At 45.1% G+C, this 85,089-nt stretch carries 75 protein-coding genes, 8 tRNA genes, 1 pseudogene and 1 riboswitch; of the genes and pseudogenes, 53 read left to right on the top strand and 31 right to left on the bottom strand.

What is annotated here, in order from left to right:
• From AC6RV6_RS17060 to AC6RV6_RS17045, 4 genes are all read left to right on the top strand, one after another.
• The coding region (locus tag AC6RV6_RS17060) for a WD40 repeat domain-containing protein (protein ID WP_500242079.1) at positions 1-706 on the top strand (706 nt) is incomplete at its 5' end.
• Positions 707-874: 168 nt separating this feature from the next.
• The gene (locus AC6RV6_RS17055; RefSeq protein ID WP_500242078.1) at positions 875-1,264 is read left to right on the top strand and encodes a DUF433 domain-containing protein; all 390 of its coding nucleotides are present in this window, start codon (positions 875-877) and stop codon (positions 1,262-1,264) included.
• Positions 1,265-1,297: 33 nt separating this feature from the next.
• Positions 1,298-1,690, top strand: coding sequence for an ACP S-malonyltransferase (locus AC6RV6_RS17050; RefSeq protein WP_500242077.1), 393 nt, complete (start codon positions 1,298-1,300; stop codon positions 1,688-1,690).
• Between the two features lie 36 nt (positions 1,691-1,726).
• The gene (locus AC6RV6_RS17045; RefSeq protein ID WP_500242076.1) at positions 1,727-3,022 is read left to right on the top strand and encodes a tetratricopeptide repeat protein; all 1,296 of its coding nucleotides are present in this window, start codon (positions 1,727-1,729) and stop codon (positions 3,020-3,022) included.
• A 59-nt stretch (positions 3,023-3,081) separates the two neighbouring features.
• Here AC6RV6_RS17045 and AC6RV6_RS17040 read toward each other — a convergent pair whose 3' ends face one another.
• Positions 3,082-3,825 carry a diacylglycerol/polyprenol kinase family protein gene (locus tag AC6RV6_RS17040; protein WP_500242075.1) on the bottom strand — a complete coding sequence of 248 codons (744 nt, stop codon included), beginning with the start codon at positions 3,823-3,825 and terminating at the stop codon, positions 3,082-3,084.
• Positions 3,826-3,873: 48 nt separating this feature from the next.
• Between AC6RV6_RS17040 and yidD the strand changes: the two genes are divergently transcribed.
• The 14 genes from yidD to AC6RV6_RS16970 all read left to right on the top strand — a co-directional run bounded on the left by yidD (position 3,874) and on the right by AC6RV6_RS16970 (position 9,455).
• Entirely contained in the window at positions 3,874-4,191 is a 318-nt protein-coding gene (gene yidD, locus AC6RV6_RS17035; RefSeq protein ID WP_500242074.1) for a membrane protein insertion efficiency factor YidD, read from the top strand.
• Complete coding sequence (locus tag AC6RV6_RS17030; protein WP_500242083.1) at positions 4,188-4,898, top strand: M15 family metallopeptidase; 711 nt, start codon at positions 4,188-4,190, stop codon at positions 4,896-4,898. The genes yidD and AC6RV6_RS17030 overlap by 4 nt, the downstream gene beginning before the upstream one ends.
• A gap of 80 nt (positions 4,899-4,978) precedes the next feature.
• Positions 4,979-5,398 (top strand): DUF3110 domain-containing protein, encoded by a 420-nt coding sequence (locus AC6RV6_RS17025; RefSeq protein WP_500242073.1) that lies wholly within the window; start codon positions 4,979-4,981, stop codon positions 5,396-5,398.
• A gap of 26 nt (positions 5,399-5,424) precedes the next feature.
• Positions 5,425-6,333 carry an N-acetylmuramic acid 6-phosphate etherase gene (gene murQ, locus AC6RV6_RS17020; protein ID WP_500242072.1) on the top strand — a complete coding sequence of 303 codons (909 nt, stop codon included), beginning with the start codon at positions 5,425-5,427 and terminating at the stop codon, positions 6,331-6,333.
• A gap of 19 nt (positions 6,334-6,352) precedes the next feature.
• The gene (locus AC6RV6_RS17015) at positions 6,353-7,894 is read left to right on the top strand and encodes a site-2 protease family protein (protein ID WP_500242071.1); all 1,542 of its coding nucleotides are present in this window, start codon (positions 6,353-6,355) and stop codon (positions 7,892-7,894) included.
• A 113-nt stretch (positions 7,895-8,007) separates the two neighbouring features.
• A riboswitch (Glutamine riboswitch) is annotated at positions 8,008-8,066 on the top strand.
• Positions 8,067-8,103: 37 nt separating this feature from the next.
• Complete coding sequence (locus AC6RV6_RS17010; RefSeq protein WP_500242070.1) at positions 8,104-8,271, top strand: DUF4278 domain-containing protein; 168 nt, start codon at positions 8,104-8,106, stop codon at positions 8,269-8,271.
• Positions 8,272-8,694: 423 nt separating this feature from the next.
• Positions 8,695-8,767, top strand: a tRNA-Asp gene (locus AC6RV6_RS17005).
• Positions 8,768-8,799: 32 nt separating this feature from the next.
• Positions 8,800-8,874, top strand: a tRNA-Glu gene (locus AC6RV6_RS17000).
• A 4-nt stretch (positions 8,875-8,878) separates the two neighbouring features.
• Positions 8,879-8,954, top strand: a tRNA-Cys gene (locus AC6RV6_RS16995).
• A gap of 4 nt (positions 8,955-8,958) precedes the next feature.
• Positions 8,959-9,030: transfer RNA gene (locus tag AC6RV6_RS16990), tRNA-Ile, on the top strand.
• 6 nt (positions 9,031-9,036) lie between these two features.
• Positions 9,037-9,110, top strand: a tRNA-Glu gene (locus tag AC6RV6_RS16985).
• Positions 9,111-9,151: 41 nt separating this feature from the next.
• Positions 9,152-9,259, top strand: a tRNA-Ser gene (locus AC6RV6_RS16980).
• Positions 9,260-9,288: 29 nt separating this feature from the next.
• A tRNA-Tyr gene (locus AC6RV6_RS16975) sits at positions 9,289-9,374 on the top strand.
• A gap of 6 nt (positions 9,375-9,380) precedes the next feature.
• Positions 9,381-9,455, top strand: a tRNA-Arg gene (locus tag AC6RV6_RS16970).
• Here the strand turns inward: AC6RV6_RS16970 and AC6RV6_RS16965 are convergent.
• Entirely contained in the window at positions 9,408-9,650 is a 243-nt protein-coding gene (locus AC6RV6_RS16965) for a helix-turn-helix domain-containing protein (protein ID WP_500242082.1), read from the bottom strand. The genes AC6RV6_RS16970 and AC6RV6_RS16965 overlap by 48 nt on opposite strands.
• Before the next feature lie 172 nt (positions 9,651-9,822).
• Between AC6RV6_RS16965 and AC6RV6_RS16960 the strand changes: the two genes are divergently transcribed.
• From AC6RV6_RS16960 to AC6RV6_RS16945, 4 genes are all read left to right on the top strand, one after another.
• Entirely contained in the window at positions 9,823-11,895 is a 2,073-nt protein-coding gene (locus AC6RV6_RS16960) for a DNA phosphorothioation-associated putative methyltransferase (RefSeq protein ID WP_500242069.1), read from the top strand.
• Between the two features lie 148 nt (positions 11,896-12,043).
• Positions 12,044-13,192: an anhydro-N-acetylmuramic acid kinase gene (locus AC6RV6_RS16955; protein ID WP_500242068.1), complete on the top strand. Its 1,149-nt coding sequence runs from the start codon at positions 12,044-12,046 to the stop codon at positions 13,190-13,192.
• 25 nt (positions 13,193-13,217) lie between these two features.
• Positions 13,218-13,676, top strand: coding sequence for a hypothetical protein (locus tag AC6RV6_RS16950; protein ID WP_500242067.1), 459 nt, complete (start codon positions 13,218-13,220; stop codon positions 13,674-13,676).
• Between the two features lie 113 nt (positions 13,677-13,789).
• On the top strand, positions 13,790-15,295 hold the full coding sequence (locus AC6RV6_RS16945) for a serine/threonine-protein kinase (RefSeq protein ID WP_500242066.1): 1,506 nt from the start codon (positions 13,790-13,792) through the stop codon (positions 15,293-15,295).
• Between the two features lie 12 nt (positions 15,296-15,307).
• Here the strand turns inward: AC6RV6_RS16945 and AC6RV6_RS16940 are convergent, their stop codons facing one another.
• Together AC6RV6_RS16940 and AC6RV6_RS16935 are read right to left on the bottom strand one after the other, a co-directional pair.
• Positions 15,308-16,186: a universal stress protein gene (locus AC6RV6_RS16940; RefSeq protein WP_500242065.1), complete on the bottom strand. Its 879-nt coding sequence runs from the start codon at positions 16,184-16,186 to the stop codon at positions 15,308-15,310.
• Positions 16,187-16,480: 294 nt separating this feature from the next.
• Positions 16,481-16,669, bottom strand: coding sequence for an NblA/ycf18 family protein (locus tag AC6RV6_RS16935; RefSeq protein WP_500242064.1), 189 nt, complete (start codon positions 16,667-16,669; stop codon positions 16,481-16,483).
• Between the two features lie 579 nt (positions 16,670-17,248).
• Here AC6RV6_RS16935 and AC6RV6_RS16930 point away from each other — a divergent pair.
• From AC6RV6_RS16930 to AC6RV6_RS16915, 4 genes are all read left to right on the top strand, one after another.
• Complete coding sequence (locus tag AC6RV6_RS16930) at positions 17,249-17,719, top strand: RNA recognition motif domain-containing protein (protein ID WP_500242063.1); 471 nt, start codon at positions 17,249-17,251, stop codon at positions 17,717-17,719.
• Between the two features lie 226 nt (positions 17,720-17,945).
• Positions 17,946-18,650, top strand: coding sequence for a ribose-5-phosphate isomerase RpiA (gene rpiA, locus AC6RV6_RS16925; protein WP_500242062.1), 705 nt, complete (start codon positions 17,946-17,948; stop codon positions 18,648-18,650).
• Between the two features lie 98 nt (positions 18,651-18,748).
• Complete coding sequence (locus AC6RV6_RS16920; protein WP_500242061.1) at positions 18,749-19,063, top strand: DUF2499 domain-containing protein; 315 nt, start codon at positions 18,749-18,751, stop codon at positions 19,061-19,063.
• A gap of 11 nt (positions 19,064-19,074) precedes the next feature.
• On the top strand, positions 19,075-19,356 hold the full coding sequence (locus AC6RV6_RS16915) for a DUF3593 domain-containing protein (RefSeq protein WP_500242060.1): 282 nt from the start codon (positions 19,075-19,077) through the stop codon (positions 19,354-19,356).
• A 22-nt stretch (positions 19,357-19,378) separates the two neighbouring features.
• Here AC6RV6_RS16915 and AC6RV6_RS16910 read toward each other — a convergent pair whose 3' ends face one another.
• On the bottom strand, positions 19,379-21,745 hold the full coding sequence (locus AC6RV6_RS16910) for an NACHT domain-containing protein (protein WP_500242059.1): 2,367 nt from the start codon (positions 21,743-21,745) through the stop codon (positions 19,379-19,381).
• Positions 21,746-21,978: 233 nt separating this feature from the next.
• Here AC6RV6_RS16910 and glcD point away from each other — a divergent pair, with 233 nt between their 5' ends.
• Positions 21,979-23,460, top strand: coding sequence for a glycolate oxidase subunit GlcD (gene glcD / locus AC6RV6_RS16905; RefSeq protein WP_500242081.1), 1,482 nt, complete (start codon positions 21,979-21,981; stop codon positions 23,458-23,460).
• Between the two features lie 6 nt (positions 23,461-23,466).
• Here the strand turns inward: glcD and AC6RV6_RS16900 are convergent, their stop codons facing one another.
• The 3 genes from AC6RV6_RS16900 to AC6RV6_RS16890 form a co-directional block, all read right to left on the bottom strand.
• Entirely contained in the window at positions 23,467-24,030 is a 564-nt protein-coding gene (locus AC6RV6_RS16900) for a Uma2 family endonuclease (RefSeq protein WP_500242058.1), read from the bottom strand.
• A 315-nt stretch (positions 24,031-24,345) separates the two neighbouring features.
• Positions 24,346-26,094 (bottom strand): COR domain-containing protein, encoded by a 1,749-nt coding sequence (locus AC6RV6_RS16895; RefSeq protein ID WP_500242080.1) that lies wholly within the window; start codon positions 26,092-26,094, stop codon positions 24,346-24,348.
• A gap of 86 nt (positions 26,095-26,180) precedes the next feature.
• Positions 26,181-27,278: a leucine-rich repeat domain-containing protein gene (locus tag AC6RV6_RS16890; protein WP_500242057.1), complete on the bottom strand. Its 1,098-nt coding sequence runs from the start codon at positions 27,276-27,278 to the stop codon at positions 26,181-26,183.
• Positions 27,279-28,027: 749 nt separating this feature from the next.
• Between AC6RV6_RS16890 and AC6RV6_RS16885 the strand changes: the two genes are divergently transcribed.
• Positions 28,028-28,795 (top strand): Uma2 family endonuclease, encoded by a 768-nt coding sequence (locus AC6RV6_RS16885; RefSeq protein WP_500242056.1) that lies wholly within the window; start codon positions 28,028-28,030, stop codon positions 28,793-28,795.
• A gap of 46 nt (positions 28,796-28,841) precedes the next feature.
• Here the strand turns inward: AC6RV6_RS16885 and AC6RV6_RS16880 are convergent, their stop codons facing one another.
• A complete protein-coding gene (locus AC6RV6_RS16880) occupies positions 28,842-29,699 on the bottom strand; it encodes an inositol monophosphatase family protein (RefSeq protein ID WP_500242055.1) in 858 nt (285 codons plus the stop codon).
• On the opposite strand from AC6RV6_RS16880, the gene AC6RV6_RS16875 reads away from it, so the two are divergent.
• Positions 29,698-29,847 (top strand): hypothetical protein, encoded by a 150-nt coding sequence (locus tag AC6RV6_RS16875; protein WP_500242054.1) that lies wholly within the window; start codon positions 29,698-29,700, stop codon positions 29,845-29,847. The genes AC6RV6_RS16880 and AC6RV6_RS16875 overlap by 2 nt on opposite strands.
• Positions 29,848-29,875: 28 nt before the next feature.
• Positions 29,876-30,007, top strand: a pseudogene (locus AC6RV6_RS16870) (element excision factor XisI family protein); the annotation flags it as partial.
• A 15-nt stretch (positions 30,008-30,022) separates the two neighbouring features.
• Here AC6RV6_RS16870 and cobA read toward each other — a convergent pair.
• From cobA to AC6RV6_RS16845, 5 genes are all read right to left on the bottom strand, one after another.
• Entirely contained in the window at positions 30,023-31,549 is a 1,527-nt protein-coding gene (gene cobA, locus AC6RV6_RS16865) for a uroporphyrinogen-III C-methyltransferase (RefSeq protein WP_500242053.1), read from the bottom strand.
• A gap of 94 nt (positions 31,550-31,643) precedes the next feature.
• On the bottom strand, positions 31,644-32,165 hold the full coding sequence (locus AC6RV6_RS16860; RefSeq protein WP_500242052.1) for a lysozyme inhibitor LprI family protein: 522 nt from the start codon (positions 32,163-32,165) through the stop codon (positions 31,644-31,646).
• 68 nt (positions 32,166-32,233) lie between these two features.
• Positions 32,234-33,163, bottom strand: coding sequence for a homogentisate phytyltransferase (locus AC6RV6_RS16855; protein WP_500242051.1), 930 nt, complete (start codon positions 33,161-33,163; stop codon positions 32,234-32,236).
• On the bottom strand, positions 33,163-33,930 hold the full coding sequence (locus AC6RV6_RS16850) for an ABC transporter permease (protein WP_500242050.1): 768 nt from the start codon (positions 33,928-33,930) through the stop codon (positions 33,163-33,165). Before AC6RV6_RS16850 ends, AC6RV6_RS16855 begins: the two co-directional genes overlap by 1 nt.
• Positions 33,931-33,960: 30 nt before the next feature.
• Entirely contained in the window at positions 33,961-34,797 is an 837-nt protein-coding gene (locus tag AC6RV6_RS16845; RefSeq protein ID WP_500242049.1) for a pentapeptide repeat-containing protein, read from the bottom strand.
• A gap of 155 nt (positions 34,798-34,952) precedes the next feature.
• Between AC6RV6_RS16845 and AC6RV6_RS16840 the strand changes: the two genes are divergently transcribed.
• Both AC6RV6_RS16840 and AC6RV6_RS16835 read left to right on the top strand, forming a co-directional pair.
• Positions 34,953-35,780 (top strand): LmeA family phospholipid-binding protein, encoded by an 828-nt coding sequence (locus tag AC6RV6_RS16840; protein WP_500242048.1) that lies wholly within the window; start codon positions 34,953-34,955, stop codon positions 35,778-35,780.
• Positions 35,781-35,849: 69 nt separating this feature from the next.
• Positions 35,850-36,506, top strand: coding sequence for a GerMN domain-containing protein (locus tag AC6RV6_RS16835; RefSeq protein ID WP_500242047.1), 657 nt, complete (start codon positions 35,850-35,852; stop codon positions 36,504-36,506).
• Here AC6RV6_RS16835 and AC6RV6_RS16830 read toward each other — a convergent pair.
• The 3 genes from AC6RV6_RS16830 to efp form a co-directional block, all read right to left on the bottom strand.
• Positions 36,496-36,906, bottom strand: a complete 411-nt coding sequence (locus AC6RV6_RS16830; protein WP_500242046.1) for an ArsR/SmtB family transcription factor — start codon at positions 36,904-36,906, stop codon at positions 36,496-36,498. The genes AC6RV6_RS16835 and AC6RV6_RS16830 overlap by 11 nt on opposite strands.
• Positions 36,907-36,999: 93 nt before the next feature.
• Entirely contained in the window at positions 37,000-37,485 is a 486-nt protein-coding gene (gene accB, locus AC6RV6_RS16825; protein WP_500242045.1) for an acetyl-CoA carboxylase biotin carboxyl carrier protein, read from the bottom strand.
• 106 nt (positions 37,486-37,591) lie between these two features.
• Complete coding sequence (gene efp, locus AC6RV6_RS16820) at positions 37,592-38,155, bottom strand: elongation factor P (RefSeq protein ID WP_500242044.1); 564 nt, start codon at positions 38,153-38,155, stop codon at positions 37,592-37,594.
• On the opposite strand from efp, the gene AC6RV6_RS16815 reads away from it, so the two are divergent.
• Positions 38,154-39,401 carry a peptidylprolyl isomerase gene (locus tag AC6RV6_RS16815; RefSeq protein WP_500242043.1) on the top strand — a complete coding sequence of 416 codons (1,248 nt, stop codon included), beginning with the start codon at positions 38,154-38,156 and terminating at the stop codon, positions 39,399-39,401. The two genes, efp and AC6RV6_RS16815, sit on opposite strands and share 2 nt — an antisense overlap.
• Before the next feature lie 31 nt (positions 39,402-39,432).
• Entirely contained in the window at positions 39,433-40,428 is a 996-nt protein-coding gene (gene thiL, locus AC6RV6_RS16810; protein ID WP_500242042.1) for a thiamine-phosphate kinase, read from the top strand.
• Here thiL and AC6RV6_RS16805 read toward each other — a convergent pair.
• Together AC6RV6_RS16805 and AC6RV6_RS16800 are read right to left on the bottom strand one after the other, a co-directional pair.
• Positions 40,402-40,578: a hypothetical protein gene (locus AC6RV6_RS16805; protein ID WP_500242041.1), complete on the bottom strand. Its 177-nt coding sequence runs from the start codon at positions 40,576-40,578 to the stop codon at positions 40,402-40,404. The genes thiL and AC6RV6_RS16805 overlap by 27 nt on opposite strands.
• On the bottom strand, positions 40,559-41,572 hold the full coding sequence (locus AC6RV6_RS16800) for a type I glyceraldehyde-3-phosphate dehydrogenase (RefSeq protein ID WP_500242040.1): 1,014 nt from the start codon (positions 41,570-41,572) through the stop codon (positions 40,559-40,561). The genes AC6RV6_RS16805 and AC6RV6_RS16800 overlap by 20 nt, the downstream gene beginning before the upstream one ends.
• A 370-nt stretch (positions 41,573-41,942) precedes the next feature.
• On the opposite strand from AC6RV6_RS16800, the gene murC reads away from it, so the two are divergent.
• The 4 genes from murC (at position 41,943) to AC6RV6_RS16780 (ending at position 45,984) form a co-directional block, all read left to right on the top strand.
• Entirely contained in the window at positions 41,943-43,484 is a 1,542-nt protein-coding gene (murC, locus tag AC6RV6_RS16795; RefSeq protein ID WP_500242039.1) for a UDP-N-acetylmuramate--L-alanine ligase, read from the top strand.
• Between the two features lie 67 nt (positions 43,485-43,551).
• Positions 43,552-44,517, top strand: coding sequence for a UDP-N-acetylmuramate dehydrogenase (murB, locus tag AC6RV6_RS16790; RefSeq protein WP_500242037.1), 966 nt, complete (start codon positions 43,552-43,554; stop codon positions 44,515-44,517).
• A 127-nt stretch (positions 44,518-44,644) separates the two neighbouring features.
• Positions 44,645-44,989 carry a YbaB/EbfC family nucleoid-associated protein gene (locus tag AC6RV6_RS16785; RefSeq protein WP_500242036.1) on the top strand — a complete coding sequence of 115 codons (345 nt, stop codon included), beginning with the start codon at positions 44,645-44,647 and terminating at the stop codon, positions 44,987-44,989.
• Between the two features lie 263 nt (positions 44,990-45,252).
• Positions 45,253-45,984 carry a DUF3887 domain-containing protein gene (locus AC6RV6_RS16780; protein ID WP_500242034.1) on the top strand — a complete coding sequence of 244 codons (732 nt, stop codon included), beginning with the start codon at positions 45,253-45,255 and terminating at the stop codon, positions 45,982-45,984.
• A gap of 125 nt (positions 45,985-46,109) precedes the next feature.
• Here AC6RV6_RS16780 and AC6RV6_RS16775 read toward each other — a convergent pair whose 3' ends face one another.
• Complete coding sequence (locus tag AC6RV6_RS16775) at positions 46,110-47,507, bottom strand: SGNH/GDSL hydrolase family protein (protein ID WP_500242032.1); 1,398 nt, start codon at positions 47,505-47,507, stop codon at positions 46,110-46,112.
• 222 nt (positions 47,508-47,729) lie between these two features.
• On the opposite strand from AC6RV6_RS16775, the gene AC6RV6_RS16770 reads away from it, so the two are divergent.
• A complete protein-coding gene (locus tag AC6RV6_RS16770) occupies positions 47,730-48,203 on the top strand; it encodes a low molecular weight protein-tyrosine-phosphatase (RefSeq protein ID WP_500242030.1) in 474 nt (157 codons plus the stop codon).
• A gap of 3 nt (positions 48,204-48,206) precedes the next feature.
• Here AC6RV6_RS16770 and AC6RV6_RS16765 read toward each other — a convergent pair whose 3' ends face one another.
• From AC6RV6_RS16765 to AC6RV6_RS16750, 4 genes are all read right to left on the bottom strand, one after another.
• Positions 48,207-48,902: a response regulator transcription factor gene (locus AC6RV6_RS16765; RefSeq protein WP_500242028.1), complete on the bottom strand. Its 696-nt coding sequence runs from the start codon at positions 48,900-48,902 to the stop codon at positions 48,207-48,209.
• Positions 48,903-49,044: 142 nt separating this feature from the next.
• Positions 49,045-50,634 (bottom strand): glucose-6-phosphate isomerase, encoded by a 1,590-nt coding sequence (locus tag AC6RV6_RS16760; RefSeq protein ID WP_500242027.1) that lies wholly within the window; start codon positions 50,632-50,634, stop codon positions 49,045-49,047.
• 457 nt (positions 50,635-51,091) lie between these two features.
• Positions 51,092-51,745, bottom strand: coding sequence for a tetratricopeptide repeat protein (locus AC6RV6_RS16755; RefSeq protein ID WP_500242026.1), 654 nt, complete (start codon positions 51,743-51,745; stop codon positions 51,092-51,094).
• Complete coding sequence (locus AC6RV6_RS16750) at positions 51,742-51,891, bottom strand: hypothetical protein (RefSeq protein ID WP_500242025.1); 150 nt, start codon at positions 51,889-51,891, stop codon at positions 51,742-51,744. Before AC6RV6_RS16750 ends, AC6RV6_RS16755 begins: the two co-directional genes overlap by 4 nt.
• A 301-nt stretch (positions 51,892-52,192) precedes the next feature.
• Between AC6RV6_RS16750 and pilM the strand changes: the two genes are divergently transcribed.
• The 4 genes from pilM to AC6RV6_RS16730 all read left to right on the top strand — a co-directional run bounded on the left by pilM (position 52,193) and on the right by AC6RV6_RS16730 (position 57,515).
• Entirely contained in the window at positions 52,193-53,296 is a 1,104-nt protein-coding gene (gene pilM, locus AC6RV6_RS16745; RefSeq protein ID WP_500242024.1) for a type IV pilus assembly protein PilM, read from the top strand.
• A 1-nt stretch (position 53,297) separates the two neighbouring features.
• A complete protein-coding gene (locus tag AC6RV6_RS16740) occupies positions 53,298-54,125 on the top strand; it encodes a PilN domain-containing protein (protein ID WP_500242023.1) in 828 nt (275 codons plus the stop codon).
• Positions 54,126-54,198: 73 nt separating this feature from the next.
• Positions 54,199-54,957, top strand: coding sequence for a type II and III secretion system protein (locus AC6RV6_RS16735; RefSeq protein WP_500242022.1), 759 nt, complete (start codon positions 54,199-54,201; stop codon positions 54,955-54,957).
• A 137-nt stretch (positions 54,958-55,094) separates the two neighbouring features.
• A complete protein-coding gene (locus tag AC6RV6_RS16730) occupies positions 55,095-57,515 on the top strand; it encodes a secretin GspD/PilQ domain-containing protein (RefSeq protein ID WP_500242021.1) in 2,421 nt (806 codons plus the stop codon).
• Positions 57,516-57,589: 74 nt separating this feature from the next.
• Here AC6RV6_RS16730 and AC6RV6_RS16725 read toward each other — a convergent pair whose 3' ends face one another.
• The 3 genes from AC6RV6_RS16725 to tkt form a co-directional block, all read right to left on the bottom strand.
• Positions 57,590-58,978 (bottom strand): TldD/PmbA family protein, encoded by a 1,389-nt coding sequence (locus AC6RV6_RS16725; protein WP_500242020.1) that lies wholly within the window; start codon positions 58,976-58,978, stop codon positions 57,590-57,592.
• Positions 58,979-59,049: 71 nt separating this feature from the next.
• A complete protein-coding gene (locus AC6RV6_RS16720) occupies positions 59,050-59,523 on the bottom strand; it encodes a hypothetical protein (protein WP_500242019.1) in 474 nt (157 codons plus the stop codon).
• A 391-nt stretch (positions 59,524-59,914) separates the two neighbouring features.
• Positions 59,915-61,933, bottom strand: a complete 2,019-nt coding sequence (gene tkt / locus AC6RV6_RS16715; RefSeq protein ID WP_500242018.1) for a transketolase — start codon at positions 61,931-61,933, stop codon at positions 59,915-59,917.
• 161 nt (positions 61,934-62,094) lie between these two features.
• Between tkt and AC6RV6_RS16710 the strand changes: the two genes are divergently transcribed.
• The 4 genes from AC6RV6_RS16710 (at position 62,095) to AC6RV6_RS16695 (ending at position 72,613) form a co-directional block, all read left to right on the top strand.
• Positions 62,095-63,006, top strand: a complete 912-nt coding sequence (locus tag AC6RV6_RS16710; RefSeq protein ID WP_500242017.1) for a pentapeptide repeat-containing protein — start codon at positions 62,095-62,097, stop codon at positions 63,004-63,006.
• Positions 63,007-63,111: 105 nt separating this feature from the next.
• The gene (locus tag AC6RV6_RS16705) at positions 63,112-64,860 is read left to right on the top strand and encodes an ABC transporter ATP-binding protein (RefSeq protein WP_500242016.1); all 1,749 of its coding nucleotides are present in this window, start codon (positions 63,112-63,114) and stop codon (positions 64,858-64,860) included.
• 127 nt (positions 64,861-64,987) lie between these two features.
• Positions 64,988-65,452 carry an NUDIX domain-containing protein gene (locus tag AC6RV6_RS16700; RefSeq protein ID WP_500242015.1) on the top strand — a complete coding sequence of 155 codons (465 nt, stop codon included), beginning with the start codon at positions 64,988-64,990 and terminating at the stop codon, positions 65,450-65,452.
• A 147-nt stretch (positions 65,453-65,599) separates the two neighbouring features.
• Positions 65,600-72,613 carry a PAS domain S-box protein gene (locus AC6RV6_RS16695; protein WP_500242014.1) on the top strand — a complete coding sequence of 2,338 codons (7,014 nt, stop codon included), beginning with the start codon at positions 65,600-65,602 and terminating at the stop codon, positions 72,611-72,613.
• A gap of 11 nt (positions 72,614-72,624) precedes the next feature.
• Here the strand turns inward: AC6RV6_RS16695 and AC6RV6_RS16690 are convergent, their stop codons facing one another.
• Both AC6RV6_RS16690 and AC6RV6_RS16685 read right to left on the bottom strand, forming a co-directional pair.
• Positions 72,625-73,599 (bottom strand): tyrosine-type recombinase/integrase, encoded by a 975-nt coding sequence (locus AC6RV6_RS16690; protein WP_500242013.1) that lies wholly within the window; start codon positions 73,597-73,599, stop codon positions 72,625-72,627.
• Between the two features lie 33 nt (positions 73,600-73,632).
• A complete protein-coding gene (locus AC6RV6_RS16685; protein WP_500242012.1) occupies positions 73,633-74,439 on the bottom strand; it encodes a Uma2 family endonuclease in 807 nt (268 codons plus the stop codon).
• A gap of 252 nt (positions 74,440-74,691) precedes the next feature.
• On the opposite strand from AC6RV6_RS16685, the gene AC6RV6_RS16680 reads away from it, so the two are divergent.
• The 3 genes from AC6RV6_RS16680 to AC6RV6_RS16670 all read left to right on the top strand — a co-directional run bounded on the left by AC6RV6_RS16680 (position 74,692) and on the right by AC6RV6_RS16670 (position 77,341).
• Complete coding sequence (locus AC6RV6_RS16680) at positions 74,692-75,528, top strand: YaaW family protein (protein ID WP_500242010.1); 837 nt, start codon at positions 74,692-74,694, stop codon at positions 75,526-75,528.
• Positions 75,529-75,553: 25 nt separating this feature from the next.
• On the top strand, positions 75,554-76,879 hold the full coding sequence (locus AC6RV6_RS16675) for an O-antigen ligase family protein (RefSeq protein ID WP_500242009.1): 1,326 nt from the start codon (positions 75,554-75,556) through the stop codon (positions 76,877-76,879).
• 84 nt (positions 76,880-76,963) lie between these two features.
• Positions 76,964-77,341 (top strand): hypothetical protein, encoded by a 378-nt coding sequence (locus AC6RV6_RS16670; protein WP_500242007.1) that lies wholly within the window; start codon positions 76,964-76,966, stop codon positions 77,339-77,341.
• 26 nt (positions 77,342-77,367) lie between these two features.
• On the opposite strand, the gene AC6RV6_RS16665 is transcribed toward AC6RV6_RS16670, so the two are convergent.
• Both AC6RV6_RS16665 and AC6RV6_RS16660 read right to left on the bottom strand, forming a co-directional pair.
• Positions 77,368-79,023 (bottom strand): ABC1 kinase family protein, encoded by a 1,656-nt coding sequence (locus tag AC6RV6_RS16665; protein WP_500242006.1) that lies wholly within the window; start codon positions 79,021-79,023, stop codon positions 77,368-77,370.
• A 76-nt stretch (positions 79,024-79,099) separates the two neighbouring features.
• Complete coding sequence (locus AC6RV6_RS16660; protein ID WP_500242005.1) at positions 79,100-80,161, bottom strand: mannose-1-phosphate guanylyltransferase; 1,062 nt, start codon at positions 80,159-80,161, stop codon at positions 79,100-79,102.
• A gap of 218 nt (positions 80,162-80,379) precedes the next feature.
• Here AC6RV6_RS16660 and AC6RV6_RS16655 point away from each other — a divergent pair, with 218 nt between their 5' ends.
• The 3 genes from AC6RV6_RS16655 to AC6RV6_RS16645 all read left to right on the top strand — a co-directional run.
• Entirely contained in the window at positions 80,380-81,936 is a 1,557-nt protein-coding gene (locus AC6RV6_RS16655; protein WP_500242004.1) for an LCP family protein, read from the top strand.
• Between the two features lie 77 nt (positions 81,937-82,013).
• Positions 82,014-82,415 carry a CU044_2847 family protein gene (locus AC6RV6_RS16650; RefSeq protein ID WP_500242003.1) on the top strand — a complete coding sequence of 134 codons (402 nt, stop codon included), beginning with the start codon at positions 82,014-82,016 and terminating at the stop codon, positions 82,413-82,415.
• A gap of 513 nt (positions 82,416-82,928) precedes the next feature.
• Positions 82,929-85,089, top strand: a 2,161-nt coding sequence (locus AC6RV6_RS16645; protein ID WP_500242002.1) for a tetratricopeptide repeat protein, incomplete at its 3' end; no start/stop codon positions are given.

Genomic DNA, 85,089 nt, shown 5'->3' with positions numbered 1-85,089 from the left:
TTGGCTTAGATACACTTTTCTCAACTTAGTTTTACATACTAAGTTCGGTAGACCCGTTCTTTCTTCTAGTGCGGATGGAGAAATAAAGTGTTGTTCGTTTGATGAGGAACATGAAGTATGTCTTCCATTTAGCGACGATCGCAAAGGTATTCGACAAATTTCTTGGAGTCCGGATGGTCAAAAAATTGCTTCTGTTAGTATTAATGATATTGTCAGAATTTGGAGTAGTGAAGGAAATGTATTGAAAAAATTTAGGGCAAGTGCAAGAAGTCTTTGCTTTAGTTGGGATAGTCAATCGATCGCCTTGGGAATGCGAAATGGAACAATTCAAATTCGCAGTCTTGACGAGAAAAAAATCAAAATTTTTTCCAAGCATCATGATAAAGTAAATAGTATTTATTTTAGTCCTGATGACAAGACGGTTACTTCAGCGAGTACTGATGGTACTGTCAAGAATTGGGATTTACAAGGAAATGATTTAAAAGACTTACGAGGACCGGGAAATTGGTTGAAAAGTATTTGGCTGAGTCCCAATGGTCAAAAGATTGCTTCTGTGACCCAAGATAATACTTTGATTGTGTGGGACTCGAATCTTAATTTCAATCTCGATTATTTACTGAAAAGAGGTTGTGATTGGGTGCGAGGTTATCTCCAGAATAATCCTAATGTCAGCGAGAGCGATCGCAACCTTTGCGATCGCTTTTAACTGCAATAATAGAAATAAGACTGGGAAATTGAGCCGGTAATCTCTCTCATCATCTTTGGGAAAAATGCGATCGCGAATGAGTTGATGTATTACACGAGTTAAGAATGGCGATAAAATGAGAAGCGATCGGGGTAAAATAAAGAGAGAAATGTCATAACGCTACAAAGTATGATCGCACTAGGACATAATCTATTACCCATTATCCCCACGGAACGAGGGTTGACAATTGCTGGAACGCGAATTTCCCTCTTTGAGATTCTGGATTTGCTCGAGGCCGACTATCCACCCCTATTAATCCGCGAACGTTTAAACTTGACAGATGGACAAATTCATGAAGCTTTAGCTTATATTGCCCAGAATCGCGATCGCCTGAGTGCTGAATATCAAGAGGTCTTGCAAACTCGTCAGGAAATTCATCAGTATTGGGAAGAAAAAAACCGCGATCATTTTTCTCTCATTGCAGAGATACCCCAAAAATCCGGTCAGGAAGCATTATGGGGAAAACTCGAAGAACAAAAAGCACAACGGATTTTAAGGGCAACCCAGTACCAATCCTAATCATTGTCATTCATTGCGAGTGCAAAACTTTTAATGATAGTTTTAATTGATTCAACTCTTGACGGCTACGCTTCTATATTACTGGGCAGTTTGGCAAGACGAGGCTGGCTGGAACTACTGCCCATTCGGTTTATGACTTTTCAAGAGGTTGGATTGGCAAAAGATAGCAGCGATCGCATCGTGTGGAATTATGCCCGCCAACATAAAATCATTGTCTTTACCAGCCATCAAAATAGGAAAGGGCAAGATTCTCTCGAACAAGAAATTCGTAATGATAATACTCAGAATTCTTTCCCTACTATTACCATTGAAAATCTCAGCCGTCTCGAAGAATATCATTATCGCGAAAGTTGTATCGATCGCTTGATTGAGATCGCCCTAGAAATTGAAAAATATATGGGAGTTGGTCGAATTTTTATTCCCTGAACAGTTATCGATAAACAGTTATCAGTAAACAGTGAAATGACTCAAGATTTTTATCGACAAGGACTTGCAAAAGCCAGTCAAAAGGACTATCAAGGGGCAATCGCGGCTTTTACCGAAGCCTTGCAACTCAATCCTTATTTTGCCGATATTTATTATCAACGAGGGATGGCTTATTTCGATTTGGGGGAATTACATGAAGCCAGTTTTGACTATTCCCAAGCCATCTCTCGCGATCGCAATCATTTTTCAGCCTACTACAGTCGCGCGATCGCACGCGTTGCCCTGAAAAATTTACCCGGTGCCCTAGAGGATATTGAATGCGCTCTGCGTCTCAAAGATAACGCCGCCTCAGCCCATCAATTGCGAGGAACGATCCGCCGTAAAATGGGGGATGTTTCTGGGGCTATTCTGAGCTTTAAACGAGCCGGGGAACTCTATCTGGCTCAAAAAGACAAGGAAGGCTGTCAGCGTTGTTTGGAACAAATCGAAAAGCTCAAACCGAAAACCCCTTCTCCTGCACCACCGCCTCCTCCTATCCTTAAATCTGAAGAATATTATCAACAGCTTTTAGAGCGAGCAGAAAAAGGAGACGATCGCCAAGCCATTCAAGATTTAGATTGGTTGTTACAATTAGATTCTCTTGATGCCCGCGCCTATTGCTGTCGCGGTATTCTCAAGAGCAGGAGAGGCGATCGCCACGGCGCGATCGCGGATTTCAATCAAGCCTTGCGACTCAATCCTCAAGATGCCATTGCCTATCGCAATCGCGGTAAAATGCGCGCTCAACTGGGGGATAATAGGGGAGCGATCGCTGACTTTAACCGTGCCTTAGAAATCGAACCCAATAACGCCCTGATGTTTTCTGCGCGAGGAAAGGTGTATTATGCGAATCAAAATTATCGCGACGCGATCGCGGATTATTCGCGATCGCTGGAACTCGATCCCGAAAATGGAGAAGTGTATCTCGCTCGCGCTAACGTTTATAAGGATTTAGAAGAAAAAGAGAACGCGATCGCGGATTATCAACAAGCTGCCGATCGTTTTTGCGAGAAAGAAGATTGGCCAAATTATCAACAAGCCCTAAATGGCCTGAAAAAATTTCACTGGTTTCCTGCGCGATCGGCAGCTTCGGAACGTCCCAATATGCCTTATATTCCGACACCTTACCTTCAGTACAACTCCTCTCATCGGAGACTTTTAACCCTTGTCGGCGGTCACTGGCCCCTTGCCGAACGCTTGCTGAGTCAAGTTAAATATCAGTATCCCGGAAAATCTGAGCTTTGGTATCTAGAAAAAGTGATTTACGATATCGAACGCGATCGAGGTCAATGATCGTCGGAAATGAAAAATAAATTTATCTTCTAATGCTCGATTCTCCCATTGGTAATTGTTTATTGATAATTGTTCATTGATAAAAGATTGACTAAATAAAATGCGAGAGTGGCACTTCCAAAAGGAACCGTGAGGTTATCAATTCCGAACTTGGAAAATCCTTCCAAAACTGTCGCCGCGATCGCAACCCCCCAACTAACCAATAAAACCGGCCAAACAACCCCATAAACCCCCGTTAAAACAATCGCGACAACGAGAAAACTCGCCCCCAACATCGTCAAAGAACCTTCCCAGCTTTTCTGAATTCCCCAGACTTTATAACCATGCTTGCCAAAGCGCTGTCCGATAATTGCAGCCAAACCGTCTCCCCATGCCATAATCAGAATTCCCACAACAGCATAATACGGCAATTGCTGCGAGAAAAACCAACTTCCGAGAATGCCAATACTCACCGCATAAAAAAATGTTCCCCAACTTTTCCGCCCCACACTATTAATACTGGGGAGAATAGGAAGAAAATACGATATAATAGCAATAATGCTGGCAAAAATTGCCGCAATACCAATTAACCAAGCGGGAATTTTTAGCCACCAAGCTAATAAAATCACTTGACCCGAGCCAATGTGAAAGACTTTACGCGTAAATTCTGCATCTGTCTTTGCAAGCCGATTTAACCCTTCGGAAATAAGCAATAGAAGCCCTAAATATAAAGCCACAATACCGATCGATGCGCCAAGGGAAACAAAGCGGGATGAAACCGATAATAATGGCAGCGATCGCCAAGCCAATAAAGCAAGAAACAATTTAATAATCCCAATGCAATATCATATTCGCTTCCTAGCTTACCCCAAATGAAAACCGTATTAATCTGGCTGATTAAAGGTTATAAACTTTTAATTTCGCCAATTTTGCCTCCAAGTTGTCGTTTTTATCCCTCCTGTTCTCAATACGCCCTTGAAGCGATCGCTCGCTTTGGTGCATTACAAGGCGGAAGACTGGCACTCTGTCGCATTATACGCTGCAACCCCTTCCATCCCGGAGGCGTAGATCCCGTCCCCACGTTAGAAGAAATGCGGCAACGCAAAGGAAAAATGCGATCGCGGGGTTCAATGCAGGATAATGGGAACTTATCCCAATGGAACGCCAAAGCCAAGAAACGCGATCGATGAAACCCTATCAAAAAATCCCCATCCAAGAATGCCGCGAACCTTTAGTCCCCATTCCTTTAGAGCAGTTTGCCATAGAATCTCCCCATCCCTACGTTAAATTGGGGGCAGACTATCAAGGCAAATCTCCTTATTATCTGCGTCAAGGCGTTCTCAATGCCCTTCAAGAAGCGCAAAAGAATTTACAACAAAATTATCGAGGTTGGCGTATTGCCATCTTTGATGCCTATCGCCCGATCGCCGTACAGCAATTTATGGTGGACTATACCTTTCAATCTCTCTTGACCGAAAGAAAGTTAAATCTACTTGATTTATCAAGCCAACAAAAAGATCGACTTTGGCAAGAAGTCTACCAATTTTGGGCTGTTCCCAGCGATAATCCCGCCACTCCTCCCCCCCACAGTACCGGAGCCGCGATCGACGTGACTTTAACTAACGAACAAGGGGAAAAAATTGATATGGGTTCTCCCATTGATGAAGTTTCCGCGCGATCGCATCCCCACCATTATCAAAACGCTCAAACCCTCGCCGAAAAGAGATATCATCAGAACCGAGAAATTTTAAATCAAGTCATGGCCTCGAGGGGATTTTGTCGCCATCCGAGGGAATGGTGGCATTTTTCCGTTGGGGATCAAATCTGGGCATTGCAGTATAATCAAAAACAGCCCAAAGACCCGATCGCAGCAAGATATGGACGATGGGAACAATAATTTTTTTTGCGATTGCCATGACTGCTTCCCCAATTTTGTAGGAAAATAACTTATAAAGACTGTTAAGACCCTAAGTTGCCATGCTTGCCCCCAAACGAATTTATGTCCTGCTGATTAATGCTGGCCCCGATCGCGAAGGAATCCATTCGCTACAAATTGGCGATCGTCAAACTGTCCTGATGTTCGAGTCGGAAGACGATGCAACCCGCTATGCCCTCATGTTAGAGGCACAAGATTTTCCTTCACTAACAATTGAAGCCTTTCCCGCCGAAGAAATTGAAGAATTCTGTCGCGATGCCGGTTACGAGTGGAAAATTATTGAAGAGGGGAATACAGAAAGAGAGTGGTTAATGCCCCCAGAAACAACCATAGAGGATATGACATGGGATGCTGAAGATACTCCACCTTCAGTTTCCACCTCAGAAGCGGAAGAACAAGAAATGCTCGATGATGAAATCGAAGCCAAACGTCGCGCATTAGAAAAACTCTTTGGCAATTAATAAAGCTATTACCCCACCCGTTATCAATGCTAGAATCTCGCGGACATCTGCTAACCGAGCAGATCAACCCCAACTCGCAAAACTTGGATCGTCTCACCAGCTTGGAGTTGGTAGATTTGTTCAATCAAGAAGATCGCAAAACACTAGAGGCGATCGCGGCAGCCAGAACCGAACTCGCTCGAGGGATCGATTTGACGGCGGCCTCACTCTCTCGCGGAGGGCGATTATTTTACGTGGGAGCGGGTACGAGCGGGCGTTTGGGGGTACTGGACGCAGCAGAATGTCCCCCCACCTTCTGCACTCCTCCCGAACTGGTACAGGGCATTCTCGCTGGAGGAGCGTCAGCTTTGGTGAAAAGTTCCGAAGCCTTAGAAGATCGCAGCGAAGATGGTGCGAAGGAAATCATTCAAGCGGAAGTGAATGAAAACGATGTCGTTTTGGGAATTACTGCCGGTGGAACTACGCCTTTTGTTCGTGGAGCGATCGCAGAAGCCAACCAACGAGGAGCAACCACCATGTTTCTCGCCTGCGTTCCCGCTTCACAAGTCCCCATTGAAGTCGATGTCGATTTACGCTTATTGGTCGGGCCGGAAGTATTGGCGGGATCGACGCGGTTGAAAGCGGGAACCGTCACCAAATTAGCTTTAAATATCCTCTCGACGGCGGTCATGGTTAAATTGGGGAAAACCTATGGTAATCGCATGATTGATGTTTCCGTTACCAATCAAAAATTACGCGATCGCGCCCTTCGCATTCTCCAAGATCTGGCCGAGATCGATCGCGAAGAAGCCGAAAAACTCTTAGATCGGAGCGGCAAAAAAGTTAAACTCGCGTTATTGATGCACTGGGGTGAAGTCAGTTCCGAGGAAGGAAATCAATTACTAGAGGCCTCTCAAGGCAATCTCAGAAAAGCATTAGAATCAATTAACCAATAACCAATAACCAATAACCAATATGTCCACTTCTTCAGAATTTATCCCAACCGTTGCGATCGTACTGGTTGCTCTTGGTTTTCTCGTTTGGGGATATAATCGCGCCAAACCCTTTGGAAAATTGGGAATTCTGGCTTGGTTGCAATCTGTAGTTTTAGTCGTACCTTGGTTATTGTTCTTTGGCTTAGTCGCATTGGGAATTTATATCAATATTATTGGCATTATTTTTCTTTTTGTCGCTTCTTCTGGTGTCTATATTTATTTAGGAAATCGCTTGCGATCGGAAGGACAGGATGCAATTTTACGCGATCGCGCCGCTCAACGTCTCGCCCGAGAACAAAAACAAGAGCGCTTAGCAAAAACAGAAACCTCATTAACAGACGAGACTAGCGATCCTTCTACTATCAATAACGAAACCGTTCAGAATGTAGCCGAAGAAATATTTCCCATTCCGGCTGAAGATTTACAGAAAATCAAGGGAATTTTTGCCCTCGATACATTCTTTTCAACAGAAACAATTTCTTATCAAGAAGGAGCGATTTTTAAAGGGAACTTGCGCGGAGAACCCGATAAAGTTTATAGCAGTCTTTCAGAAAAATTAAATCATTTACTCGGAGAGAAATATCGCCTCTTTTTGGTGGAAAGTCCAGAAGGAAAACCCGTTGTTATTATTCTTCCTCGTACCAACGATCCCCAACCTGCAACTCTCGCTCAGAAAAATTTATCATTAGTTTTGCTCGTTGCCACTATCGCCACCAGTTTAGAAGCTGCTGGATTATTATTGGGATTTGATTGGTTTGAACAACTCGGACGTTACAGCGAAGCTTTACCGATCGCGATCGGATTGTGGATTATTTTAGCGGCTCACGAATTCGGTCATTGGTTCTCTGCCAAACGTCACGATATCCGACTGAGTTTGCCCTATTTAATTCCCAGTTGGCAAATTGGTTCTTTTGGCAGTATTACTCGTTTTGAATCCCTCATTCCCCATCGTTCGGCACTTTTTGATGTCGCCTTAGCTGGTCCTGCGATCGGGGGTTTAGTCTCGTTTATTTTGCTAGTTATCGGTCTTGTTCTTTCCCATCCCGGAAGCCTCTTTCAACTTCCTACCGAGTTTTTACAAGGCTCAATTCTTGTCGGAACTTTGGCAAAAGCAATCCTGGGTTCTCATTTAGAAACCAATCTTGTTGATGTTCATCCTTTAATGATTATTGGTTGGTTGGGATTAGTTATTAATGCTTTAAATTTAATGCCCGCCGGACAATTAGATGGCGGGCGAATCATTCAAGCCATTTATGGGCGAAAAACTGCCCGCAGAACCACGATCGCAACGTTAGTGATTTTGGGTTTAGTGGCAATTTTTAATCCGGGAAATCCCATTCCTTTATATTGGGGAATTTTGATTTTATTCTTACAGCGAGATTTAGAGCGTCCCAGTCTGAATGAATTATCAGAACCCGATGATACTCGGGCGAGTTTAGGTTTATTAGCTCTATTTTTAATGCTGGCAACCCTCATTCCTTTGAGTGCAAGTTTGGCGGGAACGTTAGGCATTGGCAGCTAAAATCTAATCAAGAGGAAGCGATCGCCAAAAAAACCAAGACCTAGAAATTTTTTTGAGAACGTTCTTGACAAGTCAAAGCAAAACTGTAATAGTTGATACAGAAAGAAAAAGAAATCGTTCATCTCCGCAATTAAGGAGACAGAAGTAAGGAAGTTTCCTGAAGGAACGCGCCTCAAACCACTTCAACAAGAAACAAGGAGGCGACAGCTATGAAATTCACCTATCGTGGCATTTCTTACAACACCAATTCTACTTCTGCAAATAGCGTTGAAACTCAAACAAGCGGTACATATCGCGGCGCAAAATGGCATTCTAACAACCGTAAAGCCAGTAAATCTCATTCTGGTTTGACTTATCGCGGCGTGCATTCTACTTAAGCAACGCAACCAAGCATAAAGTCAGTTTTTGTATAAATCTCGCTTTTCACCAATGCAACCCTTCCGAATTTTTACGGAGGGGTTTTTCTTTGCGCGATCGTGATTCCTCAAATTTATTGCCATTGTTCGGTAGAGGCGATCGCTTCAACTCCTTTGTCACTCGACACTACAAAAAATTCTCTTCACCCCCTTGACAGGTTTGTAATATTTTTGTAGTATAGAGATGTGGCGAGAGAGAAAGGCTCAAAAGTCCTTATATCTAAGCTATATGAACATTGACAACTAAATATTGTATTACATTTTTGTTCGGGTTTGAAATAGTGGTACTGGCGAGCAGCTAACCCGTAATCCGTTAGCGTGTTACAAAAGATAACTGCTCATTTCACTCCTTGCGAATTGCGTCGCATCGCTCATCAATTTCTTGGGATTGTAGCTTAGTGGCTAAAGCGCCTATCTGTCTAATAGGAAAGCGCGGGTTCGAGTCTCGTCAGTCCCGTTTGATAAGCAGTGATGCGATTGCACATTTCCAGTCCTGTAGGCGAATTCACTTAAGCCATCAGTCCCTCAAACTGGAGATTGCGGGTGCAAATCCCGTCAGGACTTTCGAGGCTGGGTCGCCAAACTGGTAAGGCACTGCTCTGCAAAAGCGGGAATTGCGAGTTCAAGTCTCGCCCTAGCCTCCAAAACCGCAGCGTAGCTTAATGGTAAAGCCCTTGGCTCATAACCAAGTCATTACGGGTTCGACTCCCGTCGCTGCAACTATTCAGTGCCGTAGGCAAATTGGTTAAGCCACCTGCCTTTCAAGTAGGCGATCGCGGGTTCAAATCCCGTCGGCACTATTCAGTTATCACCTCACCAGTGAGTTGATAACTGAAATTAAGGAGAGGTGGCTGAATGGTAAAAGCGCTTTTCGGCTAAAGAAGTTGGGAGAAATCCCTTGCAGGTAAATCCTTCGGAGACGCTTCGCGAACAAATCCTGTCCTCTCCGCTTTTCCGTCAAACTAAGACGAAAATAATGGGTCGGCTTGTCTATGAGTGAAGACAGTAGTCTGTAAAACTGCCGCCTTAGTGCTGTGCGGGTGCGAATCCTGCCCGACCCACCAAATTGTGAGAGCGTGGTGTAACGGATTAACATCTCAGCCTACGAAACTGAAGACTTGAGGGTTCAAATCCCTCCGCTCTCGTGACCTCAAATCTGTTTCTCCATCTATTTTTCGCAGTTTTAATTCTAGCTTTGGACGTGGATTTATCGCTTTTTCTAAACCTTCCTCTATAAGTCTTTGTCGTACTCTTTCAATTGTTCTTGGACTTATATCTAAAGTCTTGGCTATTTCACTATCTTTCCATCCTCTATTATTTTTGACTCCTTCTCTCTCCATTTATCCGATCGCATTTCCCAAGAAGAACTTGTCGGATTAAAAAAATGCGCTTTCCGAGTTCACCAAACCACGAATGCAAATAAACATTAATTTTGTGTCCTGTCTTGCCCACTCTTGCTAAAGTTGATTGAGGAATCCTCTCGTACCATCTCAAAGCTCGAGGAAGAAGAGAATGGCAATCGATCGCGATCGCTTTACCGAAATCGTCCAAAAATGTGAAACCAGTGCGATCGGGAAGCACCTTCCCACTGCTCTCTACGTTCATATTAGCGCCCTCTCCGCTCTCGATCGCACCCTGCAAGAATACGAACATTACGCCAGGCAAGCCAGCCAACAAATTCAAGGGGCAACTTTAGTCAAATTTAATACCGAACACCCCAAACTTTCTTATTTATTCTACCCCGATTTTGACACCGATCCCCATCCTACCCTACACGCCAGCATCCAAGTCAATCTCGATACTTTAACAGCAAATTATCGCGATTACAGCACCTCAGAAAATCCCCCCATTCTCCATCGTAAAGAGACCTTTGTTAACTTGGATTATCCCTTGTACGAACAGTTTTTTCAACTCACTCGCATTGAAGAAAGATTGGGATTATTAGATAAATCTGGATTTATTGGTACGCGGCGAGAATGGTTGCAAAAATTACATCGAAGGGGTGTAGATATTCGCGGACATAAAATCATTCAAAAAAAAGATAATCTCGTTCTCACCCCCGATAATTTAACCCCTCGTATCGATCGCCATAAAGCCGCGATCGTTCGCAAACATCTTTCTCGTCCCGTTCGTGCTGCAATAGAAGCCGAATTATTTACCCCAGAAACCACTTTTTTCGATTATGGTTGTGGCTATGGTGGAGATATCGAGCGGATCGCCGAACAAGGTTATCAAAGTTCGGGATGGGATCCTTATTATCGTCCCGAGGAGTCTCTGATTTCTGCCGATATTGTTAATTTAGGCTATATCATTAATGTAATTGAAAATTTGGCAGAACGACGAGAAGCCTTAATTCAAGCATGGGAAATCACTCAAAAAGTTTTAATTGTTGCCGCACAAGTTCTCATTCGCGATAAAATTGACGGTCAACTGGCTTACGAAGATGGCATTATTACTCGTCGCAATACGTTTCAAAAATATTACGAACAAGAAGAATTAAAAACCTATATCGACCAAGTTTTAGAAGTTGATTCCATTCCCGTTGCTTTGGGGATTTATTTTGTCTTTCGAGACGAAACTGAAGCGGAAATATTTCGTGAATCTCGCTTCCGATCGCGAGCTACAACACCGAGAATTACGCTTAAGGTCAGGAAGTTTGAAGATTATGCGGAAATGTTAGCACCTTTAATGGCATTTGTCACCGAACGAGGACGATTGCCTGTAAAGGGAGAATTAGCAGAGGAAACGGCAATTTTAGAGGAATTTAGAACTTATCGCCGAGCATTTAAACTCATTTTACAAGCGACTGATGAAGAAGAATGGGAAGCGATCGCAGAAAAACGCCGTCAAGATATGAAAGTTTATCTTGCTCTTACTCATTTTACGAAAAGATTGCAAGCAAGAGAATTGACGCGACAAGCGAAAGAGGATTTTAAAGCACTTTTTGGAAGCTATAAACACGCTTGCTTGTTGGCGGATATGATGTTATTAACTGTCGGAGATTTAGAAAATATTGCCGATATTTGTCAAGAGAGTTTTGTTGGGAAAAAACACAAAAACTCTTTTCTCATCCATATTAGCGCTCTCGAAAAACTCGATCCTTTATTGCGTCTTTATGAAGGCTGTGCCAGTCGCACGATCGGGCGTTTAGAATCAGTGACAGTTATTAAATTTCATCTCAATGCACCAAAAATTTCCTATTTATTTTATCCCGATTTTGATAAAGAGCCTCATCCTGCGTTAGAAACGACCATGCAAATCGATTTGCGAGATTTAGAGGTGAACTATTGGGAATGCGATCGCGAAAATCCTCTCATTCTCCACGAAAAAGAGCAATTAATAACACCTGATTATCCCAATTATGAAAAGTTGGCGCGTTTAAGCCAACAGGAAAGAGATTGGGGACTATTAGAAGAGAGAAATTTAATTCGCAAGCGTCAGGATTGGTTGAAATATTTGCGCGATCGCTGCGTTATTCTCAAAAATTATCGCCTCTATTGGCGCAAAAATGTCGATCCTTATCAATTGAAAGCATTACGCGCAGAAGTGGCGAGGAGGAAAAGGAAAAAAGGAGCAAATAAATAATTTATAACTGCGATCGCAGATACTCGATTGCTAACATATCTCAAGCTGAGGCGATCGCCTCTATTATTTTTGCCTTCTCTCCCCTCAATTTGTCCGATCGCCCCTCATCGCCGATAATGAAGAACTGATAACCGATCGCAGATAACCGATGATAGTTGTGGGCTTAATTAGCGGCACCTCCGTCGATGGAATCGATGCAGTGCTGACAGAAATTACCGGAGACGACCTCGATGTAACCGTCAAATTGCTGGCAGGAGAAACCTATTCCTATCCCGAAGAAATGCGATCGCACATCCTTGGCATTGGTGGCGGCGATCGCATTTCGATGGAAGAAATGGCAGAACTCGACGACAAGATCGCCAGACAATTTGCGATCGCCGCCCTAGATATCCAACAGAACCAACCTCCTGCCACCCTCATCGGCTCCCACGGCCAAACTGTCTTTCACCGTCCCCCCATTGAAAATGCGATCGGCTATACTCTGCAACTGGGACGAGGCGACCTCATTGCCCGCATTACCAAAACCCTCACCGTTAGCAACTTCCGCGTTGCCGATATTGCCGCCGGCGGTCACGGCGCCCCCCTCGTTTCTCGCCTCGATCTGGCACTTCTGAGCCATCCCAAAGAATATCGCTGCGTCCAGAACCTCGGCGGTATCGGTAATGTCACCTACTTACCCCCTCGTCTCCTGCAACGAGAGAACGATATCATCGGCTGGGATACCGGACCCGCCAACATTTTAATGGATCTAGCCGTCGAACGCTTCACCGACGGACAAGAAACCTACGATCGCAATGGAGATTGGGCAGCGAAAGGGACTCCCCATCACGAACTCGTCGAACGCTGGCTACAACAAGACTTTTTCCACCTTCTGCCCCCCAAATCCACCGGACGAGAACTCTTTGGCAAAGAATATTTAGCGCAATGTTTCGCCGATGCCGAAGAAGACCTCAGCCAAGCAGATTGGCTGGCAACCCTCACCGAACTCACCGCCGCATCCGTCGCCCGCAGTTATCGCGACTTTCTCCCCCACTTCCCCGCCGAAGTCCTGTTAGGCGGCGGCGGCAGTCGTAACGCCTATCTCAAGAAACGTTTGGCACAACATCTCTCCCCCGCAACCGTCCTCACCGTGGATGAGATGGGGGTAAACTCCGACTTTAAAGAAGCGATCGCCTTTGCCCTTCTCGCCTATTGGCGCATCAGCGATCGCCCCGGAAATTTACCTCAAGTCACCGGAGCAAGCCAACCTTTGCCTCTCGGCGATATTCATCCTTTCTTCTCGGAGGGGTATACTTAGATAGGAATATCTACAGGATGGTATTGTGGCTCATACCTTTTTATTAGAGGAGGGACGTTGGATTCTGCAAGGGAACTGGTTAGAGAGAAACAATCTACCCGTTACCGTTAAAGGAAGAACCATCGTCGCTTGGGGACAGCAAAATTGGTTTACATGGGTAACAAAATTGGAATTTCCCCAAAGCGATCGCGCAGCCATTTCCTTACAATATCGGGGTCGTCTGGAATCGGGAGAGCGTCAGTATAATTTCGCACTCCAACACAGTTTATTGCGTCGGGTCGAAGGAGAAGGCTGGATCGCACCCGAATCGATTGTTCAGCGTTATATGGTCATTAGCGATGACGAACGCCAGCGACAGAGTGGCTTTGAAACGCTTTACCGACTGGACGATAATACTTATCGTTTTTCTAGCGGAATTCTCACGGGTCATTCTTTGACCACAATTATGGAAGCCACTTTGGAACGCATCCAAACAACATCGTAAATTGTTAATTGTTATTCGTTATAGGTTATTGGTTATTCGTTAATTTGTTAGCTTCTCGTTAACAGTTGCATTAACCGATCTCCTCCCCGACAGGATTGGAGAAGTTTCCGATTATGCCACAAGATCCCTATACAGACCGCGTATTGGCCAATCGCTATCATCTCATCGAACTCGCTGGTAAAGGGGCGATGGGAAGAGTTTACCGTGCAGAAGATACCTTGCTCGGGGGGGTAACGGTGGCGGTGAAGTTTCTCGCCCAAACCCTACTCAATAAAAGAATGCGCGATCGCTTTGAACGAGAAGCGACGATCTGCGCCCTATTGGCAGAAAAAACCATTCACATCGTCCGAGTTCGAGATTACGGCGTTGATGCCCAAGAAGTCCCCTATTACGTGATGGAATTTCTCGAAGGAGAAAGCCTCAGCGACCTGATTCGCAAGCGATCGCTACCCTTATCTCGCTTCTTAAAGGTAATGCGCCAAACTTGTCTCGGCCTGCAATGCGCCCATGAAGGCATTATTTTTAAAGGGGAAAAAAATAAAATCATTCATCGCGACATCAAACCCAGCAATATTCTGGTCATTGAAGATTCTACCTTGGGAGAATTGGTGAAAATCCTCGATTTTGGTATTGCCAAGCTGATTGAAGAAAATCGCGAGCAAACCCATTCGTTTATGGGAACGCTGGCCTATTGTTCCCCAGAACAAATGGAGGGAAAAGAATTAGATAATCGCTCTGATATTTACAGTTTAGGGGTGATGATGTACGAGATGCTGGCCAATGAAATGCCCCTATTACCGGAAAATAACTCTTTTGGCGGTTGGTACAAGGCGCACCACGATTTTAAACCTCTACCTCTCAAACCCGAACTCAAGATTCCTCCGGAATTAGAAAAGTTGATTGCTCAATGTCTGGCAAAAAAGCCCGACGATCGCCCGAGGGATATGGGGGAAATCCTCAAGGTGATTCAACCTCTTGCCGAACGCGATAATCGCGATCGCGAGCCAATTTCCATCGACAAGGAGACCAAATCCGACGAACCCACACCGACGGAATCTTCCCTCGAAGACTTGTGCTTGCAAATGACTTGGCCGCCAAAGATGCCGAAGCAAAAAATTGTATTTCCTCGTTTGGTTCGCACTCCTAAAGGCGTTATTTCAACTCTTTGGATCGCGATCGAACAGCAAGACATTTTTAATCGTCGTTTGAGTACCCGTTATAATCAATTTCTGTTTTCCACAATTCCCCACCCCATGCTGTTATGGATCACGGTATTATACAATCCTCAGCACGGTCCCCGTTGGCTGCCTTGTTATCTGGATCTCAAAACTGCAATGGGTCAAAATACAACGCGCTTGCTGGGGACATCGGGCAGTTATCGGATGCTCTTTTTTGCCTTAGAAAATTTCTCCCAGTGTCAGCACGTTATGCTCTCCACTATCGATCCCGAACAATGCAAGCGCTTGCTCAATTGGGCGGACACCAGCAAAGGACTGCGCGATGCGGGTCAGGCCGCCATGAGTAAAAATTTACTCCGACAAGAATTCGAGAAGTTAAAACCCAAAATTTTAATGAAACTCGAAGCCGTACAAACTCAATATCCTTCCAGTGAGCAGTGAACAGTTATCAATTTACTGTTTGGGGGAGAAGAAAAGCACGGGAAACCAACTATGACGGAGAATTTCATTGGCAAAACTGGGGGCGGTGAATTCGAGTAGGGCGCTGCGAGAAAGATGGGAAGTAGCGATCGCGCTAATATCAAAGGTTAAGGCTGCATCCAATATCTCGTGTAGGGGATTGCCGGCACGAACTTCAATATTGACTTCCAAGCCCACGGTTTCTAAATCAGCCTTGACGGTTTCGAGCTTTTGCTCGGCTTCTTTGAGATGATAATCCTCAGGAAGTCCTCGACGTACTCCTTCATTCACAACCCACAAAAGCATACATTTTTTGGGGCCGGCCGGGAGGTTTTTGCTGACATAACTTTTGACTTCTTCGATCAAATATTTTGCGGTCTTGCCATCGTTATAAGGGATCAGCAAATAGCGCCATAAATGCTGGCAACGCAATTGTAGTTCTTCGCGAGTATAGGTAGAAATTAACTGAGGACGAAGAATCATTAACGGAATGTCCGTCACTTTGGCCATTTCTTGGGTCGTACTGCCAAAAAGTGTCTCTTGCAGGGCATTTCGAGTTGGCATCCCCGTAAAAATAACGTCAATTTCGTATTCTTCAACCAATTTCGGGATAGTATCCTTCGGTCGTCCGATGGGGACTTCGATTTTAACTTCAACTTCTGGTGGTACGCCAACCAAACAAGGCGCAAGTTGAGCCTCGGCTTCCTTTACTTTGTCTTTGTCGATTTTAGGAATCGATCCTTCCTCACGAATGGGAACGCTATGAGAAAAAACGATCCGTTTGAGTCCTCCTGCTGCAAGACTGGGAACGAATCCGATCAAACGATGTAAACCATCCGAGAAATCTGTACAAATTAAACAATTCTGAAACATAGGAAAAAGAATAAGATTTTGTTGTTGGCAGTTGGTGGTTGGGTGATGGTTTTGCGAGGAAAACTTCTCCAAGATAGCCGGATGAGCTTCACAACCGACATTCTACCCAAACAAACTATAGTTCAGAAATATATAGTTGCTCTGCATTTTTAATAAAAATGTATGATTGCTTTGCCTTTTTTTAGAAAGAAGCTCTACCCGCAATCCCTTGCTGTTTCCCTACCCGAGGGACTCGGCCCGAGAAAGAGGCGCTCCGGGTTGACTTTATTATTTGAGGTTGAGAGGCGATCGCGCTTAATCCATTGGCGCAAGACCCCACTCGTGCTTAATGAACTCCTTATACATATTTTCCCGCGCTAGCATCTGCTGGTAGAGCTTGATTAAAAATTCTTGTGCCTGCTCGCGGCTCATCTTTTGGACTTGCATCTCAAAAGAGCGAATGTTGAATTTCTGTTCCAAGGACAATTCGACGGGTTGTGACATGGTTATACTCCAAACAACGAACTTGACGACGAACTTGACGATTTTAAGCAGCGAACGCGAAATGCGTTCCTGCTTATATAAAGAAATATAACATTGATTTGACAAAAATGCCCAGTATTGCTTTATACCATTCTACTGAGAGAATCCTCATCTCTTGACAAAAGGGACGCGATCGCTCTTTAATAGCAACGTTATATCAAGGCAATTGGGAGGAGACTGCTCGAAGCGAACAAAAAAAAGGGAGTCGAAAGGAAAGAAGTATTAACTTATGCTATTTTTTAAGGATTGTTGCATTGATAATTAATAAGCGATCGCCGATAATTGAATTGATTGACGAATTGTGTAAACATTCTGTAATAATAAGAGTCGGGGTGAATTTATAGGTTTGTCCTAACGCCAAGAGATGAAAGAAACAACTGATATTGATAGAGTTTTGGAGTTTTGTCCTCATATTATCTACAATATGTTGTCTGATGTTGTCTTATGTTGTTGTCTACAGTACAGCTTTGGTTTGCGTGAAATAAAATCGTCAACACCCCAACTTACTTTTAGATTTCCTCAAATTTGGAGAGATTTTTTATGTCTATTCGCCTTTATGTTGGGAATTTACCCAAAGAACCCGTAGACCGTCAAGCCTTACACGATATTTTTTCTGATATTGAAGGGACAATATCGACTAAGGTGATCAAAGATCGCAAAACAGGAAAATGTCGAGGGTTTGCTTTTGTGACGGTTTCGACGGATGAAGCGGCCGATGTGTTGATTGAAAAGCATAACGGCCAGACGTTTATGGAAAGTCCTCTGAAAATTGAGAAGGCTTTACCCCGAGCGAAAAAATCTGAGAAAGAACAAGAACCCAATGAAGAGGGTAATAAGGAAGCGAAAACACCAACTCCTGCTCCTGCTGGCAACAAACGCAACACTAGCAGTAAGTCTAAGCGCGGTAGTTCTCACGGCAGCAATAGCGATTCTGTACAACCCGATCCCCGTTGGGCGACAGAATTATCAAAGCTCAAGGAAATGTTAGCGGCTCAAACAACTAACTCATAATACATTTGTTTCGATCGCTGATATTTTCATAACCGATCTGAATTACTGTCAAGAGCGTGATGTCACTCTTGAGCGATCGCTTAGCAATGATTAAAGGTTGATTGTTTGTATCAATCTATAATTGTTAATTCCTTGTTTAAATAACAAACTTAAATCGTCGCATCCATTTCATGTGATGATAAATTTTTTGTGCGAACAAAATTATTACATTTAGGAGTAAGAAATCATGACGATAGATCCAGTTAAAGTAATGAAACAAGAAGTCGGCAAAGCGGCAGCATCTCGCGTGACTTCTGGGCAAATCGTGGGACTGGGAACGGGTTCGACAACGGCTTATGCGATTCAATTTATCGGAGATCGTCTTAAATCTGGGGAACTTAAAGATATTGTTGGCATCCCCACGTCCTTTCAAGCTGAAGTTTTGGCCAAAGAATACGGTATTCCTTTGACAACTTTGGATGCGTGCGATCGCATCGATATCGCCATTGATGGAGCAGATGAAGTCGATCCTCAGAAAAATCTCATTAAAGGAGGAGGTGCGGCACATACACGAGAAAAAGTGGTGGATTATCTCGCAGAAACCTTTATTGTTGTCGTTGATGAGGGTAAATTAGTCGATAAATTGGGGTCGAGTTTCCTGTTACCAGTAGAAGTGATTCCCATGGCGATCGCCCCAGCAATGCGAGCATTGGCAGGATTAGGAGGCACACCTCAGTTACGAATGGGAGTGAAAAAGGCTGGTCCGGTCGTGACGGATCAGGGAAATTTAGTTGTTGATGTGAAATTTACCTCTCTTGAAGATCCTGTTAGTTTAGAACAGACAATTAATAATATTCCGGGAGTTTTAGAAAACGGGTTATTTGTAAATTGTGTCGATGTGGTTTTGGTAGGGGAAATTCAAGACGGTAAACCGATTGTTCGCGAGATGTAATTTTTCCACTTTTTCTGAGATATTCAGCGCAACAGTAAATGAGCTTTTTGTTGCGCTTTAAAAAAATTAGCCAATTTTCAAGGACGACGAAAAATTTTATGAACTCTCTTTCCATCCCGACGTGGATCGTTCATATTTCTAGTGTGATTGAGTGGGTTGTTGCCATTTGGTTGATTTGGCGCTATGGCGAAATTCAAGGCGATCGCACTTGGAAATGGTTTGCCCTCGCTATGTTACCTGCATTAGTCAGTGCGATGTGTGCTTGTACGTGGCACTTTTTCGAGAACGTCGAATCCCTAGAATGGTTGGTAACGTTACAAGCTGCGACAACGGTTTTGGGAAATAGTACCTTGTGTTTGGCTGCATGGGGACTATGGCGATCGTCTCGGCGATCGAAATTAGACTCAAATTAGCTTTAAATCCAATGTTTTCTACTAATACATTATTTGCCCTATCTCTCTTTCCTTATTTAGGATTCTTGTGGTTTTTAACGCGATCGCGAAAAGCACCTCGTTTAGCCTTAATTGGCTTTTATGTCCTATTAATCTTTGTTGCCATTACCATTCCTGCCGGAATTTATGCTAAAACAGTTCATCATATTCCTCTAGCCGATCTAGATTGGCTGCATGGAAGTGCAGAGTTCTTTTTAACCCTTTCTAATATTTTAGTCGTCATTGGTTTCCACAAGGCAGTGAACGGCGAGTAATAACTTATTACCAATTAAAATATCATCGTTTTTCAATTTCCGCGACAGGTAAGAGGAGAGTTTCTTCGATCTCTTGGATGGTTTCATCGCTAATATTGGGCGTGCTATACATACACTCTACCAGTAATTTGATAGAATCATAATATTGTTTGAGAATCTCCTTTTGTTCGGGACTGAATTGCCAATCATAACCAATATTGCGGTGTTCGATAATTGCCAGCCTTAAATTTCTCGTCCAAATTTCGCCATTTTCTTTCCACCATTTTTGATAGTGAATGCGATCGCGATCGATATCGGGAAGTTGTTCGTGGAATCTTTCTAATGCACGTTTGAGATCGCTACCAATTTCTATATTACGATCCTCTGTAAAAGTGAGAAATAAATCCAGATCGTGGGCATATGTCACCAATAAAGAATCGAGAATTAAATCGATAATAAAATCCGGTGCTAGTTCAACAATAGTTTGATGATTAAACGCATAATCTAAATCTCGATCTAAATTACAAGCGAGAGAGCGATCGTGAATGGAGACTTTTAAACCGCGATTTACCGCATGAGAAAAATCAAGAGGATGAGATAATTTTGGATCGAACATGGGATTAATTGCTTGAGAAAAGTAAAAAGCACGAACTGAAGCAGCTTTATAGGGTGCTTGGACAAAAATTGCTTTTTGATGAACCCACGAAAGAAAAATTTGTAGTTTCTTGTCTTCGGAAATAATGCAATCCATTCTCTGTTTCATTTTCAGGAGAAAATCATCGACATATTCCATACTTCCCACAGCAAGAATAAAAAGATCTTTCCATGTTAAGCGATCGAAGCGAGCCAAACTTTTTTCTAAGCGATCGGGTTCAAAACTCTTTAAAAGAAATCGTCCAATGAGATATTCCTGCAAGCCAAGATGAGAAAAACCATAGTATTTTTGTGTTTTCTCAACAATAATATGATGTTGTATTTCAATGGTACTTAAAATCTTTTTACTTTCTTGTAGTAAGATTTCTCGTTCTTTTTTATTGTTACGAGAAAGAGAATCAAAAAAGTAGCGAGCAATATAATGACAAAGGCGATCGCGATCGCAAAATAATTCCTTTTTTGTAAAAGTTAAAACACCTAAGTAACACAACAGATCTAGTTTTTGTTCGGGAGCGAATTCTTGATAAATTGAATTAGACTCATCATTCTTATCAAAATCTTCAAGTTGAAAAATCAATTTCAACCCTCGTTCGTATAAGTCAAAAGGTTGTAAAGGAAATTTCCGATCCTCATAGAAAATAGATCGCATTAAATTCAACCAGATAGGATTGGTAGAAATCTCTAAGATTTTCTTGTTTTTTGAGATTTCTAAATCGAGTAAGAATTGATTGGCTATTTTTTTGCCTCGAGAGCGAGAATTAGCTACATATTGAAAACAAACTTGAACCGATTGTTTGACTTGCTCTTGACTGAGTTCGGAAATTTCAACATAAGTGAATGTCGGAAAAGTATAATCTGTAATTTGCGTCCGACAGGCCAAAATAAAGCGATTTTTATAATAGTTCTGAGTAAATGCACGGAGTTGATACTGAAGATCGCGTCTGTTTTCATAAGCAACTTCATCCATTCCATCGAATATAATTAAAAATTGTCCATAATTGAGTAGTTTTTCCGTTTGCAAGCAATTATTAAATTCTAAAATATCATCAATATATTCAATAATTTTCTTGGTTAGATCGGGTAATTTATGTAATTCCAAGAAAATAGGAATATAATTTTTTTGAAACTTTCCCCGAGAGCAAGCAATGATTAGAGATTGTAAAAATACTGTTTTCCCAACTCCAGAATTCCCGAGAATAACCAGTTTTGTATAATCGGTTGCGGCTTTTATGGCTGTCATTTTTTCCATGCGATAGCCCAAGCCAAACCGTTCAAAATCTTGAGAGCGATCGCAAATCTTCAAGAAAGTGGGTAAATTCAAATAAACATCGCGAGGGATCTTATCCACGCGATAAACATCAAATTCAAATTTTTCTACAGGTATCCATTGATGTGTTATCAATTGCACTCGACGATAGATATCGAGCATTTTATGGGATGCCCTCTTTCTTGCGAGAGGAATCATCGTGCTAATACCGGGTTCTAGGGCTTGTTCGGGGAGAGAATCCAGTACAATATCTTCAGAAATCGGCGGTAATTCGGCAACGTCTTGCCAATCTAACCCTAAAACAACACAAATTTGTTCAAAATCTTCGCGCTCGAGGGGCTGACCTTGAAGAAAACTATGAATGCTAGCGAGGGAAAATTGCAATCCATGAGAATCAAGAATTTTACTGGCTGAAGTCAGCCAAGCTGATTTAGCCTTCTCAATGCCTTTTGTGGACACTTTCAGCAATTGCTCTGCCCGTTCTGCCATATTCGTGCCTTGAAGTCGATCTAGGTGGGACTAGATCGCGAGTTTTTAACTTTCGCTGCCAATAAATTGTACAACCTTCAATCGTGAAGGTTTGGTCTGGGAAGCTAGAAACGAAAAAACAACGGCAGTGCGATCGCGCCAAAATAGGAACAATCGCGAAAAATATCCGAGTAGTTTCACCCTATCCCTATTTTTGCCACAATAGAAGAATCGTTTTGAGTGACCTACGGCACATGGTTGTAAAAAATAATCTCCCCGAAACAAAAAATCAATGGCGCTCGATCGCTCGAGAATTTGAGAAGGCGATCGGTAAAGGCAGTGTCGTGCGGCGCAAGGAAGAACTCTTAACTTACGAGTGCGATGGGTTGGCCGCCTATCGTCAACGTCCTGCTCTCGTGGTACTTCCCAAGACAACGGAAGAGGTCGCAGAAGCGGTGAAATTGTGCGATCGCTACGATCTGCCTTGGGTGGCTCGGGGGTCGGGGACAGGGCTATCAGGAGGGGCGTTACCCATTGCTAATGGCGTTGTTATCGTCACGGCAAAAATGAAGCGCATTCTCGCCATTGATTGGGAAAATCGTCAAGCGATCGTGCAGCCGGGGGTGATTAACAATTGGGTAACGCAGGCGGTAAGCGGTGCGGGTTTTTACTATGCTCCAGATCCCTCGAGTCAGATTATTTGTTCGATTGGGGGTAATGTAGCGGAAAATTCTGGGGGAGTTCATTGTCTCAAATATGGTGTCACCACTAATCACATTTTAGGGTTAAAAATTGTGACGGCGGATGGGTCAATTGTGAAGATTGGCGGGCCAGTTCCGGAGATGCCGGGGTACGATTTAACAGGGGTTTTTGTCGGCTCTGAGGGAACTTTGGGTATTGCTACGGAAATTACCTTAAAAATCCTCAAAACTCCCGAATCAATTTGCGTTCTTTTGGCGGATTTTGCCACGGTTGAGGCGGCTGGCGTTGCAGTAACGGAGATTATCGGCGCAGGGGTAATTCCGGCGGGAATGGAGATGATGGACAATCTCAGTATTAATGCGGTAGAAGATGTGGTAGCTGCCAATTGTTATCCCCGAGATGCGGGGGCAATTTTATTGGTTGAATTGGATGGATTAGAAGTAGAAGTACAGGGGAATATTCAGCGCGTCGCTGCAATTTGCAAGAAAAATGGAGCGCGGGAAATTACCATGGCTACTGATGCTGAAACGCGTCTCAAACTCTGGAAAGGACGGAAAGCGGCATTTGCGGCGGCGGGGAAAATGAGTCCCAATTATTTTGTACAGGATGGGGTGGTTCCTCGCACGCAATTGGCAAAGGTGTTGCGGGAAATTGAAGCCTTAAGCGAGCGATCGGGTTATCAAATTGCGAATGTTTTTCATGCGGGGGATGGTAATTTACATCCTTTGATTCTTTATAATGGGGCCGAATCGGGAGCATTTGAGGAAGTGGAGAAAGTCGGGGAAGAAATTCTCGCTTTGTGCGTGGAAGCGGGGGGAAGTTTGTCTGGAGAACATGGCATCGGAGCCGATAAAAATTGTTATATGCCGCGAATGTTTAATGAAACGGATTTGGAAACTATGCAATATGTTCGCGAGGCATTTAACCCGAAAGGTTTGGCGAATCCGGGGAAGCTATTTCCTACGCCTCGTGCCTGTGGAGAACGGGCAAATTTGCAACAGTCGGCACAAATTAAGGGGGCCGAATTGTTTTAAAGGATTTTAAAAGAAAGTGGCGATCGCGCAAGAAAATCCGGGTAAAAGCGGGGAAGTTATTGTATCTTCGGCTAACAATGTGGCGGTTAATCTCAATTGTGCGTTTTCGCGGCGATAAATTTCTACTTGTTGAGTAAAACGATTGGCGATCCAATATTCTCTTACGCCTTGAATGGAGTAGAGTTTTAATTTTACTTCGCGATCGCGTCGTTCGTTTTGCCGTCCGGGGGAAATGACTTCAACGACCAACTCGGGCGCACCTGTTAAATGCCCGGCTTCGTCTTCAATTTCTGCGAGTCTGTCAGTGCTAACCCAAACGACATCAGGAGAAACATTATCGGCATCGGAAAAGATGATACCGGGCATGATAATCGCTTCTCCTAGGTTACTCGACTCAGACCAAGTATCCAGTTGTCGGAAAATCTTGCCGTTAATTTGTTGGTGTCGTCGGTGGGGCGATCGCGTCATGAAAAGCTCTCCGTCAATAATTTCATAATGTACCCATTCATTTTCGGGTAGTCCTTCTAAATCGCGACTCGTCCAGCGAATTTTCTCAATCGTTTGGCTCATAGTTTTTGTGGGTTGAAAGATTTTTACAATTTCCGATCGTTTTTATGGAACTGGCATTGTGAAAGCTCAAAAATTATGATGGTAATTGCATTTATGCTTTCATTGTCGATCCGCCGGGGAATACAATTCCCCGTCTCATATGAGAAGTCCTCTGAAGAGGACTAAATTCATTGATTGTAGGTGATTTTGCAAATTCTTCAATCCATTTTAATGGATTTTTCGTATGAGACAGGGATTTTCAATCCCTGGCGGATCGACAATGAGAGCGAGGATTCAATTACCGATTTATTTTCTTAACATCCATAATAATACAAATCAATATTCATTGATAAATTGAGGATGTATCCAGAGAAATTCGCGGCGCTTATTCTGTACTTTTACGAGACCGCCAAAACCGGGATCTTTTTCTTTGATAATAACTTGCAGTTGCCGCAGTAAGGCACCTTGGGCGCGGATGGCTTCCCCGTGTTGGAGATCGGCGCGATCGCTAACATCATTTTTCTCCAGCCACTCGATCGCCATATTGCCTCCTTTAGTGGAGGAAACGATCGTTTGTTGGGCTAATTTAAGTTCTTTTTCGATATCTTCGTAGGCGCGATCGTCTAAAAGTATTTTGCTGGCGGAGTTGGCGACGGGGGCGATCAATCCGAGGGTGGCGATCATGAATTTGAGGTAGGGGGCGGCTTTGGCGAACCATTCGCGGGAAAGTTCGAGGGTATAAACTCCCGCTTTGGGGTTATCTGGGTTCAGTGCGGGGAGGGGTTTGCGGGAATGTTCGCACCAGAGGGTAAGTTGAAATTTGGCGCTTATCCATTTGGGGGGATCGAAAAAGCCAGTTTCGACGGGTTTGAAACTAAATAAGCGAGGACCTTCTTTGGCTTCATCGATGAATGCTTGCATGAGATAGGAAAATTGGCGATCGACTTGGCTCAATATGGCTTTTTGTCCTTGGTTTAAGGCTTGGAATTGAACTTGGTTGCGGCGATCGACGATGCGAATATCTTGGCGAATTTGTTTCATTTCAGCGAGGATATGTTCGCCTTGGATGGGCTGCGGGGTTGCGGTAGGGGCATTTCGCATGAGCAAGTCAATATTGTGCCAAGTGTCGCAGCCGGAAACGCTACAAGGATATTCGGGTCGTCCTTTGAGTTTGCTTTGAACGAGTTTTTTCACTTCAAACAGCCCCAAACCGGGGGTATTTTTGCCGCAGGGTTCGATACAAGGAACGACAATTTCGCATCGCAGTCCTTCCCAAAAATGCTCGACTAATGATTTTACTTCTTGGGTGAGTTCGTAGAGAAACCCTTTGGGATCGACGGCGCGAACGGTAATTTTGATATTGGTATCGATATGCTCGAGGAAGGCGCGACCATTGTAATCGTTATCGAGAATTAAGCCCCGTTGCCAGTGAACGCTTTGATAGTAGTCGTCGCGTCCGAGGGAGTATTTATGGAGACGGACGATGAGTTGATAAAACAGTCCCTCGGCGTTGGCAAGTTGTCCGCGATCGTCTACGATGCGACAAATCTGAACTTGTTGGCTTTCGACTGTTGCGAGTTCCCGGTCCCAAGGTAGGGAATTAGGGCGATTGTCGGGGACGAGTTGGGCGATAAGGCTGGTGGTACTTTCGGCTTGAGAGACTTTATCCAAGACGACCCGATAGGAAATATCGAAACGTTCCATTAAACGGAGGAAGATGGGATGCAGGTCTCGCGGATAGCCTGTTTCGCCTTTATAGGGGGGATTTGACCAGATTTGGCTCAGATAGTCGTGTTCCACTAAGCCTTTATTGTTGCGGGTTTCTGGGTCGTCGAGAACGAAACTAATCGCTTTAGCCAGCCAGTCGGGTTTGAGGATGACGATATCTTTGAGGAGGGGATCGTAGTGATAGTGAATGATATTCCCCAAGGTGTGATAAACCCGCAGGCACAGTTCCGCGAGAAAGCCTTCTACGCCTTGTTCTCTGCAAATGGCCAGCACGTCGTTATAGGCTAAATACGGTGCGTTGGTGGCTCTCAGGGCTTCGAGAACGCGATACCATTTGGCGGGGATGGTGCGCCCCATCCCGGGGAGGGTGGCGGCGATGGTGGCGATCTGGGTTCTGAGTTCCTGAATGCCTCTACATTGGGTTTTGCGATCGGGTTTGCTGTCTATGACGCAGAAGCCGAGAACGGTATCTTTGCCAAAGCGATCGATGAGTTCTTGGCGATCGATGTCCGGTTGGCGTTGGTTGGGACCGCCGTGAGTAGCGATAACGAGGATTTTGGCATCGGGTTCTCGCCGTTTGATGAGGGTAATCCATTCTTTGACAAAGCCCTGTTGCGGACCTTCTCGGGGTTTCCAGATGACGAGATAGATGGCGGCGGGACTGAAGAAGAGTTGACAGGTAGAGCGATACCGCCAAAGTCCCAAGCGTTGAGGGTAATTTCTGTTTTGGTGTCTGGGTTGGTGCAGTTTACGGGTTTGATTTCGATGCCGTGGGTGGTGGGACGATCTTCAATCCACGGATCGCCGCGCAATGCCCCTAATAAGCAGCTTTTACCAACTGCTCCTTCTCCCACTAAGATGAGTTTGGCTTCATTTAAGACAATTTTACCTTCAGCTTTCGCTCGCAGATATTTCTGAACCTCTTCCAGTCCTTGCTCGTATACGGCAGCCAGTTCGGGATTTAAAGGGTTGTTGTAGAGGAAAAGCGTTTGCAGTTGAGTGAGATTACCGAGGAATTCCGGGAGGGTTGCCAATTGGTTGTTGTCGAGATAAAGCCATTGCAGTTGAGTGAGATTACCGAGGAATTCCGGGAGAGTCGCCAATTGGTTGTTGTCAAGGTAAAGCCATCGCAGTTGAGTGAGGTTGTCGAGAAATTTAGGGAGAGTCGCCAGTTGGTTGTTGTCGAGGGAAAGCCATTGCAGTTGAGTGAGATTGCCGAGGAATTCCGGGAGGGTCGCCAATTGGTTGTTGTCGAGGTAAAGCCATTGCAATTGAGTGAGATTACCGAGAAATTCCGGGAGGATCGCCAGTTGGTTATTGTCGAGGGAAAGTGTTTGCAGTTGAGTGAGATTGCCGAGGAATTCCGGGAGAGTCGCCAGTGGGTTGTTGTCGAGGGTAAGCTCTTGCAGTTTGACAAGTTGACCGATCGCTTCTGGCAATTCCGTCAGTCCCATCTCGCCGAGATCGAGTTTTATTGCTCCTTCCTGTCGTGCTGCTTCAATCCGTCGCTCTGCTTCGCGGTATGCCTCATCCGGTGTCATACTAATTCTTTTTTACTACTTTGCCATTCTCTCCGTTATAGCATCGACACGGTGAGAATCGTCAATCCTTACCCTCAGCCTTCAGGATAAAGATTCGCTTTGATACCAAATCTGCATTATTCACGAAGTATTTCCTACCTTTGCTGTAGGGGCGTAGCATGCTACGCCCCTACGAGGTTTGAGGTGTTCGCGTAAGCGTCGCAGAGCCGTATCGCGTGAATATATCCCTCTTTTGTCACTTTCGCTAGAGCAAATTCTGAAACCTCCATATAACAAGGCTTTTGCAAAAACGAGAAATTTTTGAGTTCCTGTTAGTTTGCGATCGCTAAATATCATATCCTGACTGAGTTTAGGGATGTTACTTTGATTTTGCTTTTCCCAGAGTGACAAAAGAGGGATATAGCAAATCCATTGGAGTTGTAAACTTGTGAAGTTACCTCAAACTATTATGTTAATTGTGGAACAGGCATCCTGCCTGTGTTTCCAGCAATTACGAACAAGCAAGATGCTTGTTCCACTCATTCACAATTCATTTGGTTTTGCGATAGTCTGTGGTAACTGGATTCGCTTTGAGTTTTTCTTGCAGATAAAAAAACGTTTTGAGAAATATTTAGAGAGTGGGATCTCTTTAATTGATTTGCAAAAATATATTACTTGTTGACAAAAGTTGAGACTTATTTCATTCTGTATAATGGGATCAAACGTATCGACAGTTTTTTGAATTCATCAATTTGCATGAGATTGAAGCAATGGTACAACAACTTTCCCCCCCATCTCTCGATGAGGAACTTCTCTATCCTGACAGTGACGGTAAACCTTTGGCCGATAATACTACCCAATTACGTTTAATTTTCACCATTAAAGGGGGTCTCGACGCTCTCTTTAAAGACAAAGCAGATGTCTTTATTGCTGCGGATTTGTTATGGTATCCGGTTAAATTAACCCAACAACAAGTTTTAGAACAAGAAGAACCCCAAAGACAAGCACCGGATGTGATGGTCGTGTTAGGACGACCGAAAGGCGAAAGAGGTTCTTATAAACAATGGGAAGAGGATAATATTTCTCCCCAAGTCGCCTTTGAAATCCTTTCTCCCGGTAATAAAAAGAAGGATATGGAAACAAAATTTAAGTTTTATCAGCAACATGGAATCGAGGAATACTACCTATACGATCCCAAAAAGAATCGACTGCAAGGATGGTTGAGAAACAAAGAAAAATTAGCAGCGATTTCAGTCATGGAAGGATGGAAAAGTCCGCGTTTGGGTGTGAAATTTAGTACGAGTGAAGGAGAATTAGCATTATTTCATCCTAACGGAGAACGTTTTGTTTCTTATGTTGAAATAGTCGAACAACGCGATCGCGAACGAGCAGAGAAAGAACGCGAACGAGCGGAAAAAGAACGCGAACGAATAGAAAAAGAACACACTCAAGTCGCATTGGAGGAAGAACGAAAGAAAAATCAACAATTAAGCGATCGCCTTCTGCAACTCGGAGTCGATCCAACCAATCTTCCTTAATTTTGTTAAGCGATCGCACTCTTCATACTTTTGATTGAGTCAGAAATTATTGAGTCAGAAAATCCAGCAAATCTCGCTGTATTTCGGTATTTGCCGCAATGACCAAACCCGGCAATTGATAATCTTCACAAGTATTTAAAGGCGGTAATGGCGAACCATCGTGAGTCGTTACGATCGCTCCTGCTTCCTTCGCCAAAAACGCTAAAGCAGCCCCGTCAATGAACTTTCCTGAAGCGAGAACTGCTCCTGCGATCGCTCCCTGCAACATCCGCGCAAAAGCAGGAATAGGATTTTCTTTTGTATAAGCTCTACTGGTGACAACTTCATAAGCAGAAGGGAAAGAATCGAGGGGAGAAACCATATCCCAACCCAAATAAATGCGCTTTTCCGGGTTAGTAATGTGCAAGGGCTTACACTGGTCTAAATCGTCCTGTAGTTTCCCTTGAAAACAGCCTTCCCCTCGCAAAGCATAAAAATAACAATTTTCTGAAGGACTCAAAGCAATAACTGCTTCATACTCATCAGCATTGAGAATCGCGAGGATAATGTGATAATTGGAATGTCCGTCGAGATAGTACCGAGTACCGTCGATAGGATCGAGAGTAATGAGATAATCTCCTTGTTCTCCCAGAGTCGTCCCGCGAAAATACTTGGTATTATAAGATTGCTCCCATTCTTCCCCATAAAATCGCAGTTGGGGAAATATCCCCAAAAGTGCCACCTCTACAAAGGTTTGCACGGAAAGATCGGCATCGGTGAGGGCAGTGGCAAAGAAGTTCTCGGATTCTCCTTTTTCCGGGAGGGCAACAATATGAGATTGAATTTCTCGGGCGTAGGCTGCGGCTACTCTGAGATGAGGTAACAGAGTTTCTAGAATTTGTCGAGGCTTGGGAAGATCGGGCATGAAAAAGCACAACAGAGAACACCAATTTTTTACCATAAATTCTGGTAATTTTCAGGAAATTCGCGATCGCCAACTTAAAATAGAAATAGCGAGGTTATGGCAAGTATCGAGAAATGCGATCGCTTCTTTCAACGACCAACTTGATTAATTAAATTTTATATAGCGTATGTCCGCATTGGATTCAATATGACGGAACTGAAATCGGAATTGCCAATAAATTAGTCGATTTAGGTGTTCCTAAAGATGATATTATACTGGCTTATCATGCTCCTATTATGCGTCAATATGATGACTTTGGGGTAGGTTAATCGGGTGAAAGTTCTCTAGCACAAAGAGGAATTAAAGTAACGTACGATCGCATCGGTCAGTCCCTCTAGAGTATATTCTTTTGCTTCTACATCCACGCGACCCAATAATTCTTGACAAGTTTTCGAGGTTTGCGGACCGATAGAGGCAATGCAGCACGAAGTGAGAATTTCTTCTAATTCTTGAGAATTTAAAGCATCTTTAAATAAGCGATCGCAGTTCTTCACGGTTTTAGAACTGGCAAAGGTTATAATATCAACCGAACGCTCTTTTAAGGCTTTTAAAACATAAGGATCGAGGCGATCGGGACACTTAGATTCATAAGCGGGAACTTCAATAATATTTGCTCCCTTTGCGGTTAATTCCTTCACTAAAACTTGCCGTCCTCCCGTTTCCACCCGAGGAAAAAGAATCTTTAATCCTGAAAGGCGATCGGGGAAATGTTCCGCGAGAGAATCAGCAACAAAATTAGGCGGAATAAAATCTGGGTTTAAATGATATTCTTTGAGAATTTTGGCGGTTTTCTTCCCGACAACGGCAATTTTAAGATTGCCTAAACTGCGTAAATCTTTACCCAATGTTTCCAAACGCTTGCAGAAGTAATGAACGGCATTACTTGAAGTGAGAATGAGCCAGTGAAAAGTATAGAGAGAAGCGATCGCTTCATCCAATGCTTGCCAACTCGAAGGAGAAGTAATTTCTAAGGCTGGCATTTCTAAAACTAATGCCCCATACTTTAATAATAAACCCGTGAAATGACTCGACTGTTCTGCCGCACGAGTGACTAATACTGTTTTTTTGTCAAGAGGTAAAGGCGGCGATTGAAACATTTCTTGAAGATTAACAACTGCACCAATAACAATAATACAAGGAGAGAGGGGCATTCCTCGGGTTTGTTCTTGAATATTGGCTAAAGTTCCTCGCCAAATCTGTTGCTGGGAATTGCCGGTATTATGAATAATCGCGATAGGATAAGATAGCGATCGCCCATTTTGCAATAGATATTCAACAATTTTCCCTAAATTTCGTCCCCCCATCAAAACAACTAAGGTATCAATTTTTGCTAATGCTTCCCAATCGAGAATTTCCGGTTGATGTGCCGTCAGGACGGTAAAATAACGACTTAAATGTTTATCGGTGAGGGGAATTCCAGCCAGTAAAGGAGCCGCTAAAGCAGAAGAAATTCCGGCAATAATTTCAAAATTACACCCTGCTTTTTGCAAGGCTTCAACTTCTTCTCTCGCTCGTCCAAAAATCAAAGGATCGCCACTTTTAAGGCGAATCACTCGTTTCCCTCGATCGCAATAAGCAACCAGTAAGCGATTGATTTCATCTTGAGGTGTACTGGGTTTTCCTCCACGTTTCCCTACCTCTAATTTCAAACAATCTCGAGGAGCTCGAGTTAATAATTCATCATTGATTAAAGCATCATAAATGAGAACCTCTGCGGATTGCAGAATGCGATCGCCTTTTAGGGTTAGAGTATCTAATCCTCCAACCCCGGCTCCCACTAAATAAACTTTTCCTTGGGAGATCTTTTCCATTCTTTAAGGATTTTTTCATGATTTATTGCCCGATCGCTAATGTCAGAATCAACCAATATTTGACGAAGATGAAAGCTATACAATAGCGATATTTTTATCCTTGTTCCAAATATTCCTCTAATGTTTGAGTTCGTTTCTTAGTTAAATCGACTACACACAACGCATAAATTGCAGGCATTATACTGCCACCATCATAACGCCGTTGAGAGTATTCGCAATCCGCATCTCTGAAAGCAATCCATGCTGTTTGTGCTGCAACTAAGCGATTTTCTTGAGACGTTCCTTTTACTTTTTCTCTCAATTCTTTGTAAACTTTATTCAGTTTTTCATCGGCTTCTTGTGCTTCATTTGCAGTACAAAAGTTCATTTCGAGTTGCGTTTGTGGTGCTTCGCAATTAAGATTTTCATTGTTCTCGACAGAACTTTGGGCAATTTTAGGGGCTGAGGGATCTATACTGTGGTTTAAAGAAGAAATGGGAGAGGATTGTGCTGTAGCGATCGCGCCATTAATTCCTTCTGGACTGGTTGCGCGAGTTTGTTCGGGAGTCGAACACCCTGAGAAAACAACGAGAATTAAAGTTGCAGTAAAAAGGAGAACGTTTTTTGTTATTTTCATGTTCTGTTCAAATTTGATTAAATGATGAGTCTAACACAAATTATTCATCAATCTTTGATAATTTAGTTCTACCCCAGCCAACAGGCAATAGGAAATAAGAAGTATTCAAGGAAAAAAAGTTTCCAGATAAACTGATAAAAACTGGCGATTTCCGTTTTCTCTTCTAGATTGACTTGTTGACTCTGCCACCAGAGCAGTCCCAACAGAATACAATGACCCAACCCCAATAGCCAAGGATTAACCCCAGCTAAACCTACGATCGCCACCCCTATCATACCCAAATAGCAGAGGGTAACGATACTGCGAGAAATTTGAAAAATGGCGGTTTTCCCGACCATTAAAGTAAAGGTGACAATTTCATACTGTCGATCGCCTTCCATATCGGGAACGTCTTTAAATATTGCGATCGCGATCGTAAAAATGAGAATAAATAGCGTTAAAACAACAATAGAAGTGGGAATAATTGCTGCTCTGTCCAAGGTATCGTTAAAGTGTAAAAATAAACCTAAATTGACAATAACACCGCGAACGGTAAAGATACATAGTGCTGCTAAAAGTGGGAAGCGTTTTAAGCGAATAGGAGGAAAAGAGTAAGCTGTACCAATGACCAAACTAATCCCAACAGTTGCTAGTAGCCAACTGCCCCCAAAGGTCGCCAAAATCAAAGCTAAAACCCCTGTAATACTGACAATCCATTGCCCTTGATGACGAGAAAATACTCCTGATGCTAAAGGAAGATGGGGTTTGTTAATGCGATCGATCGCGATATCTTCTAATTGATTCAAACCTACGATATAGATATTGCCGCATAGACAGGAAAACCAAGCGATCGCTAAGTCGAGTAAACTTGTTAAATTCCAGTTATCTCTCGCAATTGCAACGGCAATGAAATAAAGTGCAAATACACTCAAACTCGTCCCGATAATCGTATGCGGTCGAGAAAATTTCCAAAAATTGATTATTGGTTTTTGGTTGCTAATTATTGTTTGTTGATTCATTAATAATGAGTATTCGATCGTTGTTTATTGATAATTGATTCGGCAGTATAAGCCATTAAACCAGAAAAGAGAATTAAAAGAACCCCTAAAGCATTAATATCGGGTTTAACTCCTGTGCGAATGCGACTAAAAATTTCTATGGGTAGTGTTGTCGATCGCACTCCAGCCGTAAAACTAGAAATCAGAAAATCATCAAAACTGAGGACAAAAGCCAGTAAGCATCCCGCAACGATCGCCGGTCTTAATTCCGGTAATAAAACCTGTAGAAAGGCTTGTAAAGGCGTTGCACCAAGGTCTAATGCTGCTTCTTCAAGATGGCGATCGAGATGCTCAAAGCGAGACGAAACAACGATCGCAATATAAGCTAAACAGAAAATGACATGAGCGGCAACAATTGTCCAAAAACTGAGTTGAATGCTCAAAATGGCAAGAAAAATTAGCGTTGAGATTGCGATCGCAATATCGGGAACAATTAAAGGCAAATAAGACACCCCGCGATATAAATTCTTTCCCGGAAAGCGATATTTAGATAAACCTACCGCCATCATTGTCCCTAAAATGGCTGCAATGAACACTGCGATCGCTCCTACCGCCAAGCTATTCATTAAGGCATGTAAAATACGTCTATCTGCAAATAAGCGAGCGTACCATTGCAGAGAAAATCCCGTCCATTTCGCGCTGTATGCCGACTCATTGAAGCTATAAAATGCTAAAACAAAAATCGGCAAATACATATACAGAAACATCAACCCGGAAAAAAATGCCATTTTAGCAAATATCGATCGATTCCTAATTTCTTAAGGGCGATAAATTCCTCCCTTTGGCATTTTAGCACCATTTAAAATAGCATTTTCTAAATTAGCACCACTGAGATTAGTATCATGAAGATCTGCACCCGTTAGATCGACCTTAACCAAAAGATCTTGACGAATCAAAAGATCGAGTAAATCTTGTGATGTAATTGTAGAAGTATGGAACAAACTACTATTATTAAGATTGTCTTTAATTAAGTTCAGTAATATTTTCTGATTGAGCTTAATGGTTGAGCGATCGACTTCCGTTAAGTCTATCTCAAAATGATTACCTTTAAGTAGGGCAATTAAATCGCGATCGCCTAACTGTTCCCGAGCGAGTTCAAAAATAGTATCTTTTTCTAAGTTAGCGCGAGCAAATTTCAGGATCTCATTTGGAGTTAAATGAATTTTACTCCAATCCATATCGCTGAAATCCAGAGAATCTATATTTTTAATACGGCCAATTTTAACATCGGTTAAATCTGCACTCGATAAATCTGCACTCGTTAAATTTGCATTACTCAAATCAGTATTAGAAAGATTGGCTTTGTGAAAACTCGAACCCTGAAGGTTTGCACCGTCAAAACGACTGCCTAATAAATCTTTGCCACTCAAAATTTTAGTGTCTGATTTTTGAGAAGAATCCGGACTTGAATCGGAGTTACTTTGACAGCCAAATAAACAAAACATAGACGTTGCTTGTTGATTATTCTCTTGTCCTAATTTGGGATTAAGACCAAAATCTGCTAATGCTGCGGGAGAGAAGATAAATAAATTAGCGATCGCGAGAACCATCAAACCTATTAAAGTTCGGAAACTCTTCTCTATTTCTCTTTTCATCTCAGTCAAAAGAATTTAAGTGAATTCAAGCTATAGTTTACAAAAACTCGCAAGATATTGCAAGATTTTATGTCAGGTTATGCGATCGCATCTCAACTGTTCTACAAAATGATTAAGATAAATAGTATTACCTGCCTAGACTATTTCTTAAATCAATGGAAATTGTTGTTATTCTTCTCTCCGGACTATTATCTTTTATTGCTCCCGCAGGATTTGCCCTCGATACCGCTATTGAAAGTAACATTCGCCGCCGTTTTGTCGATGCCGAAACAATTAACGTTCGGATTGATAATACTCCAACCCATCAACTGTTAAATGGAAAAGTCGATCGCCTGCGAATTGCCACTCGCGGGATCGAACCCGTAGAAGGACTGCGAATTGACACTTTTGAACTGGAAACCGATCCCCTCAACATTAATATTCACCACCTGCAACAGGATAGCCAAAATTTTCGCCGCGCTTTTCGTCAACCCGTTCAAGGGGCATTTCGCCTCGTTCTCATGGAAGAAGACCTCAACCGTGTTTTTTCCTCTCCAACCTTTGCCAAGCGCCTGCAACAGGTCGTAGAACGCATTTCAGCCAATATTCCCAACGCAGATCGACAAAACTATACACTCGAAGATATTGCCATTGATTTCCAAACAGAAAACCGCCTGAAAATGCAGGTCAGTTTGAGCGGAATAGACACCAATACCAAAGAAATTACCCGCGTGCAGGTACAAATCGAAACGGGAATAGAAATGACTAACGGCTATTCTTTAAAATTGGTAGAGCCGGAAATTTCCCTTGACGATCGCCCCCTTCCCCCGATTTTTGCCGATATCGTCAGGGATGCCCTCGGGGAGCGTCTCAACCTGCAAAGTTTAGAGACAGACGGAATTACCCTGCGCCTTCTACAATTAGAGATAGAACGCGATCGCCTCGAATTGGCCGCCTTTGTTCGCATCGAGCCGGAAATTCTCCCCGCCGCTCCTGAAGAATAGACAACAATAACGAATAATGGTTTCGTAGCGATCGAGCTTCAAATTTAGAATTGGTAGAAGGAGGGCTTTATGCAAGACCGACAACAACACAACCGAACGAGATTTTCCCTCAAGGCGATCGCGATCGTTCTCATTGCAAGCACGATCGCGGCAGGATGTCAAGGGGATAAATCCCAAATTACTTCTTCTCCCGATCCCTCTCCCACCCCCTCAGAAACAACACAACCAGAAGCAACCCCAAAACCTAACGAAATTGAGATATCAGCCCCGAATAAACCTGAAACTCCCCAAGAACAAACGATAAACATTTATTGGCTCAATGCAGAGGGAAGCGAGATTGAACTGGTATCGAGTGCCGCCAGCATTGAAGTCAAAGCAGAGAATCCTCCCGAAGCAATTCTCGAAAATGCCCTCGCGCAACTTTTAGCCGGACCTAAAAGCGATCGCCACGCAACAACCATCCCGGAAGGCACGCAATTACGCAATGTCGTCCTCAAATCCGATGGAATTCACGTCAATCTCTCTGAAGATTTTACCTTTGGCGGCGGAACCGCATCCATGACCGGACGAGTTGCCCAAATTCTTTACACCGCCACCAGCCTCAACCCCAATGATAAAGTCTGGCTGGAAATTGAAGGCGAACCCCTTGAAGTATTGGGAGGAGAAGGTCTTTTACTCGATCTCCCCCTAACCCGCCAAAGTTTTCAAGCCGACTTTAATTTGTAACGGGTGACTGATGGCCGTTGACGGGGGATCGATCTAATCGATCTAATGGTTTTCCATTCGCGAGGCTAAAATCTCGGAATTCCTGTGCCTGCTGTTCGATGCGGGCAGCAAGACGGTGACAGACTAAATTACACAATTCGTAAATTAACGGATCTTCAACGCGATAATAAGCCGATGTTCCCACAGTGCGACGACTGAGAATACCGGCTTGCAGCATCACCTTAAGATGTTTCGAAACATTGGCTTGACTGGTTTGCGTGGCTTCAACCAACTCTTGCACGCACTTTTCCCCCTCGCGCAAGAAATTTAAAATTCGCAAGCGCATGGGTTCGCTGAGAATACTAAAATAGTCAGCGAGTTGTTGTACGACTTCTTGCGATACGGATGGGGTGAGTTGCATAAACCTCAAGCCAAAATGTCGATCCCCGGATTTTAACAGCCTTTCACCGGTGATGACAATGATAACAAACCTTTTGGTTGTTTTTTCTTGGAGTCAATCCGGTTTAACTCGCATGAGAACTTGACCGTATTCTACCGGCTCGGTATTTTCTACCACAATTTCCATAATTTGCCCGGAAACCTCGGCTTCAATTTCATTCATTAATTTCATGGCTTCGATAATACAAACCGTTTGTCCGAGACTGACGCGATCGCCTACTGCCACAAAAGGCGCTTCATCTGGGGCTGGAGCGCGATAAAACGTCCCCACCATCGGCGAGGTAATTTCGACCCAGCCCGGATCGACCCTAGGTGGAGGAGAATCCATCGCAGCCGGGGGAGAAAGAGATAATTGAGAAGGCGGAGGAGAACTGGGCAGGACAACCGGTCCTACCGACTCGGAAGGAGTCACGGAAGATAGAGAACTCGCCCCTTTTTTCACCGTCAGTTCAAATTCCTCGCTTTTTAAGCTCAGTTCGACAATATCGGTCTGGGCGATCGCCGCCAGTAATTCGCGGACTTGTTGAAAATCAATAGACACCGATTGCAAATCCCAATAGCGTGTGCGGGTAGTTATCAGTCACCAGTCACCAGTCACCAGTCACCAGTTATCAGCCATGACTTAAGAACTGTTTACTGTTCACTGTTTATTGTTTACTTCTTTCGAGGTAAGCATCATTGCGGGTGTCAATTTTAATCTTTTCCCCCACAGAAATAAAGAGTGGTACCATGACCTGCGCTCCAGTTTCCACGATCGCGGGTTTGGTGCCTCCGGTAGCGGTATCGCCTTTCAACCCCGGATCGGTTTCGGTTACCTTTAGGACAACAGTATTGGGAAGCTCGACTTCTAGCACCCGCTCGTCCCAAGTGATGATATTCACTTCCATTTCTTCTTTGAGATACTTGACGCGATCGCCCACAGTATCGGGACTCAAGCGCATCTCTTCATAAGATTCCATGTCCATGAACACCAAATCATCGCCGTCTTTATAGGTGTGCTGCATATTGCGTTTTTCGAGAACTGCTTGGGGAACGGTTTCCCCGGCTCGAAATGTTTTTTCTACCGTGTTCCCCGTTTGTACGTTTTTCAGTTTCGTTCGCACGAAAGCCGAACCTTTACCGGGTTTAACGTGGAGAAATTCAACAACGCGCCACACCGAGCCATCTAGCTCGATCGTCACGCCGGTTCTAAAATCATTACTCGAAATCATGGGCTGCCCCAATGCAGGTCAAAATATCCGCGATCTATTCTACCGTGGGACGGTTCTCTCTAATTGCGGATTTTACGGCTCGGCCTTCTTTTGCTACAAAAAGAACAGAGAACGGAATTTTTCACATCATCATCATTTAGAAGTCTCAGAAGAATTTATGAACTTTTTAAAACCCTCTTGGGGTCGGCGTTTATCGTACTTCGGTGCGATCGCGACTCTCCTGCTCTTCTCTACAGTCTGGATCGGGTGCGGAAGTGCCAGAGCCGGTCTTGCCCAAGGGGATGCTATTACCGATCCCGTTGCCATTCTCCGTTATGCCCTCCCGATTGAGAATGAAGATATCCAACGCTTGCAAGGAAACTTGGAAGCGATCGCGCTAGAAATTCGCCGCCGTCGCTGGAGTTCGGCGGTGAAGGCAGCAAAGGCAGCCAATCTGGTCGCCAAATACAATGATGACAAAATCTTGCAAGATATTCCCGCCGAGGGTCAAAGCGAGGCTCAACAACTGCTCGACGAATTAAAAGAAGGGATGCCCTCGCTGATCGAAGCAACAGAAAATAAAGATAAAGAAACTGTTGTGACCCTACGAGAGGGACTGCTCGATCGCGTCGGTCGCTTAGAAACCATGATGGTCGAGGGCTTTCCTTTTGAAGTTCCTGATAACTATGCCAATTTACCCCAGTTGAAAGGCCGCGCTAAAGTTGAGATTGCAACCAATAAAGGGTTAATCGAGGCGATCGTCGATGGCTATAATGCTCCAGTCAATGCCGGTAATTTTGTCGATTTGGTGCAACGGGGCTTCTACGATGGTTTGGAGTTCTATCAAACCCAAGATTACATCATGCAAGTCGGCGATCCTCCCGGTCAAGCGGCGGGTTTTATCGATCCGGAAACGGAAGAATATCGCGCCATTCCTTTAGAAGTGAAAATTGCCGAGGAAGACGTGCCGATTTACGAGTTTACCCTTGAGTCCATTGGCCTGTATTTAACGCCTCCCGTGCTGCCTTTTAATGCCTATGGTGCGATCGCTCTCGGTCATCCCGATGCCGATCCCAATGGGGGTTCCTCGCAAATCTTCTTTTTCCTCTACGATAGCGAATTGACTCCTCCCGGTTTCAATCTCCTCGACGGGCAATATTCTGTCTTTGGCTATGTGGTGAAAGGAAAAGACGTTTTAGCAGAATTGAAAGCTGGCGATCGCATCATTTCGGCAACAGTAACAACAGGAAGCGAAAATTTACAATAAACGGCGAATGTTAAGCGATCGCTGATAACTGATGACTGATAACTGTATCGGGGATTTGGGGGAGCAGAAACTTTTGCAATTGGTGCAGGGTTTCTGCGACCCCAATTTTGTAGGAGATGATGGGGCAATTGTTGCGCTCGATCGCGATCGCCATCTGGTGGTCACAACAGATGTTCTGGTTCAAGATACCCATTTTAGCGATCGCACTACTTCTCCGTTTGATGTCGGTTGGCGATCGGCGGCGGCCAATCTCTCGGATTTGGCGGCGATGGGGGCTTCTCCGGTGGGTTTGACCATCGGTTTGAGTTTGCCCCCCCAAACTCCTGTTGCATGGGTTGAGAGGTTTTATCAAGGGTTTACAGCGTGTGCGAAACCTTGGGAAACGTCCATTATCGGCGGCGATCTCTGTGGTGCTTCAATGATTACCGTATCTGTAACCGCCCTCGGTCAAGTTGCTCCGACAAGGGCGATCCGACGTTCTGTTGCCCGACCCGGAGATGCCATTATCATTACAGGAGAACATGGTAAATCGAGAGCGGGCTTGGAATTATTGCTCGATCCTAATTCAGGAGAGGCTCTCGCTGCTGAAATGCGCGAGGAGTTAATGCGATCGCATCAGCGTCCCGTCCCGCGTTTGGATGTATTGCCTCATTTGCAGATCGTTCCAGATAGCGTTCCCATTGCGGGGATGGACAGTAGCGACGGATTGGCCGATGCGATCGTGCAGATTTGTCGCGAGAGTGGGGTGGGTGCCGCGATCGATCTCGCTACCGTACCCATTCCCGAGGCGTTGAAACTCCTCGTTTCTCCAGAAAAAGCGAGAAACTGGGTCTTCTATGGGGGAGAAGATTTCGAGTTAGTTTTGTGCTTGCCTCAACCTTTTGCCAGTTCTTTAGTTCATCAGTTGGGAGGAGACGCGAAAATAATTGGCAGAATAACCTCAGAATTAACCGTGCAAGCGATCGATCCTCTCAGTATTGCTTCCCCTCTGATTCTGACTCTAGAAAGGAGTTTTCAGCACTTTTAGAGACTTTAAAATCCCGATCGCAGTATTTTGCGATCGGGATTCCAGAAATTGCTTGGTCTTTAAGCCATTCAATTTAACAGTCAACGTTAACTGGTGACTGGTGACTGGTGACTGGTGACTGGTAATTGAATCAAGCCCATTTTTCAGCAACTAATTCAGCCAAATCGACAACGCGCTGAGAATAACCCCACTCATTGTCATACCAACCAACAACCTTAATCATGTTTCCACCCATGACCATCGTTAGACTGCCATCCGCAATAGAAGAGCAATCTGTACCGCGATAATCGCAGGAAACTAAAGGCTTGTCGTTGTAACCCAAGAAACCTTTCAGGTCATTTTCCGAAGCATCTTTGAGCGCCGTATTAATTTGCTCGACGATCGCGCCTTTCTCAACGATCGCGACGAAATCAACAATGGAAACATTGGGAGTTGGAACCCGGAAAGCCATACCGTTCAACTTGCCCTGCATTTCCGGAATAACCAACGCGACAGCTTTAGCGGCTCCAGTTGTTGTGGGAACAATATTGACGGCTGCCGCTCTCGCCCGACGTAAATCTCGGTGAGAAGCATCCAACAAGCGTTGATCCCCCGTGTAACTGTGAGTTGTGGTCATCATTCCCTGCACGATACCGAAGTTATCGTTGATAACCTTGACAATAGGAGCCAGACAATTGGTCGTACAACTCGCATTGCTGACAACTTTGTACTTGCCGTGTTCGTAGTCGTGATGGTTAACTCCCATAACGTAGGTACCGATATTACCTCCTTTACCAGGAGCCGTAATGAGAACCTGTTTGGCTCCTGCGGCTAAATGCTTGGAAGCTCCTTCGTCAGTTACGAATACTCCAGTGGATTCAATAATTAAATCAATACCCCAAGCATCCCAAGGTAAATTTAGGGGATTGCGATCGGAGACGCATTTAATCGTTTTGCCATTGACGGTTAGGGAGTTCTCGTCGGCGGAAATGTCCGCATCCAAGCGCCCTAACATGGAATCGTATTTTAATAAATGAGCATTGGTTCTGGGATCGGAAGTATCGTTCACGCCCACTACTTCCAATTGGCTGTTTTCACGTCCCAACCAACAGCGAAGAAAGTTTCGCCCGATGCGTCCGAACCCATTGATTGCTACTCTAATCACTGCGTCTTGCCCTCTATCTTTGAGCTACTAAACATTAAATGAATCTTAATATTCCAAATCATATCGCAAAGCTTGTCACTTCTCGCGACGATTTGCAGAAAAATTTCCTCAACATCTCTTCTCTACCTTCGCCTTCTAACCCAATCTCCTCAATAAAAGTTTCCGGATTGACAAAAAAAAACTTTGGGAAATGATAAAAATCGCCCAAATGCGGAAAAATATTGGCATAACTGATAATGCGCCCTTATCGATTCAGACCTAGCGAGGATATGAATTCTTGACGATCGCTATCCCAGTTCATCAAATCTTGATAAGATAGCGCGTGTCATTAAGGCAGCATGGTGTGTGGTGTGGTGTGTAAGGAGTGTTAATGTCTAAGACTGTTAATTTTGAGGGGAAACCCTTTCATTTTATTGGGATTGGTGGGATTGGAATGTCAGCCCTTGCTTACATTCTAGCCAAACGAAACCTTCCCGTTTCCGGTTCCGATCTGCGCTCGACGCATATTACCGATCGCTTGCAATCGGTAGGGGCGCATATTTTTCAAGGTCAGGATGCGGCAAATTTGGAGTTTTTCCAAACTTCAAGAGAACACCCTCGAGCGAAAGTGGGTGTTAGTGTTGGTGCAAATGGCAGCAAGGCGAACGAGATAGAAGCGAGGGAGGGAATCGCGATCGCGGTCAATGGCGACTCCCTCCCTCGCAGCAGAGAATCGCGATCGCCTTTGGATGCGATGCCTCAGATTATTTGTTCGACGGCGATCGGGATGGAAAATGTCGAGTATCGAGCCGCGATCGATCGCGGCTATCCGATTTTGCATCGTTCGGACTTACTCGCTGCATTAATTCGCGATTATCAAGGGATTGCCGTTTCTGGCACCCACGGTAAAACAACGACGAGCAGTGCCATCGGCTATATGCTCCTCGAGGCGGGAATGGATCCGACAATTGTAGTAGGAGGAGAGATTAATGGCATTGGCGGTAATGCTCGTTTGGGTCAGGGAGGATACTTGGTGGCGGAGGCGGATGAATCTGATGGTTCATTGATCAAGTTTGCGCCTGCGATTGGCATTGTCACCAATATCGAACTCGATCATCCGGATCATTATCAAAATTTGGCAGAAGTGGTGAACACGTTTAAAACGTTTGTTCGCCAATGTCAGCTCGTCATCGGCTGTATCGACTGCGATACCGTTCGCCAAGAAATTGCGCCGCAAATTAGCTACAGTCTCCAGCCGAACCGGGATGCCGATTATACGGTGACGGATGTGACGTATCACGCCCAAGGGACGATCGCTAAAGTCTGGGAAAGAGGAGCGCTTTTGGGAGAGTTAAAGTTGCAACTGTTGGGGGAACACAATCTCAGCAATGCTCTCGCCGCAGTTGCTACGGGTCGTCAAGTGGGTTTGGAGTTTGAGGCGATCGCGCTGGCACTTTCTTCGTTTACGGGAGCAAAACGACGCTTCGAGCATCGCGGCGAGGCCAATGGCATTACTTTTGTAGACGATTATGCCCATCATCCCAGCGAACTGCGAGCGACCCTTTCCGCCGCCCGCTTGCGCCTGCGATCGCAAAATGGTTCCTCTCCACGCCGGTTGGTGGCCATTTTTCAACCCCATCGTTTCAGTCGTACATTGACTTTTCTGCAAGAGTTTGCGGAATCTTTTGACGAGGCAGATATGGTTGTCCTGACCGATATTTATAGTGCGGGAGAGGCCGACCTCGGACAAATTAGCGGACAAACTTTAGCGCAATTGCTGGCCGAGCGTCACGATCGGGTCTTTTATCAATCCTCTCTTGATGCCGTCAAAAAATTTCTCCAAGAAACACTCCAACCCGGAGACTTGGCTTTATTTTTGGGTGCGGGAAATCTCAATCAAGTCATTCCCCAAATGTTGGCTTTCTATGAATAGAAACCAGATTTCGGGTAATTGAGTTGCTTTTGTCCAAAACATCCTTGCACATTCACCAATTAGGCTTATGACACTCTCATCTGACACACCCCGCACTGAAACCAGATTTCTCTATACCGGGCAATCCTTAACGCGATCGCCCATCCATCTCCCCGGCACGGATTGTACGATTTCCCCGCGAGTTGCCCTTGCTAATTTGACGAGCTTTCGAGTGGGAGGCCCCGCCGAATGGTACGTTGCCCCGCGCAATATTGAGGCGATGCAAGCGAGTTTGGCTTGGGCGCAAGATCGCTCTCTGCCTATCACCCTCCTTGGTGCTGGCTCTAATTTGTTAGTCAGCGATCGCGGCATTCCCGGTTTGACCCTAGCCACGCGCCATCTGCGCCGCTCCCAATTTAGCGAGGACGGGCTGATTACTGCCAGTGCGGGAGAACCGATCGCTCGGTTGGCATGGCGAGCCGCCAAACGGGGCTGGCAGGGCTTAGAATGGGCAGTTGGCATTCCGGGGAGCTTGGGAGGAAGCGTCGTGATGAATGCTGGCGCTCACCATGCCTGTGTTGCCGATAGTTTGGTCGAAGCGGTGGTCTTAAATCCGGACGGCAGCCTCGACTATTTAACCCCTGAAGACTTACATTTTGCTTATCGAACTTCTACCCTACAAGCAGATAAGCGGCTCATCGTACAAGCCACCTTAAAACTCCAAACCGGCGGCGATCGCGAAGAAATCATGGCCCAAACCAATCGCAACCTTCAGCACCGCAAGAGTACCCAACCCTACCATCTCCCCAGTTGCGGCAGTGTTTTTCGCAATCCCGAAGCTCATGCAGCCGGTTGGCTGATCGAGCAACTGGGACTGAAAGGCTATCAAATCGGTGGGGCGCAAGTGGCTCAACGCCATGCGAATTTTATTCTCAACTGCGATCGCGCCAAGGCCAGAGATATTCTCCAACTCATTCACCACGTTCAAGAAAAAGTCGAGCATCACTGGTCTCTAAATTTGCACCCCGAAGTGAAGCTCATTGGGGAATTTTAAAAAAGAATGAAGGAGGAAAGATGAATTTTATCCCCCACTTTCTCCCCCTTCCCCTTCTTCCCCACTCGTCCCGAAATCCCCCGCAAAATACTACAATCAGAAAAAGCAATAGCAACGAGAAAATAACATGACTCAAGGAAAAGGTTTTGGTTTCGGTTTAGGCAAAATGAAAGAATTAACCGAAGCATTTAAAAAAGCACAACAAGTCCAACAAGGGGCCAAACAGCTTCAAGAAGAACTGGAGCAGATGGAAATTGAAGGACAATGCGACGAAGGCTTAGTCAAGGTTGTTTTGAGCGGGAATCAAGAACCTCGTCGCGTTGAAATCGATCCCAAAGCCTTAGAAAAAAATGCAGAAACTCTCTCTGAGTTAGTTGGTGCTGCGATGAAAGATGCTTACGATAAATCTACGGAAACCATGCGGCAGAAGATGGAAGCATTAACCAGTGGTTTAGAACTTCCGGGTTTATAGAGTAAGTTTCCCACCTCATAGAAAAAATTCATTGATGAGAAAAAACCATCAATAAACAACCTTGCTCTAAGTCTGTGATTGGAGTAGGGTTGTTTATGTATACTCCAAAATAATGACATCTTTGCGATCCTCAAACATTAAATCCGAGCTATCATATAGTATGATTTTGAATATATCTCAAAAATAACTTCTGTAAGATGCTTTCAATTCCTAATTTTTTAAGGTCGCTTAAACCTCAATTACTTATTTTCGCCCTCATACCATTGGCTCTCAGTAGCTTTGGTAAGCCTCTCTCTGCTCACCCCAATACTGATTCTCTTCTGAGCCAGTCTTCTGTAGGAGCAAGAGAAGGAATAAACCAACAACAAGCTCGAGATGTCATTCAAGCGTATGCCAATGGTGACTACGAACGAGTTAGAGCCATGCTGATTCCGGGGTTACAAGCAGAATGGTCAGCTGATAAACTTAAAGCCGATTGGGAAACAAATTTCATCGAAAATCTCGATATCGGGAATGTAGATCGTATTCTAGAAACGAAAGTGATTGAGACTTTGGTTGGTGATATTATTTACGTTTGCGCCCAATTTGAGCGATATCAACCCTCTTGTTCCGTCAGCATTGCCAATTTTGTGGTCACTTTTAATACTAATAATCAAATTGCTGGTATTGATTTTCCCAAACTCGAAAGTATTGAGACGATCGCCAAAAAATTTGTCACTGCCCTTGGCGATGGAGATTTTGCTGCAGCCCGAAGCTATCTTGCTCCCAACCTTAAAGAACAACAACTTCCTCAACAAGTTCAGGAGACATGGGAAGGTCAAGAGAATCTCTGGGGTGAGTTTCAAGAAATTGTGAGTATTACTAATCGTCCTGGCCCTAGTGATGGTGAAAAAACTGTTCTTGACATCTCTATGGCGTTCAGAAATGGTTCTGAAGAAATGATTGTCATCTTCGACCGAGAGAGACGAATTGTCGGCTATAATTTTTTCCAATAGACCGACCGGCTTTCATATATCCTTACTATTAATAGTGAGGTACATGAAAGCCTCTAATATAAATATCGGTTAGACTGTGTTATTTTTCCGCCGATCTTAGCAATCGCATTGATAATGACTATGGATTAACGACGAGGAGTTTGAGAAACAATTTGTAAATTGGGCATTGCCGTTACAGCATTATAAAATCGTTCCGATAGCGCTTGATTGCCAGCATCGGTAAGATGTACTGGATCCATAAAAGCAATCGCAGAAAGATTATCAAATAAACGATAATAGTTGAGAACCTTAATATTTTTGGGAAATGCTTTTCCCAGTTGCTTATTAACTGCTTCTAAACGAGTAAAGCCTACTTCAATTTGTTGCGAGTAAGCCGATCCTAATTCTTGGACGATTTGTCGCTCCTCTGGTTGGCGTTTTTCGGGAGAAATTCCCGTGATTTCCGGCTGCAACGCAACAATGAGGGGAATATTTGCTCCTGCACCAAGTTGAATCATTTGTTTGAGATTCTGACGATAGCGAGTGACGCGAAATTCTAATTCTGCATCATTTTCAGGTAAATATTCTACTAACGAGTGGGATTCGTTAGCGATCGCTAATGTTTCCCGAGCTAGAGAAGGCTCGGGTTTAAAAATGAAATATTGCAGGCTTTTGTAAATACTGGTATCAGTTAACAATTGCAAAGTAGATTGACTTAAATAAGTCCAAAAATGCTGGGCAGGATTGTTGAGAAATTCAGCTTGTTTGGGGATTTCTGCTGCTTCTTGCTCCCGAGGCAGCATGAGATCGCCATAACCGTGCAGGACGATCGCCGCGTCGGGTTGGTAGGGTAAAATCTCCAGAGCCAGTTGAGCGAGTTGATTGCCTGAAGTATAGCCCGGCACTGCTGCATTAATGACGCGATAGTTACCGCCGCGAATTTTGGGGGGTAACAATAAAGCATTGGCTCGTCCCGTAGCATCCACGGGTAAAATATTCGGTCGATATTTTTCAGGGGAACGTTTTTGTTGTTCTAATCTAGCTTGCAGGCGGGATTGCAATTTATAAGCAATTGTTTGTTGATTGGCTGCGAGATTATTTTCCGTATTGGTAGCAATGCCTCGACCAAATGCGGTGGAATCCCCCAAAATAAAAATGCGAATTTCATTATCGGGTTTTTCTAATGGGAGGGGGCTATCATCGCGAAATCCTTGGGCGTTAATTTGCCAAAATTCGCTTTCTTGTTCTCCAGCTAAGCGATATCCCGTGGCAAAATTAGGGAGGGCTTTTAATTGACCGCGATCGGGTAAACCAGCGAAAGTTTTTCCTTCGCGATCGAGAAAGTTGAGGGTATAGGCGGTAAACTCGTCCGGGGCTCCAGCATAGTTCGCTAATTTCCCCTGATATCCTAGCAATCCCATCGTAATGCGCGTCAGGACTTCGAGGACGACGAGACTCATTGCAGCAAACAGAAATAGTTTCCACCATGAGATCGGGTGACGCTTGCGCCTTTTGTAATAGGGACTGCGGTAGGATTTGAACATTTTAGGTAGTTTTGGGTTAGGGGTTTGGAGTTTGAGTCAATTTATCCCTTATCCTCTATCCTGACTGCAATTCCTTCATTTTTGCGAAATTGCCAACAGGGGATTGGAGGAAAGCAGGCGGACAATTATGATAATGCTGGATAGGTCGGAATCGAAAGTAGTGTAACGCAAGGTTCTTCTTTCGATCCAGTACCAAAGCACGATTTTACTATTAATCGATCGATGTCTTACAAATTATTGTTTGTCTGTTTGGGAAATATTTGCCGCTCTCCGTCGGCAGAAAATATTATGAATTATTTAGCGTCTCAAAATGGATGGGGTGATGCGATCGCCTGTGACTCGGCGGGAACTTCCAGCTATCATATCGGTGCGTCTCCCGATCGCCGCATGAGAGCGGCAGCAAAAGAGCGAGGAATTGAGTTACAGGGGCAAGCCCGTCAGTTTGTGCGAGACGATTTTACCCAATTCGATCTTATTTTGGCGATGGATCGGGAAAATTACCGCGATATTCTCCGACTCGATCCCGAGGGAAAATACAAAGATAAGGTAAAAATGATGTGCGATTTTGTCACGAATTATCCCGATCGAGATGTTCCCGATCCCTACTATGGCGGCACGGATGGATTTAATTACGTTATCGATCTGCTTCTTGATGCCTGCGAGGGATTGCTCCAAGAAGTAGTAAAAGATAACTGATTACTATCTTACTAACTGATTTTCGAGGGCAAAGCGAACTAATTCGGCTCGGTTGTTGGTATCTGTTTTTCTCAACAAGCTACTGACGTATTTTTCGATAGTTCTGGGACTGAGGTGGAGGGCATTGCCAATTTCGATGTTAGATAAACCTTGGGTTAATAGATCTAACACTTCTTGTTCTCGCTTGGTTAAATGCAACGAGATCGTCGGAGTTGATGGCGAGGAGGCTTCGAGGCGATCGCTTTTTTGGCGATCGCTCTTGGGAAGACTTACCGTTGGCGGAATGGGAGAGTCTGAGGTAGAGAAACGCAATTCGGTTTGAATCACTTGCGATCGCTCTAATAAATTACGAATGGCTGCTCCTAACTCCTCCATTGCAAAGGGTTTGGGAAGATATAAATCGCAGCCGACTTGATAGCCGCGAATGCGTTCGGCTGTCGTATTGCGTTCGGTGAGCAAAATAACGGGAAGCAAGCGAAATTCGGGGCGACGGCGAACTTGTCGGACGAGTTCATAACCATCGGTTCTCGGCATTTTAATATCGGCGACCATTAAATGGGGATGGGAAGACTGTAATAAAGACAATGCTTCTTTCCCATCCTTGGCGGTAATGGTCGAGTAGCCGGACAGTTCGAGGTAATCGCTAATGGCTAAGCGAATACCAGGATTATCATCCACAACCAAGATGAGCAAGGGCATAAGTTAGCAAAACGGGCTTCTCAACCCGAGTTTACACCTTTCTGTATGCAGTTGCGGCCAAAGTCTATCTGATGGTAAGACGGCAAGCGATCGCGATTTGGCTAATATGATTGGAGCATAATCTAAGGTATCCGCGATCGCCCTAGGGTTGCCATGATACTTGCAAGTTGCCGGGTTGATTCAAATCTCCCGTAAAAATCACGCCGCGTTGGTTGGCATGAAGGTGACGCAGAATTTTGTAGATTTCCTCTACGCGATCGCTCATCCCAGCTTTTTCAGCGATTTCTGAGAGAGATAAGGGTGAGGTGGCAGCTTGCAGGACAGCGATCGCTTGGCTTTGCAAAGACAAGACCGAGGCCGCGGCTTTTTTCCCAGCTTCGACTCCGGGTTGGTGATAAGCATTCACGTTCACAAGGAAGCCGTATAAACCCACAGCACGCTCGTAGAGGGAAATTAAAGCGCCTACCGTGCGAGGGTTAACTTCTGGAATCGTGACCACAATGGAATCTCGGTGATTTTCATAGAGAGCTTGGCGAGTACCTTGCAGAAAGCCGGAGAGGAAATCCCCACTGGTGGCTTCGTTTTCAATAGCGATGGAATTCCCTTCTCGATCCTTCAGCACTTCGATAAAAGTGAGAAAGAAATTGGGTACGCCTTCCCGGAGTTGCTGCACGTAGGCGTGTTGGTCGGTGGAGCCTTTATTCCCATAGACGGCGATGCCTTGACGGACGATATTGCCATCGAGGTCTTGTTCTTTTCCCAAGGATTCCATGACCAATTGCTGTAAGTAGCGACTGAAGAGCAATAAGCTATCTTTATAGGGTAAAACCACCATATCTTTTGCACCTTTGCCATTGCCTGCAAAATGCCATGAGAGGGCGAGGAGTGCTGCGGGATTCTGCTTCAAATCAGGAATTCGGGTGGCATCGTCCATCACTTTTGCCCCCTCCAGTATGGCTTGAATATCGATGCCTTGTAGGGCGGCGGCGACGAGTCCCACGGCGGACATTTCTGAAGTGCGCCCTCCCACCCAATCGTGCATGGGAAAGGTGGTGAGCCAGTGGTCGGATTTAGCGATATTATCTAATTTTGACCCGTGACCGGTAATGGCGACGGCATGGGGAGCAAACTCGAGATCTTTGGCTTCATAAGCGGCTTTCGCTTCTAACATCCCGTTGCGGGTTTCGGGGGTGCCGCCGGATTTGGAAATGACTAAAACTAAGGTGGTGTTGAGGCGATCGCCGATCTTTGCGATGGTTTTATCGATTCCGGTGGGATCGCTATTGTCGATGAAATGAATGGCGAGGGGAGGAGTGATGGGGGCGAGAGCTTCGGCGACGAATTGGGGACCCAAGGCAGAGCCACCAATACCGATGGAAAGAATGTCGGTAAATTTGGCGGCTCCGGGGGGATGGATTTCGCCGCGATGAACTTGGCGGGCAAAGGTTTTTACTTGCTCGAGGGTTTCGACAATTTCTTGCTTGAATGCGGGAGAGGGAGCAAGATCGGGGTTGCGAAGCCAATAATGTCCCACCATGCGGTTTTCGTCGGGATTGGCGATCGCACCTCCTTCTAAGGCAGTCATCTCTTGAAATGCTCTCTCGAACTCGGGCTGCAGGGCTTTAATGAAGAAATCATCGAAGCGCATTCGGCTTACGTCCACGTAAAATCCGAGGGCATCGTTGTAGTAGAGCCAGTCTTGATAGCGTTGCCAGAGCGCAGCAGAGTCCATAAATCAACCTCAATATCCTCTGTATCCTGTATATCCTTGGATTTAGTTTACGCTACCCTTGTCTCTCTAGACTGGGATTTTGGGATTTTTACAATTTTAAGCGGCTGCGAACAATGAACAATAAACAATCCGAGGAAATTGCTGTTCTGGAGTGGGAGGAGTGCAATCGCATTTTTCGGTTAATCTCGTAATTTTCAGGTTTGATTCACTAAGGTTGTGGTGTTTTGAAAAGGTTTTGCACCAACCACGTTAAGAGCGATGCGGTCATTCCTGTCGAAAATGAGATGATGGCGATGACGATTTCTCGGTGAAAGCGTCTGCTTGTTGTGCCATGCGGATTTTACCTTCTATAATGGTAGAGCGATAGAGTTCGTCGGCAATTTGCGAGCCGGTTCTTTCGAGGGTGTAGAATTGGGTATCTTTAATGGCTAGGTTTCCCCAAAACCAGTTTGTTAGGTCAACTTGTTCTAAGTTGGGGAGATGGATGGAGAAAAATGCCGTTTCGGGTAAGTCGAGTTGAATTTCGGGAATGTCGGGAGTAAAGATTAATTCTATAGGGTTCGGAGGGGTTGATTTCGGGGGGTAATTTGAGATTTTTGAGTTGATAGCTTTCGAGGGTCAAGGTAAGAGGTTGCAGTCCTAAATAGAGGGCGATCGCATTGGCGCGATCGCTAGACTGATTCGGGTTGGCGGGTTGGAGAGAAAAGGCTAATTTGTTGTTGTTAAAAGGATTATAGTTGAGTCCTTCGACTGTAGTTAAATGGTTTAAGCGGAGTTCGAGAATTTCGATTTCACTGGGGGAGTTGCGATCGCTGGGAGCAAGTTTCCAAAGACTCTGTTTGTTGTTGAGTTCGATGGTGAGGGTATTGATGCGATCGAGTTGAGGGATGCACCCGTAAGCGAGAATATTATTGGGATCGTGCTGAATCACCGATCGCCAAATCGCCTCTGCTTCAGCATAATTTCCTGCATTCTGTGCTGCAATGCCGCGATCGAATAGTTGCTCGATCGCAGGCTTTTCAACAGGTGCAACCGAGTCAGCAATAGCAACTCGAGGCACTGCTAACACCGATGTACTCAGCAAGACTGCAAATATAGGATTAACTTTCATAAGCGATCGCGCATCACAATTCTCTCACTGCCCATATCATAGCGCCACTCTCTCTCAATGAGAAACGCGCTATTGTTTGAGCGTTTCACCTTGAGGTTGCCAATTTCTCCCGACCTAGGGATGGATACCGTAGGAACCGGCTTCATCTTCCTTTATTTTAATGGCGATAACCGTGACAAATGACCCGCTAGAACGCTTTGCGTGTAGCGAGAAAGAACCTCACAGATCCATTAGAGCGGGGAGAGTGAAAGAAAATCTTTCGCGAACAGAAATTCTAAGCTAGATTTGAGGAGCGTTAACTCATTTGCTCGATCGCAGGAGCAATCGATTGACCTCAGAGGTTAAACTATATAACGGTCGATTGACCTCAGAGGTTACGCTATTAGCATTTGAGCGATCGCACTTGTCGCCAGATATTAACCGATCGCCCACTACTGTTGAATTGTTATGTTTAGTTCTCTAAAAGGTTTATTTTCCAAATCCGGTAAAGGAATCGGTCTCGAAGTTGCCCCAGAACGCATTAACGTCGTGCAACTGAAAAAACAAGGACAAACCTATAAACTGGATACCTACATCACCGCAGAAGTCCCAGAAGGGATCTTTGAGGACGGACAAATTGTCGATTCTCCCGCCCTCGCCGAACTGATCCAAGAAACCCTCAGTCAAAACAATATCAAATCTAAAAAAGTCGCCACGGCAATCCCCATGCGCGAAGCGATCATTCGCATCATTCCCATTCCTGCAGAACTCGACGATCAAGAACTCAAAGAAATGGTTCTCAACCACGAGGCGGGTTTATACTTGCCCTATCCGAGAGAAGAAGTCGACTTAGACTACCAAAAGCTCGGTTTTTTTGAAGATGAAGACGGCATTGAAAAAGTGCAGGTCTTACTCGTTGCCACCCGTCGGGAAGTCACGGATGTTTACGTCGATACCATTCAGCAAGCAGGTCTAGAAATTGATGTCCTCGATATCAATAGTTTTGCCCTCATTCGCACCATTCGCGAACAATTGCGGCAATTCGGGCCTCAAGAAGCTGCCGTTTTAGTCGATGTCGAATTTGAAAGTACGGAAATTGCCATCGTAGTAGATGGCGTGCCGCAATTTTCCCGCACGGTTCCTATTGGCACCTTTCAATTGCAAAGCGCCCTTTCTCGAGCCATGAATTTACCCACCAAACGCGATACAGAGATGCTGCAAGGTATGACCATTCCCAGCACTCCCGTTGACGGCCTGCGAACCGGAGCCACAGGAATCAATCCAGGAATGGCCGCCCTGTTGCGAGTTCTAGGAGAATTAGCCGATGAGTTGCGCCGCTCGATTGATTTTTATCTCAATCAGAGTGGAGAATTAGAAGTCGCTCAATTATTGTTAGCCGGACCCGGTGGGGGAATCGGTCAACTCGACGAATTTTTTACCAATCGCTTGAGTTTGCCCACGGCTCAAATCGATCCGGTTTCTTCTTTATCCTTAGAAACCGACGAAGAAATTCCCGACGTGCTGCGTCCGGGATTGGGTGTTGCTTTAGGTTTGGGACTGCGGGAGATTTAAAATGTATAGCTTAGATGTTAATTTTCTCAACGATCGCGCGGCCGTTCCCGCCGCAACCTCGGCAGGAGTCGTCAAAGCCCCGACGCGGCAAATTACCTTAGACGAACTCATTCCCGCTTTCGTTGGCGGAGCGATCGGTCTTGTCGCTTTGGGTGTTGCAGGAGCAGGATTTGTCTATATCAATTTACAAACCGCCCAATTTGAAGAAAAATCGCAAATTTTAGATGGAGAACTGAATCTCTTACAACAACAAAACCAAAAAATCCAACAATTGCAAACTCAAATTGATGTCGCCCAACGACAACGAGATGGGCTGGCAACGGTTTTCGTAAAAATTCTCCCGTGGTCGGCAGTGCTGGCGGATATTCGCGATCGCATTCCCCCCGGCATCCAACTGACTTCCATCACCGAAAAAGCACCGGAAGCAACTCCGGCAGCCCCTCCACCCGCCCAAGGTCAAGCAGCCCCGGCTCCAGTATCCCAACCCATGTCCAGCTTGTCCCTATCGGGCTATGCCGATTCCTACGATACCGTCAATTATTTCTTGTTGTCCTTGGGGCGATCGCTCTTTTTCAATTCAGACCAAGGAAAAATCACCAGCGCCAAACTGGTTGACGATCCCAACAGTCTCAAAACACAATCGGAAGGACAGAGTGGTACAGCTTCTCTTGAACTGCCTCAAGTCGTTCAATACACTTTAGAAATTGAATTAAACGATCTCAGCAAACAGCCGCCAGCAGAACTGGCAACCCAACTGGAAAGCAAAGGAGCTATTGGTTCAGTGGTACGGTTGAAAAACCTCGAACAACAAGGACTGATTGCCCCTTAGATATCGAGGGATTTGCCAGACTCACTCGTCTTCTGCTTTTTGTATTTTTCTTTAGTTACCGGAGGTGTTTTTAATGACTTTTGCAGACGATCTTGCCCCCATGGAGGGGGAAGAAGAGGAACAATCCCCCTATCCGAGTGCGTTTGGAATTACCTTTACTCCAACCATTATTGGCGTTTTAATTGCCTTGGTCAGTCTGGGAGGTGCTGGATTTCTGGCTTGGAAAGTTCTCCAACCTGCTTGGGAAAATTTGCAAACCATTAAACAGCAAGTGGATGAAAAAGAAGTTCAAAAGCTACAACTGGCAAACTTGCAAGCCAAAAGCCAAGAACTCCAAAGCCAACTCCAACAGATCCAAAGCTCTCAACAGGATGTCTTGCGTTTATTCTCGGGAGATACTAGCTTAAACACCTTACTTCTCAATATCAACCAACAAGTAAAAAATCGCGGCATTTTACTCAACTACTCACCGCCCTCGGGAGACCCAGAACCTATTATTGATGGATCTTGGGGCGAACCTGTCAATGGTTTGCTCAAACGTCAAAAAATCGAGCTGCAAATCGAAGCTCCTTTTGGCGAAACCTTGGAGATTCTGAGGAATTTTGAAAGGATGCAAACCCTGTTGGTCATTAAAAATCTCAGCATGGAAGTGACCCAGCAAGAAACGCGAATATTGAGTAATCGCGGCAATATCCTGACGGCTGGAGAACCAGAATTAACGGCTAAATTTGATGTTGAAATTCTCATTCCCGTCAGCGAAGAAGAATTAGCCGCTCAAAGCGCTCCTGCGGCAGAGGAAGGCGCAGCCCCGGGAACGACACCAACTCAATAAAAAATGGCAATGAACGAGGCGATCGCGAGGCATAGTTTCGAGCAAAATGGTATAAGTTATAGGCAAGGGAAAATCAACGCAGTCGGATTTCAGGTCCGATCGCCAGTGCAGTTTAAATTTGGTCGAGGAGTGAACCTGTGAGAGCGTATCAAAAGTCGCTGGGCATTTTAACTGGAGCCGCCGCGATCGTGCTGGTCGCCGCACCCACCGCAAGAGCCGCCGACGTACAGATTACGGGAGCAAAGCTGGAAACCACGGAATCCGGTATCGTTCTGCTTTTGGAAACGGCGGGGAGCAGTGAAGTTCCTCAAATTTTTATCGTTCCTAAATCGGGAAATCGCGTCGAAGCGACGATTGTTAACAGCCAGTTATATCTTGGCGAAGGTCAAAATCGCCTGCGTCAAGATAACCCCGTTCCCGGAATTGCCGCCATTGAAATGTGGCAAGGGTCTCCCAATAGCGTTTTTATCTCCGTCATGGGCAGCGATCGCCAACCCGCCGGCCAGATTTTACAGCAAGAAGCCGGAGCGATCGTTTTGGGTTTTGCCGCAGAAAATACCGAGCGTTTGGGATTGCAGAGACAAAGCGATCCCGTCTTCAATTCCACTTCCTCTTCGCAGAATTTACCGACTCAACTGCCTGTCCCACAATCGCAACCTGTTTCTCAAGAACAATTCTCCCAAGAACAATTTGCGGCGAACTCCCCACAAACTGCCGCAGCCTCTCCAAATACAGCGATCGCTCCCCCTGCGGTCAACCCTCAACCCAATCTTCCCCCCTACGACCCGAACTTTTTTACCGAACTGGCTCAGCGATCGGATGCGATCGCTCCCAACGCACAAATTATCCCCGAAGGGAACCCTGCCCCTCTTGCCCAACCCGCTCAACCCATCGTTCCCGTTCCGCCGCTACTGCCCCAACCCGTCCCGCCTCCAGTGAGTCCGCAAGCCGTCGCTAATGTGAATGTATCCCAAGAAATTTTAGATTTGGGGACGGCGGCGCGAGTACCTCGGATTGTTTTGCAAGAAGCCCCGGCTCGAGAAGTTTTGAGTTTATTGGCGCGATCGGCAGATCTCAATCTGATTTTTGCCGATGATGCAGAAGGTGGAGACAATGAAGGCGGCGGACGACGGATTTCTCTCGACTTACAAGATGAACCCGTCCAAGATGTTTTTAATTACGTCATTCAAGCAACAGGCTTGGAAGCGACACGCAAAGGCAGAACCATTTTTGTCGGGACGCAGTTGCCTGTATCTGCTAAAGATATTATTAGTCGCACTTTTCGCGTCAATCAAGTTTCTGCGGTCGAAGCTTCAGCATTTTTAACGACCCTCGGGGCGGAATTACAGCAACAAACCGTCACGACGACCGTAAACAGAACGACCGTGGAAGCGGGACTCGATACGCAAATTGAAGGTGGCGATACCGAAATCGGTACCCTGCAAACAACCAGCCAAACTCAGTTAACCACCCTCAGCCCCGGTGACGATGCAAACGGACCTTTACCACTTCGTGGCTTGACGGTTTCTCCCGATAGTCGTCTCCAGCAAGTTACGATTGTTGGGGAACCCCGCCTCGTCCAAATGGCTGGCTCTTATCTCTCTCAACTTGATGCCCGCGTGCGTCAGGTTGCAGTGAATGTCAAAGTCATTGATGTAGATCTCAATAATGATGCTCGCTATGGTGCAAGTTTTTCGTGGGGAATCGGCAATACGGGGATTATCAATCAAAATGGCGTTGGGGTTATTAATTTTGGCACGGATGATACAAATGTTCAAGAAACAATTGATGGACAAGAATCCTCTTTCCTCAATCGCGGGGAAAGAACGCCTCAAGAGTCTGGAGGCATAACATTTGATACATTAGGAACAATTCTGGGTACAACAACCGATCCTTCTAGTACGACTGGGAATTTCCAGCTTGTCGATGCGTTCCTCGCTCAATTGCAATTCTCCATTCAAAACAATCAAGCTAAAATTCTCACCGATCCGACTCTCGTTGTTCAAGAAGGTCAAACAGCAGCCGTTAATTTAACGGAAGAAGTTATCAGCAATATTACAACAGATATTCAAGTCACTGATGCTGGAACTCTAACGACGACAACTGTTGAAAAAGAGCCAGTCGGTCTTGTTCTGCAAGTATTAGTTAGTCGCATTGATGATAATGGCTTTATCTCGATGGGAATCAATCCGATTATTACATCTATTGGATCGACAGCAACCGTTCTAGGTGGCTCGATCGCTTTGATTAATCAAAGAAGTTTGGCATCTGGACAAATCCGAATGCGAGATGGCCAGACATTAATTCTCAGTGGAATTATTTTGGATCAAGATCGCGTCAATACGCAAAAGATTCCCCTGCTCGGGGATATCCCTATCATCGGTTCTTTATTCCGGCGTTCATTCCGCCAAAACCAAAGGGCAGAGGTGATTGTAATTGTTACTCCTCGCATTCTCAATGATTCTCAGAACGCAAACTTTGGCTACACTTATACACCCAGTCGCGATGCGAGGCGGATGTTACAAGAGCAAGGATTTCCAGCGATCCCTCCGCAATAATTGCGTTTTGAGAGAAACCTAAATATAGAGAACGAGTAATAATTGCTCGTTCTCTATTGCCGATCGCCACAAAATCAACCGGCAACCATAACGTCGCGAATTCGCAAACTAGGACTGCCGCACCCGACAGGCAAACCACTTTGTCCTCCCTTACCGCATCCCCCAGACTCATCCCAGTAAAAATCATCGGCGATCGCTTCAATATTCGCTAAGGTTTTAAAAACATTCCCTGAAAGCGTCACGTCGCGAACTTGTTCGGCGAGTTCTCCATTGCGAACCATCCATGCTTCCCCGGCACTAAACGTAAACATCTCGCCATTGGTCATGCCTCCCAGCCAATTGCGAGCATAGACACCCTCTTTAATTCCTTGCAATAGATTGCCAACGGGAGTTTTACCGCGTTCGATCCAAGTGTTGGTCATGCGAACGATGGGAGGATAGTGATAATTGAGACAGCGAGCGTTCCCAGTGGGTTTTTCTCCTAATTTCCCCGCCGTTTCCCGAGAGTGCAAGCGTCCCACTAAAATTCCATCTTTAATCAGTTGCGTTGTGGTGGCCGGAGTTCCTTCATCATCGTAGTAATAACTGCCTCGATGTCCCTCTGGTGATGCTCCGTCAAAAATCTGTAAATCTGCATTGCCAAAACGCTTGCCCATGCTCATCACTTCCAATAAATCTGGATTTTCATAGGCCATATCTGCCTCTGAGAGGTGTCCAAAAGCCTCGTGAACGAATAGTCCCCCCAAAATAGGGTCGATGACTACCGGATAAGACTTCCCCTTCACCGTCGGCAGAGAGAGGGATTTCACGGCTCGTTCGGCTGCACCGCGCACTCGTTCGTCGAGATGGAGTAAATCCTCATAGCCTTGGCGAGATCCCATGGTTTCTCGCCCGGTTTGTACCGTTGCTCCGTTGCGAGCAGTGGCGGAAAACCGCATTTCCATATCCGCCCAAGATTGTTCGATCGCAGTCCCTTCTGAGTTGAACAAGAGAATGCGTTGATTGCGATCGCCATAACTTACCGAAGCCGTTGCGATACGATCGTCGGCTTGACAGAGAAGGGTATTGTAGCGATCGCACAATTTTTTCTTGTCCATCAGGGGAACTTGACGGGGATCTGTGCCGAGGAGAGGAAGTTGGCAGATGGTTTGAGTGGGTTGGACGGGGGCTAAAATCGTTTCCTCTTCCCCGACCAATTTAGCTGCCGAGAGAGCTTCTTCGATGCGATCGCTCAACTGTTCGAGTCGATTAAAACTGGCAAATCCCCACCCTCCCTTATAACAGGCTCTAATTTGTCCACCGAGAGAAACATCTTCGCTGAGGGTTTCGACTCGCTCTCCACGCAAAAGAATGTTGGTTCCCCGAGACGTTTCGAGGCGAATGCTGAGGAAATCTGCCCCGCGACGATAGCGGGCAATAACATCAGCCAGTTGATTTTTATAGTCGGTTAGGCGATCGGGCATCTATAGCAATAGCGATTTTTCTCCGACATCTATTATCAGGGCAGTCCGAGCGCTCGCTACAAAAATTAACATTATGCGACACTTGCTGTGGGTTGAGATGTTACAGAAGTTGGAACGAGCTTAATGCGTCCGCGTTTGAGTGAATAGAAAATGCGTTTGACGATTTGTTCTTCTTCACAATTAAGATCGCAAGAATTTTGCGCTTGTTGAAGCCTTTGGAAATCGTTTTCACTCAAAGTATTGGTTTCAATAATCCGATCGAACAGTTGGCAGAAATATTCCGCAGGTTGGTTTTGGCACAACATTTTATAATTTTGATAACTCAACGGGTTGACGACAGGAAAAGAGTGTTCGACGACAACAAGTCGCTTATTTGTTACGGCATGAAGAATGCGATCGACAATTTGCGTTTCTTCTTCATTCAACAAACCAGACGTTCTTGTCACTCTCAGACGCAACCAATTAACTGATGTCAGGCTGAAAGTTTTGCCAATGTCATACACCAAACAATACAAAAAGTAGGTAAATCGATCGTGTTGTATCATTGCTCTTGGCCAGAATATTGGGCAGCTATCTGAGGGGCAAAATGTTTGTTTAAAAAGCAAATGTATTCGCTTCACCCCACATTGCTAACTTAAACAAACAATGTGAAAATCTTGTGAAAGCTAAAGCATAAGTTTTTAATGAGCAAAACAAGTAAAATTGACGACTCGCACTTAATTTCCCTTTCTCTCCCGAGTCAGTGGCCGGGTATTATCCTGTAAATTACGGAGAGCGTACCGATAATTGTTCACTGATAACTGATAACTGATACTAAAGTTGCAAAGCTGGTATTGACTAAGGGTTCGTCTACCAACGACCACAATCTTTCGCCAATATCCCCAAATAAAAAAATAGGGCAGGAAAACCCTACCCCATTTCATCATTCAGTAAAACTTAGCCCATTAAAGACTTTGCCTTACTGACAACATTCTCAACCGTGAAACCAAACTTCTCTAAAGCCACGCCACCGGGACAAGAAGCACCATAACGGTTAATACCGATAGTATTTTCTTCACTGCCCGCATAGCGACCCCAACCAAAGGTAACACCTGCTTCTACCGCCAAACGAGTCGTAACAGCTTTCGGTAAAACTGACTCTTGATAAGCGGCATCCTGTGCTTCAAACATCTCCCAACTGGGCATGGAAACAACGCGAACTTTCTTACCTTCTGCCCGTAACTTATCAGCAGCATTCACGCAAAGTTCAACTTCACTTCCAGTACCGATGAGGATAATATCCGGAGTTCCCTCACCACCCGAAAGCACATAAGCACCTTTCTCGGCCTTGGCGATAGAACTGCCTTCTAAATTTGGCAAACCCTGACGGGATAACGCTAATAAGGTCGGTTGAGGTTGATCGGCTTTGGCCTTTTCCACCCCAACTTTATAAGCCGCAGAAGTTTCATTTCCATCCGCAGGACGATATACGATCAACTGAGGAATCATTCGCAGAGATGCGATATGTTCTACTGGTTGATGGGTGGGTCCATCTTCCCCGAGGGCGATAGAGTCGTGGGTCATCACCCAAATGACCCCTGCTTGAGACAAGGCAGACAGGCGAATCGCATTTCGCATATAGTCGGTGAAGACCAAGAAAGTTGCACCGTAGGGAATTAAACCCGAGCCGTGTAAAGCAATACCATTACAGATTGCCCCCATGCCGTGTTCCCGCACGCCGAAACGGAGGTTTTTGTTGCCGTACTGACCTTTTTGGAAATCCCCAGTCCCTTTGATTAAAGTCTTATTAGAGGGGGCCAAATCAGCAGAACCGCCGAAGAGTTCCGGTAACATTCCCGAGATCGCATTCAAGGTCGCCCCAGATTGATTCCGGGTAGCATCTTTTTTGGTCTCTGGGGTATATACAGGCAAGCATTTTGCCCAATCTGCCGGCAGTTTACCGCTAATCATGCGCTCAAAAACGGCAGCATCTTCGGGATACTTGGTTTTATAGGTCGCCAACGTTTGTTGCCATTCCGCTTCTGCACTGGCACCGCGATCGACAGCTTTGCGGAAATGCGCTAAAGCATCCTTGGGAATCTCAAATTCTGGGTATTCCCAACCCAATTCCTTACGAGTCGCCGCCACTTCATCTGTTCCCAAAGCCGCCCCGTGGGAGTCGTGGGAGTTCGCTTTATTGGGGGAACCGTAACCGATGGTGGTCGTCACTTTAATTAGAGAAGGCTTATCGGTGACTTTCTTGGCTGCATCAATTGCCGCCGCGATCGCATCAACATCGGTATTCCCCTCGGGAACGTGCTGTACGTGCCAACCATAAGCCTCAAAACGCTTGCTGACATCTTCGGTGAAGGAAAGATCCGTGAACCCATCAATGGAGATGTGGTTGTCATCGTAGAGAGCAATTAATTTACCCAAACCAAGGTGACCGGCAAGAGAACAAGCTTCACCGGAAATCCCTTCCATATTGCAGCCGTCACCAACGATCGTATAAGTATAATGATCGACAATTTCTGCATCGGGCTTGTTAAACATCGCCGCCAAATGCGCTTCTGCCATAGCCAAACCGACTCCATTGGCAATTCCTTGACCGAGGGGACCCGTGGTCACTTCTACCCCTTTGGTTTCAAAGTTTTCTGGGTGTCCGGGGGTTTTCGATCCCCATTGACGAAATTGCTTGATATCTTCAATTGTGACGCTATCGTAGCCGGTTAAATGGAGCAGGGCGTACTGTAACATACAGCCGTGACCGGCAGAGAGGACAAAGCGATCGCGGTTAAACCATTTGGGGTTTTTGGGATTGAAACGCAAAAAGCGATCCCAGAGGGCAAAGGCCATCGGAGCGGCTCCCATCGGTAGCCCCGGATGACCGGAATTCGCTTTTTGGACGGCATCAATGGCTAAAAAGCGAATGGAATTGATGCAAAGTTCTTCGAGAGATTGGCTAGCAACGACCATATTTTCTTGGGTTATTATTAACTACGGTGGCATGGGAAATGGGTGCTGCTCAAGGCTGGCTGACCGCGATCGCCCAAAACTGTTCTCTATCATCCCATTGTTGGGGATCGACGAGCAAGGATTTTTTGGTTTGACTCGGTTCGAGAGTCTCAAAAACTCAAATGAAAGGAGAAAATTTGCAAACTTGGGGAGCGATCGTATCTTTATTCGCATTTGGGTCAGTCATGTCGGTGAGTTGGGCGACTTCTGTTCCCTTAATTGACGATTGCCCCTATTGCAATTTTCAAGGAGTCAACTTCAGAAGTGTTGACAGTCAAGGACTACCCATTAACTGGCAAGGAGTCGATCTCAGCCGTGCCGACCTCTCTCAAGCCAATTTACCCGGAATCGATCTATCGGGTGCGAATCTCAGTCAGGCTCAACTCATTGGCACCAATCTGCAAAACGCCAATTTAACTGGAGCAAATTTAACCGGAGCCATTCTCCACGGCACGACCTTAAAAGGGGCAAATTTCAACAATGCGATTCTCAACGGGGCTAGTTTGCTCGCGATCGCGATCGAAGCCGGACAATTTACCCAAGCCAACTTGAATGAGACTCGCTGGCAAAATGTTTACTTGGGCAATGCCAATCTCCAAGGCGCAACTTTAATTCGCGCGACTTTACAAAATGTCGATCTCGTTGGGGCTAATTTAGCAGAGGTCGATTTAACCGAGGCAAATTTCAGGAGCGTAAAATTGCGAAATGCCAATTTATCTGGTGCAAACTTGAGTTATGCCAGTCTCAGAGGAGTCAGTTTGATGGAAGCCGATTTATCTGGCAGTCTCTTGTTAGAAACCGATTTGACGGCAGCCGACCTCACCCGAGCCAATTTAACCCGAGCCGACTTACAACACAGTAATCTAGAAAGTGCCAATCTCGATCGCGCTGTCCTCCGAGAAGCCAATCTAACCGGAGTCAATCTACATCAAGCCTATTTGCTCGATACTGACTTATGCGGTGTTATTATCTCTGAGGATGGAGAAATTCACAAATTAGATGGAGCGATAGTAGACTGCGAAGAACAAAATTGATAAATTAATCCCTCGATCTCTATTTACTGATAACTGATAACTGGTGTACGGATGCTGCGTGCAACATCCCTACTGATAACTGATAACTGATAACTGATAACTGATATGCTTAATCCTAGACTCAAAAAATTATTAACTTATCTTCGTCCCCATTGGCAGCAAGTTGTTTTGGGGATTGTTGCGCTATTTATTGTTAATATTATCGGCGTTTATATTCCTTTATTAATTCGCGATGCGATCGATAGTCTTCAAGATGCATTAAAATTCAAAACAATTTTAGGTTATGTCTTACTAATCGTTGTTTTTGCCTCTATCATGTGGGTGATTCGTATGACATCGAGAGTTACCATGTTTGGGGTTGGCCGTCAAGTCGAATTTGACCTCAAACAGCGAATTTTTCAGCATTTATTAAAGTTACAACCTGCTTATTTTGCTGTCAATTCAATTGGCGATTTGATGAATCGCGCGACCAGCGACGTTGATAATATTCGCCGCTTGTTAGGCTTTGCCGTTTTGAGTTTAGTCAATACCCTTTTTGCCTATTGTTTTACTCTGCCTGTCATGTTGGGCATTCATATCAGATTAACGGTATTAGCTTTAGCTATTTATCCATTGATGTTACTTGCCGTTCAATTATTTAGTAATAAACTGCGAAACGAACAAAGAGACGTACAAGAAAATCTTTCCGATCTGAGTCAACTCATTCAGGAAGACATGAGTGGTATTGCCTTAATTAAAATCTATGCTCAAGAATTAAACGAGATTATTGCTTTTAAAGGTAAAAATCGGAGTTTATTAGAAGCCAATTTAAAGTTAGCCAGAACGCGAAATTTACTCTTTCCAATTATTGAAGGATTGGTTTATGTTTCGCTATTAATTTTACTGGGATTAGGAGCAGGATCGATCGAACGAGGAGAGATTTCAATTGGTGATTTTGTTGCCTTAATTATTTTTGTGGAACGATTGGTTTTCCCCACAGCTTTATTAGGATTTACGATTACAGCCTATCAACGCGGAGAAGTGAGTATCGATCGCATTGAATCGATTTTAACAGCTTCTCCTTCTATTCAAGATGAGGAAGGGGCAACGGTTTTACCACCAGAGTTAGTCGAGGGAAAAATTAGCGTTCAACATCTCAATTTTACTTATCCCGGTACGACTCGATTGGCTCTCAAGGATATTAATTTTGCGATCGCCCCCGGGGAAACCATCGCTATTGTCGGCCCCATCGGCTCGGGCAAATCTACCCTTGCTAACGCTTTACCTCGTTTATTAGATATCGACCCCGAACAAGTCTTTTTAGATGGCCATGATGTCACGAAACTGCGTTTAAAGGATTTGCGGGAAGCGATCGCTTATGTCCCGCAAGATAGCTTTCTCTTTAGTACCTTTATTAAAAACAATATTCGTTATGGCGATCCTTTAGCCGAACAATTAGAAGTCGAAGATGCCGCAAAACAGGCACAAATTCACCCAGAAATTCTCAATTTTCCCAGTCAATACGATACCCTTGTCGGAGAGCGAGGAATTACCCTGTCTGGAGGACAGCGACAACGTGCATCTCTCGCCCGCGCCCTCATTGTAGAAGCCCCCGTGTTAATCTTAGATGATGCCCTCTCCAGTGTGGACAATCAAACCGCCACGGAGATTTTAGGACTCCTTAAAAGCGAAGTGGACGATCGCACAGTCATTTTTATTTCTCATCAACTTTCCGCCGCCGCCACAGCCGATCGCATTTTTGTTATGAATGAGGGAGAAATCGTACAAATGGGAACTCATACAGAATTGCTCGAAGAACCGGGCTTATATCAGCATCTCTGGCAACAACAACAATTAGAAAAAGCAGTCTTATAATCAGTTAAGTAGTCAGTTATCAGTTATCAGTTATCAGTTATCAGTTATCAGTGAGATAATAAGGAATAGAGAAAGAGAAAAAAGCTTGTCTATTTCTCCAATAACCAACAACCAACAACCAATAACAATGATTATCGATGACACTTGGTATCAAAAACCCGCCAATATTCCTGAAAGCATCTCTGCTGGAGGAGTTGTTTTGCGACGAGAAGATAAGATAATTTATGTGGCCTTAGTAGGAGAAGGGCATCTCGATCGCTTCGTTTTACCGAAAGGGCATCTTGAAGTTGGCGAAACTCTCGAGCAAGCTGCACGACGAGAAATTGAAGAGGAAGCCGGGTTAGTAGAGTTAGAACTCCTTGCGGATTTGGGACTGAAAGAAAGACTGGCTTTATCGAAGAAAAAATGGAAGAAAGTCCATTATTTTTTATATCAAACCCATCAAATTCACGGTCAACCGACCGACCCAAACATTAAGTATACTCTCTATTGGTTTCCGTTAGAAAACTTACCAGAATTTTTCTGGAAAGAACAAAAAGAATTGGTTGAATCTGTTAGCAAATTAGTACGAGATGAAAAAATAAAAGTATGATAATAGAGATTCGGAATCTTAACAAAACGCAATATAAAGAACTTGAGGAGGGACTTTCACAAGTTTTTCACAATCTTTTCGTAAACTAAATATTGAGAATATCTTGCCTCAATAGGGTAGCAAAAAGTAAAGGCAATGCTCGAAACAATGACAGCCCAAAAGCCCATTAAACTTTTGCTGCTGGGCGATCGCTTAAAAAATAATAGCCGACTTGCAGAATGGTTAGATGGTTACCACAGCGAGATCGAACCGATCTGCGTGGATAATATGGCGATCGCAAGAACGCGCATGAAACGAGAATCATTTGATGTTGTTTTATGCGACCTTCTCTCGGGGGATCGCGAGGATAATCTCAAAGCAATCTCTCGCTATTTTGCCCTCGATCCAGAAGAGTCTCAAAATTTAAGCGATCGCTATTCCCCATTGCCTCCTTTCATTCTCTTAAGCGATCGCGACGATCCCGAACTCGCCACATTCGCCTTGCGTGCGGGGGGACAAGATTTTTTAGCAATCGAAGAAATCGATCGCCAACAATTTTTACGAACCCTTCGTCATACCTGCATTCGCCACACGGTAGCCCGCAGAAACTGCGATCGCTGTCCCCCCGAAATGGAACGAAAATTTACGGCACGACTATTAAATGCGATCGCCGATCCAGTCTTCGTGAAAAACCAACAGAATCGCTATGTTGCCGTTAATGATTCTTATTGTCAATGGTTGGGGAGAAGCAGACAAGAGATTATCGGAAAATCTCCCGCCGATTTCTTTACCCCAGAAGAAGTGGAATTTTTTGCTCAACAAGATGGAGACGTTTGGCAAACCGGAACTTCCCGAACTTGCGAACGCACCGACCGAGATGCCGCCGGAAACCTGCGTTTTCTCGCCACTAAAGTCAGTATTTTTACGGCGGAGAGTCAAGAAAAATTGTTAGTTGGCATCATTCGCGATGTCACCGAACAATATCGCGATCGCGATCGCGCCAACAACTCAGAAGCTTTATTAAACAGTATCCTCAACACCATCCCCGATCCAATTTTTGTTAAAGACGAGCAACATCGCTGGATTCTCCTCAATGAGGCTTCCTGTCAGTTAATCGGGTATTCGCGATCGCAGCTAATCGGCAAATCCGATTATGATTTTTTCCCAACCGCAGAAGCCGACGTATTTTGGGAAAAAGATGAATGGGTCTTTAAGACAGGACAAGACAATGAAAACGAAGAATCCTTCACCGATGCAGAAGGAATTCAGCATACCATCTCCACCAAAAAAAGTGTCTTTATGCGTGCCGACGGAACGAAAGTCCTAGTCGGCTGCATCCGGGATATTACGCAACACAAACAACAAGAAGCCATCATTCAAAAGCGTCAGCGTTATTTAGCTGCCCTCGTTGAAATTCACCAAATGCTTTTGGGTTGCCTAAATCCCCGCATCTGCTACGATCGCATTCTTCAACTCCTCGGCACCACTTCCGGGGCATCGCGAGTGTATTTATTTGAAAATCATGATAGCGATGGCCAAGGTTTACTCATGAGTCAAAAAGCTGAATGGTGCGCCCCCGGAATTCATCCCGAAATCGATAATCCTATCTATCAAAACCTTCCCTACAAAGATTTTAGCCTCGAATTTGCAGACATCCTCGCACGAGGGGAAGCCATTTCAGACTTAGTAGATAATTTGGCCAGTCCAATGAAAGAGATTCTCGCCGAACAAGAGATTCTCTCGATCTTGGTTTTACCCCTGCAAGTCAACAAGACATTTTTTGGTTTTATTGGCTTTGATAACTGTCGTGAAGCCAAAGCATGGGATGTCTCTGAAGCCTCTCTGTTGAAATCTGCGGCAGCTTCCATCTCTCTGGCTCAACAACAGTGGCAAACTGAAGTCGCTCTCCAAGAAAGCGAAGAACGCTATCGTTGCATTGTCGAAACTGCTAACGAAGGAATCATTATTATCGATCGCTACGGTCGCATCGATTTTGCCAATTACCGCGCGGCAGCAACCATTGGTTATACCCCTCAAGATGTTATCGGTCAACCCTACACCGATTTTATGAACGCCGAAATGCAGAGACTATTTGCTCAAATGCTACAACGGCAACAAATCGAAGGTTCGGAACAATACGATCTCAAATTAAAACATCGTTCGGGAAAATCGGTTTGGGTCATGATTTCCGTTTCTCCTCTCTGGCAAAACGGACAATTTATCGGTTCATTAGGCATGATAATCGATATCACCCAACGCAAAAAAGCTGAAGCCGATCGCGATCGCTTTTTTACCCTCTCCGCAGATATGCTGTGTATTGCCGGAGTCGATGGTTATTTTAAACGAATCAACCCCGCATGGTCGAAACGATTGGGGCATTCCATCCAAACCTTATTAAACCAACCTTATATTGAATTTGTCCATCCTGACGATCGCGAAAAAACCCTTGCCGAGGCGAGCATGCTTATCGAAGCGAGAAATTCTTGCCTCAGTTTCCAAAATCGCTATCGCTGTAGCAATGGAGATTATAAGTGGATTGAATGGAGTGCCACCTCCTATCTCGAAGAAGGCTTAATTTATGCCGTCGCCCGAGATATCACCCCAGAAAAAGAAGCAGATGCGGCACTACGGGCAAGCACTCAACGATTGGCAGAAGCGCAAAAAGTCGCTCAGATGGGAGATTGGGAAATCGATCTTGTTTCCGGTCGAGTAACTTGGTCCGATGAACTCTTCCGCATTTACGGCTTAGAGATTACACCTCCAGATAACCCCTCGGGCAAAAAATTCATTTCTTCTTCAACCATTATCGGAGAAGAATACTTACAGTATATTCACCCTGACGATCGCATTGCCAGTCAGCAAGCCATACAACAGGCGATCGTTACGGGTCAACCTTATGAAATCGAACAACGCATTCAACGTCCCGATGGAAAAATACGCCATCTTCTTCTGCGAGGAGAACCCGTCACCAATGAAGCCGGGCAAGTCATTCGCCTATTTGGGACAGCCTTGGATATTAGCGATCGCAAACAAATCGAACAGCAATTGCATTGGCAAGAAACCTTATTACGTTCCATGGCCGATGCTTCCCCTCTCGCCTTTTTTGTTGTAGACAATCGCACCGATGAAATCCTCTATTTTAACCATCGTTTTTGTGAAATTTGGGGACTCCAACATCGTGCCGACGGAATGCGACAGGGAGAATTCAAAAATAACGATATCATTCCCGATTGCATTTCTTTAATTGCCGATCTGCCCGCTTTTATTGAATCCTGCAAACCCTTACAAAGTGCAGCCAATCGCGCAGTTATTGAAGACGAGATATCCTTCTCCGACGGGCGCATCATTCGCCGTTTTTCCGCCCAAATTCGCAACGAAAGCGATCGCTATTTCGGTCGCCTCTACTTATTTGAAGATATTACCCCTCGCAAGCAGGCCGAAGCCGCCCTCGAACATCGCATAGCGATCGAAGCCCTCGTCACTGGTATTTCCACGCAATTCATCAACCTTGATGCCGATGAAATCGATCGCGGCATCAATGACGCACTTCGACAGATCGGTGAATTTACCGAGGTCGATCGCGCTTATCTCTTCCAAATCTCCGACAATGGCGAAACCATTAGCAATACTTACGAATGGTGCAATACCGGAATTTCTGTTCAAATTGACGACACGCAAAATATTCCAGTTTGTACCGTTCCTTGGTTTATGGGCAAACTCCAACAGTTTCAATTAATTTATATCCCTTCTGTGGAGGAGCTTCCTCCCGAAGCCGAAGCCGAACGAAAAATCTTTGAAAGTCAAGAGATTCAATCCCTACTTTGCATCCCCATGAGCGATCGCGGGCGAGTTATTGGGTTTGTCGGGTTTGATGCAGTGCGAGAGCAGAAAATGTGGAATATCGCCAGCATCAATGTCTTGCGGTTGGTGGGAGAAATCTTTACTAATGCCCTAGAACGCCAGCGAGTGGAAGAGGCCTTACAGCTCACCAAATTCGCCGTCGATCGCGCCACGGATGCTATTTTCCGCATCGACTGCCAAGGGAATTTTTCCTACGTCAACCAAGCTGCTTGTCGTTCTTTAAATTATTCCGCAGAAGAATTGCTGAACTTGAATATCAGCGATATCGATCCCAACTTTTCTCCCAAAATATTTAGCCAATATTGGCAGAGAATTAAATTCACCGGAGCATTAATTGTCGAAGGCCTTCATTGTGCCAAAAGCGGTCGCGAGTTCCCCATCGAAATGACTGCCAATTACTTTGAATTTAAAGGGGAAGAATTTTGTTTCTGTTTCGTGCGGGATATCAGCGAACGGCAAGCCGCCCAACGCGATCGCAAACAAGCCGAAATTATTCTTAAAGAATCGGAAGCAAAATATCGCAACCTCCAAGAAAGCTCCAGCGATGCCATTTTGCTGTCAGACTTAGACGGAAATTTACTCGAAGCCAATCGCCAAGCCGAAGAACTCTTGGGTTACAGTAAAGTGGAATTGTCCCAGATGCACTTTACGCAAATCCATCCTCCTGAAGAATTACCTCGAGCGATCGCTGCCTTTGAAAAAGATGCTCGCACTAAAAAATCGGGACATTTAGAAAACAGTTTTGTATTGACGAAAGATGGGCGACAGATCCCCGTCGATATCAGTTGTAGCTTCAGTAGAACCGGGGGAAAATGGTTGATTCAAGGCGTATTTCGCGATATTACCGAGCGCCAACAAGCAGAAGCAAAAATTCAGTATCGCTTGGCTCTCGAACAACTCATCGCTACTATTTCTACGCAATTTATTAACCTTGAAATCGAAGAACTCGATCGCGGCATGGAAATTGCCTTAGAACAAGTTGGCGAATTTGCCCGAGTCGATCGCTGTTACATTTTTTACATCGATCGCGATCGGCAAACCATGAGAAATCTATATGAATGGTGTACCTCGGGGGTGAAATCTCATCGCACTACAGGAGAAGACGTTCCTTTAAGTACCTATCCGTGGTTTATCAGTCAAATTCAGCGCTTTGAAGTCGTGAATGTTCCTCGGGTGCAAAATCTTCCTCCTGAAGCCGATTTTGAGAAAGAATGCTTAGAACTTCAATCCGTGCGTTCCATGCTTAACGTTCCCATGCTCGTCCGAGGAGAACTACTTGGATTTTTGGGAGTTGATACCGTTCACAGCGAGAAACAATGGAATGCAGATAATATTGGCTTGTTGCGAATTATTGGAGAAATTTTTGCCCATACTTTAGAGCGTCAACGTACAGAAATACAATTACGAGACAGTGAAGAACGCTTTCGCCAACTGGCCGAAAATATTGAAAGTGTCTTTTGGATGACCGATCCGGCAAAACAGAAAATGATTTATATTTCTCCCGCTTATGAAAGTATTTTAGGACGGCCTTGTGAAGAAGTTTATTCTCGTCCTCTCTCTTTTATCGAAGCCATTCATCCCGACGATCGCGATCGCATTGTGGCCGCGTTTCCCCAACAGAGCCTGGGAAAATACGACGAAGAATATCGTATCATCCGACCCAATGGGGAAATTCGCTGGATTCGCGATCGCGCTTTCCCCATTCGCGATCGAGCCGGGGAAGTTTATCGCGTTGCCGGAGTGGCCGAAGATATCAGCGATCGCAAGCGCTCCGAAGAAGCCTTAAAAGCGATCGCCGAAGGAACTGCCTCTCAAATCGGCAGCGAATTTTTCCGCTCTTTAGTCCGTCATCTCGCTGAAGTTTTGCAGGTTCGCTACGCCTTTGTCACTCAATGCCTCGATCCTGAAAACACGCGAGTTCGCACCTTAGCGTTTTGGCAAGGACAAGATTTTGGCGATAACTTTGAATACGACTTGGTCAATACTCCTTGCGAAAGAGTGATACGCGGGGAAGTCTGCCTTTACCCTCGAGAGATTCAAGAATTATTCCCGAAAGACCAAGACCTCGTAACCCTTGGAGTCGAGAGCTATTCGGCTATTCCTCTCAGCGATTCTACCGGCAATATTCTCGGTCATCTTGCCATTATGGATGTCAAACCCATGACCGATACCCGTACCCCAGAATTGATCGTGCGGATTTTTGCCGCGCGAGCTGGGGCTGAATTAGAGCGCTTGCAAGCCGAAGAAGCCTTGAAAACCAGCAAAGAGCGCTTGCAACTCGCCCTCGAGGGCAGTGCTTTGGGATTATGGGATTGGCAGATTACTACAGGAGAAACCTATTTCAGCCCCCAATGGAAAACCATGCTGGGTTATCAGGAAACCGATCTCGAAAACGCCTATACAACGTGGGTTAACCTCATCCATCCCGAAGATTTACCCGGAGTCCTCGATATTTTAAACGCCCATCTCGAAGGCCGCATTCCCGTTTACCAAGCAGAATTCCGCATGGCAACCCAACAAAAAGAATGGAAGTGGATTTGCACCCACGCTCAAGTATTTGAGTGGGATGAGGAGGGCAAACCCTTGCGAATGACTGGAACCAATAAAGATATTAGCGATCGCAAGGCGATCGAACGCATGAAAGATGAATTTATTTCAGTGATCTCCCACGAGTTACGAACCCCAATGACTTCCGTGCGAGGCGCTTTGGGACTCTTGGCCACAGGAAAATTAGGAGCCTTGACCGACCAAGGCCAGCATATGCTAGAAATTGCCATTAATAATACCGATCGCCTCAGCCGTCTGATTAATGACATTCTCGATCTTCAACGCATTGAGTCCGGGCAGTTCAATCTGAAATATCGCAATTGCAATGCCTGCGAACTCTGCGAACAAGCTTTGGAAATGATGCGAGATTTAGCCAGTAAGCAAGGAATTGTTTTCTCTTTTTCTTGTGATACTACATCAGAGATTTGGGTCGATCCAGACTATTTCGTGCAAATTCTCAGTAATTTACTCAGTAATGCGATTAAATTTTCCGACCCCGAGACAATTGTAACTGTGGAAGCAACAGACTCAGAAAACTGTTTGCGCTTCTGCGTTCGCGATCGCGGTCGCGGCATTCCTCCAGAGCATCAGAACAGTATTTTTGAACGATTCAATCAAGTTGATGCCTCGGATTCTCGTCAAAAAGGAGGGACGGGTTTGGGACTGGCAATCTGTCGCAGTTTGGTACAACTGCACGGCGGTAAAATTTGGGTGGAAAGTACCGTCGGAGAGGGCAGTTCCTTTTACTTTACCGTTCCCATCCCTTATCAGTGAATCACCCCTTATCAACTCAAATCGATGCCCAATTTTAAAGCGGGATTATTTTCCCAGCGATCGGCAACGTGGGCGTAAATACAAGTGGTGCGGGGATCTGCGTGTCCCAATAAATCTTGCACTTGTCGCAACTCCGCTCCAGATCTTAATGCTAAAGTTCCCGCCGTATGTCGCAAACTATGAGCGGAAATGGTGCGCCCGGGGGTATGTTTGAGAGCCGCTTGTTGGAGATAGCGATCGACAATGAGACGGATACCTCGCCGAGAAATGCGCTGTCCTCCCGCCCGGTTGCCCATGGCAATAAAAAGCGGAGACGTAGCTTTCAGGCGTTCTCCGGCTGCTTTTCGGGCTTCGAGATAGTCGAATAATAATTGCGCGATCGCAGGGATGAGGGGAACGATACGAATATTGCGCTTACCTTCTACTCGAATGCCAATATTTTGCCCTTGCTTGACCACATCGGTAATATTGGCGCGATGAAGTTCCACAGTACGAGGTCCTTCCATGGCCATAATTGCCAACAAGGATTTATCTCGCAAGGATTTAATCGAGCCATCATTGGCAACGGCTTGTAGAAGTTGCTCTACTTCTATCTTTTCGAGATAGGTAATACGTTCTGCGGGATCTCGTTTTTCTCGCGGTGGTTTGACCCCTAAAGCTGGGTTAAAGGCGATTAAACCTCGCTCGAGGGCGGCTTGATAAAAGCGACGAACGACAGAGAGTTTTAGAGCAACTGTGGCGGGTTTTAGGTGTCGCGTATTGACCAGCCAATGACGATAGCGCTTGATATCTTCTTTTGTCGCTTCTGCGGGGAGGATTTTGTTGCGATCGCACCAATTCACAAAATACTGCACCTGTCGGCGATAGGTGTTTAAGGTATCATGTGCCGCATCTCCTGCGCTGACATCAATATTCAGGAAGTCGGCAAAGGCTTCAAGGAGTTCGTCTGCGGTAGCGATCGCACTGGGAGGAGAAACAGCCAGCATAAAAGTTCTTGTTTTTTCTTTAGAATACGCGATTTAGGAGTCGGGAAGGTTATCGGGATCGATTCCTTGCGATCGCAGATAAGCGGCGAGTTGTTCTGCCCGTTGGCGTTCTTGTTCTGCTCGTTGGCGTTCTTGTTCTGCCCGTTGGCGTTCTTGTTCTGCTCGTTGGCGTTCTTGTTCTATTTGTTCGGTTCCCCAAAGTAATAAATTACCATTGTCATCCCAGAATCGCAGCCAATAGCCATTGCGATCGGCTTTCGTTCCTTGCCAAACGCCGAGATATAAATTTAAAGGAGAAAGCCAATAGCGATCGCGATCGTCCGCTTCTTGAAGTTGATAAACACCCTCTACTAATTGTCTGACTTCTAATGCTCCTTCTTCTGGCTCAAAAATAACGTAAATTGGCACTTCTAAAATACGTTCGTAAAACCAAAGCTTTCCATAAGGATAATAAGGACGTGCCGAATATTCTCCCCCTTCTGTTTCTGAGAGAAATTCCATCACGATCGCAGGAACATCCCCTTGAGTGCGAGGTGTATAACTTCTGCGAGAGGTTCGTTGAGGTTCGAGAGGAAGAACATTGGCTGTATAAAGCCAGTCGGGTGCTTTGACCACGATTTTTTTATTAACCGTGGCACAAATGCCTAAATTAGAGGCAACCAATTTATCGAGGGTTAAAAACCCGATTAATTCTAAACTTTCTCGTAAAGCGGCTGCGAGAAGGGGTTGAGCGGTACTTTCCACAGGATCGTCGGGTAGAGGAAAATCTGCGGGTAATTCGTCCCAACTTACCCGATAGTTTAAATTGGCAACGCCAGAAGGAACGAGAATGCCAGTCATAATTGAAAAAAACTTAGAATTACAATTCTTTTGAACTATATTGTACCGCAAACTCCGGAGAAAAAGCGATCGAGGAGCGATTAATCGATTATTTCTCACCTATCTTAAATTTTGGTCTATTTAAAGATTGCTATAATTTAACAGCGATCGCAAAAATGGAGAGCCGCCCCATATCTCCCAACTCCCGCAAGCGTAGTAAAATATAACCACTCAACTCGGGAGGGTCGGGAAATTGTTTTGGAGGCTAAACCATTGGACGAACTCAGAGAAGCACTAGAACTTGCTAGTGAAGAAGAACTGCAACAATTGACCCATATCCTCTTCTGTCGGCGTTTGAACCCCATCGATTACCTGCGAATGCCCGATGTGGTAGAAGTACAGAGCCGCGATCGCACTTCGTGGTTGGACTCCCTCGAACAAAGATTTCGCTTTCTCGCCGCCGATGGACTAACGGTATTAAAAGGACAAAGCCAAGATATTTCCTATCGCCAAATTCTCGTTAGAGTTTGCCATTACTTGAAAATTCCCTACTCTCAAACCATGAGTATTGTAGATATTGAAGCAGAAATCTTTTTACATTTAATGGGCAAAATTTGGCAACGCCTTCCCGCTTCCGAAAAGAAAGATTTGAGCGATCGCGTCCAGAAATCCCTCGCTCATGCAGATATTACCCGTCCTTTGCCCTTAAAATTGCAAAACGATCCCGCCCTCATTCTCCTCAAAGGCAGTAGCGTCATCGTCGCGAACACCGTCTTAAAATCCCTAATTTTGCAACAGTTCGCCCGTCAATTTGCCCTGCACTTTGCTCGCTACCAAACCGCCCGCGCCGCCCTCGTCCAAGGGGGCGCGATCGCCGCCACCAAACTGCAACATCATTTAGCCCTCCAAACCGCAAAACGCGGCATGGCTGCCGCCGCCGCCCGACAAGGAGCCGTGAAAACCGTCTTTGCTTTCCTCGGTCCCGTCCTCTGGGCGAGCTTTTTCGCCGATCTCGGTTGGCGAGCGATCGCCACCAATTACAGCCGCATTATCCCGACAATCTTTGCCTTGGCACAAATTCGCCTGACGAGATCGGCTTGTTGGGCATAATAGAAGGAAAAATGAGGGATGAAGGATGGAAAAGCAGAAACAATCTTCGTCACTAGCATATCTTCGGGATCTGTGGATGTGGGATAGTCTTCAAGTCGGAGCATTTCTACAACCCCTGTTACCCGGAATTGCGGCTATTCCTTATGTTGCCGCCGCGATCGGGGTTTGTCCGACAGCAAGAACAGCGATCGCAAAATCCCCCCTCACCCGCGCTTTTGCCCTCCTCAGCCTTCTCCTCTTCATCAGTACGGCCTTTGCCGATCGCCCTCTCGAAGCCTTAGCGGGAATGGCAAATTTTTTTCCCTATCTGTTTTGGTTTTGCACCGTTCATTTTCTTATTCAAACTCCCGCCCAACTTCGCAAACTGGCTTGGTTATTAACCCTTTCTTCTCTGCCCATTTGTCTCCTCGGTTGCGGGCAAATGCTTTTAGGTTGGACAACTCCCGAATTTTGGCGCACGCTTTCCGGGTGGAGTCTCATTCCCTATGGACAACCAGAAGGGAGAATGTCTTCAACTTTTATGTATGCAAATGTTCTCGCTTTCTATCTTTTAGTAGTTTTGATGCTGACCTTGGGACTGTGGATCGACGCATTTCAACGGTGGCGCAAAGAAAAGAAAACTCAATCTTTACGAGTGTTAATTCTTTTATCAGTCGCAGTTTTTCTTAATTTGTTTTCTCTCATTTCCGCCCAATCTCGCAATGCTTGGGCGCTCGCAATTTTTGGTAGTTTACTGTTTGCTTTTTATATCGGTTGGCGTTTATTAGTATTAGGAATTAGCGCTTGTGCAGGAGCGATCGCATGGGCTTCTTTTGCTCCAGCATGGGGAGGAGAAACTCTGCGTCAGATTGTTCCTTATTTCTTCTGGGGGAGACTTTCCGGGGAAATGTACCCCGATACCCCTCTACCTCTTTTACGCATGACTCAATGGCAATTTTGTTGGCAGATGATCCGCGATCGCCCCGTCTTGGGTTGGGGACTGCGAAATTTTTCGTTTCTCTACCAAGATGCAACTGAGGTTTGGTTGGGGCATCCTCATAATCTCTTTCTCATGCTGGCTGCGGAAACTGGGATTATCCCCACGCTTTTATTGTGCGCGATCGTAACTTGGATTTTGGCACGGGGAATTTTATTATTAACCCAGCCCGTTTTTAGCGATCGCGATCGTCTCATTCTCTTTACCTTTTTAGTCGCTTTTCTGACTTGTATCGGTTTCAATTGCTTAGATGTCTCGATCTTTGATTTGCGAATTAATACCCTCGGTTGGCTCATCCTTGCGGCGATCGCCGGAGTGACGAGATATACAAACTGGGGCCAATCTAAAAACTCTCCAGAGAATATAACTCGATAAATATTGAATTTTAATGAAGTCAACTTTTTAAGCCACAACGAATCCCTTAAAATAGAAAATAATGAAAATATCCCGAATCTAGCCATGAATTCTTTGATCGCGATCGTTTTATTCGTCTTACTAGCAATTGTCATTTGGCAGATTTGGCAAGAATCTCACAAAACAACGGGAATCAGAAAAGGAGGCAATCTCGATCGCGATCTAGTTCAAGCCGCTAATGGAGATGTTAAATTAGCAGAGCGTTTATTAGAACAAGCTCGCTTCAAATATCCCGGTAAATCGGAAAGCTGGTATGTTGAAAAAGTAATTTACGATCTCAATCGCGATCGCGGATTTATTAGAAGTCGTAACCGCAAACCCAGTTTTAATCCCCAGATTAAAACCAGAAATATTTTTCAAATTTTAGGAATTATCTGGGTCATCAATGCTTTAATGAGCCTCATTCAGCGATTGCGTTCCTAGAATCGCGTTCTGCGTGTCACAATAATCTAACGCAACCGTCCCGATCGCAGAATACTAATAATTAACCATAAGCCTAAAAATGTAGCGATCGCTAACAGAATATCGCTCAAAATCGAAAGTTGAGGATTCGGCGCACCTGTTGCTAATAACGATGCACCCATAATTAACGCCCCAACAACGATACTAAAAGATAAACGATTGGCAGAATCATCGATACTGCGACGGAGAGAAGGTAAATCGCGGATTTGTAAATTCCATTGCAAGGTTTCCGAACTTAAACGATCTAATAAAACCTCAATTTGTCGCGGACTCTGTACTGAGAGCGCTTTCATATCTAACGCCGTTCGCAAAACTGTTTGTAAGGGATCGTCTCCTAATAATTGACGGCGAAATAAATCCGTCATTAACGGCTTAAATTCATCGAGTAAATTAATTTCCGGATAAAAGCCTCGGGCAACACCTTCCAGATTTGCTAAACTTTTGGCATAAAGTCCCATATTACCGGGCATTTTAATTTTATTCTTGCGAGTAATTGACAAAATTTCGTAGAATACTTCACTAAAATTAATTTTTGAGAGACTGAGATTATAGTATCGACGTAACATTTTCTCATAGTCTCGTTCCAAACGAATGAGATCCGTCGGTTGCGTTGTTTCGGATAATTCTAAAGTTAATTGGCTGCATCGTTTAGCATCAATATCAACGATCGCCAGCAACATTTCTACGAGAATTTGTTGGGTGCGAGGATCTAAACGCCCGATCATTCCGCAGTCAATTAAAGCAACGCGATCGCTAGTTAAATAAAAGATATTACCGGGATGGGGATCGGCATGAAAAAACCCATCAATAAACATCTGTTGAAAAAAGGCACGGAAGAGCAATGTCGCAATTTCTTGACGGCGTTTTTTCTCTCCATCGGATTTTTTACTAACCGGAACAATCTGCGCCTCTAAAATGGGTTTTCCATCCAACCATTCTAAAACTAATAATTTTCGAGTCGTGAGATCTCGATAGATTTTCGGAATCGTTAATTCTTGAGAATTAACCCATTTACTTTGAGCTAAATTTTCGCGTAATTGTTCGGTATAACTGGCTTCTTTGTTAAAGTCTAATTCTGCTTGTAAGGCTTTAGTAAATTCATCGGCTAGGGTGATAATATCGTAATCTTTACCAAAGTCTGTCACTGAAATTAATTCAGCGACTGCATTAATGAGATCGACATCCTGAGAAACAATGCGATCGATCCCCGGACGCTGTACCTTCATCGCCACTTCTCGGCCATCTTTCAAAGTCGCGCGATGAATTTGTGCAATCGACCCTGCTGCAACGGGTTGAGTATCGATTTTTGTAAAAATCTCTTCAATCGGATGGTGAAGTTCTTGACGAATTGTTCCTTCAATTTGCGACCAAGAAATTGTAGGAACTTTTGCTTGTAATGCAGTCAGAGATTTAATATATTTGGGCGGAAGTAAGTCCGGGCGCGTGCTGAGAAGTTGTCCTAATTTGACATAAACCGGACCCAATTCAACCAGAATATTTCGCAAGACTTCAGGGGTAGGAATTTGCGGTTCTCCCGGTTTTCCTCCCATTAAAATCCCGCGCATATAGTCCCAGCCATTCCCGAGAACAATTTCGAGAATTTCTCGCTGTCGCGATGTATTTTGTGTTAAGGCTAAAACCATTATTTCAGTCACCAGTCACCAGTCACCAGTCACCAGTTATGAGTGACCAGCAATTCAGTTTCCAGTTATAGTAAATTTACAAAAGATTTTCAAATTTGGGATCGGCTTGCAGTTGCTTGAGGACTTGTTTGATTTCTTGGGTGCGGCTTTTATGGACGACGAGGGTGACATTGCCATCGCGGACTACAACGACATCTTCTAAACCAATGGTAACGATGACATCTTCTTCGTTACTGGCATAAAGAATAGATCCTTGGGTATCTCGTCCGATATGGGTGGCGAGTTCGGTATTGGCTGCATCTCCTTTGAGAAGTCGTTCGATCGCATTCCAATCTCCCAGATCGTCCCAACCAAAATCGGCGGGAATGACATAGGCTAAATCGGTTTTTTCCATTAAGGCATAATCAATACTCTTTTTCTCTAATTCTTGATAGGCGGCTTCACCTTTTTCTCGCAAGGGTTGGAGAATTTGTGGCGCGTGTCTTTCTAGTTCAGAAAGTACCGTCGCAGCACGGAAAATAAACATGCCGCTATTCCAACTAAAGCGCCCGGTTTCGATGAATTTTTGCGCGGTCTCAATCTTGGGTTTTTCGGTAAAACGGCTGACTTTATAGCCAGAAAGTCCGGAAAAAGTGCCGATTTTTTCCCCTTGTTCGATATAACCGTAACCGGTAGAAGGATAAGTCGGAGTAATTCCTAATGTTGCGATCGCGCCTTGGGTTTCTGCCAGTTCTACGGCTCCTCTGAGAGTATTTTCATAGGCCGCGCGATCGCCAATCCAATGATCCGCCGGGAAAAAGCCCAAAATTGCGTCTTCTCCATGTTTTTTGGCGACTTCTAAAGTTGCCCAAGCCACCGCCGGAGCCGTATCGCGTCCTTCCGGTTCCACCAATAAATTTTCTTTGGGTAACAAGGGTAACTGTTCGGCGACCCCAGAAGCGAGTAAAGCGGAAGTAATGACCCAAAGATTTTCCCATCCTCCCGCGAGCTTGAGGAGGCGATCGGCGGTAGCTTGCAGAAGACTTTTCCCGCTTCCATCAAGGCTTAAAAATTGTTTGGGTCGTTGGCGACGACTGAGCGGCCAGAAGCGTTCGCCCTTGCCCCCCGCGAGAATGACGGGAATTAAGGTGTTCTTCATCGCAGTGTAAAAGGAAATTTTTTCCATCCTATCCTGTCTGAGTCAGAGATGGGGTGTAGACAGTCATTAATAGGCGTGCATGACAGGGGACGATCTCTAAATTTAAGACTCGCTCCCAAAAAACTTGTAAAAATTGTCAAACAATCTTCAACCAAGCGCTATAATCCAGCATGAGGAATGGTAGCAGTTGGATTGTCTCGAGTTGGCTGACTCTTGTTATGCCAACATTCTCAAGAAAACTGCTAAATTTAGATTTTGATGGTGTTGAGGTGAATGTGAACAATAGCGCTAAATCGCTACCGATCGCTTCCGATACGGAAACGCGATCGCCCAATCCGGTAAACAATTCTGTTTCGCAAAATGGCGATCGCACTCAAACAACTGAATCTTCACCAACAGAGCCGACACAAACAGAGGCGACTCAGAAGGCTCTCGGTTGGGGTCGGCGAATGTTATGGAGTGCTAGTTTTATGGCGGCGGCTTCTCTGTCGGCCACGGCGGGGGCTATGGTGGCTATGGTGGGACCCCTTCCCTCGATTCCCAATGTCTTGACAACGACGGAGAAGGTGGCGACGGCGGGAACTCCGATTCCGACGGGGACGGGATCCCCTTCAGAAACTCAAGAAATTCCCCCGCTTTTTCAATATAAAATCGATCGCCCAGTAAATATTCTGGTCTTAGGGATCGATCGCGTTCCTGATGTGGACAAAGAGAGCGAAGAGATTTTTGATGGCAACAGCGATACTATGTTGCTTTTGCGGTTTGACCCGACGGATAATACCGTGCGGATGCTGTCGATCCCTCGAGATACCCAAGTGTTTATTAGGGGTGTGGGACAAGCAAAAATTAATAGCGCCAATGCTCGAGGCGGTGCAGAGTTAGCCGCGCATGTGGTCAGTAGAACTTTAAATAATGTCCCCATCGATCGCTATGTCCGGGTCACGAATGATGCCTTTAAGGATTTGGTGGATTTAGTGGGAGGGGTTGAGGTTTTCGTGCCTTATCCTATGTCTTATACTGATATGACTCAAGGGCTGAAAATCGATCTCAAACCGGGTTGGCAAAATTTGGATGGCGATCGCGCTGAACAATTTTCTCGTTTCCGCATGGATGAGTACGGCGATATCGGACGAGTACAACGTCAGCAAGTGTTACTCAAAGCCCTGCGCGAACGATTGAAAAGTCCCGCCGTTGTTCCTCGTTTACCACAAGCGGTACAAATGGCGCTGCAATATGTCGATACTAATTTGAGTCTTGAAGAGATGATGGCTTTAGTGAACTTCGGCATGAGTTTGGAAAAAGAAAAAGTGAAGATGGTTTTGCTACCGGGACGGTTTAGCAATAAGGAAGAGTTTGAAGGGGTGAGTTATTGGATCATGTCCCGACGGGGACGCGATCGCCTCGTGAGCGAATATTTTGAACACGATGGCGATTATGTTGTGACTAATAATCGCTCACCTAACCGCGTTCGTATTGCCTTACAAAATGCTACTAACGATTCTAAGTTGCCGGAATTGGCGGCACAGCACATTACTGAGGCAGGATTTGGTAATATTTATTACTCTCAATCTAAATCTGCCCGGTTGTTGAGAAAAACGCAAATTGTGGTGCAACAAGGGGATATTGAGGCAGCAAAAGCCCTCAAACAAGCCCTCGGTTTTGGGGAGATTCAATCGGATTCTACGGGGGATTTAGGGTCGGAAATTACCATTCGTATCGGCTCTGATTGGTTTGATGCACTTGCAGATGAAGAGGATACAAAAGAGACAAACTAGAAGTCAGAACAATTTGCGATCGCATTGCTTTTTCTCGATTCGTTTACAATTGGGAATGTAAAGTGAGGAGAAAGTTTATGGAAAGCGATCGCAAGTTTGTTCCGGTTGAATTGCCGAATGGGGTGACAATTAAGGTTGAGGCGACTAATATTTCTCAACTGGAAGATGAGACAGGAGGAGAAACGGGGGACATTCTCGAGAGGGAGGTTTCTTCTAATTTTCAGTATCTCAAACAAGCAACGGATGCGATCGAAGGGATCGCGGAGACAGTGAAAGAAACGCTAGATAAGGTGAAACCCACGAAGGCAAGTCTCGAGTTTGGCTTGGAGTTTGGTTATGAGTCGGGACAAATCACGGCGATGATTGTGAAGGGGGAAGGAAAGGCGAATTTGAATATTACTTTAGAATGGGATTATTCTCGGGATTCAACTCCAGCTAATTCAACCCAAAATCCTTCTAATCCAACTCAAAGTTCTTGAAATTTGTTAGGGATGTATCAGAAATTCAAGCGAGATTAAAACAATAAGTCAGTAATTGGATTGTCTTTCTCATTTTGAATCCGCCAGGGATTGAAAATCCCTGTCTCATACAAAAAATCCATTGATGGGAGTTAAGGAAATAAATCGGTAATTGGATTGTCTTTCTCATTTTGGATCCGCCAGGGATTGAAAATCCCTGTCTCATACAAAAAATCCATTGAAATGGATTGGGGAATTCCCGATCGCATTATTGCCGAATTTAATATTGAACCTTCATAAATGGATTGGGGAATCTCGAGAACATACCTAAAACTGACGAATTCAGTCCTCTTGAGAGGACTTCTCATATGAGACGGGGAATTTTATTCCTCGGCGGATCGACAATAAGAGAATTAATGCAATTACCGAACTAATTTCTGAGTTTTCCTCAATTCCTTATCGGATTCTAAATGAGAAAAACAATCATATTAACCGCATAATATTTGAACTTTCATCAACACGCGAATTTGACCCATGAACGAGGAAAATCTTTATCCTTTGTTTCACGACTGTACCGCAGAATTGACGACCCCGAGCGATCGCGGGACGGGATTTTTTATTGCGCCTCAAATTCTCCTGACTTGTTACCACGTGGTTAAGAAAACGGAAGCGAAAAACATCGAGATACATTGGCGCGATCGCATTTATAAAGTTACGGAAGTTGAAATCCGAGAAAAGAACGATCTCGTCCTTCTCCACGTTGAAATAGAGGAACATCCTTGCGTGTTTTTGGCGCAGGAGGTTTTGCCATTCGATCGCCTTTACGCTTACGGTTATCCTACGGATGCGATCGGCAGTAATTCGGCTTTGTGTCAGTGCGAAGGGATTAATAAAGAAGGGACGATTTTAAATTTGGTTAGCGAGACGATCCGCTATGGTTTTAGCGGTTCGCCTTTGTTGAACAAGCGCACCCTTAAGGTTTGCGGTATGGTCATGCGCGATCTGGCAATTCGCTTACAGGGCAATACAAGTCGGGCGTTTGGGGGTAAGGCGATTCCGGTGGAAATGGTTTTTAAAAACTGGCCGCAGCTTGAGGAGGAAAATCGCCAGTATCACCAAAAGAATAGCACTTGGGGGCAAAAGTTGCCCACGGATGCGCCGCCGAACAATTTGCGCCGCAGTTATGCCCCCCATTTTGTCGGTCGCGTGCAAGATTTGCAAACTCTACACGCACAGTTGCAGAAAGGCGATCGCGTGGCGATTTCCACGGTGACAGGGATGGGAGGCATTGGCAAGACGGAGTTGGCGGTACAATACGCCCTGCGCTACTGGCAAGAATTCTATCGCGGCGGGGTCTGTTGGTTGGGGGCGCGGGGTGAGGATGTAGAGGTGGGGATTTTGAATTACGGGCAAACATATTTAGGATTAAATCCTCCTAAAGAATTGCCCCCAGAAAGTCGCGTGGCTTACTGTTGGCGCAATTGGGGGAGAGAGGGGGATGTTTTGGTCGTGTTGGATGATGTGGTGAATTTTGCTGCGATCGAGCCGTTTTTGCCTCGGAACGATCCCCGGTTCAAAATTGTGGTGACAACGCGATTGCAGAGCCTTGCAGGGACGTTTGAGCGCTTAGAATTGCAGGTGTTGGAGTTGGAGGAGGCTTTAGAATTGCTGCGGGGGTTTATTGGGGAGAGGTTGGATCGGGAAATGGAGGAGGCTAAGGTACTTTGCGAGGGGTTGGGTTATTTGCCTTTGGGGTTGGAGTTGGTGGGACAGTATCTCAGACAAAAGGACGATCTTTCCCTCGCGAAGATGCGGGAAAGGTTGAAAAAGGGGATCAAACATCGATCCCTAAAACCAACGGAAATGACGACAGCACGGAAGGGAGTGGAAGCCGCATTTGAGTTGACTTGGCAAGAGTTAAAAGAAGAGGAAATACAAAGAGTCGCTTGTTTGTTGAGTTTGTTTGCTGTTGCGCCGTTTCCTTGGAGTGCAGTAGAAGCGTGTTTTTCTGAGAAAGATGAGGAAGATTTAGAGAATATTCGCGATGATGTTTTGGTGCGGTGGAGTTTGTTGAAAAAGTTGGAAAAGGGTTGGTTTGAGCTTCATCCTCTATTGCGGGAATTTATGCGAGAGAAGTTGGCAGAGAAGGAGTATGCAGATGAGTTGAAAGAGAATTTTTGTCAGGTACAAATGAAGATCGCGCAACAGATTCCGCAAACGCCAACTTTAGAAGAAATTGAAGGATTTACACTGTTTATTCCTCATCTGACTGAAGTTGCGGAAGTTTTTCTCAATTGGGTAGAAGATGATGATTTAATTTGGGCGTTTGTAGGTTTGGGTTTCTATTACAACGGACAAGGATTATATCGTCAAGCAATATCTTGGTTTGAGATGTGTCGTTCGATAACTCAGACTCGCCTCGGAGAAGACCATCCTCATGTTGCCACTTCCCTGAACAATTTGGCATTACTGTACGAGTCCCAAGGACGTTACGAAGAAGCGGAACCCTTGTTGGTTCAAGCCTTAGATTTGAGACGAAAACTCCTCGGAGAAGACCATCCTGATGTTGCCACTTCCCTGAACAATTTGGCATTACTGTACAAGTCCCAAGGACGTTACGAAGAAGCGGAACCCTTGTACGTTCAAGCCTTAGATTTGAGACGAAAACTCCTCGGAGAAGACCATCCTGATGTTG

This window comes from Spirulina sp. LEGE 11439 (assembly GCF_059821285.1).
Note: the sequence above shows the minus strand (reverse complement) of the source record. Positions and strands in the feature narration are given on the sequence as shown.

Coding starts and splice junctions, on each gene's coding strand:
- AC6RV6_RS17055 (WP_500242078.1), top strand. CDS start 875: ATGATCGCACTAGGACATAATCTATTACCCATTATCCCCACGGAACGA.
- AC6RV6_RS17050 (WP_500242077.1), top strand. CDS start 1,298: ATGATAGTTTTAATTGATTCAACTCTTGACGGCTACGCTTCTATATTA.
- AC6RV6_RS17045 (WP_500242076.1), top strand. CDS start 1,727: ATGACTCAAGATTTTTATCGACAAGGACTTGCAAAAGCCAGTCAAAAG.
- yidD (WP_500242074.1), top strand. CDS start 3,874: ATGAAAACCGTATTAATCTGGCTGATTAAAGGTTATAAACTTTTAATT.
- AC6RV6_RS17030 (WP_500242083.1), top strand. CDS start 4,188: ATGAAACCCTATCAAAAAATCCCCATCCAAGAATGCCGCGAACCTTTA.
- AC6RV6_RS17025 (WP_500242073.1), top strand. CDS start 4,979: ATGCTTGCCCCCAAACGAATTTATGTCCTGCTGATTAATGCTGGCCCC.
- murQ (WP_500242072.1), top strand. CDS start 5,425: ATGCTAGAATCTCGCGGACATCTGCTAACCGAGCAGATCAACCCCAAC.
- AC6RV6_RS17015 (WP_500242071.1), top strand. CDS start 6,353: ATGTCCACTTCTTCAGAATTTATCCCAACCGTTGCGATCGTACTGGTT.
- AC6RV6_RS17010 (WP_500242070.1), top strand. CDS start 8,104: ATGAAATTCACCTATCGTGGCATTTCTTACAACACCAATTCTACTTCT.
- AC6RV6_RS16965 (WP_500242082.1), bottom strand. CDS start 9,650: ATGGAGAGAGAAGGAGTCAAAAATAATAGAGGATGGAAAGATAGTGAA.
- AC6RV6_RS16960 (WP_500242069.1), top strand. CDS start 9,823: ATGGCAATCGATCGCGATCGCTTTACCGAAATCGTCCAAAAATGTGAA.
- AC6RV6_RS16955 (WP_500242068.1), top strand. CDS start 12,044: ATGATAGTTGTGGGCTTAATTAGCGGCACCTCCGTCGATGGAATCGAT.
- AC6RV6_RS16945 (WP_500242066.1), top strand. CDS start 13,790: ATGCCACAAGATCCCTATACAGACCGCGTATTGGCCAATCGCTATCAT.
- AC6RV6_RS16940 (WP_500242065.1), bottom strand. CDS start 16,186: ATGTTTCAGAATTGTTTAATTTGTACAGATTTCTCGGATGGTTTACAT.
- AC6RV6_RS16935 (WP_500242064.1), bottom strand. CDS start 16,669: ATGTCACAACCCGTCGAATTGTCCTTGGAACAGAAATTCAACATTCGC.
- AC6RV6_RS16930 (WP_500242063.1), top strand. CDS start 17,249: ATGTCTATTCGCCTTTATGTTGGGAATTTACCCAAAGAACCCGTAGAC.
- rpiA (WP_500242062.1), top strand. CDS start 17,946: ATGACGATAGATCCAGTTAAAGTAATGAAACAAGAAGTCGGCAAAGCG.
- AC6RV6_RS16920 (WP_500242061.1), top strand. CDS start 18,749: ATGAACTCTCTTTCCATCCCGACGTGGATCGTTCATATTTCTAGTGTG.
- AC6RV6_RS16915 (WP_500242060.1), top strand. CDS start 19,075: ATGTTTTCTACTAATACATTATTTGCCCTATCTCTCTTTCCTTATTTA.
- AC6RV6_RS16910 (WP_500242059.1), bottom strand. CDS start 21,745: ATGGCAGAACGGGCAGAGCAATTGCTGAAAGTGTCCACAAAAGGCATT.
- glcD (WP_500242081.1), top strand. CDS start 21,979: ATGGTTGTAAAAAATAATCTCCCCGAAACAAAAAATCAATGGCGCTCG.
- AC6RV6_RS16900 (WP_500242058.1), bottom strand. CDS start 24,030: ATGAGCCAAACGATTGAGAAAATTCGCTGGACGAGTCGCGATTTAGAA.
- AC6RV6_RS16895 (WP_500242080.1), bottom strand. CDS start 26,094: ATGGGGCGCACCATCCCCGCCAAATGGTATCGCGTTCTCGAAGCCCTG.
- AC6RV6_RS16890 (WP_500242057.1), bottom strand. CDS start 27,278: ATGACACCGGATGAGGCATACCGCGAAGCAGAGCGACGGATTGAAGCA.
- AC6RV6_RS16885 (WP_500242056.1), top strand. CDS start 28,028: ATGGTACAACAACTTTCCCCCCCATCTCTCGATGAGGAACTTCTCTAT.
- AC6RV6_RS16875 (WP_500242054.1), top strand. CDS start 29,698: ATGAAAAAGCACAACAGAGAACACCAATTTTTTACCATAAATTCTGGT.
- AC6RV6_RS16880 (WP_500242055.1), bottom strand. CDS start 29,699: ATGCCCGATCTTCCCAAGCCTCGACAAATTCTAGAAACTCTGTTACCT.
- cobA (WP_500242053.1), bottom strand. CDS start 31,549: ATGGAAAAGATCTCCCAAGGAAAAGTTTATTTAGTGGGAGCCGGGGTT.
- AC6RV6_RS16860 (WP_500242052.1), bottom strand. CDS start 32,165: ATGAAAATAACAAAAAACGTTCTCCTTTTTACTGCAACTTTAATTCTC.
- AC6RV6_RS16855 (WP_500242051.1), bottom strand. CDS start 33,163: ATGAATCAACAAACAATAATTAGCAACCAAAAACCAATAATCAATTTT.
- AC6RV6_RS16850 (WP_500242050.1), bottom strand. CDS start 33,930: ATGGCATTTTTTTCCGGGTTGATGTTTCTGTATATGTATTTGCCGATT.
- AC6RV6_RS16845 (WP_500242049.1), bottom strand. CDS start 34,797: ATGAAAAGAGAAATAGAGAAGAGTTTCCGAACTTTAATAGGTTTGATG.
- AC6RV6_RS16840 (WP_500242048.1), top strand. CDS start 34,953: ATGGAAATTGTTGTTATTCTTCTCTCCGGACTATTATCTTTTATTGCT.
- AC6RV6_RS16835 (WP_500242047.1), top strand. CDS start 35,850: ATGCAAGACCGACAACAACACAACCGAACGAGATTTTCCCTCAAGGCG.
- AC6RV6_RS16830 (WP_500242046.1), bottom strand. CDS start 36,906: ATGCAACTCACCCCATCCGTATCGCAAGAAGTCGTACAACAACTCGCT.
- AC6RV6_RS16815 (WP_500242043.1), top strand. CDS start 38,154: ATGGGCTGCCCCAATGCAGGTCAAAATATCCGCGATCTATTCTACCGT.
- efp (WP_500242044.1), bottom strand. CDS start 38,155: ATGATTTCGAGTAATGATTTTAGAACCGGCGTGACGATCGAGCTAGAT.
- thiL (WP_500242042.1), top strand. CDS start 39,433: ATGACTGATAACTGTATCGGGGATTTGGGGGAGCAGAAACTTTTGCAA.
- murC (WP_500242039.1), top strand. CDS start 41,943: ATGTCTAAGACTGTTAATTTTGAGGGGAAACCCTTTCATTTTATTGGG.
- murB (WP_500242037.1), top strand. CDS start 43,552: ATGACACTCTCATCTGACACACCCCGCACTGAAACCAGATTTCTCTAT.
- AC6RV6_RS16785 (WP_500242036.1), top strand. CDS start 44,645: ATGACTCAAGGAAAAGGTTTTGGTTTCGGTTTAGGCAAAATGAAAGAA.
- AC6RV6_RS16775 (WP_500242032.1), bottom strand. CDS start 47,507: ATGTTCAAATCCTACCGCAGTCCCTATTACAAAAGGCGCAAGCGTCAC.
- AC6RV6_RS16770 (WP_500242030.1), top strand. CDS start 47,730: ATGTCTTACAAATTATTGTTTGTCTGTTTGGGAAATATTTGCCGCTCT.
- AC6RV6_RS16765 (WP_500242028.1), bottom strand. CDS start 48,902: ATGCCCTTGCTCATCTTGGTTGTGGATGATAATCCTGGTATTCGCTTA.
- AC6RV6_RS16760 (WP_500242027.1), bottom strand. CDS start 50,634: ATGGACTCTGCTGCGCTCTGGCAACGCTATCAAGACTGGCTCTACTAC.
- AC6RV6_RS16755 (WP_500242026.1), bottom strand. CDS start 51,745: ATGAAAGTTAATCCTATATTTGCAGTCTTGCTGAGTACATCGGTGTTA.
- AC6RV6_RS16750 (WP_500242025.1), bottom strand. CDS start 51,891: ATGAAGCCGGTTCCTACGGTATCCATCCCTAGGTCGGGAGAAATTGGC.
- pilM (WP_500242024.1), top strand. CDS start 52,193: ATGTTTAGTTCTCTAAAAGGTTTATTTTCCAAATCCGGTAAAGGAATC.
- AC6RV6_RS16740 (WP_500242023.1), top strand. CDS start 53,298: ATGTATAGCTTAGATGTTAATTTTCTCAACGATCGCGCGGCCGTTCCC.
- AC6RV6_RS16735 (WP_500242022.1), top strand. CDS start 54,199: ATGACTTTTGCAGACGATCTTGCCCCCATGGAGGGGGAAGAAGAGGAA.
- AC6RV6_RS16725 (WP_500242020.1), bottom strand. CDS start 58,978: ATGCCCGATCGCCTAACCGACTATAAAAATCAACTGGCTGATGTTATT.
- AC6RV6_RS16720 (WP_500242019.1), bottom strand. CDS start 59,523: ATGATACAACACGATCGATTTACCTACTTTTTGTATTGTTTGGTGTAT.
- tkt (WP_500242018.1), bottom strand. CDS start 61,933: ATGGTCGTTGCTAGCCAATCTCTCGAAGAACTTTGCATCAATTCCATT.
- AC6RV6_RS16710 (WP_500242017.1), top strand. CDS start 62,095: ATGAAAGGAGAAAATTTGCAAACTTGGGGAGCGATCGTATCTTTATTC.
- AC6RV6_RS16705 (WP_500242016.1), top strand. CDS start 63,112: ATGCTTAATCCTAGACTCAAAAAATTATTAACTTATCTTCGTCCCCAT.
- AC6RV6_RS16700 (WP_500242015.1), top strand. CDS start 64,988: ATGATTATCGATGACACTTGGTATCAAAAACCCGCCAATATTCCTGAA.
- AC6RV6_RS16695 (WP_500242014.1), top strand. CDS start 65,600: ATGACAGCCCAAAAGCCCATTAAACTTTTGCTGCTGGGCGATCGCTTA.
- AC6RV6_RS16690 (WP_500242013.1), bottom strand. CDS start 73,599: ATGCTGGCTGTTTCTCCTCCCAGTGCGATCGCTACCGCAGACGAACTC.
- AC6RV6_RS16685 (WP_500242012.1), bottom strand. CDS start 74,439: ATGACTGGCATTCTCGTTCCTTCTGGCGTTGCCAATTTAAACTATCGG.
- AC6RV6_RS16675 (WP_500242009.1), top strand. CDS start 75,554: ATGGAAAAGCAGAAACAATCTTCGTCACTAGCATATCTTCGGGATCTG.
- AC6RV6_RS16670 (WP_500242007.1), top strand. CDS start 76,964: ATGAATTCTTTGATCGCGATCGTTTTATTCGTCTTACTAGCAATTGTC.
- AC6RV6_RS16665 (WP_500242006.1), bottom strand. CDS start 79,023: ATGGTTTTAGCCTTAACACAAAATACATCGCGACAGCGAGAAATTCTC.
- AC6RV6_RS16660 (WP_500242005.1), bottom strand. CDS start 80,161: ATGAAGAACACCTTAATTCCCGTCATTCTCGCGGGGGGCAAGGGCGAA.
- AC6RV6_RS16655 (WP_500242004.1), top strand. CDS start 80,380: ATGCCAACATTCTCAAGAAAACTGCTAAATTTAGATTTTGATGGTGTT.
- AC6RV6_RS16650 (WP_500242003.1), top strand. CDS start 82,014: ATGGAAAGCGATCGCAAGTTTGTTCCGGTTGAATTGCCGAATGGGGTG.